Here is a 111,986-nt window from a genome sequence, read left to right on the forward strand (position 1 = left end):
CAGCAGCGGCCGCGCGCGCCGCGGCTTGGGCCGCCTGCTGCGCCGCCACCGCCGCCGCCGCGCGGTTCAGATTGTCCAGCGACTTCTGCAGGCTCTGGCGCGCCTGTTGCTGCTGTCGCGCGCTGCCGCCGATGGCGGCCGGGCTGCCGTCGGGCAGGCGCCCGGTGCGCTGCGCGGTGGACTGCACCGCGTTCTTGTCGGAGAACCAGGCGGGGCTGAAAGCCCGGGCCTGCGCCTGGGCTGTACCCGCGGCGCCGCCGGCGATCAGTAGCGCCGTCAGGGCCTGCGACAGCGGCGTCGGCCGCCAGTTCAAGCGCCCGCGCCGCGCCCTGCGCGCCATGTTCCTGCTTCCGCCCGTCTCCGACATCCGTGCCTGCATGATCGCCTTTCCTTGTTCCAATCGCGGGTGTTCGTCACCTAGAACAAGACAGACGGATGGAAAATTGCCGACCAGAACCCTGTCACAAATAATTCATCAAGAAGCCGGGAGAAAAACGCTCAGGACAGCAGCACCACGCCGGCCGGCAGATGGGTGACGCGCGCGCCATACGCGTCGCGTATCAGCCGCTCGGCGTCCGCCACCTGCGCCAGCGAAAAGCGCGCCTGGACCAGGCGCTTGCCCAGTTGCTCGTTCATCAGCACCAGGCGGCCGCGCCGGTAGCGGTTCAACTCGTCGACCACCTGGGCCAGCGGCTGCTGGTCAAACACCAGCCACCCTTGCCGCCAGGCGGTCACGATGTCCGGGTCCACCTTGACCGGCGGCTGCACGCGCGCGTCGTCATAGCGCAACTCCCGATTCGGGCCCACGTCGAAGACGCCCTGCGCATGCACCAGCCGCGCCGTGCCCGACAGGCAGCACAGCCGGGCCTCGCCGCCGATATAACGCAGGTTGAACACGGCGTCCCTGGCGGTTATCCGCCCCTTGCCCGCCACCACTTCCGCCGCCACCGCCCCGCTGCGGATCTCGGCCTCGCCATCGGCAAGCTCGATGACGGATCCTCCGCCGGACATGGCCGAGACGTTGATGCGCGTCTGCGTATTCATCTCCACTTCCAGCGCATCGCCCAGGGCCAGCCGGCGCTGTTCGCCGGCCGCGGTCCGATAGTCCGCGCCCAGGTCGTCCAGGCCCGGCCATAAGCCCAGCGGAGGCCGGAACGCCAGATAGGCCGCCGAAGCCGCCAGCGCGCCGCCCAGGAACGCCCGCCGGCCCAGGCCCGCAGGCTTGGCCTGGCGAGCTCCGGCGCTTGCCGCCAGTTCCTCGCGCACCGCCGGCCCCAAACCTTGCCAGAGCCGCTTCTGGTCGGCAAAGGCCGCCTCGTGCCCGGGACTGGCGCGCAGCCAGTCGCGAAAGGCGTCGGCGTCGGCCTGCGTGGCGCGCCCCGACGTCAGGGTCAGCAGCCACGCGCGCGCCTCTCGCGCCAGCGCGTCCTTGTTCTTGTGCTTTCCGGGCATGATCATCGTCAGCGCCATGGTCCTTCGTCCTGAGTCGGCGCCTGCCTGCCGGGATGCCGCTGCGGGGGCTCTTCGACACCCCCGGCGTCCAGTTCCCGCGCGCAATGTTCCAGCGCCCGCTTGAGTTCCTTGGATACGATGCGCTCGGACACGCCGTAGCGCCGCGCAATCTCCGCATGCGGCAATTCGTGCACGCGGGCCGCCAGCAATATCTGCTGGGTGCGTTCGGGCAATCGCCGCAGGGCGCGCCGGAACGCGTCGATCTGGCTGCGGCCCTGCGCGATGCGCGCGGGGTCGGCGGCCTCGTCCGTCATGTTGATCAGCTCGCTGATTTCCACCCCCGTCAGCAGGCGGGAGTCCCTGCGCCGCTGGTCCTCGGCAATGTTCAGGGCCACGCGGAACAGGTAGGCCGCCGGCTGCTGGATGGACGAGCTGGCGGGCAGGTCGTTCACCTTCAGAAAGGCTTCCTGCATCGCGTCGTGCGCCAGGTCCTCGGAGCCCAGCCGGCGCTTGAGCTGGCTGCGGAAGTCGTTGTAGCGCTCCAGGAAAATGGACAGCAGGGAACCGTCGGGCTTGCTATCGCGCACGGCTGGCTCCCGGCATGCCGGCGCAATCGCCCGCGTTGCGGGGCTCCAGCAGCAGCGTGACCGGCTGCGGCATGCCCGCAGGCAGCGGCCCCACGGCCACGCCGCGCAGCGCCGCCTCAAGCTGGCCGTCCAGTCCGGGCGAGCCGGTCGACGCCACCCAGCTCACGCGGCTCACCCGCCACGCCTTGTCGAACCAGAGCTGCATCAAGGCCCGGTAGCTGCCGGGTTCGGCGCCCGCCGCCGCGCACAGCGCCCGTTTCACCGCGCCTTGCAGCGCCGCGGCGTACTGCGTGTCGCGCAGGCGCCTGGCCTGTTGCCCGTTCCGGACGGCGGGAGCCTGTTCGGCCACCAGCGTGAACGACTGCGCGCTCGCGTAGCGTATGGCCAGGGAAGAGCCCGCCAGCAGTTTGCGCAGGGCCTCGCCCGGCGCGTAGTTCCCCATCACCGCCGGCGCCTGCCTGCCCTCCGTCAGCGCGCTGTCCACCAGCACGGTCAGACCGCTGACGAGGCTGTATTCGGCAAGCGCCTGCGCCAGGGGCTGCGCCGCGATGGCGAATGCGATGGGACGGGGCGGCGGTTCGGCCAGGCCGGGCGCCGCCAGCGTGAACAGGCCCAGCGCCAGACAGGCGCGCAACGCGGCGCCCAAACCCAGACGGGCGGCGGTCATGAACGCGTACGCAAGTGGAAAGTGCCCGGCATGGCGATGGAGATGGGCGGCAGCCCTGACCAAAAGCCGCCATGCTAGAGCCGCCGAATGACGCATTCGTGACACGCCCGGCGAACGCGGCTCGCCGCCGCCATGCAATCGTCACCCGCCGGGCCGCGTCCCTCCCTATACTGCCCGGATGGTGCCGGCCGTCCCGTGCCGGGCGCAACTCAAGGAACGCGCATGCGCAACGTGTGTCTTTACGCGGGCCGCGCCTGCCTGCTGTGGCTGGCGGCGACGGCGGCCGCGCCTTTATCGGCCGCGGAGGCCGGGACCGAACCCGCGCCGGCCGCGTCGGCCAGCAAGCCCGCGCCGCCGGAGGGCGCGTGCATCGAGACCGAAGTGAACGGCTACCGGGCCCTGTCCTATGACTGCCTGAACCAGAAGATGGCGCCCGCGGCCACGCCCAGGCCGCCCGCCGGGCTGGAGTCCGAAGCCGTCACGCAGCGTCCGCCCAACCAGATGGGCCTGCCCACCCCGGCCACCATCGGCAACCGCATGGGCAACACCTTCGGAACGTCCGCCTTCCCGCAGCGCCCGCAGCCGTAGCCGCGCGACGCCTACATGCGGGTAATGAAATAGATCTTCTTGACGAACTGATCCACTTCCCAGCGGCCCGTGTAGCCCTCGGGCATGACGAAGGCCTCGCCCACCGTCAGTTCATGCACGGTGCCGTCCGGATCCACCAGGCGCGCCGCGCCTTCCACGATGTAGCCGAACTCGATGTAGCCGGTGGTGTTGGACTGGAACGTGCCGGCGGTGCTTTCCCAAACGCCGGCCTCGGCCTTGCCCGCGTTGCCTTCGAAGGCGGTCACGGTGCGAAACGCCGCGTCGCCGGAAATCGGGCGGCGGGGCTTGCCTGGCACCGGGTTTCTCATCGGGCCGGCATCGATGCGGACGAGCCGCGACTGGTCATGTTTCATAGCTGTTCCTGTATAGGCAGGGGCAAGGCGGCGCCCGCGGATGCGTCAGTGCGCCGCCACCACCAGCACCTCGGCCATGGCCCGGCTGACGGTGCGCATGCGGTGCGGCAGTTCGGAATCGAAATACACGGAATCCCCGGTTTCCAGGCGGAACTGGCGTTCGCCCACATATACCTCGATGGCGCCCTTGAGCACCAGCAGGAATTCCTCGCCCGGGTGCGGAAAAACCGCGGCGGCATCGGGGAAATCCCGAGGCGGATGGACCACGAAGGGTTCCATGGCCTTGACCTTGCGCCGTCCGGCCAGCGACTCATAGTGATACTCGGAGCCCAGGCCGCCCCGCTGCAGGGCTTCGCGGTCCGCCACGCGGACCACGCTGACCACCTCGTCCTGCGCGGCGTCGTCCGCGCCCACCAGCTGCGACACGCCCACGCCATAGGCCTCCGCCAGGCGCAGCACGGTGGAAATCGATGGCTCGCTCAAGCCCCGCTCAAGCTTGGAGAGGTAGCTCTTGGTCAATCCCGTGCGCTGCGCAAGCTGTTCCAGGGACAGGGTTTGCTGGCGGCGCAAGGTGCGTAGGCGGTGCGGCAGGTCGATCATGGGCAGGCAAAGCGCAAAGGCAACAGGTAAGCATGCCCGAAACCGGCGTTGCCGTCGAGCGCCCCTGCCCCGGCCCGCCCTAGCTCAGCACTTCGGGATGCATGCGCAACGCGCGCCGCGCGTAATACGAGAAGCCCACCTGCGAGCGCTTCGGCGTCAGGATCCAGTCGTGCGCCTCGCGCCCCAGCGCGGCCGGAATCGGCTGGATCTTGCCCGCCGACATCGCCAGCAGCTGCATGCGCGCGGCGCGCTCGAACTGCAGGGCCAGCACGCAGGCCTCTTCCACCGAGCCGGCCGCGACCAGCATGCCGTGGTGCGACAGCAGGATGGCGCGCTTGGAACCCAAGGCCGCCGAGATGATCTCGCCTTCCTCGTTCCCCACCGGCACGCCCGGCCAGTCCTTCAGAAACGCCACGTCGTCATACAGCGGGCAGTTGTCCATGTGCGAGATCTCCAGCGGGACCTCCAGCATCGACAAGGACGCGACGTGCAGCGGGTGCGTATGGATGATGCAGTTCACGTCGGGCCGCGCGCGGTAGATCCAGGAATGGAAGCGGTTCGCCGGATTGGGCATGCCGCCGCCCTCCTGGACGCGCAGGTCCTCGTCCACCAGCAGCAGGTTGCTGGCCGTGATCTCGTCAAAGCCCAGGCCCAGGCGCTGCGTGAAATAGCGGTCGGGCTCCGGCGCTCGCGCCGTGATCTGGCCCGCCAGGCCCGAATCGTGCCCGCCGTCGAACAGGATGCGGCAGCTCAGCGCCAGGCGCTCGCGCAGGCTCCATTGCGGCGTCTCGAACTGGCGCTGCATCTCGTCCTTCGCCCGCGCGATCAGTTCGTCCTTACCCAAGTGCATCGTATCGGCCATCATGTCTCCGTCATGCCGTTTCCATCAACGGCGTAAATCCCGGCAAGGCGCGCATGCGCGCCAGCCAGGCAGTAATGTGGGCAAAGGCGGACAGGTCATACCCGCCCTGCTCCGCCATGCTCGTATAAGGGAACAGCGCGATATCCGCGATGGTCGGCGCGGTTCCCACCAGATAGGTCCGGCCCGCCAGATGCGCGTCCATCAGCGCCGCCGCCTTCATGCCGATGGCGCGCCACGCGGCCATCTCCGGATCGTTCACGCCCGCGGTCCGGCGCAGGTGGATCAACAGCCGCGGCTGCGCGAACGCATGCATGTGTTGCGTCTGCTCGAAGCTGAGCCAGCTCGCGACCTGCGCCTGCGCCAGCCGGTCCGCGGGCAGCCAGGGCGTGCCCAAGGCCAGGTACCAGAGTATCGCCTGCGACTCGGCCAGCCATTCCCCTTCCGGCGTCAGCAGCGCAGGCACCTGCCGCCACGGATTGATGCGCGCGAACTCGGCGGTTTCGAGGTCGCCCTGGACGATGTCAAAGGTGCGCCGCTTGACCGGCAGGCCCATCAATCCGCAGGCCAGCCGGACCTTCCATGCATTGCCCGAACGCAGCGTGTCGGCCAGTTCCAGCGGCTTGCCAGCCAGGGGGTGAGGCGCCTGATTCGTCATCGTCAATCCATCCTGATGTTGGCGCGCTTCACGATCTCGGCCCACTTGGCCTTTTCGCCGCCGATGAAGCGCTGGTATTCGTCCGGCGTACCCGTGTAGAGCTGCGTGCCCTGCGCCGCCAGGCGTTCCTTCAGCTCGGGCGAGGCCAGCGTCTTCTGCAACGCCGCATTCAGCGCGGCCAGCACGTTGGGCGGCGTGCCCGCCGGCGCAAAGAAAGCGTTCCAGGAGCTGATCTGCAAAGCGGCGTCGCCCACCTCCACGCTGGCCGGCACCGCCGGCGCGGAAGGCAACCGCTTGTCCGACGCCACCGCCAGCGCCCGCAGCTTGCCCGACGCCACATGCGGCATGATGACCGGGCTTGCGTCCATCACCACGTCCACCTGCTCGCCGATGGCCGCGTTCACCGCCTCGCTGCCGCTCTTGAACGGCACGTGCACGATATCCACGCCCGCCGTCAGCTTCAGCAGCTCCAGGCCCAGGTGCGGCGAACTGGCGTTGCCCGCCGATCCGAAGTTCAACCTGGCCGGGTTGGCTTTCGCGTAGCTCACGAATTCGCTGAACGACGCCGCCGGCAAGCCGGCCCGCACCGCCAGCAGGTACGGCGATCCGGACACCATGCCCACCGGCGCGAACTTGTCCGCGTCATAGCCGAGCTTGCTGTAGATCAGCGGGTTCACGACCTGCGTGCCCACCGTCCCCATGAAGATCGTATAGCCATCGGCGGGCGCCGTGGCCGCCATCTGCGCGGCGATCACCCCGCCCGCCCCCGGCCGGTTCTCGACCACGATGCCCTGCCCCAGCACATCCCCCATGCCCTTGCCGACCTGGCGCGCCACGATATCCGTGATGCCGCCGGCGCCAAACGGCACCACCAGCCGGATCGTCCGCTCCGGATACGCCGCCTGCGCGCCCCCCGCCATCCCCGCCGCCATCGCCAGCGCAGCCACCATGCCCAAGACCTTCATGCCATTCCCCTTGATTGCGCCGTGTCGGCTCTAATGACACAAAGTGTCCTATAGAGCATTGATTTTCCGCAAGAGAAATGTGATTGGGGAAATCCCTGAAGAGCAGGACTGCAGGTTGAAGAAAGGCGAACTTCACGATAAGCCCGATTAAATTCGCGCAATCGGATGGATCGTTGCGACGCCAAGTCCGGAATGCGCGTCCCTGCGCAAGCGATGCGGCATCGAGAAGGCCCTGGCCAGCCAGGACCCGGATCTCAAGCCACGCCGTGCAATGAGCGATAGGTCAGGCACTCCTCGACGCCGAAGCGGCCGTTCTCGCGTCCGAGACCCGAATCGCGCCGCCCGCCAAAAGGCGTGGCCAGATTTTGGGGCGCCCCATTGACGATGACCTGCCCCGTTGCCATTCGTCGGGCAAAGGCGGCCGCTTTCGACGCGTCCGATGACCAGACGGCGCCTGACAGGCCATAGCGCGTCGAGTTGGCTAGCTCCAGCGCCTGATCGACCGTGTCATACGGCATCAATGCCAGGACTGGCCCGAATACTTCTTCCTGAGCAACCTCAAGGGCCGGCGAGACATCCGACAGCAGGGTCACCGGGCAATACCAGCCCCGGTCAAAGCCGACCGCACGACCGGGGCCGCCCGCGACCCGTCGTGCGCCCTGTTGCAAGGCTCGCTCGACCATGGCATTGACGCGGGAAAACTGCCGCTGATTGGCGACCGGACCCAACCGGGTTGCCGGATCCGCCGGATCGCCCAAGGGCCAATCGTCGAGCAGCGCGCTCAGGCGCGCTTCCACCTCGGCAAGACGGGCGCGCGGAACGATCAAACGGGACTGGCTGACGCATGCCTGCCCTGAGTTCGCCAACGCCATGCGCAATGAAGTGCTCACGGCAGCCTCCAGGTCCGCATCGGGCAGCAGCACCGATGCCGATTTGCCACCCAGTTCCAACGTGACCCGCTTGAGGTGCTGCCCTGCATCGGCCATGACCGCCCGTCCGACCGCAGTGCTGCCGGTGAAGCTGACCTGATCAACGCCAGGGTGCGTTGTCAACGCCCGGCCCACCTCGGCGCCGCCCCAGACCAGATTCACGAGGCCCTTTGGCAGCGCGGCATCCTGACATGCTTCGATAAACTGCCAGGCCGCCCCCGGGGCAAATTCGCTGGGTTTCAGCACGACCGCACAACCGGCGGCGATGGCGCCCGCGACCTTCGCCACAATCTGGTGCAGCGGGAAATTCCAAGGTGTGATCGCTGCAATGACGCCCACTGGAACTCGCTCGACCAGCCCATTGCCAATCCGCTCTTCCCAAACGATGTCATCGAGCGCCGCGCGGGCAAACGCCAGGCCTTTCAAAGCCATGGGCACCTGCATGGCGGCCCCCAGCCAGACCGGGCACCCGATCTCAAGCGCCAGGCTTTCCACAATGGCCTGCGAACGCGTCTGTACGGCGGCGGTCAGGCGGTCCAGAACATCACGCCGGTCTTGCAGGCTGGACTGCGCCCACAAGGCCTGCGCTTGAACTGCGCCGAGCACGGCATCGTTCAAGTTTTCGATCGAACACTCTCGCACGCTGCCTTGCAGCGCCTCTGTTGCGGGATTCTGCACATGGGCGAAGACCGCGCCATCGCAAGACAAGACATTCCCGCCGGAAAAGTACGATTCATAGTGCATCAAATCGCCCCATCCAACGGATTGGCCGGCGCGGCGGGTCCCGTCATCCCTTTCATGGGCTGCAGACGCAACAAATGCCAGGGACTGGGCACAACGCCTATCTTCACTTCGATCATGACTGGCCCCCTGGTGTTCATCGACTGTTCGACCAGCGCGCCCAGGGCCTCGGGGGTTTCCACCTGCTCGAACGGCACCCCGAAGGCCTGCGCGAGCAGGCGAAAATCCGGATTGCTCAGTTCGACCGCCACCTCGGCGCCGAACTCCCGGCGCTGAATGGCGCGAACATTGCCATAGTGGCCATCGTTGAAGACGATCAGCGTCACCGGCAATTCATACCGCTTTGCCGTCGCCAGCTCCTGCAGATTCCAGCCGAACCCGCCGTCGCCGGTAACGGATACCACCCGGCGGCCGCAGCCACCGACGGCCGCGCCCAGCGCAACCGGAAAGCCGTAGCCCAACGTCCCTTGGTAGCCGGGGCCAATATAGGTGTGGGGCTGATAAACCGGGAAAGCGATTCGCGCCAGATAGCCGATCTGCGTCAGCTCATTGACGAAGATAGCGTCATCAGGCATTGCCTTGCGCAGCGCATTGACGTAGTCCGCCTGGGGGGAAATCGAATCGATCTGCGCTTGGGCCCAGCGCTTTACCGCCAGGGCATCGGACTCCTTTAACACCGCGCGCTTTTTCAGAAACTCGGCAAGCCGCGGCAGTTCTTGCGCGGCATCGCCAATCAGCGCCACATCCGGCATGCGCGGCGGCGTCACATCGGCAGGATCGATATTGAGATACACAAAGCGCACGCCCTCTCCCTGCGGCCAGGACGCCGTCGGCGTCATCGCGTCGATAAAGCGGCTACCCACCACGACGATGACATCAGCGTGCTGAAATACGGCGCGCCCGGCCAGCGAGTTCATGGACAAGGGATGACGGTCGGTCAGCGCGCCACGGCCATTGTCGCTGGCAACGACCGCCGCACCGATCTTCTCGGCCAGCACGCGCAAACCCGCGGCGCCAGCAGGATTATTCACGCCGCCGCCCGCGTAAATGACGGGAAATCTGGCCCCATTGATCAGCGCTGCCGCGGCCTGGATCAGCTTCTCGTCGACCAGCGGCACGGGCGCCGGATGGGTACTGCGCTCGTTGTCCTGCTCAACTGGCGTCTGCAGGTAATCATGCGGGATTTCAACGCCCACCGGCCGCGGGCGGCCGGTATTCAACTGCGCGAACGCCGCATCCATGGTCGACGCAATATGGTCGGCCGACTCGACCATGGCGTTCCATTTCGTCAGGCCGGCGACAAAGCCGGTCTGGTCCTTGATTTCGTGCAGCAGACCATAGCCCTTGCCCACACCCTTGGAGTGGATCTGCGGCGTGACGAACAGAACCTTGGAGTTCGATGCATACGCCGTAGCCAGCCCTGCGCCTGTATTCAGGGCGCCCGGCCCGGGCACCACCATGGCTGCCCCGATCTGGCCTGACGCCCGAAAATAGCCGTCAGCCATGTAAGTCGTGGTCTGCTCGTGACGCGGCACGAATAGATTGATCTCGCTACTGCGCTGACGCAAGGCGTCAACCGCCCAATCCAGCTGGATTCCAGGGATGAGAAACAGGTCTTTGATGCCGTGCTGGATCAAATTTTCCACCAGTGCGTGTCCGCCGGTCTTGATGGTCATTACGGGTACTCCTCGCTTGCGTGTTCTAGAGGTCGAAGATGCGACCTGGATTGAGAATGTTCTTGGGATCGAGCGCTTGCTTGATCGCCTTCATGGCTGCCAGATCAGCCGGGCTGCGCGCCCGGCCCAGCATGGCCTTTTTCTTGCGGCCGACGCCGTGCTCGGCCGTCACCGTGCTGCGGTAGTCGGGCAGCAGGCTGTACAGCGCGGCTTCAACCCGCTGCCTGACGTCATCGGAGTGGCATGGACCGATGCACGCATGCATGTTGCCGTCGCCGGCGTGGCCGAAGAAATAGGCGTTTACGGGAAGCGCCTGCGCCGCCAGATTGGCGCGGGCCGCCCTTACAAAAGCGTCGTAATCGGCCACCGGCATGCCCAGGTCAAAGCCGGCGTACGGACGGATGCGGGCCTGTATTTCGCCCACGGATTCTCGTATTGCCCACAAGGACTGCGCATCCTTGACGGAGCTGGGCAACACCACATCGTGAACCAAACCTTCTTCCCAGGCCTGCGACAGCACGGTCTCCAGCAAGGCTGCCAGCGCCGACTCGTCATCGCCTTCCAGCTCGGCCAACACGGCGCGGGACGCGGCAAAGCTCTCAGGCAGGGTCCGACTGGCGGTATGCGCGGCGATGGCGGCGTCGACAAATTCAGGCCACATCACCTCAAATGCCGAGAGCTTGTCGCCGAAACCCACCCGGCAATAGCGCAAGAGATCCGCAATCGCCACCTCGGGCGACAAAGCCAGCAGCGCCGTCATGCGCACGGCCGGTGCGGGAACGAGGCGCAGCGCGAGCTTGCTGATCACCCCCAACGTGCCTTCGCTGCCGACCAGCAACTGCGTCAGGGAATAGCCAGCATTGTTCTTGACGAGGGTGTTGGCCGGACCGAGCACTGACCCGTCGGCCATGACTGCCTCCAGCCCCAGAACCAGATTGCGCGTGTTGCCATACTTGATCACCCGGCATCCGCCTGCATTGGTCGCTGCGTTGCCGCCAAGCTGGCACGACCCCCGCGAACCCAGATCCAGCGGAAATGCCCAGCCTTCGGCTTCGACCATGGCTTGAACTTCGGCCAGGATCATGCCTGCCTCGACGACGATGACACCCGCCTTGCGGTCGAAGCTGACCACCTGGTTCAGGTTTTCCAGCGAAAGCACGTGCTCGCCGTCGCCCGGCGCGGCTCCGCCGGATACGCCGGTCCGGCCTCCCTGCACCGCAATCGGGGCCCCGGTCGCATGATGGCCGCGCAGCCACGCCGACACGTCATCCACCTTGCGGGGCCGGAATACCGAGGCAGGAGTGCCGTATCGCGTTCCTGTCCAGTCGTGCAGATAGCGCTCTTCAATGCTCACCGCACTTCCTCTTGCAAGGCCTTGAGCAATCGGGCGTTGTTCTGCTCAGAGCCGATGGACACGCGCAACCAGGCCGGCAGCCCGTAGCCGCCAACCGGCCGGACAATGAGACCGTGCTGCTCCAGTCGCTTGGCCAAGGCCCCGCCATCGCCCACCTCGACAAGGACGAAATTCGCGTACGAGGGCAGATACCGCAGGCCCAGCGCATCAAAACCGGCATAGAGTTGCTCGCGACCTTGTGCATTGACCTCCACGGTCCGATCCAAGAAGTCCTGATCGGCCAGTGCGGCGATGGCGGCGGCCTGCGCCACGGCAGTCACCGAAAAAGGCGCGCGCAGGCGCCGCAGCATGGCCGCCACCTCGGCCTGGGCCACGCCGTAGCCGACGCGCAAGCCGGCAAGGCCGTAGGCTTTCGAAAACGTCCGCGTCAACAAGACGTTCGGATGTTTGCCCACAAACCCGAGCGAGTCCGGCCCATCCTGTTCCGGCAGGTATTCGACATAGGCTTCGTCGAGCACCGCCAGGATGTGCGACGGCAGCCGCTCCAGGAATTCAGCCAACGCTCGCTGCGGCACGCGGGTGCCGGTGGGATTGCCCGGATTGGCCAGATAGATGACCGCAGTATCGGGACGAATCGCAGCCAGCAACTGCTCCGGGTGCACGGTGAAATCGGGCGAGGGCACTTCGATGCCCACGGAGCCGGCCCGGTGCACGGCGTTGACGAACGCCTGGAACGAGTATTGCGTGTAGACCGCTGACCGGCCCGGGCCGAGGAACGCCGCGGCGACGATGGCAAGCAGGCTTTCCGAGCCTGCCCCGACCACCACTTGCTGCGCGGCCACGTCAAGCATCTGGCTCAGCGCGTCGACCAAAGCCGTCGCGTCGTTATCGGGATAGAGCGACAAGTCCATCGCGACATTGCGCGCCGCCGCCAGCGCAAGCGGACTGGCGCCCAGCGGGTTTTCATTGGACGCCAGCTTGGCGATGCGCTCCACCGGCATGTCGAGGCGGCGCGCAAGGTCTTCAATCGGCAAGCCGGGGATATACGCCTTCAGGCTGGAGATATGCGCCGGGACGTTGGGAGAGTAAGTCATTTTTTGCCTATTGCTCTATTGCTATTCAGGAGTGAAACCGGATTCCTTGATGACGGGCCCCCACATTGCCAATTCGGCATTCAAGCTATCGCGCAAGGCCTCATGCGGCATGTAAGCGGGTTGAAGCACCAGTTCATTCAAGCGCTTGACGACCTCGGGACTGCTCAGCACTTTCCGGAACGCTGCGTCATACCGGGCCACCACCTCGGGCGGAGTACGCGCTGGCACGAAGGCGCCAAACCAGCCTTTCACATCCATCCCTTTGATGCCCTGCTCTTCGAGGGTGGGAATATCAGGCGTCAACGTGTAGCGCTCGGGGCTGAAGATGCCGAGGATCCGCAGCTTTCCGGTGCGCGACTGCTCGTAGTGGTCGACGAGGGTGTCCACGCCTGCGACGACATGCCCGCCCAGCAGATTCGTGATCAGCGGCGCACCACCGGCAAAGGGCACGTGGGTCCATGAAATTCCTGCATTCGCGGCATAAAGCAGGCCGGAGAAGTGAGCGAGGCCGCCGGCGCCCGAAGAGCCGTAATTCGCCTGTGCCGGATGGGCCTTCAGCCAGTCGGCCAGGTCTGCCGGAGACGCGATTCCCGAATTCGCGGCCACGGACAAGGCAAAGGGATAAGACACCAGCCGCGCTACCGGCGCGAAATCCCGGCGTATGTCGAAATTGAGCTTATCGGCGTACACCAGCGTGGCGATGGTGGTAACCGAATTTGGCACGATCATGAGATAGCTGCCGTCCGCCTTGGCCGCCTTGGTATAGCCCGCCGCAATACGCCCTCCCGCGCCCGCCCGGTTGTCAACCACCACCGTCGCGCCGAGTTCTTTGGACAAGGGCTGGGCGAGCAGCCGCGCCACGGTATCGACACTGCCGCCCGGGGGGTAGCCAACCACCAGATTGATGGTGGATGGCGCGTCGGCGGCAATGGCCGCGCTTTGTCCGATAGCAAAACCGAACGCACAGCACAGGCTGGCTCTCAGCAGTTTGAGCATGTGATTTCCCTTGGGTGTTTTGTTGGTCATTGGCGGGCTATCTTGTCGATCCACCCTGCTGACGGTCAACGCTCAGCGGCACATCGCGATTACCTCCGGCAATCGGGGGGAGATACGAACCGCGCCATGGCGCCAGTTCAGGCGCATGTTGCCTAGGGATAACCCCGAAGCGCCGCTTATGCCGGTTTCAGAGAACGGACGAGCCGCCGCTGCCGCCGTATCATTGCGAGACGCCGTTTCGTTCAGCGCAACAAAGAAGGGTTTTTTATTTTGGCCATGACACTGCAACAGCTACGGGATTTCCTCGCCGTGATTGAACACGGGGGATTTCGCGCAGCCGCTCGCGCCCTCGACGTGTCTCAGGGCGGACTTACCAAGAGCATTGCAAAGCTCGAAGACGACTACTCCGCCATCCTGGTTCGCCGCGACGCCAAAGGCCTGCAACTGACCCCAGAAGGCGAGGCACTTGCTCCCATGGCCCGGGCCGTCATCGTCGAGGCGGACCGAGCGTCCAACTGGCTACGCCAAAGCAGCGAAAAACAACGCCCAGCGATCAGCGTCGGCGTGTCAATCGATCCCGCGCTACGCCTCGCCCCGACCGTCTTCAGCGATTTCCGCCGCAGCAATCCCAACGTCGCCCTGCATCTCACCCACTCGGTGACCAGCGACCTGCTGATGCATCTGCGGGATAACCGCATCGAACTCGCGCTGGTCCGGCTGTCCGGGACACCGGACCCGGCCCTGTCCGAAGACTTGCACATCGAGCCCCTATATGAAGGCGAGCCCGTAGTGCTGGCGCGTTCCGGCCATCCCCTGAACGATGTGGCCAGCGTTGCCGTTCTCAACACCTATGACTGGATCGTCGTCGGCGGCGCGCCTGACGAGAAGTCCGGCGACGCCAGCCTGGTGGAGATCTTTGACCGCTATAACGTCGGCCGCCCGCGCGTGGCCGCCTATTCTTCGTCGCTGTTTGACGCGGTATCGCTGCTGCTGCATTCGGACTACCTGGCTCGTCTGCCGCTCGTGGTGCTGCACCACCCCCTGGTCAAGGGCAAGCTCAAGCCCATCAAGGTCAGCGAACACGTTCGCCCCTACACCGTCGCGCTGGTCTATAAGTCTGGCCGAAAGCTGAGCCGCGAGGCGCAACTGCTCTGCGCCATGATCTCGTCCTTTGTACGCATCGACAACGCGCGCAAAGGCCTTCCGAATCCGGCCGCGCCTGCAGGCTGATTCCTCCGTACAGCGATTGCCAGCCGCAATCGCGATGCATGCTCCGCAATTGACCCTGTCCAGCGAGCGGAACACCATTCCCTCGATTCGTAAATGAGCGCGAACTCGGCGGCATTGTCCGCCACGCAGGCTTGATCGCAGGACCGCCTCCTCGCAGCCTCTCGCGTGCGGCCTCGTTGCGCGGCAACAGAGCCGCCGAAGCTCACGCCCCATAGCGGAAAAAAACCCCATCAAGGGCGCTTTTTTTACACGTCCGCAGAATCAGCGCTGTATGGCGCCCACCTGCTTCACCACGGCGCCCCACTTTGCCGTCTCACGGTCGATGTAAGTGGAAAAATCCGCCGTATTCAAATAGGCCGGCTCGACGGCCAAGGTGCCAAACTCGCCGACCACCTTGGGGCTCGCCAGAATGCTCTTTACGCGCGCGGACAAGGTCTCGACGACGGCAGGCGGGGTGCCGGCCGGTGCGAACAGTCCCAACCATCCGCCCGCCTCGTAGCCTGCATGCCCCGATTCCGCAATGGTCGGCACCTCTGGCGCGGCGGCGGCGCGTTTGGCGCTGGTCACCGCCAGCGGCGTCACCTTGCCGCCCTTGATCGCGCCAATCGCGGATGTCAGGTCCACGATCGCCAGCGGGATCTGACCCGCCATCACGTCGGTCAGGGCGGGTGCGCTGCCGCGGTACGGAACCGCCACCATCGTGGCATTGATCATCGATCCGTACAGCACGCCGGCCAGATGATGCGACGTGAACTGGCCCGATGTTCCGTAGCTGATGCCTTTATCCTTCACCGAGGCGGGGCCGACATCGCCCAGCGTCTTCAAACCAGACTTCTGGCTGGCCACCAGCACCAGCGGGATATCCGCCAATCTGGCAATCGGGGCCAATTGCTTTTTGGGATCCAGCGGGGCGGCGTCCGGAAGATGCTGATTCACGGAGATGGCGCCGGTCGCGCCAATAGCCAAGGTATAGCCGTCAGGCGCTGCGTGCGCCAGCGCAATCAAGCCGGTCGTGCCGCCTGCACCGGCGCGGTTCTCGACCACCACCGGTTTACCCAGCGCCTGAGAGAGCTCGCGCGCCACCACGCGCGCCACGCCATCGGCTGACGCACCCGGAGCAAAGGGCGCTATCAGGGTAATCGGCTTATCGGGATAGGTTTGGGCGTAGGCCCCTGACGCCGCGGCCAGACAAGCGGCGCCCATCATGATGTTGACGCAGGCATTGATTTTCACTGCGTTGTCTCCTGGTTTTAGTATGAGTTTTTCACTGCACAGGTCCCGTGCAGCGAAGCTCGTATTTTTGAACCACCATCAGCATGCCGCCAGCCATCGGAAGCAATCGCGATTGAAGAAAGGAATCGCGATTGCTCAGGCCCGCCGGATCAGGGACGCATTGAGTTCAGCGAGGCTGCCGACACCCAGAAGCGTCATTGTTCGGCGCATTTCATCTTCAATAATGGACAGCACGTGCGCCGCGCCTTGCGGTCCTCTGGCCGCCATTCCGTACAGCGTGGCCCGGCCAAGCCAGATGCTGTGCGCCCCGCACGCCAGCGCCTTGATGACATCGCTGCCGCGCCGGAAGCCGCTATCGGCCATCACTGTCAGGTTCTGCCCTACTGCCTGCGTGATCATCCCCAGCGCCTGCATCGGGCTTTGCGCGCCGTCGAGCTGGCGGCCACCGTGGTTGGACACCACGATCGCATCCAGGCCGTGTTCCGACGCCAGCCGCGCGTCCAGAACGGACTGCACGCCTTTCAGAATCAAAGGGCCAGGCCAGGCCTGCCGCAGCCAGCGCACATCGTCCCAATCGATGCGCCGCTTCAGGTGCGTCTCCATGACGAACGGCTCTTTACGCGAATAGGGGAAATTCGCGAGCCTGGGCTGCCCATGACGCACCATCTGCCAGGCCCAACCGGGATGCCGGGCAAAGTCCAGCAGTTTCTCGGCATCCAGCCTCAAGGGCAGGCGCGACCCATGACGGAGACTTGCTTCACGCTTTCCGGCGCAGGGCGTGTCCACGGTCAACACCAAAGCCGAGTAGGCTGCGTCTCGCGCGCGCTCCACCATGGCCTCTGTGGCGTCCCTGTCGTTTAGCAGGTAGAGCTGAAACCAGCGTGTCGCGCCGTTATCCGTTTGCCGCGCGACCTCCTCGATCGACATGGTCGACGCCGTGGACATGATGTACGGAATTCCCGCCTGCGCGGCGCACCGAGCAAGACCGAGATCGGCCTGCGGCCAGAACAGGCCGGCGAACCCGGTTGGCGCGATGGCCAAGGGAAGACGCGAAGGGATGCCAAAGGTGTTTATCGCCAGATCGACATCGGCAGCGGCCACTCCCTGAAGCACGCGCGGTTCAAAATGGATGTCGTGCAGATTCTGGCGGTTCAGCCGGCAGGTAAGCCCATCCTCCGCGCCGGGGTCCAGGTAGTCGAAGGCGATTCTTGGCAAACGCCGACGCGCCGCCTGCCGATAATCCTCGACATTGACGAATTTCTTCATGAGGGGTCCAAAATGACAGAAGGCGCATGACCTTCCGCGGGTCAATCCGGCGTGATTCGCAGCCTCCGTGGCATACGGGTCGGCCAGTCCCACCCAAAGGCACGGGCCTTCTCACACAAACCGGAAGTTCAGTTTTCCAAGCGAGCCGTAATCGGCCTCGAAGGCATCGCCCCGACGCGCCGCCACCGGGCGCGTAAAGGATCCCGCCAATACGATCTGACCCGGTTGAAGGCTCTCTCCCCACGGCGCAAGCTTGTTGGCCAGCCAGGCCACGCCGACGGCCGGATGGCCCTGCACGCCGGCCGCCAGGCCGGTTTCCTCAACGACGCCGTTCTGTCGCAGCACGGCGCCGCACCAGGGCAGATCCACGGCATCCGGGCGCACCTTTTCGCCGCCGATGACCACGCCGGCATTGGCGGCGTTGTCGCTGATGGTGTCGAAGACCTTGCGCATTGCCTTCGTGTGCCGGTCAAGCTGCTCGATGCGGGCATCGATGATCTCGATGGCCGGCGTAACGTACTCGGTGCTTTCCAGTACGTCCTCGACCGAGACGTCCGGTCCCTTCAGGGCGCGCTTGAGCACAAATGCCAGTTCAACCTCGACGCGCGGCGCGATGAAGCGTTCCGTGGGCAGGTCCAGCACGCTTCCAGGCTCGCAGGTGTAGAGCATGCTGTCGAGCAAGGTGCCGTAGTCGGGCTCGTCGATCTGGCTGGACAATTGCATGGCGCGCGACGTGAGCCCGATCTTGTGGCCGATGACCTGCCGGCCTTGCGCGCGCTGCATGGCCACCCAGGCGCGGCTGATCCGATAGCCGTCTTCCAGGGTGATCTCGGGATGGCGCTTCGAGAAATGCTCGACTTGCTTGCCGGTCTTCTCGGATTGGTCGAGTTCGGCCGCCAGCGCCTGAATCAAGGTATCGCTTAGCATTACTTTCCTCCTTGCTGAAACAGCGCGTGCAGATTTCCGAATTTCGCGTCATAGGCCTGCTGGCCGATGTCGACCTGGAAGGTCATGCCGACCCGCCTGGCTTCCAGCAAGGTGTCCAGCTGCGAGCGGGCTGCGGCCGTAATGGCGTCGCCCGCCGCCTGAATCACGGAATCGCTGCGGCCGGCGCCCATGCGCAGGTTCAGGTACACAAACCCGTAATCGCCGGACTCGCCGCCCGCAAGTCCTGCCGCGCCGTTGTCGGCGACCGCATGATGCGCCGCCGGGTAAGCCAGCACGCGGATGCCCCCCACCGGAAAAACAGCCTTGCCCTCCTCGTCCCTGACCTCACGCATGGCATCCGCCAATGCTCGGCAGACCGCCGTCATGTCCACGGCCGGTTCGAGATTGCCTGAATAGAGAATCACCAGGTGCGGCATCTCATTCTCCGAGCGGAGTGACGGGGAAGATGGCGTTGATCTGGCCAGTCCCCGAGCTGCCGAAGTAAGGCGTGACCACCTCAACCGGCGCTTCGTATTCGGTCCAGCCCAGCGCGCCAAGCAGCATGGCGGTGTCGTGCATGCCGCCTTCACCCCAGCACTTGTCGTTGTACATGGCCAGCATCGGGCAAAAGGTCTTCCAATCCCCCTGCTCCCAGAGTTCGACCACGCGCCGGTCCACCTGCTCCAGGAACGGATCCCAGACCTTGTTCATGTACTGAGGAGCCGTGCCGTTCTCGGCAAAGTGATGGCTAAGGGAACCACTGGCAAGAATGGCGACAGTGCCCTCGTAACGCTCTTCGATGGCCTTGCGCACCGCTCGGCCAAAGCGCACGCTGGTATCGAGGTCGTGCCAGACGCACCAGCCGGAGATGCTGACGACCTTGAAATGCTGGTCGCTGTTCATATAGCGCATTGGCACCAGAGTCCCGTACTCGAGTTCGAGCGTCGTGTCGCTATGCGCGCGAGTCGCCACGCCCATTTCGTTGGCGACTTCGGCAATCAGTTCGCCCAGCGCCGGATTGCCGGGATACTCGTAGGGCAGGTTCTTGATGAAATGCGGCAGCTCATTGCTCGTATAGCAGCCGCTGAACTTCGGCCCGCAGTTGATGTGATATTCACTATTCACCAGCCAGTGCACATCGAACACCACAATGGTGTCCACGCCCAGTTCGCGGCAACGTCGGCCGATTTCGTGATGCCCGTCTACGGCCGCCTGGCGGCAACCCTTGTTCGGGCCGTTCTGTTCGCTCAGATACATCGACGGGACATGGGTGATCTTGGCGGCAAGCGCGAGTTTCCCCATGATCAGGCTCCCCAGTGCGGAATGTGATGGCTACCCATCGAAACGGCGACGTTCTTGGGTTCGCAGAAGACTTCGTAGCTCCAGGTGCCGCCTTCGCGGCCCGTACCCGACGCTTTGGTGCCCCCGAAAGGCTGCCGCAGGTCGCGCACGTTCTGGCTGTTCACGAAGCACATGCCGGCTTCGACGGCGGCGGCAACACGATGGGCACGGCCGATGTTCTCGGTCCAGACATAGCTGGACAGGCCGTACTGGATGTCATTGGCCAGTTCGATGGCATGCGCCTCGTCACGGAAGGGAATGATGCAAGCCACCGGCCCGAAGATCTCCTCCTGCGCAATCTTCATCCGGTTGTCCACGTCGGCAAAGACCGTCGGCCAGACAAAGTTTCCGTCGCGCACGCGCGTCGGCAATTCCGCGGCGTACGAGGGGCGGTCCAGACCGCCGCACAGCAGCGTGGCGCCTTCTTTGGGGCCCAGCTCGATATAGCCGCGGACCTTGGCCATGTGGGCTTTACTGATCAAGGGACCGACAATCGTCTTCTCATCGAGCGGATCGCCAACCGTAATCCGCTTGGCACGCTCGGTGAACTTCTGCACGAAGTCCGCATAAACGCTTTGTTGCACGAGGATGCGGCTGCCGGCAGTGCAACGCTGGCCGTTGTTCGAAAAAATCATGAACACGGCGGCATCCAGTGCGCGGTCCATGTCCGCGTCGTCGAAGATCACGAAGGGACTCTTGCCGCCCAGCTCCATGCTGAACTTCTTCAAGCCGGCCGACTGCACGATGCGATTTCCGGTCGCCGTCGACCCCGTGAACGACACGGCTCGGACATCTGGGTGCGCCACCAGCGGTTCGCCGGCGTCCTGGCCGTAGCCATGCACCAGGTTCAGCACGCCGGCGGGGATGCCCGCCTCAAGCGCCAGTTCGCCCAGACGCGCAGCCGTCAGCGGCGACAGCTCGCTCATTTTCAGCACCGCCGTATTGCCAAAGGCCAGGCAAGGCGCGGTCTTCCAGGTGGCCGTCATGAACGGAACGTTCCAAGGGCTGATCAAGGCGCAGACCCCAACCGGATGGAACAAGGTGTAGTTCAAATGGGTCGGCGTCGGATAGGTATGCCCGTCGACCCGAGTGCACATCTCGGCGAAGTAGCTGAAGTTGTCCGCGGCCCGCGGCACCAGTTGCTTGCCGGTCTGGCCTATGGTTTGGCCACAATCGTTGGTCTCGGTCTGAGCAAGCTCCGGAACATTGGCCGTGATCAGCTCACCCAGCCTTCTCACCAGGCGCGCGCGCTCGGTGGCAGGCGTAGCCGCCCATTTCGGAAAAGCGGCCTTGGCCGCGGCCACGGCGGCGTGCACTTCCGCCTCGCCGCCTGATGCGACCTCGGCCAGGACGTCCTGCGTCGCGGGGTTGATCGTCTCGAAGTACTGCTTGCTCTCGACGGACTTTCCGTCGATCAAATGTTGAATACGCATCATCGTTCCTTATCGGCCAAACACTGAATCACCAACAATGGTGTTGGAGAGGGAACCGATTCCCTCGATCTCGCAGACCACCACGTCGCCTTCGTTGACATTCACCACGCCATCGGGCGTGCCGGTCAGAATCACGTCGCCCGGATTCAACGCCATGAAACCGCTGAGGTACTCGATCAGCGCCGGAATGTCGTTAACCATGTTGGCGGTGCTGCCCCGCTGGGTGACCTCGCCATTGACGCGCGTGCTGAGCGCCAGGGCATGCGGATCCGCCACCTCGCCGGCATCGACCAGCCAGGGGCCGAGCACCGTGCAGGTATCCCGGTTCTTGACACGCAGATTCGGCCTGTACCAGTTTTCCAGGTAGTCGCGGATGGCGTAGTCATTGGCCACCGTGTAGCCCGCCACATGCGCCATGGCGTCGGCAGCACGTACATTTCGCGCCGGCTTGCCGATAACGACCGCGAGCTCGCACTCGTAGTGCATATAGGTGGCGTCCGCAGGGCGTCGCGTCTGGGCCTGATGACCCACCACGGCGCCTGGCCCCTTGAAAAACACAAGCGGCTCGTCTTTGCTGGTGACTGTCAGCTCCTTCGCCAACTCCTTGACGTGGTCGGCATAGTTCAGCCCCAGCACGATCACGGTGCCGACGTCGAACGGCGGCAGCCAGACAACCGCGTCCTCGGCCAAGACCCGGCCATCGGCCAATTGCAGCCCCTCGGCATGCGGGGTCGCGGTATGGACAGCGCCGGCATAGGCAACACGCGCGGTTTTCATTGGGTGATTCCCTCCAGGGTCTGCATACCGGCGGTCGCAAGGGAGAACGTCTGCCCACGGCGCACCAGGGGACCGTCGATGCGGGCGCCCATCAAGAGCACGTCTCCCGCCGACAAGGTCATAAAGTCCGTGACGTCGGCCAGCAAACGGGCCGCCGGACGAATCAGGCCTCGCATGGACACCTGTTGCGCGAACTTGCCCTCGATACCGACGTCGATGGTCAGTGCATCGGGATCCAGGTCCGCGGCGATCTTTCCGCCCAGCAGGCAGGAACGGTCGCGCGCAACAAACCGCACCGACGGACGATAAAAAGTTTCGTGAGGGATTGTCATATCCGCCACCAGCAGCAGCCCGCTGACGTAATCCAGGGCCTGCCCGGCGGCGACCCGGCAGGCGGTCCGTCCGATGACCAGCCCAATGGTGGCTCCCAAGCGCAATGCCTCCTCGCCCTCCGGGATCACCACGGCCTGACCATCGGGCACAAGCGTGTTGCGCGGCTTCATATACAGCACCGGCCCTTTCGGCGGCGCTTTGTGGGGCGGCTCGTGCGCTGCAGCTCCGATCTGCTCAAGAGCGGACGGTTGATTCAGCAGCGCGCCGTAAACGACGCCGGACAGCCGATATGGCTTCTCGTCGTAGACGGGGAATTGCGGCATGGATGCCTCCTGCAAGAGTTGAAAATCCGGGTGGAATCAGTCGACCCTGGCGCCCGAGGCGCGCACGACCTTCGCCCAACGCTCACTTTCCGATTCCATATAGCTGGCGAGCTCCTGCGGCGTGCTGGTACGGACCGACATGCCGTCATCCTGGAAGCGCTTCACCACGGCCGGATCGGCCAGCACCTTTCCAAGCGCGGCGTTATAGGCCTGGGTGATCTGTGCGGGCGTTCCGGGCGCTGCGACCAGGCTTTGCCAGGCAACCGCCTCATAATCCGTCGTGCCCGGAACACCGGCCTCGCGCACCGTCGGCGCATCGGGCAGAGACGCGAGCCGGTGCGTTGACGTAACCGCCAGCACCCGCAGCTTTCCAGCCTTGATCTGCGGCAGCACAGGCGCCAGGTCGGCGAACATCATCGATACCTGACCGCCCAGGAGGTCGTTGAGCGCGGCAGCCGACCCCTTGTACGGCACATGAGTGAGCGATACGCCGGCCGAAGTCTTGAACAATTCACCCGCGAGGTGTTGCGGGCTGCCATTGCCCGCGGAGCCGAAACTCAGGCTGCCCGGGTCCCGCTTGGCCAGCGCCACCAGCTCCTGCAAGGTGTTCGCCGGAACCGACGGGCCGACCACAATGGCCAGCGGCACCTCGGCGACCAGGCCCACGGGCGCGAAATCGCCGGGCCTGTACGGAAGCGATTTATAGAGACTGCGATTGATGGCCAGCGTAGTGCTGGTCGCCATCAACAAGGTGTTGCCATCAGGCTGCGCGCGCGCAACCGCCTGGGCGCCGATGATCGTGCCTCCGCCCGCGCGATTCTCAACAACGATGGAACGGTCCAGTTCTTGCGAAAGACGTTGCGCCACAATGCGCGCCAGAATGTCGGTGGCCCCGCCCGGCGCATAGGGGACGACCAAGGAAATTGGCGGCTGCGCCACCGCCAGGCCGCTCGAAACGGTCAAGGCCCCGGCGCACAGCGCCCGGGTCACTCTCAACAGGAAGCTCATTGTTGTCTCCATGATTTTGTTCTTGTGAATATCAGGTTGGGCCAGCCCGCGGCCGCCCCGGGCTAGCTCACTCAGGCGAGGGCACCTCGCAACTGGTCTAGCAGTGCGCCGCAGTCGGAAGGCAAGGTGTCCGCGCGCCAAGCCACGTGCTGATCAGGGCGGGAGATCAGCAATGCATGCCGATAGGCCTGCGGCGCCGCGCCGGCCGGAACATCCAGCACTGTCAGCGGCAACCCCCGCTCCGCCGCGGCATCCAGCAATGGCTGGACATCGGCGTCTGTATCCAGGCGCAGCAGGCAGTAATCCGGCCCCATGGCGTCATACAACGAGCGGCCGCCCGGCAGGACAAAGTGCGGCGTACGGCAACCCGGCACAGTGGATGGCGTGAAACTGCCCATCGCGTAGCCCGGATGCGATTCTCCGTCGTAGACGATGAGCGGCGATTTATCGTAGAAATAGCCAAAGTTCAGGCCCGCGCAGCAGTATTGCTGGACGTTCAGCTCATAAGCCCGGCGTCCGACTTCCTCGCGCACGGCGCGTCCAGCATCGTCTTGCGCTTCGATGTTCTGTGGCACGATGCGGCGTTCGGTCGCCATGGCGTGCGCGTGATCCATCACGAAGTACGAGACCTGCGAGGTAATGGGGTGGCGCTCGGCTACATGGGCTTCGAGGATATCCGGGGCGCCCCAGCCGTTGACCACGGCCGCCAGTTGCCATGCCAGATTGGCGGCGTCCGCAATGCCGGCATTCATCCCGTAACCAGCGTAAGGCACCCAGAGATGAGCGGCGTCGCCGCAGATGAAGATGCGTCGGTCGCGGAACCGGTCGGCCACCAGACGCCGCCCGAACCAGTCTTCCCTGTTGATGACCTCGTACTCGAAGCTGTCATCGACGCCCAGAATCTGACGAATGCTGCGGTCTCTGTCCACAGACTCGAAGTCAGGTTCGTCCTCTTTCAGGTAGTTGTGGATCAGCCAGAGCTCTTTGCCATCGATGGCGTACATGTTGCCGCTGCGAACCGGGCTGAGCGTGAACGTAGCCCACGCCGGCTCGTGCTTGAACATCGACAGAAGTTTCGGGGCGCGAATGTACGTGGACTGCACGCGCTGGATGACGGCATCGCCTACCAGCGTCGCGCCGATAGCCGTTCGGATCTGCGAACGGCCGCCGTCACAGCCCACCAGATAGTCTGCCTCGAAGGTCAGCGCTTCGCCCGTTTCCAGGTCGCGCGCTCGAACCTGAACGCCGGTGGCGTCCTGGCTGACGCCGCTGACCTCCACCCGGCTGCGGATGCTCAGGCCCTGCATGGACTCGGCGTGCGCAAACAGAATGGGTTCCAGATAGATCTGGTTTATCCGATGAGGAGGTTCCATCGTCGGCCAATCGGTATCCGGCCCCGGGTCATGCCGAAGGCGGCCGGCGCGGCTTGGAATTGGAATCCTCGTAAGCTCGATGCCCGTGGCGCTGGTGCGGTAGGCGACATCATGCGGATACTCATCGGGAAGCCCGCCCGCGCGCACGGCATCGGCGACGCCCAGACGCCGGAATACCTCCATGGATCGCGCCGACACATGATTGCACTTGACGCTCGGCGCTTCACCGCGCGGGCGTTTTTCAAGAACCAGCACACCGACCCCACGTGATGCCAGGTCCATGGCCACCGTCAAACCGACGGGGCCGGAACCCACCACAATCACGTCATGCTTTTGCCTGCCACCCATAATGTTTTATCCGTTTGATTTCGAACGAGGCCAGTGTAGGGAGGCGTGGATGGGCATAACAAACGAGACTTTCTTATGCGTTTATAAAAAACTTTAATAAGTTTGATAAATCGCAAACAGCTGCGTGACGAAGAGCCGCTCCAGGCCTTGACGACGGGCATTTCTGGATGCTATTCGGCCAGCCCGACAACTTCCTCGCAGTGCAGCAATTCTGCTTCCTCGGGACCGTCATCAAAGTGGACCTGAACCCAGATTCCGTCTCCGATGTTGTCGACGATTTCGGCCCTGCGGCCGTCCTTGAGCGCCAGTCGTTGGCCGACCTGCAAGTTGATGAAATTGATCATGAGTGTTTCCCGTGGGTCAGGCCCAGCTCAAAAGAACATCGTGAGGTTCTTCGCCAGCAGTACGTTCTGCGGCAAGTGAATCTCGCGGCGCACCAGTTTCCAGCCTCCATCCGACTGGCGAAAGCGGTCGTATCGGCGTCCGGCGAAGAAGTACTCTTCGTACTCGCATCGGTTCTGGTACATGAGGAACCGGCTTCGGACATCGACCTCCAGACCGCCTTCGTGCGTATCCTGGATGGCGGTCAGTTGCACATTGCTGACCATGCGGGACAGCCGCGACAACGGCTCCTCGGCCCAGTGAACCCCCGTCATGATCTGTTCGGCTCGCTTGCTGAGCGTCCACTTCCCTTCGTTGAACCAGCTCATGTGCTCGTCGAGGCGCGTCTTCTCATTGCTTTCGTGCTTCCCGAACTTGACGTTGAAGTGCATAGGCATGAAGTAGACGAGATCATCGGCCAGTGTCTCCAGCCAATCCGCGAACCGGCGAGAATCAAGCAGCTCGCATTCGTCATAAAGGTGCTCTTCAATTTCCGCCTTCAAGGCGTAGTAGCGCGCATCGCGCGCAACCGTGGCTGCCGTGGGCTTTTCCGCGTCAATCAACTGTTCATTCATCTCACTGTCCTTTGTTCTACGGCCGGTTTGGCACCGGTCCTCCTTGATGGGCGAAGCACCCGACATCGACCACAGTGCCCGAGATGGCCGCGGCGTCATCGGATAGCAGAAAGGCCACGGCGCCCGCCAGGTCCTCGCCGGTCGCCGGGCGTCCGGCAGCCGTTCCCGGCGCCGGACGACGTTTGAATACGGCTTCATCTCCGCCAAAGCGGCCGAGGCTCATGCCGGACACGATGCCGCCCCCGCCCGGAATGGCGACGTTGACGCGGATGCGTTCATGGAAATGGTCGTAGGCCATCGCCGACGACAGCGCCAACACGGCACCCTTGCTGGCGGCATAGACGGCCATATTGGGTTTTCCGTAGCCCGCGCCGGATCCGATATTCACAATGGACCCACCCCCTTGCTCGCGCATCGCCGGAATGACCTGACGGCTCATCAGGTAAATGCCTCCGATGTTGACCTTGAGAATCTGCTCAAACACCTCGGGCGAGGTATCCATGACGGTTCCCAATGGGCCGATTGCCGCGTTGTTGACCAGGCCGTCGATGCGCCCGAACCGTTCCAAGGCGCGCTGCGCCACCGCTGCGGTCTCGCCTTCGCGCGACACGTCGGCCTCCATGAGTTCGACACGGCCCGACAGGCCCTCCTTGTTCAGCGCCTGCTCCAATTCACCAAAGCCGGCCGCCGAGCTTGAGACTTGGGCCTGGCGCAGTCCGAAGGCCAGGACCTGGTGTCCACGGCGCGCCAGCAACACCGTGATGGACAGGCCAAGCCCGAACGTTCCGCCCGTGACGATGGTGACAGGGCCGCTCATATCGCGAAGCTCGCGGGACCGTTGTCATGCTTGCCCAACAGCACATCCCAATCCGCGCCGTTCATGTAGTCGCGCCAACGCCGGTAGTACTGCCGCGGATTTTCTTCACTGACCTGCAGGCTGACATTGCCCGGAACGGGGCCCTGCGTCGTCACTTTGCCCAGAGATTGTTGATAGTTATAGGGATAACGCTTGGCAATGACGCCACGGCTTCCGGCAGTCGCGTAGTTCCAGTTCTCCATATCGTCCTGCTCGGTCATTCCCGCCGGACCCGAGTAGCGCATGTAATAAGTGCGAAGGAAGTCTTTGACCTCTTGCGGCGCGTTCGCATCCACCAGGAAGAAGCGCCAGGCTTCGGTCGATTCCGGGCCGTGCGGGTGCCAGACGCAAAGACTGCGCGGCTGCTTTCCATGAAATGACAGGTTGGGATAGATCGTTCCGACGAACGGCACCAGACGGCTGCGCTCTACGCCAAGGCGGCGCTTGCGCTCCTCGTGGCAATGACGGAAGTAATCGGCAACCACGCGGTTGTTCTGGAAGGTGTCAACGAATGGCGAGTTCTCGGGAACGATGGCGCTATGCACGCCATGGCCGGCGGGAAAGTTGACCCACAGGTGCTGCGCGTACTCCAGTTCGTTGTCACGCCGCCCTTGCACCCCGACTTCAGCGCTCGGGCCAATGCCGATGAGATCGACCGAGCGGTGACTGACGTTGTGATAGGTATCGCCCAGAAAATTCTCGGCTGCGAATTTCCAATTGCAGGGGATGATCCATTTATGCACCCCGACCAGTACTTCCGAACCGCCTTCGCTGCCATCTCGGTGATCCAGCGCCAGGTCAAGGTGAGTCTTGGCATCGCCGAGATACGTCAGGAAGTCGGGCGCATCCTTGTCCCACGAGGCCCATACCGTGCCTTTGTAGAGCGCCAGCTTTGGAACCTCGATCAATGACCAGTTTTCTTTCTCGAGGCAGTCTTCGTAGATGGCCTTGTACTGCGGCACGCCAAAGAGCTTGCCTTCGGTGGTGTAGCTCCAGCTGTGGTACGGGCAGGTGAAGAGTTGCGTGTTGCCGTGGTCGTACTGGCAGACCTTCATGCCGCGGTGGCGGCATGAATTCAGGAACACATGCACCTGCTTTTTCTTGTCGCGCGTCAGGATGACGGATTCGGCCCCCATGCGCGAGGTGTAGTAGTCGCCCGGATTGGGAATCTGGCTTTCATGGCCGACAAAGAGCCAGGCGCGCGTAAACACCTTCTCCAGTTCTTCCTGGAAGACATCTTTGTCGGAAAAGATCTCGCGGCTGATGATGCCGCTCTTCAGGTCAACCATGCGGTTGTAGACAGAGCTATTCACGTTGCATTCCTGTTTGCTTGGAAAACGGGGATTCAGTTGAAGCGTTCACACAACATGTCGCGCCGTGACAGGCCGGCGGCGTGCGCCGCCTGGCGGCCGGCTTCCACCATGGCTGGCGGTCCGCAAAGGTAAACGCGGGTGCGCGGATCAGCGTCCAGGGCGGCGATCAGATCCGTGGCATAGCCTTCATGACAATCCGCGGTCGGCTCGGCCTCGGCGGCGAGACGGACTTGCAGTTCCGGCCAGGCTTTGCGCAAGGCCTCAAGTTTCTCGGTGGCGAAGAAATGGGCGCCGCTGCGCACCCCCACCAAAAGCGTGGTCGGAATCGCCCGCGCGGCGTCGTTGCCGGCAAGCGCCGCGAGCATGGCCAGAAATGGCGCGAGTCCGGTTCCGCCCGCGACGAACAGGCGCGGGCGATCTTCGCCTCGCAGAAAAAAACTGCCGTGCGGCTCGGAAATTTCAACGGCGGCGCCAGGCGCGGCGGTCTGTTGCAGCCAGGTAGAAAACCGCCCCCCTTCAACCAGGCGGATGTAGAAACGCAGGTTTCTTTCGCCCGACAGGCCCGCCATCGAATAAGAGCGCCATTGCTCCTCGCCTTCAGGCCGGATCCGTACATATTGGCCGGGCTGGAACTCGACGCCCTGTTCGAGCTCGATCTCCAGCATTACGGTCTCCCGCGCAACCTGCTCCAAGGCCTTGACCTTGCCGACCACCGGCGGCGCCTCCTCGGCCATGGCCTCGGCTGAGTCATAGCCCAGCTCGACGACACAGGGTTCGGACACATGGCTGACGCAGCACAGGATGGCGCCTTCGGACCTGTCGCTGTCCGGCAGGACCGCGCGGTCGTACTTGCCGAGCTCCACCCGTCCCGAGACCAGGCTGGCCACGCAGGTGCCGCACTGTCCGTTGCTGCAATCCGTCAACAAACCCAGGCCCGCTTCCGCAGCCGCGTCGACGACCGTCTGCCCGGCTTGCGCCAGAATGCGGCGCGACGCGCCGTCGGAGAACAACAAAGTAAGGGGCACATTGCTCATGATTTCACTGTCCATCAGTCGACTTTGATGTTTGCCGCCTTGGCGACATCGGTCCATTTGGCGATGTCGTCAGCGATGCGCCGCTGGAGCGCGGGCCCATCGACATTGCCCACTTCCATCCCCAACGGGCGGTACTTTTGGGCGGTATCGGGGTCGGCCAGGATGTCTTTCAACGCGGCCTGCAGCGTGCTTACGACCTCGTCGGGCGTATTGCGCGGAACGACCAGGCCGGTCCAGACCGGCACGTCGTAGCCGGGCACGCCCGACTCCGCGATGGTCGGCACATCGGGCAATACCGATGAGCGCTGCGTGGTCGTCACCGCCAGCGGCTTGAGCTTTCCCGCGTTGATCTGCGAGATCGCGCCAGCCACATCGACAAAACCAATGTCCACCTCATTGCCGAGCAACGCGGCCACCAGGGGGCCGGTGCCGCGATAGCTGACCTGCACCAGGGACACGCCTGCCTGCCGGGCGTAGTACTCGGCCGCGAGTTGGAAGGTGGAAGAGCCCACGCCATGGGTGAGCGCGCCATCGGCATTGCGGGTGGCCGCCTTCTTCAGGTCGGCGAGTCTCTCGCCCTTGAAGGATGCATTGCCCACCACGACCAGCGGGAACGAACCCAGCAGGGCCACGGCCTTGAAGTCCTTTTGCGGGTCGTAGCTCAGCTTGGAATACGTCGCGGGATTGATGGTCAGCGCGCCGCTGGACGCGACGAAGATGGTGTAGCCGTCGGGCGTTGCCCGCGCGACGTAGTCGGCCGCGATGATGGAGTTGGCGCCGGCGCGGTTTTCGACCACGAAGCTCTGCTTCAGGCGGGTTTGCAGCTTGGCGGCGATCAGCCTGGCCAGGATGTCGTTCGTGCCGCCAGGGGCGAAACCGACGACGACGCTGACCGGGCGGTCCGGGTACTGAGCGGCCGCTTGCGACACCGACGCCGCGGCCAGGGCGCATGCCGCCAGCCCCCTGCGCATACAGGAAATCCTCATTTCTTTGTCTCCTTTGGGCTTTGTTTTGGTTTTGTTATTGTTGTCCGTCTGTCGGACTACGGTCTCATTATACGTACAGAGTTCGATTCTGCAATACCCCCTTTTGACGGGGCCGCGCATCGGCCCGCGCCCGTGTACGACTGTGCAGCGGGGTAGACTTGCCAGCTGGAAACCGGGAGAACGCCTTGAAGGCCGACGAAAGCAGCAATATCGAAAATGAAGACAAGGGCGAAAAAGGGACGGATAGCGTCCGCGCCGTTAATCGGGCCCTGGATATCCTTCTTGCCTTCAGCCGCCAGGATTCCGAACTGACGGCCGCAGAGCTGCTGCAACGGGTAAAGCTCAGCCGCCCGACCCTGTACCGCCTGCTCTACACGCTGGAGACCAAAGGGTTCATCACGTCGTCCGGGGACCCGCAACGCTTCCGGCTGGGGCCTGCCATTGCACGGCTGTCGCATGTGTGGACCGAGACCCTGGACATCACGGCCATTGCCGAGCCCATCATGCGGGCGCTCTGGCACGAGACTCAGGAAACCGTTGCCGTGTTTGTCGAGCGCGCGGACATGCGGTTATGCCTGGCCGAACTTCCCAGCCCGCAACCGCTCAACTTCAAACGCGGCGTGGGCTATCAGGAACGGATCGCGGTGGGCGCAACCGGCCGCGCCATCCTGGCTTTCAAAGCCGACGCCCAGGAGAGACTGGATGATTACCTGCGCGGTCTGGACGTGGATCGCAAGGCGTTTGCGCAGAGCCTGGCCGAGACACGGGAACAAGGCTATGCCGTCAGCCGCAATGAGTTGATTGTCGGGGCAGTCGCAGTAGCTGCACCCTTCTTTGATCGCAAAGGTGTCGCCGGTTCGATCGGCCTGTTCGGTCCCGCCACGCGATTGGACGAAACCGTGGTCAAGGCCCTGGGCGAGCGCGTCATGCAAAGCGCCCGGGCGCTTTCGCGCCAACTCGGCGTGGGCGACTCGCAGTAGACCAGTCAGCCCAGCGCGATGCGCGGCAGCATGTCCGCAAACGCCTGGGCTGACGGCGACAAGAGGCGATTCTCCTTGCACACCACCGCCAATACGCGGGGCACGACCGGACGGATCAGTCGGCGAGCAATGAGATTGGCGTAGTGCGTGGAATGCACGATGGAGTAAGGCACCACCGCCACACCCAGGCCATTGGCGGCCATGGCCAGCGCGGTCGTCAGCAAAGAAACCTCGTAGGCAATGTTGAGCTGCACGTCCGCCGCCACCACGGCGCGATCGATCGCGCGCCGCACGCCGTAACCTGGCTGGACGACGATCAAGGGCATGCCCGACAATTGCTTCCAGCTCATGGATCGGCGCGTCGGGAAAAACAGCCCGGTTGCCACGGCGCACAAGGTGTCGTCGAGAATTACCTTCTGCTCGAGGCCCGGCACAGGACCTTCGAGCGACCCGATGCCGAAGTCCACATGCTCGCTCAAGACGCGATCCGTGAACTCCGCGGGCGCGCAGTCATTGATCGACACGATCACCTGCGGGTGCAAGTTCAGAAATTGCCGGATCGCATTGGGCAGAAGGGTTTGCGCAATGGTGGATGTCGCCGCAATCCGTACACGGCCGCGCCGCGCCTGCGCCAGGTCCTGCATGCAATCGCCCAACGCCACCAGCTCAGCAAGCGCTCGTTGGGCATACGCGATCGCCTCGGCCGCCGCCGCGGTCCGGCGCAACGAGCGCGTGGTTCGATCGAACAGGCGCACACCAAGCTTCTGTTCGAGCTCTTTCAACAGGAGCGACACGGCCGGCTGCGTCAGGGCAAGCGCTTCGGCAGCGGCCGATAGGCTGCCGGTTTGATATACCGCGATGAACGCCCGAAGCTGGCGAATCGAAGGCGTTTCCCGAAGCGAGATGTTGGCTTGATAGGACATGGAAGTACTCGGATCGACCAAAGGCATTTTATCGAGGACTGGCCGATCCCCAGCAATAGACAGCGGGCCGCCCCTATCGGAAGCCCGCGTCTCCGCATCGGCTCAAGCAGGCGGCCGATTCAATATGCGTTCATAGTGAAGAAGGTCTTCTGGCGAGAAACAGCAGAAGATTACCTCTTGAACAGACGAATCCCACGCCAGGCTTTCGCGAACGCTTTTGACGGCTACCTCGGCCGCCAACGCAATGGGATAGCCGTATATGCCGGTGCTAATGCTTGGAAACGCAATTGAAGCGATAGCCCTTTCTTCCGCCAGCTTAATGCATCGGCAATAGCAGCTCGACAGCAATGCGGGTTCTCCGCTGTCTCCGCCTCTCCATACCGGGCCCACCGTATGAATGATGAATTGAGCGGAAAGACGATAGGCTTTGGTCACTTTCGCATCGCCCGTCTTGCAGCCGCCGAGCAGCCGGCATTCATGCACAAGATCCGGGCCTGCGGCGCGATGAATCGCGCCATCGACTCCGCCGCCGCCAAGCAGGGACGAGTTTGCCGCATTGACGATAGCTTCCACATGAAGCTTCGTAATATCCGAATGGATTGCACGCAGACGTGTGGACATATGCTGCTCCTTGCAAGCGTGAACGCAGTCGGCGCAGCAACAATGTAGCGGGCTCATGCGTGCATTCGCTGCTTTCGGCAGCGCTGCTGCATTGCGGTTTCAAGAGGAGCCAGACTGCGATTTCCCAAAAGAAATTGTAGTTTGGCGCCTTTGTTGCTGCCTGACCATCGGCGCGCCCGTCTCGGGCAGCTTCACTAAGCCGCGACGTCGTATGACTGTTTGCCGCGCACGATCTTGAACCGCCGAACGCTTGACATGCCCAAAAGGTTATTCGCGGCGCCGCAATCTGGCCCTATTAAACTCCGCAGCCTCAACAAAAACCGAACAAGGGGCGCAAGAATGTCGCATCACAAACGCCGGCAGAAGGACCAGAGGAAACGTTTGCGTCCCGAGACCTTAGCGGTTCTGGTGGCGAGCGCAATCAGTGCCGCCGTGGCGACTGCGGCGGCGCGAGCCGATGGCGGATATGGAAGTCCGGTGGGCTCGGGTCCGACGCTGACCGCCGGAGGCTTGGGCGGTGTCGATGGCACGGCGGCCGAAGCCACGGGCCGCCCAGGCAGCATCGGCAGCGGCAGCAACGCCGGTTCGGCTGGCGGCGGCGGCGCGGTGGATCTGGACACCGGCAATGGCGCCGCGGGTGGCGCACGCGGTCCGGGCGATAGCGGTACGGGCCTGGGACAGGCGCTCGGCCTGGCCGGCGCAACCGGCAGCACGGGCCAGACCTTCGCCAGCGCCGCCGTCATTGCCACCAACGTGACCGGCGGCACGGGCGCAGCGGGCGCCAACCCGCAGAACAACGTCAGCACCTCGGGCGCAGGCGGAGGCGGAGGCGTTGGCGTGTCGGCCTTGGCAGACGTGACCGTCACAGGCGGGGTCACGGTGCGCGGCGGCGCCGGACGCGCCCAAGCCAACGCCGGCAGCGGTGGCGGCGGCGCCGGCATCTTTTCGATTGCTCAGGTCAATGTGGAAACCGGCGCAACCGTGATCGGCGGCGCCGGCGGCGGCGCGACGGTGACCGGTGGGGCGGGCGGTGGCGCGATGGGCGTGCTGCTCAAGGCCGGCGCCGGCCTGGTGAACGCGGGCGCCATAGTGGGTGGCGCGGGCGGAGCCGGGAGCGCGGTGACTGCCAATGGCGGCGGCGGCGGCGGCGCCGGCGTACAACTGACGCACGGCGGCACCGTCGTAAATCTGGCCGGCGGCTCCATTGCCGGGGGCGTGGGCGGCGCGGGGCGCGTGATTGGGGGCCAGACCGGCGCTGGCGGCGCGGGCGTCAAGGGCGTCGACGTCACGGTCATCAACGCAGGCACCATCACGGGCGCCTTGAGCGGCGCGTGGTCGGGCGCCGGGGCGCCGGCCCGCGTGCAGGCCGCCGCCGTGGCGTTCATCGGCGGCGTCAACACGCTTGAACTGCAAGCCGGGTCGGTGCTCAACGGCAACGCCGTGGCATTCAGCCGCGCCGATACCTTGCGCCTGGGCGGGGACAATGACGCCGGCTTCAACGTCGCGGATCTTGGCGCAGCCGGCAGCGCAGCCAGCTATCAGGGTTTCGGCGTTTTCGAGAAGCGCGGCGCCAGCACCTGGACGCTAACGGGCGCCACGGCCGAAACTACGAACTGGACCATCCGGGATGGCGCGCTGTCGATAGCCAGCGATGCCAGTCTGGGCGCCAGCGATGGCAAGGTAACGCTGAATGGCGGCGCCTTGCGCACGACGACGGTCATCGGCACGGCCCGGGATATCGAATTGGGGCTCGGCGGCGGCACCCTGCAGACCGATGCCGACCTGGAAAGCACCGGCGCGATCGGTGGCGTGGGCAAGCTGACCAAGACCGGCGCGGGAACACTGACGCTGGTGGGCGCCAACACGTATTCCGGCGGCACCGATATCGCCGGCGGGACGGTAGTAGCGTCGATCGCCAGTCTAGGCACCGGCGACATCCGCAACGATGGCGCGCTGGTGCTGGCGCAGGATGCGAACGCGGTCGACGGCCGGATCATCGACGGCATCGGCACGCTGACCAAGCAAGGCAGCGGCCGCGTGGTGCTCAACGGCGGCGGCGCCATGTCGGGCGGCACCCGGGTGCAAGCCGGCGCACTGATCATCAACGGGGCCTTCGCCAACTCGGCGGTCACCGTGGCGTCGGGCGCCACACTGGGCGGTAGCGGCAGCGTGGGGGCGACCACCGTGCAGACGGGCGGCGCCATTGCCCCAGGCAATTCCATCGGCACGCTGCGCGTCAACGGCAATTACGTACAGCAAGCCGGTTCGACCTACGTCGTAGAGATAGGCGGCGCGTCGGCGGACCAGATCGCGGTCAACGGGACGGCCACGCTGGATGCCGGCGCGGCCATGTCCGTGGTCAGGACCGGATCCCAACTCTACAAGGCGGGCACGTCCTACCAGGTGCTGGGCACGACGGGCGGACTGACCGGCACCTATGCCGTCAGCGGCGACATGGTGGTCACGCCGTTTCTGAGCCTGGCCGAACGCTACGACGCGACCAACGCCTACCTGACGGTGACGCAAACCGGCGACGTGGAGGACGCTGCCGAGACGCCCAACCAGAGCGCCACCGCCGGCGGCGCGACGGGCACCGTGGTCTCGGACGCGCTGCTCAATTCGCCCACCTTCGATGCGGCGCGCAGCGCGCTGGATCAGTTGTCGGGCTCGGCCCTGGCCTCGGCCAAGGGGGCGATGCTGTACGACAGCCGCTATTCGCGCGACTTGGCCATCGATCGGTTGCGCAACGCGTTCTGCACGGAAGGCGCAAGCGAACCGCACGAGCGCGACGGCAGGACGAACGGCGACACCTGTGGAAACGGCCGCGTCGCCTGGGGCCAGACCTGGGGCGGCTGGGGCCATACTAATGGCAACGGCAACGCCGGCGGCATCGACCGCGATTCGGCGGGCTTCGTGGTGGGCGTGGACGTGCCAACGGGCGCGTGGCGCGTAGGCGTCCTGGCGGGCTACAGCAGTGGCCGCTACAAGGTCGACGATCAGAACGCTCGCAGCAGCACCGACGACTACCATCTGGGCGTCTACGGCGGCACGCAATGGGACCGGCTCGCCTTGCGGCTGGGCGGCGTCTACACATGGCATGACATCGATTCCGCGCGCGACGTGAACGTCGCCGCGGTGGGCGGGCGCATGAAGGCGGATTATCGCGCCAACACCGCGCAGGCCTTTGCCGAACTGGGCTATCGCCTGGGCGACGGCCCGGTGACGATGGAGCCCTTCGTCAACCTGGCTTACGTCAATCTGCACACCGACGGCTTTACCGAAAGCGGCGGCTTGGCCGCGTTGCGCAGCCGTGGCGGCGACACCTCCACGACCTTCTCCACGCTGGGGTTGCGGGGATCGTCGCGGATCGGCGCCGGCTCCGTCGACGCAACGGTGCGCGGGCTGGTGGGATGGCGCCGAGCATACGGCGATATCACGCCGCAGTCCCATGTGTCTTTCCAGGGCGGCGATGTCTTTACCATCAGCGGGGTGCCGCTAGGCAAGGACGCCGTGGTGATCGGCGCGGGGCTGGACTTGCATGTCACGTCGCGAGTCACGGCAAGCGTAGCGTTCGACGGGCAGTTCGGCGGCGGGGCAACCGACCGTGCGGTGAGCGCCTCGCTGCGCGTCCTCTTCTAGAGAAATGGGGGGCTAACGCGCGTTCGGAACGGTTTCGGCTTGTACGGATCCTTCCGTCATCTCCCCGCCACCGCTGCCCGAGCCTGCCAGCTCGCATTGCGTGCGCCGTAGATCGCCTACGACTGCGTCCGGCCAGGAGTGGACAGAGACCGCGGCCCACCGCGTGGCCGCTTCGGATAGGATATTGGCGCACGTCTCACCGCTCACCTCGAAGGAAGATGCGGTTAGAGTTATTGGGAGGCCTACAATTGTCGAACTTCTGCGGATGTCACCGTCGTCTCAGCGTCGAGCGCCAATGATAGGGCTTGCTTCTGCGCGAGACCTTTTCTAGGGAACAATACTATTCCATGGCGAATTTCATCTGGAACCGATCGAAGACGGGCGAGCACGACCATCTTGAGGCTATCAGGAACGGATTGGCCAGTGCGCACACGATTTGGATGTGTTCTGGTCATCTAAAGGCCGGCGGGATAAAGGCGATTGCTTTTGAACTGAAGAAGGCCATGAAACGCGGAGCCCGAGTGACTTTCTATTCCAACGACAAACACACCGAGCAGGACGCCGCTAGCGCATTGGCCACACTCGGTGTCGAGCATATCGTCGTAGATCACAGTCGTTCATATCTCCACACGAAGCTGTACTGCTTCGAGACGGACGATCTATATTCCGCAATCGTCGGGTCAGCCAACATCACGAGTGCCGCGCTCACGTCGAATGAGGAGTTGTCTTACCTTGTCAGTGGTATCAAGGGAGACCCTTAGCATCAGCAGCTAGCAGCGTATCTGGCTCATTTGGACCTCAGATGCCGCAGCAACGAGGCATCCAAAATCGATAAAAATGGGAATCCGATACCGCTTGTTTATCGATGACATCCGCAGGCCCCGTCTTCTAGGATTGGGGACGGCTTCAGGCTAAAGTGCCTTGTTGATATGGATCGAAGAGGAATTGGGTATGTCCGACGTAAGCCCGCTTTTTGACGACAACGCGGTTTACAGAACCTTGCTGGAGTCGACCAAGGCAATTCCTTGGAAGATCGATTGGGCCACGATGAAATTCGCCTATATCGGCCCCCAGATTGAGGCATTGCTGGGATGGAGCTCGGATAGTTGGGTAAGCGTCGAGGACTGGGCCATGCGCATGCATCCCGAGGATCGCGAATACGTGGTGAATTTCTGCGTCGCCCAATCCCAGGCCGGCGTGGACCATGAGGCGGACTACCGGGCGCTGACCAGGGACAACGGCTATGTGTGGATTCGCGACGTTGTGCACGTAGTGCGCAATGGCAAAGGCGAAGTCGAAGCGCTGATCGGCTTCATGTTTGACATCACCGAACGCAAGAAGACCGAGGAAAAGCTGCTGAACTTGCAAAAAGAGCTGGAGGTCCTGTCCTTCAAGGATGGTTTGACGAATATTGCCAACCGGCGTCGCTTTGATAGCAGTTTCGAATTGGAGTGGGACCGCGCGCGCAGCGAACGACAGCCACTGTCCGTATTGTTGTTCGACGTCGATTTTTTCAAGCAATACAACGATTTGTACGGCCACACTCAGGGCGACAAATGCCTGGTGGAGATCGCCCAGACGCTGAGTCTGGCGCTGGATGGCCCGCGCGATCTTGTTGCGCGCTACGGAGGTGAAGAGTTTGTCGTGCTGCTGCCTGAAGCCGATGCCGAGGGGGCCCGGAAAGTCGCTGAACGCTGCCAGCGATTGCTCCAGAAGAAGGCTATCGTGCATGCACTGTCGCCGCATGGCAGGCGCGTCACCGTCAGCATAGGAGCCGGCACGGTGGCGCCGGGCGGGCAGGCGGAGCGTGCCGCCTTCATCAAAGCCGTGGATCAGCAGCTATATGTGGCCAAGAACAACGGGCGGCACCGTATCGAGCATGTGCAGTTGGAGACCTGAGCGCCCAGGTTTTCAGTTGAGAGACCTGTAACGGCTACTGCGCACCACCGGCGACGCCAGATACATACGTCGCCAAGGCCTGCACATCAGCATCGCTCAGCGCATCAAAAGACGGCATGACGCCGATGCCGTTGCGCACGGCCTGGGCCACGCGGCTGGCGTCCGGCTTCAGTTCATCCAGGTTTGGACCGATGGTGCCCGCCGCGCCGGCGTCGGCCAAGGTGTGGCACACGGCGCAGGCCGGCGTCGTGGCCTTCATGAATAGCGTGCGGCCGGCTTCGACATCTTTCGGTTCCGCCGCACATGCCAAACCGCCGGCCAGGGACAACAGGCCCGCCGCCGCGGCGGACAATAGCCGCCATCCGGCCGGGCGGCAGCGCGCAACATGCCGCGGCAACGTACTGTCCATCGATGCCGGCACGACTAGGACACGCTAACCGTCAGGCCGTGATCGCGCCAACTGCTGTTGACATAGCCGTCCACGTTTTCGACCCGCGCTTCCACCTGCACATTGCCTTGCGAATCTTCGACCCGGCTCACCAGCACATGCTGCCCGGCGGACAATTCGACGGGCAACGCAAACTGACGCCACGCGTACTTGCCCAGGTCCGGTCCGATCAGCGCCGCCTGTTTCCAGGTCTTGCCTCCGTCGATGGACACGTCCACCCGCTTGACCGCATGCATGCCGCCAAAGGCCACGCCGCGCACCACGGCGCGGCCGGCCTTGACGGCCTGGCCATCCGCGCCGGGGGTGGTGATCCAGGACTTGGGCTCCATGCCCCAGACCGAAGGGTTGCCGGGGCCCGGCTTGGAGCCTATCGGCGCGAGGCGATAACTGGTCTGCTGGATTTTCGCGGGGCTTTGTTCGGCGGTGAAGGCCAGCCGCTTGATGTACTTGACGTTGTTCACGCCGGTGTAGCCCGGCACGATCAGCCGCAGCGGACCGCCATGGGCCAGCGTCAGCGGCTCGTTGTTCATTTCCCAGGCCAGCATGGCGTCCTGCATAGCCTCGCGAGGCACCGAGCGTTCCACCATCAGGGTCTTGGGATCCAGGCCTTCGGGCAGCGATTCCCCGCCCGTACCCGTCATGTAGCTGGGTGCGCCGTCCACGCCGCCCAGGTATTCGACCAGGGTGCGGACCGGAATGCCCGTCCACATGACGCAGCCGGCTGCGCCGACCTCCCATGGCGTGCCGCTGGGCTTGTGGGGAAAGAACTTGCGACCGTTGCCGGAGCATTGCAGTACCGTGGCCAGCGTCTCCACGCCCAGTGTCTTGAGTTCGCCCACGGTCAGTGTGCGCGGTTGCTTGACGCCCAGTATTTCCACTGTCCAGGCATCGCGGTCGTCCAGGATGGACGCGTTGGGCGGCGGCAGGTTGTTGCGGACGTAGAGCTGGCGCGATGGCGTGATGACGCCGTCGCCAAACGCGCTGCGCCTGGTTTCGATGGTGTTGGCGCTGTGCACGATGACGCTGTCGGCGTCTTTCCAGGCCGCATACGGCGGCAGCGGCTTGGCCGCCGGGGCGGCCGGTTTAGCGGGGGAGTCGCTGGCGCGCGCGATGATTGGGGCGCCCAGGCCGGCGGCAGCCAGGGCGCTGGCGCTGCCGGCCAGCAGGCGGCGCCGCGCGGGGTTGTGGGGGGATGTCTCCATGGCATGCCTCTCTAGTGGCCGCGCTCTTGCGCCGCGGACGCGGCGCTGTGCTTATCTTGGCCCGCCGGGGAGCGGGCTTCTGCATCATCGGCAATACCTTTCTTTATGTCAACAGGTTCTAAAGAACTATAGATTTATGAATAGTTCAGATATAAGAATTTCGAATATCACTCTGCCCTGCGAGTCAACCTGCATAGCTGCGGATAGCCGGCGTGCCCGGGTCCCAGACCACCATGTGGCTCGCAAGGCGAACATCAAGCTTGAATGAGTCCGCCGCGATTGCTCGCGGCGGTCCCTTCACGGCGTCGCCGGCCTGATGTTCTGGTTATGCCGGAACAGGTTCTGAGGGTCGTACCGGGTCTTCACCTGGACCAGCCGGTCGAAGTTGGCCCCGTAGGCGGCGCCCAGCCGTTCCGGTTCGTCCTGCGTCATGAAGTTCACGTACACCCCTCCCTGCGAGTACGGCTCCGTTGTCCGGAACAGCTCGCGCGCCCAGGCGATGCAGCGCTCGTCGTCCTTCGGATCATCCCATCGCCCATGGACATTCATGGCGAACTGCGCCGCGCGATGCGGATAGGCGGTCGTGGGGACGGGTATGCGCATCGGCGCGCCGGCGATATGGCCAAGGAAGATCTCGCACTGCGGCGACGGCAGGTTCTCCACGGCTGCAATGATGGCGTCGATCAGCCCGTCCTGCAGCTCCCCCAGGTTGTGCGACTTCCAGTAATTGCGCGCCCCCGGGGTCAGTAGGGGATCGAAGGCCTTCTGCCAGGCGGCGTAAGGCATGGGACCCAGGTGTTCGCCGTAGGGCTGGCCCCACTCCCGCACCTCTTTCACGGCGTCCGGCCCCTTGTCCAGGCCGCCCGTGTAGCACATGGCGAAAGCCACTATCGGCTTGCCGTGCACCGCTTCCGGCAGGAAAGGCAGCGGCGGCGCCTGCCGCAGAACGGCCCAGACCGTCAGTTCTTCAGGCATCGCCGCAAGCGCGGCGCGATACTTCAGGAGCGCCTGCTTGCCCTGCTCCAGCGGCAATACCACGAGCCCGCCATAGATCTGCGGCCCCACGGGATGAAGCTGGAACTCGAACATCGTCACCACCCCGAAGTTTCCGCCCCCGCCACGGATCGCCCAGAACAGGTCCTCGTTGCCGCTGGCGCTGGCGCGGACGACCTTGCCGTCGGCGGTGACCACGTCCGCCGAGACCAGGTTGTCGACGGTCATGCCATGCTTGCGGCTAAGCCACCCGAAGCCGCCTCCCAGGGTCAGGCCGGCGACGCCGGTCGTCGAGTTGATGCCCAAGGGCACCGCCAGGCCGTATGCCTGGGCTTCGTGGTCGAAGTCGGCCAGCGTGGCGCCGGGCTCGACATAGGCCCTGGCCAGTTGGGGATCGATCCGCACCGATTTCATCGGGGAAAGATCGATCATCATCCCGTCATCGCAGACCGCCGTGCCCGCGATGTTATGGCCGCCGCCGCGCACGGACACCACCAGTTTGTTGTCTCGCGCGAAATCCACCGCGCGGCGCACATCCGCCGTGCCGGCGCACCGCACAATGACGGCGGGCCGGCGGTCGACCATGGCATTCCAGACCTTGCGGGCATCGTCATAGCCGGCATTGTCAGGCGCCAGGATCTGGCCTCTTACCGAGGCTCTCAGGTCATCGAGGGCGCCACTGGACAGTTTGCTCATCACACACCTCCTTGAAGGTGATGGACTGCACAACGTCTAAAGTAAGCCGTCTATATCCGTGGGCGCGACATGGAATATGCCTCCTGCGCAAGGGGCCATGACCTCAAAGCACCAGATGCCCGGCACACGCCGCGCGGGGGTAAGGCGGCAGACGCCCATGTCGTGTGCTGTAGCGTGCGTGACTAGAAAGTATAGGCCTCTGCCGTGCGCAGGTCAGCGTCTTCAAGAGCCGTCGCGCGCAGGGGAAGATTGCGACGCGTCATTTTTCATGACGCCGCGTATGTTCAGCGCGGCCAGGCCAAGCTGCAAGGCGATGAGCGCGTAGGCGCCATCGTGCCACCCCCAGGCCACCCACAGGACATTGCTCAGCAGGAATATCCAGAACCCCGCGTTGCGCCTGGCCATGCCCAGCGACGCCACGAGCCAAGCCGCAGCCAGCGACGCGGCCATTGCCGGCCACTGCAGAAAATCCCATATGCCGTCCATGCTCTACCGTCCGTGGGTGACGCGCGCGGGCGCGGCTGACTGCTGCTTCAGGGCTTGCTGCGCGCGCCTTGCCCCCGGTTGCGTTGGCTCTGCTGATCCTGGCCCGTGCCTATCTGCGATACGTGGCCCTCCTTCTTGCTGCGGTTCTGCGTGTCGCGATGGCTGGCCTGCTCGGTGCGCGGCGTGTCGTCCTCGCTCGCGTTGGGCTTGTTTTCCTTGGACTTGGTCATGGTCTAGCTCCTGTCGTTGGCTATCTGGATATTCCCAGCAAGCATCATTCCCGGCCGCGCGCCCGCGTCATGTGTCGCCGGCCGGGCCCGTGGGCCCGGCCTGGCGCGCCTGCGCCGAACCGGCGACGCGGATCCGGTTCTCCACATCCTTCACGCCCGCGCACGCGTCGGTGCAATCTTCGACGCGGTGCTTGGTGGGGCGGTCAGGGACCGTCCCTTCCAGGATCGCCTTTCCGTCGGTGACCGTGACGGAGACGTCGCTGACATCCAGGCCGCTGTGCGCCAGCGTTTCGCACACGTTCTCGCGCACCCGCTCATCCGAGCGGATGTAGCCCTTGGGGTCGGTCCGCTGCGAACCCCGGTCCCGCCACGCCGTCATGCCGCCGCCATATCCGCCGCGCTCCGCGGTTTCAAAGGACATGGGCTCTTCGCGTCCCGAGGGACGGTCCCCGTAGTACCCGCCTTCGTCGTCGCCAAATGATGTGGGTCCCTCATATCCGGAATCGCGCGCGCCGTAGACCTGCTGCCGCTGATACGACGGATTTTCCTGCGAGAACCCGCCATAGCTGCTCTGGCCCGGATCCGCGCTGCGGCTGCGCACGGGCTCGCGGGTCGCGCGTGTGCCAGGCGCCGGGCGTGTCCCCTCGCCCTGATAGCCAAAGGAAGGCGCGGGGTCTTGCCAGGGCTCCTGATCCGCGCCCCGGCCGTATGCGCGCGGATCGCGGCCTTCCTGGCCGCCCGGACGGCCGCGCTGCTGCGCGGGACGATAAGGGCCGCGGGCCTGGTCCGCCTCCCGTTCCCGCTCGGCGTCGTCGCCGCGATATCTGGGCATGTACCTCGGATCCTTGTTCATCGCGTGTCTCCTTCAATTGAGCAAATTCGCGCGGGCCCGGCGCCAGGCCGTTCCCTGGTCAAGCTCGGGCAGCAAGTGCTGTGCCGGAACACGGGCGGCGCCGCGCGCCTGCCTACTTTCGGCGGCGTCTATGCCCTGAAAGGCCGATAGGCCAACCCCGCGCGCGGATGCTAAGAATGAAGCACCAGGAACGGGCGCATCCAGCCCCGGGTCAATCGCCGGATCAGGGAGTAAGACCAAGCGACATACAGGAGGTGCATATGGCTTCAGGGTCAAGGTTGTCCGATGTAATCGTCAAGCTGCCGGACCGGTCCACGTGCCGCGTCGAACGGCGTCTCATCGTGAAGCGGAACCAGGATGTCGCGCCGGTGCCGCAATACGTGTGCACGTTGCCGACGGGCGAGCCTGTCACCTGGCTGGGAGGCGGAAAGTACCGGCTTCCCAACGGCGCGGTGGCGGTCGCCGTCGCGCACAGGCCGCCCGATAGATAAGCCTTGTGCCGGGGGGCATCAGTCGCCCGTCCCCCAGCCCTGACGCAGCGCGCAGGAAAACCCGCCCTCGACGCGGGAGTACGGCCGGGCGCTGGTGGTCACGCGCGGCAGGCAGGTCCAGGCGATGCGCGCGCCGCCCTGCTCCAGCTTGTCGACCAGGGCCTGGTCCTCGCTGCACGACAGGCCCATGAAGCCGCCTGTCCTGCGGTACGCTTGCGCCGCGATACCCAGGTTGGCGCCGTGCACATGCCGGTGGCCTTCGCGATCCTGATAGTGCTGCGCAAACCGCAAGCGCGCCCGCTGCGCGTGCGCGCCGTGCTCCTCCCAGCCGGTCACCGTCACCGTGCCGCAGACGACCTCGGCGCCCAGGGAAAGCTGGTCGACCAGCCAGCCCTCCGACACGCGCGGGTCGGCGTCCGTGAAGGCGAGCCAGCGGGCGCCGGCGTCCAGCAGGTGCCGCGCGCCCAGCGCGCGCGCCACGCCGACATTGCGTGCCTGGATGGTCAGGCAATGCACGGGCCAGGCGGCGGACAGCTGGGCGGTGCGATCGCGGCAATGGTCCAGCACCACCACGATCCGGACGGGTTCCGCCGACAGGCCCGGGTGGCGGGCCGCGCGCATCGCCGCGCGCAGACAGGCCGCGATGTGATGTTCTTCGTTGTGCGCGGGAATGCAGATTCCGATCATGGGCCGCTCTCTAGGATTGCCTGCGCCACAGGTCCAGGCGGAATTCCGCTTCCTCGTGGCGCGCCGTCGGAACCAGCCCGGCAAGCGCCGCCATGGCGTCATGCAAGACATCGGTGGCTTGCGCGCGGTCGCTGAAGTCCGCGCGCCAGTGGCAGGCCGCGAGTTCGCCCCCCTGCGCAAGCGAGGCATCGACCGCATCCAGGAATCGCGCCAACGCCGCGGCGTCCAGGTAGTACGCCAGTTCGGACACGACGATCAAGTCGAAGCCGCCCGGCGGCGTCGGCGGCCATTGCCCCGGCAGGTTCAAGGTCAGGACGTCCACGTGGCGGATGCCGGCGTCGGCCAGCCGCGCCCGGCAGCGTCCGATGGCGGCGCTTGCGACGTCGACGGCGCAGACGCGGTCGCAGCGTTGCGCCAGGCGCAGCGTCAGGTCTCCGGCGCCGCAGCCCGGCTCGAATGCATGGCCATAGCGCTCCCTCCCCAGGGCGGCAAGCAACAGCCCGCGCTTGCGGCGTTCGTACCATGCGCCCGCAACATTCCAGGGGTCGGCGTGTTCGCGGTAAAGCCGTTCAAAATGGTCGGCGGCTACAGATCCCACGGCGCCTCCCGCAGCTTGAGGATGGCGCCGCCATGCGCGGCCTGGTCGCGTTCCGCGTGGCTTTGCCGGATGAAGACGGGCAGGTCGGCCATCATGTGCGCAAAACCCGCATCGCGGCACAAGGGCCCCGCGCCCAGCGCCCGCGCGGCGCGCTCCAGCACTTGCGCGGCCGCGGCTTCCACGGCCAGGCGGGCTCGGGCGCAAGCCGGCGCGCAGGGGTCTTCGGGGTGCGAGTCGATGTCGGCGGCGGTCTCGCGCAGCACGGCGCGCGCTTGCGCCAGCGCGACGTCGATGGCGCCCAGGTGCGCCAGACGGTGAGGATCGGGCGAGTCCGCCGGCAGCGCCCCGCGCAGGTACTGCGCAATCCGGGTCAGTCCGCCGTACCAGCAGGCCGCGACGCCCGCGCCGCCATGCAGGAAGCCTGGCCGGCGCACATACGCGTCCGGCGCGCCCACCGGCACGCCCACGGCGTCCTCGAAGATCACATCGACGCTTGCCGCTGCCCGCATGCCAACGGCGTGCCAGCCCCGGCCGGTGATCGCGACGCCGGCCTGATCGAGCGCAACGGCGACCAGGCACGGCTCTCCCGCCGGACTCCATCCGCTCACCAGGGCGTGGGTGAGCGCCGCGGCGCCCGAGCACCAGGCCTTGGTCCCGCGCAGCGCTGTCGAGCCGTCAGCCCGGGGGTGGATATCAACACGATGATCCGGCGGCTCGGCGCACCAGACTCCCCACAGGCGCGCCTCCCGCAACGCCGTCGGCGCACGCAATTCGGCCAGGATGGCCAGCGCGTCCGTATGTCCCTCGTAGAGCTTGGCCAGGCTCAGGTCCACCGCCCCGACACAGGCAAGCGCCTGCCAGCGCGCCAGCGTGGCGCCGGAGCCCGGCATGGGGAGCTGGTCGCATCCGCCATCCGCCAGCGCGCGCAGCCAAAGCCCGGGATCCAGCGGCGGCTGGGTCTCGGCCAGGATCTGGCGGATCGCCCGCACGGAAACGGTGGGGGTGGAGGCAAAGCCCGGGCGGACGGTCATGGCGGGAGGCGGCTGCGATAAGAGGTCGCCTTATCCAGCAAGCGCCGTGCCCGCCGTTACGACGATGGCGGCTCTTGCGGCGCCCGGCCGAGCGGCAGCGCGGCGCCTTCCACGCAGGCCACCAGCGCATCGCCCCGGCCTGCGTAGACACCATGTCCGCCCGTGAAATCGGAGAACGCCGGCAGCACGGTGATTCCCGGCCTCAGCCAGAACGCCGGCCAGCTGCGCGGCACGCCCGGCACGCGGGTCTTGGGATGCACATGGCCCGCAATCACATGGCGGCCTCGCGGATCGGCCTGCGGCAGATGGCGGAACAGGAACGGGCCGTCTTCCTGCGCCTCGCCCAGTTGGCGCATGCCGAAAGACGCGCCGTCCAGCGCGCGATCGTGGTTGCCGGTCAGCGCCGCCACGTCCAGCCCAGCATGCTCGCCCCGCCAATGCGCCCAGGCGTCGCGCCAGGCGGCCCGCGACGCCGGTCCGTGCAGCACGTCGCCCACGATCCACAGCTCGCGCGCCGCGGTCTGTTCCACCAGGCGCGCCAGGCGCAGCAGGTCATCCTGCGTGGCGCCGCTGGGCACGGCGATGCCGGCCCGCCGGAACACGTGGCTCTTGCCCAGATGCAGGTCCGCGATGATCAGCCGCGAGCGCGCGGGCCAATGCATGGCGCGCCCGCCCAGCAGGACCATGGGCTCGCCGGCCAACGCGACGCAAAGCGCGTCATCGGGCGATTCGGGCATAGCGCTTCTCCAGTTGCGCGGCGGCGCGCTTGACGCGGACCTGCCAGGTTTCCGTGCTGATCTGTCCGCGCAGGCTTTCCGTCCACAGGGGAAACGACAGGGGCGTCAGCGCCCGCGGTTCGGCAAGCGCCAGCGTCCGGCCCTCGCAGTCCTGCAGCGCAGCCAGCAGGCGCGGCGCTTCAAGCTGCAATTCGAAGACCTCGCGCTCGGCCTGCGCCAGCAGCAGATGATCCGGGTCGTAGCGGCGCAGCACGTCGTAGAGCAGGCCGCTGGAGGCCTGCTCCTGGCGCAGCGAGCGCGCCGCCCTGCCGGGCAGCGACGGCGTCAGCAACCCCGCGACGCGCGCGATCTCGCGGAACTGCCGGCGCGCCAGTTCGCCCAGGTTGACGCCATCGCGCAAGTCTTGCGCCATGCCATCCGGGCTGAGCAGCCGCCGCAGCAGCGCGTCGTCCAGCGCGGCGGATTCCGCCAACGTCAGCATCAGGCCGTAGTCATTAACGGTGTAGGAAAACGTATTGGCAGCCAGCCTGCCCCAGCGCAGCGCGATCATGGCCGCCATGCCCTCGTGGACGGCGCGCCCGGCGAACGGGAACAGGAACAGGTGCATGCCGCGCCGGGTGCCGACGCGCTCGGCCACCAGGCGCCCGCGGTCCGGCAATGCGCTGGCCTGCCCCTGGATCCGCAGCAGCGCTTGCACGGCGCGCATTTCAGGGTGCGAACCCGGATGGGCATAGAGGCTTTCCACTTCGCGCGCCAGCTGCGTGGACAAGGGCATGCGCCCGCCCTGCCAGGTCGCGACCGGACCGTCGCCGCCCTTGGCCCGCCGCACGTAGGCGGTCATGCCTTCCAGCCGCACGAGTTCCAGCGTGCGGCCCGCGAACTGGAAGCGGTCGCCCGGACGCAGGCGCGCCAGAAAACCCTCCTCCACCGAACCCAGCCCGCCTCCGCGCAGATACTTCACGGACACGGCGCCGTCGGCGGTGATGGTTCCGATGGACAGGCGATGACGCAGCGCGATGCGGCGGTCATGCACGCGGTAGCAGCCGTCGTCGTCGCGCACGACGCGGTGAAAGTCCGGGTACTTGGCCAGCGCCCGGCCGCCCTGCACGATGAAATCCAGCACGGCCTGCCAGGTGCCGGGGTCCAGCGCGGCATAGGCATGGGTGCCGCGGACTTCGAGGAACAGCGCATGCGCGTCGAAGCCGCCGCCCAGCGCCAGCGTCACGGCGTGCTGCGCCAGCACATCCAGGCTGCCGGTCGGCGGCGGCCGCGATTCGATTTCGCCGCGCGCAATGGCCTGGCGGGCGGCGGCATATTCGATCAGTTCCAGCGCCTGGGCCGGCACGCAGATGACATGGCCCGATTCGCCCGGCCGGTGCCTGGCGCGGCCCGCCCGTTGCAGCAGGCGGGCAACGCCTTTCGGGCTGCCGATCTGCAGCACTTGGTCCACGGCGGGAAAATCGACGCCCAGGTCCAGGCTGGAGGTGGCCACCACGCAACGGACCGCGCCGTCGCGCAAGCCCTGCTCCGCCGCGGCCCGCAGCCGGGGATCCAGCGAGCCGTGATGCAGCGCCAGCGTGGCCGGGTCCTCGGGCCAGATCGATTCAAGCGCGCGATGCCACAGTTCCGCCTGGGCGCGGGTGTTCGTGAACAAGAGGCTGGCGCGCACGTCAAAGAGGCGCTTGAACACGCGCGGCAATTGCGACAGGCCCAAATGCCCCGCCCACGGCATGGCGCCATCGCGCTCGGGCAACAGGGTGGCGACGGTGATCTTGCGCGGCCGCGCGCCCGCAACCAGCGGACTGCCGGGCGCATGCGGCAGCAGCACCGAACGCGCTTCTTCCAGGTTGCCGAGGGTGGCGGACAAGCCCCAGGTCCGCGTCTCTGGCGACAAGCGCCGCAGCCGCGCCAAGCACAGCTGCAGCAGCACGCCGCGCTTGTTTCCCAGCAGTTCGTGCCATTCGTCCACCACGATGCAGCGCAGGGCGCGAAAACGCGCGGACGCGTCCGCATAGGACAGCAACAGCGCCAGCGATTCCGGCGTGATCACCAGCACATGCGCCTTGCCCTGGCGGGCGAGCCGCTTGTCGCGCGCGCTGGCGTCGCCCGTGCGCAGCGCGACGGTCCATGCAATATCCAGGTCGCCCGCGGTTTGCGCCAGGGCGCGCGCCGTGTCGGCGGCCAGCGCGCGCAGCGGCGTGACCCACAGCACGCGCGGCCCCGCCCCTTCCGGCGCGCGCGCCGCGCCGGCGTCGGCCAGCGCCTGCAGCAAGGGGCCGCCGAACGCCGCCAGGGTCTTGCCGCTGCCGGTCGGCGTGTGCAGCAGGCCGGATTCGCCCGCCAGATAGCGGCGCCAGGTCTCGCGCTGGAATGCCGCCGGCTTCCAGCCGCGCGCCGCGAACCACGCCGCCAGCGGCGCGTCCCAGGCCCGGCGCTGCGCGCTCATCGCGCAAGCGCCTTCAGCGTGTCCAGCTGGTCGGCCTGCCCGGCCGCCTTGTCGTGCCGCCAGCGCAGGATGCGCGGAAAGCGCACCGCCACGCCGGACTTGTGCCGCTTGGACAGGTTGACGCCTTCGAAGCCCAGCTCGAATACCTGCACCGGATCCACCGAGCGCACCGGCCCGAAACGTTCGCGCGTATGCGCGCGCAGCCAGCGGTCCAGTTCCAGGATCTCCTTGTCGTCCAGCCCGGAATAGGCCTTGGCGACGGGCACCAGCGCATCGCCCTGCCACAGGCCGAAGGTGTAATCGGTGTAGAGCGTGCTGCGGCGGCCGTGGCCCGATTGCGCATAGAGCAGCACGGCGTCGATGGTGAGCGGATCGATCTTCCATTTCCACCAGTCTCCGCGCCGCCGGCCGCTTTGGTAGGCGGCGCCGCGGCGTTTGAGCATGAAGCCTTCCACCCCGCGCTCGCGCGACTCGGCGCGCAGCGCGCCGGCCTCGTCCCAGCTGGACGGCGCCACCACAGGCGACAGCCGCAAGCGCGGATCGGGATGCCGGCGCAGCAGCGCTTCCAATCGCGCGCGGCGTTCGGCTTGCGGCAGCTCGCGCAAGTCTGTTCCGTTCAACTCCAGCAGGTCGTAGGCCAGCATCCGCACCGGCGCCTCGGCCAGCCACCTGGGGCCGGGCTTCAGGCGCTGGATGCGGGTCTGCAAGGCGGCAAACGGCATGGGCTCGGACGTGTCGTCCTGCCAGGCCAGCAGCTCGCCGTCCAGCACGCAGTCCACGTCCAGCGCGGCGGCGGCGGCCTCCACTTCCGGAAACCGGCCATCCAGGCGTTCTTCGCCGCGCGACCAGAGCGCGACCTCGCCGTGGCGCCGTATCAGCTGGGCGCGGATGCCGTCCCACTTCCATTCGAGCAGCCAATCGCCGATAGCGCCGAGGCCGGCCGGATCGCCTTCCAGCGGCGACGCGAGGAAGAAGGGATAAGGCTGCTGGCGGTCGCCGGGCAGTTCTTCCGCGCTGAGCAGGTCCCGCAGGAACGCCGGGCTGGGCGACCATGCCCCCAGCATGCGCTGGGCGATCCGCGCGATCGGCACGCCCGACATTTCGGCCAGCGCCTGCTGCACCATGCGTTGCGGCACCCCGACGCGCAGCGCGCCGGTCAGGAGCTTGTTGAAGACCAGGCGCTCTTCGAACGGCAGGCCCAGCCAGGCCGCCACGATGACCTCGCGGCGCTCGGCCTCGTCGCGATTGGCGACCGGCACCAGCACCTCTTCGATCCAGTCCGCCAGGCCGCGCTCGGGCGCCGCCTGCGCCGGGTCGGGCACCAGCAGGGCCAGGGTTTCGGCCAGGTCGCCCACCTGGTCGTAGCTGGCGTCCACCAGCCATGGCGGCGTGTCCGAGGCCGTGGCGGCCCAGGCGCGCATTTCGCCCACCGCGGCGATCTTGCGGCGCGCGCTGGTGACCTTGCCGCCCGCCAGCAGATAAAGCGCCCAGACGGCGTCGCGCGGCGGCGCATCGCGGAAGTACGCCACCAGCGCCGCGCGCTTGTCCAAGGTGGCGGTGCTGCGGTCCAGTTCCTGATACAACGCCGCGAATCGCTTCATGCGTGGTTCCGTCTCTAGGGCCTGTTCACACTAAAAGGAGCCTCGCACAGGCCCTAGTCGTCCTCGCCGTACTGCGTGGCCAGTGTTTCGGCGGCAATGCCGGACTCGTTCAGCGTGCGCACCAGCGCGTCCGTGTCGCCATGCGTGGCGATCACGCGGCGCGCCCCGGTCTCGCGGATGGTGCGCAGCAGGTCCGGCCAGTCGGCGTGGTCGGACACGACAAAGCCGCGGTCCATATTGCGGCGCCGCCGGTTGCCGCGCAGCCGCATCCACCCCGAGGCAAAGCCGTGCTGCGCCTTGCGAAACCGCCGCAGCCATGCACTGCCCGCGGCCGACGGCGGCGCCAGGACGAGTTCCCCAGCAAACCCCGTGCCCGGCGCGCCGTCGGCATCGATGACCAGGCGGGTGTCGGCCATGGCGATGCCCGCCCGGCGGTACACGTCGACGCCCGCGGCAATGGCGCCGTGCAGATAGGCCGGGCGGTCGATGAAGGGCTTCAGTTCCGCCAGCACCCGCTGCGCCTTGCCCAGCGCATAGCAATACAAAATGGCGGCCTCGCCGCGCGCGGCGCAATGGTCGCGCCATTGCGCGATGTCGCGCGCCACGTCGGCGGCGCTGGGCCAACGGTAGATCGGCAGGCCGAAGGTCGCTTCGGTAATGAAGGTATCGCAGGCGACGACCTCGAACGGGCTGCAGGTCGGATCGGGTTGGCGCTTATAGTCGCCGGAGACGACCCAGACCTGGCCTTCGGCCTCGATGCGGACCTGGGCCGATCCCAGGACGTGGCCGGCCGGATGCAGGGACACGCGGGCGTCGCCCAGGATGAAGCCCTGGCCATAGCCGTGGACGCGATAGTCCTGGTCCCCCAGGCGCCACTGCAGGATGGGCAGGCCTTCCGCGCTGGTGTGATAGCAGCCCATGCCCACGCGGGCGTGGTCGCCGTGGCCGTGCGTCAGGACGGCGACGTCCACGGGCCGCCAGGGATCGATGTAGAACCGCCCGGCCGGGCAATACAGGCCTTCCGGACGCAATTGCACGATGTCGCGCATGGCATGCTCCCGATCCGGCGCGGCGCAAGGGGCGCCGCGGACCGCGTTGCGACAGTTATACCGCGAAGCCCCGGCGGCGCGGACGCGCAGGCGTTCAAGACGTTCCCGTCAGCGCGCCGAAACCTTCGGACGTGGAATATAAACTTCGGAATCAGATCAAGCATGCGATAGCAGGTAGTGTCGTAGTGGATCACACACCAAGGAGCATCAATGCGAACCAAGCACATCCTGACACTCGTCGTCCTCGTCGTCATCGCTTCCGTCGCGCTGTCGGTCGTGCCCTGGTAGAGGCGCTTGATCACATCATGTCCACGCTGCCGTCCCCCTCTTTGCTTGACGAGACGCTGCGCGCCGTCGCGCGCCGCTATCGCGTGCCGCCCATGCCCGCCGCAACGCCGGCGATGCAGGAATCCGATCCGGCGACGGCGCTCGCGATTGCGATCGAGCAGGCCCGCGTGGCGCTGCTCGGCGGCGCGGCGCCGGACGCGGCCGTCAAGCGCCTGTTCGTCGAATCGCTTGCGCGGCTGATACGTGAAGCCATGCGCGCCCCGCAAGGCGATCCTGTCTTTCAGGCCATGGCGCTGCGCCACCGGGCGCCACGGGTGCGCGAGCATGCGTCGCTGTCCGCGCACGCCGGCCAGGACCGCCGCGCCGTCCACACGGCCATCAATGGGATCGCGCATCCCGGCAAGCAGCAACGCCTGCCGCCCGGCCCGCAGCGCGAGGCATTGGCGCAATTACACGCCGCGGCCGGCTCCGCGTCGTGGTCCGCGCTCGCCGCGATTGCGCGGCATGTCCTCGCCCTGCCCGAGACCGGGCACGATGCGCCGGTCAGGCGCGGCCTGACGCAATTGCTGGACGATCCCGGGCTGGCCCGCCTGCAGCGCCTGGATGCCCTGGCGTCGGATGAACTCGTTCAGCAGTATCAATCGCTGTGGGACCGCAACGGCCCCCGCCCGGGCAGCCCTGCGGCCGCCGCGCAAGGCTCCGCGTCGCGGCGGCGCGGCGCCGCGGTCGAAGCGCTGGCCGCGCAGGCGCTGGAGGCGCTGGCCCGGCGCCTCGGCGCAGAGACCGGAGCGCCCTACCGCGTTGCGACCTCGATGCGCGTGCCGGCGTCCATGCCCGGCAGCGCCGAGCGCGCCAAGACCGAGTGGGACGCGGCGCTGCTGCGGCAAGCGCCGATTGCCGATGCGACGCCGGCCTGGGACGTTTGTTTGCTTGTCGAGGCCAAGGCCTCCGTTGATGCCGCCACCACCGACCTCGCGCGCCTGCTGCGCGGGTTGCGCCTGCTCGCGCAGGCCGACGCAAGCGTCGCCTATCCGTTTGAATGCGGGCAAGGAACGCTGCGCCTGACCGGCGCATCGCTTAGCGCGCTGACGACCGACGAAGCCGGTCTGGCCAGAACGGTGCTCTATTGCTGCGATGCGCCCGCCGAACCGGCGCCGCGCCTGCTCGGCGCGGCCGGCCGGATGCAGCTCTTGTCGGCGCAGGCCAGCCTGGAATTCGCCGCGCGCCTGGCGGACGGGCAAGCCGTGGAGGCTCAGGACCTTGAGCCGCTCTGGCATGAACTGCTGACATCGCGCCAGTGGGGCGCCGTGTTGAACCAGTACCCGATGCTGCGCCAGGTGCGCGACCTGATGGTGCACACCGACGACCTGCTGGCCGCGGTCAATGGGCCGCCGCCAAGTTCCTGTCCCAGTCCCGAAAATGCCGCTCGATGTGCTCTCGAATGAAGTCGGCCAGCACGCGCGTCGCCATGGACGGAAAGCGGTTGGGCGCGGTCAGCAGATAGATGGCGTCGCCCACCCCTTCGGGTTCGAACTGCGGCAGGACCTCAATCAGCGTCCCGTCGCGCAACTGGCTCCACACGGCATAGCGGGGCAGCAACGCGATACCCAGTCCCGCCAGGACGGCGTCGCGCAGGAACGGGTAGTCGCCCGATTGCAGCCTGGGCGCAATGCGCAGGATCAGCGGATCTCCATGATCCGGCTTCAGGCGCAAGTCAAACCGGCGCCCCAGCGATTGCGGCGAAATCAGGTCGCAGCGGCCAAGCTGCTCCATCTTTTGCACCGGGCCGTTTTCCGCCAGGAAATCCGGTGAGGCGCACAGGCACCACTGGATGCCGCAGACGCGGCGCGCGACGTGGTCCTCGGGCGGCGCGGAAGTGATCTTCAGCGCAAGATCGACTTCCGCGGAGATCAGGTCCCCGATGCCGTCGTTGATGTGCACGCGCAGGGAAATATCGGGATAGGTGCGCGCAAAGTCCAGCAGCACGGGCGCCAGGTACAGATGTCCCAGGCCTGTCGGAAGCCGGATGCGCACATCGCCCCTGACGGCGCCATCGAGGCTGTCGATGGCGGCCTGCACCGCGCGCATTTCGTCCAGCAGGCGGATGCCGTGCTGGTAGAGCAACTGGCCGGCCTGCGTCAGTTCGACATGGCGGGTGGTCCGCCGAAAGAGCTGCGCGCCCAGATCGAGTTCCAGCCGCTTGAGCCGATGGGACATGTTCGATCGCGTCATGCCGCAGCGCACGGCCGCGGCGCTGAGGTTGCGCGACTCCACCATCGCCACGAACAGTCTGACCAGATTCAGGTCGGGCATATTGTCAATCATGATTCACCATTCAAGGCACAAACAGGTGGATTGTCCAATGTCGTCAGCGAGTCTAGCATCGACCGCATTGTCCTTCTCTTATCGCATCCCATGCCGACCACGCCATTCGACCCTGCTTGCGGCCCCTATTCAGGCCTGCGCGTGCTGGACCTGAGCCAGGGGATCGCGGGCCCCTATTGCGCCCAGATTCTCTGGCAGCAGGGCGCCGACGTGGTGAAGGTGGAGCCGCCGGATGGCGACTGGGGCCGCCATGTCGGCGTGGTGCGCGACGACCAGAGCGCGCTGTCGATCGCCTACAACGTGGGCAAGCGCGGCGTCTGCGTGGATGCGCGCCAGCCGCGGGGCCGGGCCTTGCTGGCGGATCTGGCGCAACGGGCCGACGTCGTGATCCAGAATTTCCGCCCGGGCGTGGCCGAACGCATGGGCGTGGGCTACGACAGCCTGGCCGAACGCTGCCCCGGCCTCGTGTACGTGTCGATCAGCGGCTACGGACCCGACGGCCCCAGCTCGAATGCGCCCGCCTCGGACTCGGTGATGCAGGCCGACAGCGGCCTGATGTACGCAAACCAGACGCCCGATGGCGAGCCCCGCCGGATCGGCCTGCTGATGGCCGACATCGCCACCGCGCTGTATGCCGTTCAGGCCGCCAGCGCCGCGCTGTACCGGCACGCGCGCAGCGGCCTCGGCCAGCATGTGCAGCTGAGCCTGTTCCAGGCCTGCGCCGCCTTGCAGGTCAACGATATCCTGGCGTTCGGCATGGCGGGCGAACGCGTGGCGGGCGCGGTCAGCGCGCCCAACGGCGTGTTCGATACCGCGGACGGACGCTTGTCCGTCCTGGCGCTGAACAACGACCAGTTTGCCCGGCTTTGCCGCGCGCTGGAGCGGCCCGACTGGCTGGCGGACCCGGCGCTTGCCAGCAACGCGGGGCGCATGGCGCAGCGCGAGCGCCTGCATCGCGAGCTGTCCGCGCAACTGGCGGCGCGGGCCACCGGGCATTGGGTGGAGCGCCTTGCGCGCGAAGACGTGCTGCACGCGCAGGTCCGGAACTACGACGACCTGGCCGCGCATCCGCAAGCGGTCCATGCCGGTTTGCTGGAGCCCCTGGCCCAGCGCGGCGGCAAGCCCCTGCCGTTCGCGCGCGTGCCCGCCACGGCGGCGCAGAGGCCCTTGCAGGCCGCGCCCGCGGTCGGCGAGCACACGGTTGCCGTGCTGACGGAATGGGGCGTGCCGGCCGCCGACATCCAATCCCTGCTGGACGCGGGCGTCCTGCGCCAGGAGAAACGCTGATGCGCGCACTCATCTGCCATCGCCATGGCCCGATTGAAGACGTCTTGCCCGGGGACATGGCCGACGCGCCCGCCCCCGGCCCCCACGAAGTCACCATCGCCGTCGAGCACGCAAGCGTCAGCCACGCGACGAAGCTGCTGATCGAAGGCCGCTATCAAAGCCGGCCGCCGCTGCCCTTCGCGCCCGGCACGGAAGCCGCCGGCCGCGTCCTGGCGTGCGGCGCGCAAGTCTCGCGCCTGAAGCCGGGCGACAGGGTGGTGGCGCTCGCGCGCTGGGGCTGCTACGCGGAACGCCTGACCCTGCCCGAGCATACCGTCTATCCCGTGCCGGATGCGCTGCCGCTCTTGAGCGCCCTGCCCATCCCGATCTCGTACGGGACGGCCTACTGCGCCTTGCTGTGGCGCGCCGCCATGCAGCCCGGCGATGCGGTGCTGGTGCTGGGCGCGGGATCGGGCGTCGGCCTGGCCGCCGTGGAAATCGCCTCGTCGCTGGGCGCCGTCGTGCTGGCCTGCGCCAGCACGGACGCCAAGCGCCAGGCCGCCCTGGCCGCGGGCGCCGCGCATGCGTTTGCCGCCGACGAAAACCTGGCGCGCACCGTCAAGGCCGCGACGGACGGGCGCGGCGCCGACATCGTGCTCGATGCGGTGGGCGGCGCGGCGTTCGAGCGCAGCGTGCGCGCGGCGGCGGCCAATGCGCGCATGGTGTCGGTGGGCTTCGCCAGCGGCCGCGTCCCCGATGTGCCGCTGAACCTGCTGCTTGTGAAAAACATTGCCCTGCATGGGTTTTTCTTTGGCCGCTACATAGGCTGGACGCCCGCCGACGAACGCATCGTCCACGCACCCGCCATGCAGCGCACGATGTCCACTTTGTTTGACTGGGCCCGCAGCAAGCGGATCCGGCCAGCTGTAACGGCGGTCTATCCGATCACCGGTCTTGCCGCAGCACTCGCCGCCCTGGAAAGCCGACAAGTCGTCGGCAAGGTGGCGATCAAAATAACGACGGAGACAAACCCATGCACCCCACCCTCGCCCGACGCGCCCCCGGGCCGCGCAGCCCCCGCCTAGCGCGGCGCCTCCCCACTCTCGCCGCCGCCGCGCTGGCCGCGGGCCTTGCCTGCGGCTCGCCGGCAGCGCTGGCGGCCGACGCCGCGTTTCCCGACAAGCCCATCACCATGGTCGTGCCCTATCCCCCGGGCGGGCCCACGGACATCGTGGCGCGCCTGGTGGCCGCGGAAATGTCCAAGACCATCGGCCAGAACATCATCGTGGACAACAAGCCCGGCGCCAGCGGGATGATCGGCGCCGATCTCGTGGCGCGCGCCGCGCCGGACGGCTATACCTTCCTGGCCAATGCGTCCTTGCACGTCATCAATCCGTACATCTATGCGTCGATGCGCTATGACGCCTTCAAGGACTTCGCGCCCATCACCCAATTGGCGGACGTGCCGCTGGTGCTGGTGGTGCCGCAGGCCTCCAAGGTCCGCACCGTCCAGGACCTGGTGGCGCTGGGCAAGACGCAGCCCCTGAACTTCGGCTCGGCGGGATCGGCGTCGGCGCAGCAGCTCGCGGGCGAGTCGTTCAAGGTGCGCTCCGGGCTGCCCATGCAGCACGTGCCCTACAAGGGCAGCGCGCCGGCACTGACGGATCTGGTGGGCGGACAGATCCAGCTGATGTTCGACTCCATGCCTTCGGCGATGCCGTTCATCAAGTCCGGAAAGCTGCGGGCGGTGGCGGTGACGACGGCGCGCCGGGTCGACGAGCTGCCCGACGTGCCGACCATGGCGGAGTCCGGCTTCCCCGGTTTCGACATCAGCACCTGGTACGGACTATGGGCGCCCAAGGGCACGCCGCCCGGGATAGTCGCCAAGCTGGCCGACCACGCCGCGCGGGCGCTCAAGCAGCCCAACGTGGTGACGCAGTACGCGGGGCTGGGGGCCAAGCCGGTGGGATCGGACCCGGCGGCCTTCGCCCGCTTCAATGTCTCCGAGGGCGAAAAGTGGCGGGACATCGTCAAGGCGGCGCAAATCACGCCGCAGTAGTGGGAACCATGCGTGTTCCGGGCCGCGCCGCGACGGCGCGGCCGCGGACCGTCACCACGAATACTTCAGCGTGGCCAGCACCAGCCGCCCCGCGCCATAGGTGCAGGCGGTGGACGTCACGCAGGTGCCCACATAGGTGCGGTCAAACAGATTGCTGGCGTTCAGCGCCAGCGTCAACCCCCGCATCGCCGGCTGCATCTGGCCGAAGTCATAGGACAAGGCGGCGTCGACCAGCGTGACCGCCGGAATCCGCAGCGTGTTGGCGGGGTCTCCCCAGTCGGCGCCGATGTAGCGCACGCCGGCGCCCAGGCCCAGGCCCTGCAGCGGCCCCTGCTGCACCTTGTAGCCCAGCCAGGCCGCCGCCTGGTGCGCCGGCGCGTAGTACTGCTTCTTTCCTTCGCGCGACTCCGGCACGCCGTTGACGATGTCGGTGTTGGCGCTTCGCGTCACCACGGCGTCGACGTACGAGTACGAGGCGATCAGGTCCCAGCCCCGCGCCAGGCCGGCCTTGCCTTCCAGCTCGATGCCGCGCGCGCGCGTCTGGCCGGTCTGGGTCTGGAAACCCGGCGGCCGCCCCGGCGTGGTGTCGCTGGTGAGCACGTTGTCCTGCGTCAGCTGGTAGGCGGACAGCGTCACCATGCTGTCGCTGCCGGGCGGCTGGTACTTCACCCCCGCCTCGATCTGCCGGCCCTCGGACGGCTGGAACGGGTTGGACTCGAAATCGGTGCCGCCCGTGGGCGAGAACGACGTGGAGTACGCCACATAGGGCGCCAGCCCGCTGTCCATCAGATAGGTCAGTCCCGCCCTGCCCGTGAAGGCGGAATCTTCCTGCGTCGCCTTGCCCGACGTCAGCTGGTTGCGGGTGGTGCTGCTTGCCCTGTCGTAGCGGCCGCCCAGCGTCAGCAGCCAGCCGCCGTACGAGATCTGGTCCTGGAGATACACGCCGGACTGCTCGGTGCGCTGGCGGGCGTCGATGCGCGGAATGAGGTCCCGCAGGCCGGGGCGCGGCTTGCCATAGACGGGGTCGAACAGGTCCAGCGCCGGCACGCCGGCAATGACATTGGCGAACTTGTAGGTGTCGCGCATGTCCAGGTAATCGAAGCCGGCCAGGAGTTCGTGTCCGACCGGGCCGGTGCCGAATCGCGCGATCGCCTGGGTGTCGACGTTCAGCGTCGCGCCCGTGCCCTGCCCTCTCGTCATGGTGCGCGACCATGTCCGCATGTCGACGGGGTTGAGCATGTAGCCCGCGGCGGTGCGCGCCTCGCCCCGCATGTGGCTGTAGCGCAGCTGCTGCTTGACCGTCCAGGTGTCGTTGAACGCGTGCGAGAACAGGTAGCCGGCCGAGTACTGCTCGCGGTCGTAGGTGTCCCAGCCCGGCTCGCCCGGAAAGCGGTCGCGCGGGATGCGGCCGTTGGGATTGGAATAGAGCGTGCCCGCCGCGGGCAGGTTGCCGTACAGCGGCACCTGGTGGTCCTTCTGGTAGAAGCCCAGCAGGCTCAGCGAGGTGGCCGCCGAAGGCCGCCATGTCAGCGCCGGCGCGACGAAAGTGCGATCGTCCTCGGTGTAGCGCGAAGACTGGGCCGCGTCGCGCTGCAGCGCGACCAGGCGGTAGCTCCATTGGCCGGCCTCGTCCACGGGGCCGCTCAGGTCCAGCGCGGCCTGCGCGCGGCCATAGCTGCCCGTCTGCAATTCGATCTCGCGCTGCGGCGTAGCGGTGGGCAGCTTGCTCACCATGTTGATCAGGCCGCCCGGGTTGTTCTGGCCATACAGCACGGACGACGGCCCCTTGAGCACCTCGACCCGCTCCAGTCCGTACGGCTCGATCTGCAGCATGCCAAAGCTGTACGCGCCGAACGGCAGCCGGGCGCCGTCCAGGTTGTTGCGTGCGCCAAAGCCGCCCCGCAGATAGATGTTGTCGTAGCGCAGGTCGGTGCTGCCGCCCGGGGCGTAGACGCCCGGCGTGTAGGCCAGCGCCTCGACGATGCTGCGGGCGCCGCGCGCGGCGATCTCGTCGCGCGTAACCACGTTGACCGCCTGGGGAATTTCCAGGATCGGCGTGTCGGTCTTGGTGCCGGTGGCGCTGCGCAGCGCCACGATGCCGGCGACCGGACCGTAGGCGGATTCGCCCGTGCCCTCGACCCTCAGCGCCGGCAGCAGCACCGTGGGGCCCGCGGGAAGCACGCGCAGCGTATACACCGTGGCGCCGTCGCGCCGCGCCGCCAGCGGCGTGCCCGCCAGCAGCCGCGCCAGCCCCTCCTCGACCGGCCACGCGCCCTGCAGGCCCGCCGTACGCATGCCCTCGGCCAAGGCCGGATCGAACGACAGATTGATGCGCGCCGCCCCCGCGAAGGCGGTGAGCGCCGGTCCCAACGGGCCGGCGGGGATGTCGAACCGCGTCGGCGCGGCGGCGGCCGGCGGCGTGGCGGCGGCGGATTGGGCCTGGGCAAGCGGCGCGGCCGCGGCCAGCGCGGCGCATAGCGCGCCCGCGGCGGTCCGGCGCAGCGGCCCGGCCGCTAGGTGTTCAAGTAAAGACATGCTGATCCCGACAAGGTGCAAGCGAAGGTGCTCTATGGACTTGTCGGATGAGAAAAAAAAAGGGGCCAAGAAAATGCCGCGCACGCTTCGCGCGCTTGCTGCCCCCCAAGGGGGCTTTTTTTGTCTTGGGGCGGCCCAGCGACAAAAATGCCCCCACGCCGCGCACGCTTCGCGCGCTTGCTGCCCCCCAAGGGGGCTTTTTGTCTTGGGGCGGCCCAGCGACAAAAAATCTCCGTCGCCACTTCAAGACGGCACGACGCTGACCCAATAGCGCGTGCGATACGCTACCCGCACCGGCAGGCTGCGCGACACGGCCAGCAGCACCGCGTCGGTGTCGTCCACCTGGAAGCCGCCGGAGATGCGCAGGTCTGCCACCTCCGGATCGCAGCGCAGCAGGCCGGGGCGGTAGCGGGAAAGCTCTTGCAGGAAGTCCGCGAGCCGCATGTTGTCCGCGTACAGCACCCCGTCAAGCCAGGCTTGCGGCGGATGCGGGCTGGCGGCGGGGGCATCCGCCGCCACGGCGGAAAAGTCGGCGCATTGCCCGGCCGCGAGGACCACGCCCGCGGGCGCGGCCCGCGGCAGAAGCTGCACCCGGCCTTCGATGACCGCGACGCGGCTGCGCGCCTCCATCTGCCTCACGGTGAAATACGTGCCCAGCGCCCGCACGCTGCCTTCGGCGGTGCGCACCAGCAGGGGCCTGGGATCCGGCGGCTCGGCAGGGGCCGTGCGCAGCAGTATCTCTCCTTCCTTGAGCCGCAGCAGGCGCTGCGCGCCCGTGTAATCCAGGTCCACGGCGCTGGCGGTGTTTAGCACCAGTACGCTGCCGTCCGGCAACGCGATCCGCCGGCGCTCGCCGCTGCGCGTGGCGTAGTCGGCGGTCCATTGCCGGGGCGCCGCCTGCCAGGCCAGCCAGCCGGCCGGCGCCGCCGCGATCAGGCCGGCCAATACGCGCAGGCCGGCTCGCCGCGACACCGTCGCATCCATCGTGGCGCGGCCCAGCCCCGACGGCAGGCCGCCCAGCTTGGCCAGTACCGACTGGGCCCGCGTCCAGGCGCGGTCGTGCTCGGCGCTGCGCTGGCGCCAGCGCTCGCAGGCCTGGCGGTCGGCTTCTGAAAAGCGGCCCGAATGCAGCCGCACCAGCCAGTCGGCGGCCTCGCCGGCGATTGCGGGGTCGATGGAGCCCGGCGCGGCGTTCATGGCGCGGCCAGGATGCAGTGCGTGAAGGCCTCGGCCATGTAGCGCTTGACGGTGCGCACGCTGACGCCCATCTCGGCGCCGATCTGCTCGTAGGTCAGCCCGTCCAGCTGCGACAGCAGGAACGCGACCCGGACCTTGTCGGGCAGCGCCGCCAGCAGCGCGTCCACTTCGCGCAAGGTCTGCAGTATCGCCAGGCGCTGCTCCTCCGACGGCGCGTGGCGCGCCGGCAGGGCGGCCAGCACATCCAGGTACGCCTGCTCCAAGGCATGGCGCCGGTACAGGTCCACCATCAGGCGCTTGGCGATCGTCGTCAGGTAGGCCCGGGGTTCGCGCAGGTCGGGCATGGCGCGCCGCCGGTAGGCGGCAAGCAGCCCCACGAACGTGTCCTGCGCCAGGTCCGCCGCGTCCGCGCTGTTGCCCAGGCGGCGGCGCAGCCATCCGAACAGCCAGCCGTGATGCGCGTCATAGAGACGCTGCACGGCGACGGCGGGGGTCTGTTCGGTGATCGGCATGAAGGTTGGCGCAATTAGCTGAATAGGAAGCAGTCGCAATTATCACGGTTAACCCGCCCCATGACAACGCCGGCCTCGCGCGGGGCCTCCGCCCGGCTTGTTGCTCATAAGTCCTGGTAATGCGCCGAATAAGAATTCATAATTTTTTTTATGCCGCAGGCCCGCGTATAACTGTCGGTTCATATCGCCCCGCTTCCCGGGCGAGCCGTGAAAATGCCGGGCAACCGCGGCCGGCGCAACGAGCAACGTCAACCCAGGGGTCACAGGCATGAAGGCATACTTCCACGACGATCAAAAGCTCCACCATCCGCAGACGTACTTCTCGCGTGGCAAGATGCGCACGCCGCAGGAAGTGCCCTCGCGCCTGGACGGCCTGGTGCAAGCGGCCCGCAAGCTGGGCTTCGATGTAGAAACGCCGGCCGACCATGGCGCCGGCGCGCTGTCGGCCGTGCACTCGCTGGACTACCTGCGCTTCCTGCAAAGCGCGCACGAGGACTGGAAAAAGCTGCCGGGGGACTGGGGCGACGAAGTCGTCTCCAATGTGTTCGTGCGCGAGCCCAACGCGCTGCGCGGCGTGCTGGCGAAGGCGGGGCGCTACCTGGCCGACGGCAGCTGCCCGGTCGGCCCCAAGACCTGGCATTCCGCCTACTGGTCGGCCCAATGCGCCATTGCGGGGGCCGAGGCGCTGCTGGCCGGCGACCGCCATGCCTACGCCATCTGCCGCCCGCCTGGCCACCATGCGCGGCGCGACGCCGCGGGCGGCTTCTGCTACCTGAACAACGCCGCGATTGCCGCGGAGCGCCTGAGATCGAAGTTTTCGCGCGTGGCCATCCTGGATACCGACATGCATCACGGGCAGGGCATCCAGGAAATCTTCTACGCCCGCAGCGACGTGCTGTACGTGTCGATCCACGGCGACCCCGAGAACTTCTATCCCGTGGTGGCGGGCTTCGAGGACGAGCGCGGGGCCGGCGAAGGCTATGGCTACAACATCAACCTGCCCATGCCGCACGGCTCGCCCGAATCGGTGTTCTTCGACCGGCTGGCCCAGGCCCGCCGCGCGATCGACCTGTTCCAGCCCGACGCCATCGTGCTGTCGCTGGGCTTCGACATCTTCGAAAAAGACCCGCAGGCCATGGTCAGCGTGTCCGAGGACGGCTTCGAGCGCCTGGGCCGCGAGGTCGGCGGCTTGCGGCTGCCGACCCTGATCGTGCAGGAAGGCGGCTACTACATCGAGGGCCTGGAATCCAACGCGACGCGCTTCTTCGGCGGACTCGCAGGCGCCTGAACCCATGCCCCAGCCGTCCTCGCGCAGCCCCGCCTCCCTGCCCCTGGCCCCCGAACGCATGGACTGGAACCTGCTGCGCACCTTCATGTTCGTGGTGCAGGAGCGCGGCGTGGGCCGGGCGGCGCAGGCGCTGCACCTGAGCCAGCCCGCCGTCAGCCAGGCGCTCAAGCGCCTGGAGGATGCCGTGGGCGGCACGCTGCTGCACCGGCGCAATGGCGAATTCCGCCTCACCGGCCTGGGCGACGAGATCTACGCCATCGCCCGCGACATGTACGGCACGATGGCCCGCATCGAGCATGCCGCCACCCGGGACCAGGCCGATGTCGCGGGCACGCTGCGGCTGCTGGTGATGAGCAAGGTCCAAAGCCCCGCCTACGACGATTTCCTGGCGCAGTTCCATCGCCTCCATCCCAGGATCGAATTCCACATCGAGGTCCTGCCCAGCGCCGCCATCCTGGATGCCCTGGGCAAGCGCGTTCCCGCGCTGGGCATATGCCTGTGCCGCAAGCCCGTCGACGCGCTAGAGCGCCGCCTGTTCCTGCGCCACCGTTACGCCGTGGTCTGCGGCCGCCATCATCCGCTGTTCGCGCGGCAACGCGTCGGCATCGAAGACCTGATGGACCAGAATTTCGTGTGCTTCACCAGCGACCAGATCGGCGACACGCTGTCGCCGCTGACCATCTTCCGCGACCAGCAGGGGTTCACCGGGCGGATCGTCGGCACGTCCCCCAACATCGAGGAGATCCGCCGCATGGTGGTGGCGGGCATCGGCCTGAGCTTCCTGCCCGAGCACCTGATACGCCACGACGTGGCCAATGGCGAACTGCGGCGCCTGCCGCCCGCCGACACCGTGGCCGACATCGACGTCTTCCTGGCCTGGCACAAGCAGCGCAAGCTGACGGCGGCGGAAGCCGCCTACCTGGACGCGTTCGAGCGATTCCTCTGCCGCACGCCGCTGGACTCGCGCGCGGGCTGAGCGCGCGGGCTACATGCGCGCCACCGGCAGCCGCAACGCCACGCGCCGCTCCGCAGGCAACCCGTGACGCGCCTCGGCCTCCAGCACGCCCGCAAGCCGGGAACCCGGCCATGCCGGCTCCTGCCGGAACCCCAGCCTGGCGTACCAGGGCGCGTTCCACGGAACATCGCGAAACGTCGTCAAGGTCACGGCGGACAAGCCGCTGCCCAGCGCGTGCGCGCAGGCCTTTTGCACGAGCTTTTTACCGATGCCCATTTGCTGGGATCCCGCGTCGACGGCAAGCTCCCAGATGTGCAGCTCATCGCCGAATACTTCCGCGCTGAGAAAGCCCCGCAGCGGCCCGCCGGCCGCCTGCGCAACCCAGACGGTCCCCTGCGCGATGAGCCGCCGATGCGCGGCTTCCGGCAGCACCTCGTCGTCGGCGATCCATTCCAGGCCGGGCACGGTCCGGAACAGATTGCCCGCGGACGCTTCGAGCGCGGGCAGCATGGCGGCATCTTCAAGGCGGGCGGGGCGAACGGGCATTTCCATTGAGGGTTCCGGGAATCCTGGCGCTTCGGATTCTACGCCGCGCGAGGCGATGAGCAGCGCGCCCGCCGCCGGACCGCCGCGCCCGCGCCATTCATGAGCCACGTTGCAAAGCCTATGCGCAATCCAGTGTCTAATCACCCCCTCCCTCGCGGGATAAAGTCCAGGCTGCGGCGGGCTCCCCGCCGATCCGTCCCGAACCACAAAGACCCTCAGGATTACCTACGTGTTTCATGTCATCACAGGCCTCATCGGCCTCTATGTCATCTGGCGCTTCGTCTGGCCGCTGGCCTGGCCCCGGACGGCAAGGCTATTGCTGGCGGCCCTGGTGCTGCTGGCCGCCGAGCATCACCTCGTCACCCGCAACTTCTTCGGCACCATGGCTTCGCCCGAAGTGCCCGCCGCCGTCCTCATGGCGCTGGGCTGGGCGTTCGGCGCGCTCATCCTGCTGGCCTTGTTCCTGCTCGCCAAGGACGTTGCAGGCCTGCTGCTGTCGGTCTTCTCTCGCGCGCGCGGCCGGGCGCTGCTGTCCTGCCCCCGGCTGCGCGCCGGCTTTGCCGCCGCCGCGCTCGCGCTGTCCGCCGTGGGCCTCTGGCAGGCGGTCCGCGTGCCGGACGTCAAGACGATCGAGATCGCCCTGCCCGGCCTGCCGCCCGCCTTCGACGGCTTTCGCATCGTTCACCTGACCGACCTGCACGCCAGCCGCCTGCTGCAGGCGGACTGGATGGAGGCCATCGTCGCGCGCGCCAATGCCCTGGAGCCCGACCTGACGCTGATCACCGGCGACCTGGTGGATGGAACGCCCGAGGCGCGCGCCGCCGACGTGCTGCCCCTGCGCAACCTGCGCGCCCCGCAGGGCGTGATCGCCATTCCCGGCAATCACGAGTACTACGCCGAATACCTCGGCTGGCTGAAGGCGTTCGAGCAGTTGGGCCTGCGCATGCTGCTCAACGAGCACGTGGCCATCGAACGCGACGGCCAGCGCCTGGTGCTGGCCGGCATCACCGACAGCGCGGCGTCCCGCGTCGGGCAGCCCCTGCCGGACATCGCCGCGGCCATGGCGGGCGTGCCGCCTTCGGCTCCGGTGATCCTGCTGAGCCATCGCCCGGTCGGCGCGGCGCGGCACGCGCAAGCCGGCGCCGCCCTGCAACTGTCCGGCCACACGCACGGCGGCCAGATCCTGGGGCCGCACCTGCTCACCCAATGGGCCAACGAAGGCTACGTGTCGGGCATGTACCAAGTCGGCGGCATGCAGCTCTACGTGAGCAACGGGGCGGGCCTGTGGAACGGCTTTCCCATCCGGCTGGGCCGGCCTTCCGAGATCACGCGGATCGTGCTGCGCGCGCGTCCGCCGGCCTAGGGGCGAACCGGATCGCGCACGCGGCCTGGGGCGGACCCCGGCCGGCCTGCGGCTGGAACCGTGGCCCGTTCCGCCTCCTGCAACTGCCGCCACAGGATCTTGCCGGTGCTGGATTTGGGCAGGGCCTCCACGAACTCCACGATGCGGGGCGCCTTGTACGCCGCCATGCGCACGCGAGCCCAGGCAATCACTTCGTCTTCGCTGGCGCTGGCGCGCGCCTCCGGGCGCAGCACCAGCAGGGCCTTCACGGTTTCTCCGCGGCAGTCGTCCGGCACGCCGATCACACATGCCTCATGCACGGCCGGATGCTCGTACAGCGCATTCTCCACCTCCGCGGGCCAGACTTTGTAGCCGGACGCGTTGATCATGCGCTTGAGCCGGTCGGTGACGAAGAAGTATCCGTCTTCGTCCACCCGCCCCAGGTCGCCCGTGCGGAAGTAGCGCTGCCCCTCCAGCATGAAGAACGCATCGGCGTCGGCCTGCGGATTGTTCCAGTATCCCAGCATGACCTGCGCGCCCCGCGTCGCCAGCTCGCCGACTTCGCCCGCCGGCAGTTCGGCCAGGCTGACAGGGTCCACGATGCGCGTGTCCACGCCGAAAGTGGGCACGCCGATGCATTGGCGCTTGTTGCGGTCCATGGGGTTGCAGTGCAGGAACGACGCCGTTTCGGTCAGGCCATAACCCTCGTTGAAGATGATGCCGTAGCGGTCGGCCAGCATCGCGGCCACGGCCTGCGGCATGGGCGCCCCGCCGCCGCACAGCAGCGCCAGGCTGGACAAGTCGTGGTCCTCGATGCCGGGCTGCGCGAAGAAGTCCACGACCATCGCGGGCGGAGCCGCCCACACGCTGACCCGATGCCGCGCCATCAGCCGCGCGGCGACCTGGCGGTCCCAGCGCGGCAGCAGCACCACCGTCGCGCCCAGCAGGATCGGCAGGTTCATGCAGTTCTGCATGCCCAGCAGGTGGAACATGGGCGCCACGCCCATGATGACGGCCTCGGAAGTCAGGCCGCGCCATAGCTGCGAGCCGACCAGCGACGCGCCCAGCGTGCCGTGCGTGTGCCGGCAGCCTTTGGGCCGGCCGGTGGTGCCCGAGGTGTACGGCAGCAGGCACAGGTCCCGGGCGCCCGCCCGGTGCGGCAAGGGCGCGGCGTTGACCGCCAGCGCGCCATACCAGGGCACGCCGCCGGGCACGTCCGGCGCGCGCCGGGGCGCGGCGATCCATTCCGGCGGCGCCGGCTCTTCGCGGCTTGCGCCCAGGTAGTCCGAGTACGTGTGGACGATCACGCGCGCCAGCCGGCCGTCCTCGACAAAGCCGGAGAGACGCGCGCACAGCTCCTGCGCCGCAAACGCCACCTTGGCCCCGCTGTCGTCCAGGTAATGCGCCAGTTCGTCCGGCGTGCTCATCGCGTTGACCGGCACCACCACCGCATCGGCCCGCAGGATGGCGTAATACGCGATGATGAACTGCGGGCAATTCTGGCTCAGCAGCAGCACGCGGTCGCCGGCCTTGACGCCCGCGCAATGCTGCAGGTATCCCGCCATGGCGTCGGCCTCGCGCTTGACGCGCGCATAGTCCAGCATGGCGTCGTAGAACACGATGGCCGGCTTGCCCGGATAGCGGGCGGCGGACGCCTCCAGGTTGAAGCAGAGGCTGGACTGGGGCTGGCTGATGTCCTTGGGCAGGCCCTTGGGCCAGTACCGGTAATGCGCTTGCTGCATGCCTGTCTCCTGTCACCCGTTCCCGCGCCGTGGCGCGCCGCGTCAGGCGGCCATGCCGCGCGCGATGATCTCTTTCATGATTTCATTGGAACCGCCGTAGATCTTGCCCACCCGCGCATCCGCGTACATCCTGGCGATGGGGTATTCCAGCATGTACCCGTAGCCGCCATGCAGCTGCAGGCACTCGTCGATCACCTGGCAGTTCATCTGCGTGGTCCACCACTTGGCCATGGCGGCGGTGGACAGGTCCAGGGTTCCGTCCAGCTGCCGCGCGATGCAGTCGTCGACAAAGCGCGCCGCGACCGTGGCGACGGTCTCGCACTCCGCCAGCTTGAACCGCGTGTTCTGCATGTCGATCAGCGCCTGTCCGAAGACCTGCCGCGTCGTGGCGTAGGCGACGGTTTCGTCGATGGCGCGCCGCATGGTGGCCACCGCGCTGACCGCGATCAGCAGGCGTTCGCGGGGCAGCTGCTGCATCAGCTGCGCAAAGCCCCGCCCTTCGGCCTCGCCCAGCAGGTTGCCCTCCGGCACCCGCACCCCGTCGAAGAACAGTTCGGCCGTGTCCAGGCTTTTCTGGCCCAGCTTCTCCAGCAGGCGCCCGCGCCGGAAGCCCGGCAGGCCCTGCGTTTCGACCATGATCAGCGACACGCCCCGGGACCCCGCCTGCGGATCCGTCTTGGCCACCACGCAGACCAGGTCCGCGTGCAGGCCGTTGGTGATGAAGGTCTTCGAGCCGCTGACCACGTATTCGCCCTTCTCCTTGACCGCCGTGGTGCGCACGCTTTTCAGGTCGGAACCCGCTCCGGGCTCGCTCATCGCGATGGCGCCGACCAGCTCGCCGGTCGCCATCCCGGGCAGCCAGCGCTGCTTCTGCGCCTCGGTGCCGTAATTCAGGATGTAGTGCGCCAGGATGGCGCTGTGCACATTGTTGCTAAAGCCATGGACCATCGCGCGCGCCTGCTCCGACGCCACGATGGCCTCGTGGGCGAAGCTGCCGCCGCCGCCCCCGTAGGCTTCGGGCATGCTGACGCAAAGCAGTCCCATCCGGCCCGCCTTGCGCCAGATCTCGCGGTCGGCGTGCTGCTGCTTGCGCCACCTTTCCTCGTCGGGCGCGAATTCGTTTTCGAACAGGCGCCGCGTCGAATCCTGGAACAACGTCAGGTCGGCGTCCATCCAGCCTTGCCGGGGCGTATCCATCGCGTTCTCCCGGCCGCTCAAGGGCGGCCGCCGCCCACGACCAGGACTTGGCCGCTGACATAGTTGGATTCGGGCAGGCAGAACAGGTAGACCGCGCCCGCCGCTTCAGCCGACGTGCCGGCGCGCCCGATGGGGATCAGGCTTTCGGCGTTCTTGAGCACCTGCGGATTCACGCCCACCTTGATCCGCCGGCCTTCGATGTCCAGCGTGGCGTCGCCGTCCGCGGCGGCTTCGGTCAGGCGGGTCTTGATCAGCCCGAAGGCAACGCTGTTCACGTTGACCTTGTAGCGCCCCCATTCCTTGGCCAGCGCGCGGGTCAGTCCGTTGACGCCGGCCTTGGCGGCGGCGTAGTTGGCCTGGCCCGCGTTGCCCATCACGCCGGAGGTCGAAGAGATGTTGACCACCTTTCGGAACACCTCAAGGCCCTGCGCGGCTTCCGCCTTGGCCGCCTCGCGGATGAAGCCGGAGGCGGCGCGCAATATGCGAAAAGGCGCGGACAAATGCACGGCCAGAATCGCGTCCCATTGTTCGTCGGTCATCTTCTGGATCACGTTGTCCCAGGTGTAGCCGGCATTGTTTACGATGATGTCCAGGCCCCCGAACGCCTCCACCGCCGTGCCGACGAAACGCTCGGCAAAGCCGGCCTCGGTCACGCTGCCGGCGCAGGCCCGGGCCTGCCCGCCCGCCTTGCGGATCAACGCCACCGTTTCTTCGGCCGGCCCCGGGTCCAGGTCATTGACCACCACCTTCGCGCCCTCGCGCGCCAGCTTCAGCGCGATCTCCTGCCCGATCCCGCGCCCCGAGCCGGATACCAGCGCGACCTTGCCTTCAAGCGTTCCCATCGACTCTCTCCTGGTCTGTCTTCATGCGACGGCCAACACGGCCACGCCGCTCAACCTGAGTTCCCCGCCCTGGCTGCGCGCATCCAGCCGCACCCGCAGCCGGGTCTCGCCGTGCGCGTCGCAGCGCTCGACGACTTGTCCCGTGCAGCGCACCTCGTCGCCCACGTGCGTGATGGCCACGAAGCGCACCGCGAGTTCGCGCAGCGCCGATTGCGGCGCCCAGTTCGTCAGCAGGCGCGCCAGGTAGGCCGCCGACAGCATGCCGTGCGCGAACACGTCGTCCATGCCCGCCGAACGCGCAAAGTCCAGGTCCACGTGGATCGGGTTGTGGTCGCCCGACGCGCCGCAGTACAGCGCCAGCGCATGCCGGGTGACGGGCCCCGCCGTGAAGCCGGGCAGCGCGTCGCCGGGCCTGGCGTCGCGGTTCATTCTTGCGTCCATCGCGCCCCCTTCCTAAGGTGTGTTGCGCACGACGGTCGTCGCCCGCAGTTCGGCCACCAGTTGTCCGGCCGCGTCCGTCACCCGGGTCTCCCGGACGACGAACTCCAGCGCGCCGCCCTTCTTGGCGTAGATGTCGGCGATGCGCGGCGCAAAGCGCAGGACGTCGCCGGCATGCGCCATGGCGTGGTACACAAAGGCCTGCTCGCCGTGCAGCACGCGGCCGATGTCGATGCCCAGCAGCTCCCGCATCGCGCCCGGCCGCGGGCTGTCCATTTCCAGGCAGAAAAAAAATGTGGGCGGCACGGGCAGCGCGGGATGGCCCGCCGCGCGCGCGGCGGCTTCGTCGGTGTAGACCGGATCGTCCTGCCCGGTCGCCTTGGCAAAGAAGCGCAGCCGGCCCGCTTCCACCGTGGCGGAGAACACGGGCAAGGCGGCGCCGATATGGCGGGTGTCCAGCATGGCGGTCTCCTCAGGCGGCCTGGTACAGCGTCACCACGCACGCGCCGCCCAGCCCCAGGTTGTGCTGCAGCGCCATCCGCGCGCCCTCCACCTGGCGCAGCTCGGCCTGCCCGCGCAACTGCCAGACCAGCTCGGCGCATTGCGCCAGCCCGGTGGCGCCCAAGGGGTGCCCTTTGGACAGCAGGCCGCCGGACGGGTTGGTCACGACCCGTCCGCCGTAGGTGTTCTCGCCGTCCATGATGAATTTCTCGGCGGCGCCCTCCGGCGTGAGGCGCAGGCCTTCGTAGGTGATCAATTCGTTGGCGGTGAAGCAGTCGTGCAGCTCCACCACGTCGATGTCGGCCGGATCCACGCCCGCCGCCTCATAGGCCTGGTCGGCCGCCGCCCGCGTCATGTCATAGCCCACCACCTTGCGCATGTCGCCCGCGCTGAAGGTCGACGGCGTGTCCGTCGTCATGGCCTGCGCGGCGATGCTCACGCCGGGCGGCAGGCCATGGCGCCGCGCAAAGTCTTCCGAGCACAGGATGGCCGCCGCCGCGCCGCAGGTCGGCGGGCAGCACTGCAGCCGGGTCAGGGGATCGAAGATCATGGGCGCGGCCAGCACCTCGTCCAGCGTGACGGGCTGGCGGAACACCGCGTAAGGGTTGCGCGCCGCGTGCTGGCGCGCCTTCACCGAGATGCGCGCAAAGGTGTCGGGCCGGATGCCGTGTTCCTTCATGTAGTCGCGCCCCGCCCCGCCAAAGAACTGCGCGGCGCGCGGCTTGTCCGCGTCATAGCCCTGGAGGCCGCTCATGGACGCCACGAATCCCGCCAGGGGCGACGGGCGGTCTTCATACACGCCTTTCAGCGCGCCCGGCGCCATCTGTTCGAAGCCCACGGCCAGCGCGCATTCCACCGCCCCGCTCTCCACCGCCTGGCGCGCCAGGAACAGGGCCGACGATCCGCTCGCGCAATTGTTGTTCACGTTGAAGACGGGAATGCCCGTCAGCCCCACCCCGTACACCACGGCCTGGCCCGACGTGGAATCGCCATAGACGTAGCCGGCGTAGGCCTGCTGCACGGCGTCGTACGGCACGCCGGCGTCCTTGAGCGCTTCGCGCACCGCGCGCCCGCCCATCACGGGATAGGATTCGCTTGCGCCCGGCTTGCTGAACGGGATCATGCCCACGCCCGCCACCCATACTTTTCGATTCATGCCTGTTTCTCCTGATCGGAATCGGCTCGCGGACGCCGCGGTCCAGGGTCCTGTCCAGCGCGGCGCCTTGCGCCCAGCCTTCGCCTTGGCCGTAGCTTCCCGCCTGGCGCCCGACGCGGCAATGGCCGCAGGCGTCAAACCGATTGGCGGAAAGTGTCAGGGGCCTGGTGCTCGCCGGCAGGCCCGCACACGAGGCGGTTGCGGCGATACTCGCCCGGCGATACGCCGGTCCATTTCTTGAATGCGCGGTGAAACGTGCTGCATTCGGAAAAGCCCAGGCGCTCGGCGATATCCACCAGCGACAGCTCGTGCCGGCCCAGGTATTCGACGGCCGCATCGCGCCGCAGATCGTCCTTCAACACCTGGAACCCCTGGCCCTCGTCGCGCAAATGCCGCCTGAGGGTTTGCGGGGTCATGGCCAGTTGCGCGCTGACCTGCGCGAGCGACGGCAATTCGGCGGACAAGTCGTTGCGCAACAGGCGGCGGATGCGGTCGGTCAGCGTGGCGCGGTCCTGGTACTTCACCAGCAGGTCGAAGGGCGCGTTGGCCAGGAACAGTTTCAGGGTCTGCGCATCCTGCACCACGGGCAGCGCCAGCCAGCGCGCATCCAGCCACAGCCCGGTCGCCGGCTGCCCGTAGCGAACGGGCGCGTAAAAGACTCTTTGCGCGTCCGCGCTGCGCGCGCCGCCGCTGTAGTCCACGCCCGTGATCGGAATGCGCCGCGCCGCCAGCCAGTTGGCCACGCCCAGCGTGAAGAAGAGAAAGGTGCGTTCGCCATACCATTGCGTGCCGTGCCTGGCGCCGCGGGCGTCCAGCACGATGCGCGCGGTGTCGCCGGCGACGCGCAGCCGCGCGGTGAAATCGCGCAGCACGCCGTGGTAATAGCGGGACGCGACGCGCAGCGCCTCGCCCACCGTGGCCTCCTGCAACGCCAGCCGGCAGGCGTGGCCGAATGCGCCCAGCGGCACGGGGTGGCGTCCCAAGCCCAGGAAGTCGTCCCGGGTGGCGCGCCGCAACATCCGCAGGATCTGCGCGAACTGCGCCTGCGACACCCGCGCCATCGGCGCCTGCAGCAAAAGCGGCGGCACATCGGCGCGCGTCAGGACGCGATCCACGTCCACGCCCCGGCTTCGCGCGCCTTGCAGGAGCTGGGCGATATGCCCCACGGCGATGGTGTGATGGGTCATGGAGGAGTCCAACGTCGGGACGGACAGCGGTCTGGCCGATGGTAGCCAAAGCGCCTGCCCCGCGGAATGCCCGGCGTGAGCATTCCCGCCAAGCGGAATCATCGATTTCGCCATTGGTTCGCCGCAGAGCCGCGCCTAGACTGGCCCGGACCCCTTGCAGGCCCGCCTCTTCGTATTTGCCGGAGTCCCTCTTTGGATACGCCGAACACCGCCCCGCTCGCCGGAGTCAGGATCCTGGACCTGTCGCGGCTGCTGCCCGGCCCGCTGGGCGCGCAGTATCTGGCCGACCTGGGCGCGGACGTCGTCAAGATCGAAGACCCGCGCACGGGGGACTACGCGCCACCGCCTTTGCGCGCCGTGTGCAACCGCAACAAGCGCGGCCTGCGGCTGGACCTGAAGCACCCCGACGGCCAGGCGGTGCTGGCCGTGCTGGCGCGCGACGCGCACGTGGTCATCGAGAGCTTCCGGCCGGGCGTGGCGGCCCGGCTGAAGGCGGACTATCGGACCCTGTCGCGGCACAATCCGAAGCTGGTGTACTGCAGCATCACGGGCTATGGACAAGATGGCCCCCAACGCGACGCCGCCGGCCACGACCTGAACTACGCCGGCTATGCGGGCGTGGCGGACCAGACGGGTTGCGGGCCGGACCAGCCGGCGCTGTCCAACCTGCCGATGGCCGACATCCTGGGCGGCTCTCTGACGGCGGTGATGGGCATCCTGGCCGCGCTGTACGACGCCCAGCGCAGCGGACGCGGGCGCTATGTGGACATCGCCATCGCCGACGGCCTGCTGGCCGGCGCCGTCGTCTCCTTGGCCACGCTGAACGCCCGGGGCGATACCCGGCCGGCGGGCGCGGACACCCTGTCGGGCGGCCTTGCCTGCTATGGCCAGTACCGCACGCAAGACGGGGGCTATCTGGCCGTGGCCGCGCTGGAACCGAAATTCTGGGCCGCGCTGTGCCAGCGGCTCGGCCGCGCCGACCTCCTGCCGCTGCACCGCAGCGACGACGCGGCCGCGCAGGCGCATCTGCGCCGCGAATTGCAGCGCGCGATCGGAGCGCGCCCGCTGGCGCACTGGCTGGCCGTCTTCGACGGCGCCGACTGCTGCGTATCGCCCGTGCTGAAGCTGGCCCAGAGCCTGGCGCATCCGCAGTTCATCGCGCGCGGCATGCCGCGGCGCGCCGACCATGCGGTCTACGGCCCCACCGCCCACGTGGCCAGCCCCGTGAAGATGTCCGGGTTCGATTTCGCCATTCATCGCCAGGCGCCGCTGCCCGGCGAACACACCGAACAGATCCTGCGCGAGGCCGGCTACACCGAGTCCGACGTCGCCAGCCTGAACGGGCGCGGCATTGCGCTGTAGCAACAGGCGGTGGGCGCAGCCCTGCGGCCCGTAGCGACCATAACGACTAGGACGGAGACAACATGACCGATCATCCTCGCAGCCAGGCCTCGCCCGGACGCCGCAGCCTGCTCAAGCTGGGGTTGGCCCTGCCGGCCGCGCTGGCGCTGCCGCGTCCCGCGCGCGCCGCCGGCTTTCCCAACCGCCCCGTGACGCTGATCGTGCCCTTTCCGGCCGGCGGCGCCACCGATACCCAGATGCGCGCGCTGGCCATCGCGGCCTCGCGGGAACTGGGACAGACGGTCATCGTCGCCAACCGCCCCGGGGCGGGCGGCACGCTCGGCCCGGCCGCCATGGCGCAGACCGCCGCCCCGGACGGCTACACGGTGTCGATCGTCGTGGGCACCCTGTTCCGCTACCCGTTCCTGCAGCAGGTGAACTACGACCCGCTCAGGGACTTCACCTACGTCGCCTGCATGACCGCCTATTCCTACGGCATCGTGGTGCGCGAGGATGCGCCGTGGAAGACGCTGGACGAACTGATCGCGCATGCGCGCGCCAACCCCGAGAAGATCAGCTATGGCGGCACCGGCGCCGGCGGATCCGGGCGCATCGCGATCGAGCGCCTGTCGCGCCTGACGGGCGCGAAATTCAACTTCATCCCCTACAAGGGCGCGGCCGAAGAAACCACCGCCCTGCTCGGCGGCCACATTCAGATGGTGTCGGACGCGGGCTGGGGGCCGATGATAGACACGGGCAAGGCCCGCCTGCTGGCGGTCATGGGCGACGCCCGCGCCAAGCGCGTCCCCGATGTGCCCACGCTGACCGAATTGGGCTATCCCATCATCGCGTCCAACCCCGTCGGCATCGCGGGCCCCAAGGACATGGACCCGAAGGTGGTGAGCGTGCTGCAAAAGGCGTTTCACCGCGCCGCCCGCGACCCGGACTACAACCGCGCGCTGGAAAACGCGGACCAGCCTCATATGCTGATGGACAGCGCGGCCTATACCGACTTCGCGATCCGGCAGGTGGCGGAAGAAAAGAAGTTCGTGGCCGAACTGGGGCTGAAAATGCAGTAGCGTGTCTTACAAGGCCGCGGGCGCCAGCATGCTGTCGCGCAGCCGCAGCACCGATGCGCAGGAGGTGTCGCGATGCGTCACCAGCGACAAGGACAGCGCGCCGCTGGCGTGCGCATCGGTCAAGGGCACGAACGCCACGTGCGGCGTGGAATAGGCGCGCGTCACGCCCGGCACCAGCGCCAGCCCCATGCCGCTGGCCACCAGGCTGACCAGTGTCTGCACCTGTATCGCCTCCTGGCTGATGCGCGGGGAAAAGCCGGCCTTGTGGCACAGCGCCAGCGTCACCCCGTTCAGGCCCGGCACCTTGGCGGGCGAATACAGCACGAAGTTCTCGGACCGCACGCGCTCCAGGGCGACCGGCCCGGCGCCGGCCAGCGGATGGCCCGCGGGCACCGCCAGGATCAGGTCGTCGCGCTCGACCACCCAGGAATCCAGCGCCGCGTCTTCCGCCAAGGGCCCCCGCACCAGGCCCGCGTCGATTTCATTGGCGCGCAGCATCGCCACCAGCCCGACCGTGCTGTCCTCGCGCAGGTCCAGTTGCACGCCCGGGTATTGCGCGCGGAACGCCGGCAGGCAGCGCGGCAGCAGCATGTACGTGGCGGACCCGACGAAGCCCAGCCGCAACGTCCCCCATTCTCCCAGCGCCACGCGGCGCGCGGCCTGGCGGGCCTGCTCGGAATGAAACAGCGCGCGGCGGGCGTCGGTCATCAGCGCCTCGCCGGCGGGCGTGGGGGTCACGCCCTTGGCGCCGCGCACCAGCAGCGGCACGCCCACGGCGTGCTCCAGCTTCTGGATCGACACCGACAGCGCGGGTTGCGCGATGTGCAGCGTCTCGGCGGCGCGGCGGTAACTCCCCAATTCGGCAATGGTCACGAACTGCCGAAGTTGCCGTAAATCGATAGCCATAACAGATTCCATATCAAGCAATACCGAAGCCATATTAGACGCGTATGAAGCGCACCGATAGGATTCCCGCATGACATCCTCTTCCCCCTTCCCCGCCAGCGCGCTGGGCGGCGTGCGCATCCTGGACCTGACGTCCGTGGTGTTCGGCCCCTATGCGTCGCAGATACTCGCCGACTACGGCGCGGACGTGATCAAGGTCGAAGCCCCCGGCGGCGACTCCACGCGGCGCACCGGACCGTCGCAGGAGCCGGGCCTGGCCGCCATCTTCCTGGGCCTGAACCGCAACAAGCGCAGCGTCGTGCTGGACCTGAAGCAGGCTGCGGCGCGGCAGGCGCTGCTGACGATGGTCGATCAGGCCGACGTGCTGATGCACAGCATGCGCCCGGCCAAGATGGCCGCGCTGGGGCTGGATCCCGCCACGCTGTGCGCGCGCAACCCGCGGCTGGTGTATGCCGGCCTGTACGGCTTCGGCGAGGGCGGCGCCTATGATGGCCGGCCCGCCTATGACGACATCATCCAGGGCCTGTCGGGCGTTGCCGACCTGGTCGACCGCCAGACCGGCACGCCGCGCTACCTGCCCACGGTGGCGGCGGACAAGACCTGCGGCCTGATCGCCGCGCACGCCATCCTGGCCGCGCTGTTCCAGCGTTCGCGCACCGGCCTGGGGCAGCAGCTGGAAGTGCCCATGTTCGAGAGCATGGCGTCCTACGCGCTGGTGGAACACTACTACGGCCGGCACCTGGCCGACGAACCGGGCGAGGCCGGCTATCCGCGCGTGCTTACGCCGTGGCGCAGGCCCTGCCAGACAGCCAATGGCCACGTCTGCCTGATGCCCTACACCGACGCCCACTGGCGCGACTTCTTCATCGCGGCGGATCGCCCCGATCTGGCGGAAGACGCGCGCTTTGCCGACATCTCGGCCCGCACGCGGCACATCGAAACGCTCTACGAATTGCTGGCGGGGATCGTCGCCCGGCGCGACACCGCCTACTGGCTGTCGCTGTGCGAGCGGCTGGAGATTCCCGCCGCGCCCATCAACCGCCTGCAGGACCTGGAAGCCGACCCGCATCTGCAAAGCGTGGACTTCTTCGTGCCGCTGGAAAGCGCCGGCGGCAGCCGCTACCGCTTTCCCCGCAACCCCGTGCGCCTGCAGCATTCGCAGGTGCCGGCCACGATGCCGCCGCGCCTGGGCGAACACACGCTGGAGGTGCTGCGCCAGGCCGGCCTGGACGACGCCCGGATCGCCGCCCTGATGGAAACCGGCGCCGCCCGCAGCGCATCCGCCCCACCCCCCCAAGAGAGCAAGGACCCCGCATGACCGCAGACCGCAACGCCGCCATCGCGCAGCTCGGCCAGGGCTATTACTGGCAGGACCTGGCCGTGGGCCAGCGCTTCCACACGTTTCGCCGCACGGTGACCGAGACCGACATCGTGAATTTCATCAGCGTCACGGGCATGCTGGAGACGATCTTCATCGACGCCACCTATGCGCACGGCGCCATCCAGGGCCGCCCCGCCCCCGGGGGGCTCACCTATGGCCTGATCGAAGGGCTGATCATGCAGGGCATGGTGCAGGGCACGGGCCTGGCGCTGCTGGAAGTCCACAAGAAGATGCTGGCGCCGGTGGTGGCGGGAGACACCATCTGGGCCGAGATCGAAGTGACGGGCGTACGCCCGACCTCGCAACACAACCGGGCGGTCGTCACGTCCGCCATCGAAGTCCGCAACCAGCACGGCAAGCCGGTGATGACCTATACCGCCACGCGCATGCTGGCCGGCAGGCCTGAATAGGCCCTGTCCAGGCTGCAAAGCGCCCCGCGCAGAGGGCGCTGCGGCCGCAACGCGATCCGCGTTACCTAAAAAGCACAAGGAGACAAACCATGAAGAAAGCACTGCTTGCGGCCAGCCTGGCCGTCCTGGCGTTGGGAGGCGCCGCCGGCGCCCAGGCCGCCTGGCCCGAACGCCCTATCACAATGGTGGTGCCCTTCCCGCCCGGCGGGCCCACGGACCTGGTGGCGCGCGTGCTGGCCAAGCAGCTGACCGATCAGATGGGCCAGACCGTGGTCGTGGAAAACAAGGGCGGGGCCAACGGCAACATCGGCATGCAGTACGCGGCGGCGGCCAAGCCCGACGGCTACACCGTGCTGTACAACACCTCTTCCATCGCGCTCAGCCCGAACCTCTATCGGTCGCTGGCGTTCGATCCGGTCAAGGACTTCGCGCCCGTGTCGACCACGGCCGTCATCCCGCTGGTGCTGCTCGTCCATCCGTCGGTGCCGGCGAAAAACGCCCAGGCTTTCGTCGAGTACGCGCGCCAGCATCCCGGCAAGCTGTCGTACGGCTCGGCGGGCGCCGGCAACGTCACGCACCTGGGCGCGCTGCTGCTCCTGCGTTCCCTTGATATCGACGCGGTGCACGTGCCCTATCGCGGCAGCGCGCCCGCCATGACGGACCTGGTCGGCGGACAGGTGCAGGTGATGACCAACACGCTGAACGACTCGCTGGGCTTCATTCGCGAAGGCAAGTTGCGGGCGCTGGCGGTCACCAGCTCCGCGCGCAGCGACCAGCTTCCCGATGTGCCGACGGTGGCGGAAACTGTGGCTCCCGGGTTCGGGATGGGCGCATGGCAAGGCGTGGTGGCGCCGGCCGGAACGCCGGCCCCCGTGATTGAAAAGCTGAACGCCGAAATCCTGCGCGCGCTGCAATCGCCGGAAATGCAGAAGCAGCTCAAGGCGCAGGGCGCCCAGGCGCTGGGATCGACGCCGCAGGAGTACGCCGCCTATATCAAGAGCGAGATACAGCGCTGGGGGGAAGTGGTGAAAGCGGCCAATGTGAAGCTGGACTAGGAAGGGGCGGCTCCGGTGTCTGACACCCGCAGGAGATGCGCTTCAATCTGAACCAGCGTCTCAAGGGTGTCAGACACCTCATTCAGATACCTTATTCGGCCCCGGTGTCTGACACCCGCGGGAGACGCGCTTCAATCTGAACCAGCGTTTCAAGGGTGTCAGACACCTCGTTCACCCCTAATGCCGCCAACAGCCAAACCCGCCGGCCGCAGGCGCCTGGCTGGCTTGGATCAGCGCCCGCTCAAAGGTGTCAGACACCTCATTCAGATACCTTATTCGGCCCCGGTGTCTGACACCCGCGGGAGACGCGCTTCAATCTGAACCAGCGCTTCAAGGGTGTCAGACACCTATTCACCCCTATGCCGCCAACAGGCAAAGCCCGCCGGCCGCGGGCGCCTGGCTGGCTTGGATCAGCGCCCGGCGGCCTTGGCGCTCAGGCCGTTGGCCACGCCCATGTCGGTCTTGGGCACGTCGCGGATCAGCACGCGCACGTCTTCGCCCGAGATATCGATGCTGGCGCATACCGCCTGGTTCAGCGCCGCGATCAGCGCGGCCTTCTTGGCCTCGTCGCGGCCTTCGATCAGGGCTACGTCCACGCGTGCCATGCGCTTGCCGATTTCGCCGGCCACGATCACGTTTTCCGCGGGCACTTCCTGCAGCACGATACGCACGCTGGGCGGCGGCGCGGCGATGCTCTCGACGACCGCACTGGACGCCGCCTTCAACAGGGCGGCCTTCTGCGCGGCCGAGTGGCCCTGCAGGATCTGGACATTCAAAATGGGCATGACGGCTTCCGATTTTCCGAAACAGGAGAAACCGGCCGAACTGACCGGCCAGCCATCATATCGTGACTCTGCCCGCGTGCAAGCCTTCGCGCGCGGGCAGAGTTTTTCCTCAGGCGGACGCCGATGTCAGGCGGCTTCGCCCCGGTGCTCGGGCTCGGGCTGGCCTTCCAGCTCGGCGGATGCCTCGGCCGCGACCGCCGTTTCGGCAAGGGCCGGCGTCACCAGCTCCACCACCTTCTTGCGCGACAGCATGCCCAGGAACTCGTCGTCCTCGCCCGTCACGGCAACCGGCTGGTCGCTATGCACCAATTGGGCCAGCACTTCGCCCAGGCCCGCCGTGGCCGGCACGGAGGCCAGGTCCTCGACAAAACGGGACACGTCGCGCGCGCCTTCCTGGATGGCCTGGGCGGCCGCCTTGGCGGTCAGCACGCCGGCCAGCCGCTTGCCGTCCAGCACCGGCGCGTATTCGTAGTCCAGGGCGTTCATGCGGTCCATGGCGTGCGCGGGGCGCGAACGCATGGTCAAGGTCAGGCGCGCCGGGTTGACGGCGTGCGTGGCGTTGAGCACCTTGGTGCGGTTCACGTCCTGCAGGAACGACTGCACATAGTCGTTGGCCGGGTTCAGCAGAATGTCTTCCGGCGTGCCTTCCTGCACCAGCTCGCCGTCCTTCAGGATGGCGATGCGGTTGCCCAGGCGCAGGGCTTCGTCCAGATCATGCGTGATGAACACGATGGTCTTGTTCAGCTTGGCCTGCAGCTGCAGCAGCTGATCCTGCATTTCGCGGCGGATCAGCGGGTCCAGCGCGGAGAACGCTTCGTCCATCAGCAGGATCTCGGCGTCGGTGGCCAGCGCCCGGGCCAGGCCGACGCGCTGCTGCATGCCGCCGGAAAGCTGATGCGGATACTGGTTCTCGAAGCCGGACAGGCCCACCTGCTCCAGCCAATCGCGGGCGCGCTTCTCGCGTTCGGCCTTGCCCACGCCTTGCACGGTCAGGCCGTACGCGGCGTTGTCCAGCACGGTGCGGTGCGGGAACAGGCCGAAGCGCTGGAACACCATGCTCATCTTCTTTTGGCGGAAAACTTCCAACTCGCGCTTGTTCAGGCTCACCACGTCCACGCCGTCGACCAGGATGTGGCCGGCGCTGGGCTCGATCAGGCGGTTGAAGTGGCGGATCAGCGTGGACTTGCCGGAGCCCGACAAGCCCATGATGACGTAGATGCTGCCTTCTTCGATGGACAGGCTGATGTCGCGCAGGCCCAGCGTGTGGCCGCTTTCGGCCAGCAGCTGTTCCTTGCTCATGCCGCCCTGGGCGGCTTCCAGCCATTTCTTCGGATGCGATCCGAAGACCTTGTAGATGTTCTTGACCTCGATCTTGCTCATCGCTGGCCTCCCATGCGCATGCGCTGTCCATACGATTGCGTGATCCGGTCGAACAGCACGGCCAGCACCACGATGCCCAAGCCGGCCAACAGGCCCCGGCCCACTTCCAGGCGGTTGATCCCCAGCAGGACTTCATAGCCCAGGCCGCGCGCGCCGATCATCGACGCGATCACCACCATCGACAGCGCCATCATCGTGGTCTGGTTGATGCCGGCCATGATGTTGGGCAGCGCCAGCGGCAGTTGCACGCCGAAGAGCTGCTGGCGCGGGTTGGCGCCGAAGGCGCGCGAGGCTTCCAGCACTTCGCGGTCCACCAGGCGGATGCCCAGGTCCGTCAGGCGGATCAGCGGCGGCACGGCGTAGATGACGGTCGCGATGATGGCGGGAATCTTGCCCAGGCCGAACAGCATGACGACGGGAATCAGGTACACGAAGCTGGGCATGGTCTGCATCACGTCCAGCACCGGCAGCATGCCGGAACGCAGCCAGTTCACCCGCGCCATCAGCACGCCCAGCGGGATGCCGATCAGCACCGACAGGCCGGCCGCCATGATCATCAGCGCCAGCGTCTGCATGCCGGCGTCCCACAGGCCCAGCACGCCGATCACGCACAAGAGCGCGCCCATCGCCAGGCTCAGGCCGATACGGCGGCTGACGCCCCAGGCGATCGCGATCGTGACAGCTACCACCGCCCACCAGGGCGAGTTGCGCAGCACTTGCTCCAGCCACACCAACGCGTGCAGGACAGGCTGAGACAGGGTCTCGAGCGTGTCCGCGTAGTTGGTGACCAAGTGATCGACAAAACCGTCGATCGCCCCCCGCACCTGACGGGCGGGAATAATTTCAGGAAACATGAATTCGACTCCATTCTGGCGCGCTCACCGCCCGTGTCGCCACCGGCAATCCCGGCGTCGCGGAAAACAATGAGACTTAAACAGGTGTCTGACACCTTGATACGCTGCCGCATGCCGAGACCCTCTCGCGAGGGTGTCAGACACCGCGGAAGCTGCCACCCGAGGTGGCGGCACAAGCGCGCTTGAGGGACCGGGCGCTCTCGCCCGGTCAGCGGCCATCCCGGCAAAGATGTCCGGCCCCACGGAGGGCCGGCACGCGCCACTGCGGCGCGCAGCCAGGGCCACGGTGCGTTACAGCGCGCTTTGGACGCGCCCGGCGACGTCGGCGGGAACCCACTTGGTCCAGACGTCGGGCTTGTTTTTCAGGAACCACTTGGCCACGGCGCTGGACTCGTCGCCGGACTCTTCCATGTGGGCCAGGGTTTCATTGATCACCGGCAGCGGCACCGAGACCTTGGACAGGAATTCGGTGAGCTTGGGGGCTTCCTGCGAGAACTTGGTGTTCACCGCGGTGAAGACGGGGTTGTCGGGATAGGCGCTGGGCTCGGGCTTGGCGCACTTGCTCGACGTCAGGCACTTGTGCTTTTCCGCGTCGTAGGGCGGCATGTCCAGCTTGACCAGGTCCATGGCGCCGACCAGGGGCGTGGGCGACCAGTAGTAAAAGACCACGTTCTGCTTGCGCTTGTAGGCCGACATCAGGGCCGCCTTCTGCGCCGCGCCCGTGCCGGGCGAGTACAGCGTGTAGGAGTCGTCCAGCTTCAGGGCGTGGAACAGGTTGTTGCTGGTGACTTCGCAGCCCCAGCCTGCCGGGCAGCCGTAGAAGCGGCCCTTGCCGGGCTCTTCCGGGTCCTTGAACTCGTCCTTGAACTTGGGCAGGTCGGCCGCGGCCTTCAGCTCGGGCAGGCGCTCGGCGGTGTAGCGCGGGATGTACCAGCCCTCGGCGCCCATGTACAGGTCGCCGATGCGCTTGACCTTGCCGGTCTTCTCGGCGCGGTCCCAGGGATCGGCAACGCTATTCAGCCAGATCTCGGTGTTGATATCCAGATCGCCGCGCTCAAGCGCGGCCAGGGCGGGCAGGGTCTCGGTGGGCAGGGTTTCGGTCTTGCAACCGTAGCCCTTTTCCATGATGAAACGTTCGACATCGACCAGGACCAGGTTGGATTCCCAGTTCATGGCGCCGAAATTGACGGGCCGCTTGATTTCGCACTGAGGGGCGTCGGCGGCTTGGGCCGATCCGGCAAAGGCGAACAACACGGCCACGGCGGCCAGGGTCTTGACAGGGGTAAAACGCATTGGCTTTTGCCTCCATAGGTTCAGGCACACACGCCAGGCCTGGCCTGAAGGTGCCATGGAGCTAAGGGGGTTGTGCGGAAGACGGGCAGAACCGCCAATACAAACCGACACTAGCAACAAGACCGTCCGCGAGGATGCGGGGTCTTGCAAGACAGGAGTTTCAAAAACGAGGTTTTTGAAAACCCACAGAAAGTGAACAAACTGAACGAAGAAGGCAGCATCTTAAACGAAATTGCTGCGCCGCCCAACCCCAGGCATGAATGAAACAGATACATTCGGGGCTAAAAACCTAGGGGATAACCCCGATCGACCAGAGGAAAATTGCCATTTTCTCCTGGGGAAAATTGCCTGCGAGGCAAAGATACATTTAGTTAATATTATGTTCATATTAATACATACAGGCGGTTCCAAAAGGGCCTGAAACGCCCCTTCTGGACCCCGCGCGCACGCATTTTCCGTGCCCAATAGCGCTCAGCTCCCCGGATTCGGATGGGCCTCCACAAAGAAATAATCCTTCCAGGACGCGGCCTGGCCCTGCAGCACACCGATCTCGCGCAGCTTGTCCGCATACACCTGCGTCTGCTGCGGGTACACGGTGAACTGGTTCTCGGGATCGTCGACGATCCGCTTCACGAATTCCGGCGGCAGCTTGGAATTCTGCTGCCGGATGAAGACGGCGGCGGCCTCTTCCTTATGCGCCGGAATCCACGCGGCCGCTTCGGCAAGCGCGGCATAGAAGGCCTTATACGTCTTGGGGTTGTCGTCGTGGAACTTCTGCGTGGTGTAGAGCACGTTGAACGTCGCCGGGCCGCCCAGGATGTCGTATGAACTGATCACCTTGTGCACCGCCGGATTGCGCTCCAATGCCTGGTAGTAGAACGGCGCGCTGGAGAAATGCGCGTTCACTTCCAGGCCGCCGGAAATCAGCGCGGTGGTGGCATCGGGGTGCGGCAGGCTGATGGAGATATCGTCGAAGCGCTTGAAGTTCTCCTTGCCATAGCGCTTGGCGGCCTCGATCTGCAAGGTGCGCGATTGGAACCCCACGCCGGCCGCAGGCACGGCGATGCGGTCCTTGGAAGAAAAGTCGTCCAGCGTCTTGACGGCCGGATTGTTGCTGAGCAGATAGTTGGGCAAGGAGCCCAATGCCGCCACCAGCTTCACGTTCTGCTTGCCGCGCGTGCGGTCCCACAGCACCAGCGCCGGCGGCACGCCCGCCGACACCATGTCCAGCGCGCCGGCCAGCAGCGCCTCGTTCATGGCCGAAGCGCCCGATATCTGCGCCCACTCCACCTTGATGTCCAGCCCGGCCTGCCTGCCGTGCTTCTCAATCAGCTTCTGGTCCTTCACCACATCGAGAATCAGGTAGGCGATGCCGAACTGCTGCGCCACGCGCAAGCTGCCTTCGGCATGGGCAGGGGCCGCGGCGGTGCCGAGCGCCAAGGCCAGAAGCGTTGCATACACGGCGACGCGCCGCGAGCGGAAGGGATGGAAAGACATGGGCAATAGGCTCCTTGGCCGGTTTGTTCGCACGTAGGGTGGCCGGCGATCCTAGCAACGGCGGGCGCCGCGCCGGAACGATCAATTTCTGCTATCCAAATAGCGGATGGAAGAATGGCCGCGACCGGGCAAGGAAGGCGCGGCCTTGGCGAAACAAGCATATGTCTAGATATTCTTTGTCCGCGCAGCTTTCGCTCCGTAGCATGACCCCAAGCTATTTCACATGCATATCGGGGTTGGACATCATGAGTTCGTACAAGAAGCTGCCGTCGATCGACACCGCGCGCCGGCGCCTGCTGTTCCATATCGGCGCGGTGGCGGCGGCCGGCGCCGCCGGCTCGCTGCCCGGCGTGACGCTTGCGCAGTCGCGCGAGCAGGCCACGCTGGCCTCCGGCAGCGCCGGCTACACCTGGGCCCTGCCCTTCGTGGCCGAAAGCGCCGGCTACTGGAAGGCGCGCAACGTCGACCTGAAGGTGCTGGACTTTCCCACGGGGCGCGATTCGATGCAGGCCCTCCTGGCCGGCTCGGCCAACTTCTCGACCACCACCGACACGCCCGTGGTGTTCGCCGTGCTGCAGGGCCTGAAGCCCGGCATCCTGGCCAACTTCAGCCGGTACTCCTACGACATGAAGATCGTGGCCCGCGAAGGCAGCGGCATCGCCGCCGACAAGCCGGCAAGCCTGAAGGGCAAGAAGGTCGGCACGCCGGCGGGCACCTCGGGCCAGTACGCGCTGGCCAAGTATCTGGAATTCGCCCAGCTGTCGGCCAGCGACATCACGCAGGTGAACCTGGCGCCCACCGACCTGATCGGCGCGCTGGTGCGGGGCGACATCGACGCCTTCTCGTGGACCGCGCAGGCCGGCAACGCCGCGCTGCGCCAAAGCGGCGGCAAGGCCTACTTCCTGACGCAGGACGGCTACGAGAAGTACTTCCGCAGCCATCAGCTGCTGCTGGTCAACCAGAACACCCTGGACACGCGCCAGGCGCTGGTCAAGGATGCGATCGGCGCGCTGCTCGATGCCGAGAAGCGCATTGCGCAGGACCCGGCCTGGCCCGAACTGATCGCCGCGCGCATCCGCAGCACGCCCGCCGACGTCAAGCTGGCCACGTCGGTGTTCGAGTTCAAGGTGGGGTTTGACGACAGCTTCATCGACGACCTGGTGAACCAGGCCAAGTGGGCCATCGACGCCAAGCTCGCGCCCGCGCCCGCCGGCGATCTGCGCGCCCTGTTCCGCGCCGCGGTCAAGGATGCGCCGCTGTCCGCGGCCGCGCCCGACCGCGTCAGGCTGGCCTGACGGCATGGGCGCCCTGATCGAATTCCAGCGCGTGTCGCAGTTTTTTGCGACGCGCGGCAATGCGCCGGCCCAGGCGCTGCATGAGGTGTCGCTGGATCTGGCGGCGGGCGAATTCGCCTGCCTCATCGGTCCCTCGGGCTGCGGCAAGACCACGCTGCTGCATCTGCTTGCGGGCTTTCTGCAGCCCACCGACGGAACGGTGCGATTCCAGGGCGGGCGCGTCGAACGGCCCGGCCCCGAGCGCGGCGTGGTGTTCCAGGAATACGCGCTGTTTCCGTGGATGACGGCGCGCCAGAACGTGGAGTTCGGCTTGCGGGCGCAGTCGGCGCCCGCCCCGCAGCGCCGCCATCGCGCGCTGGCGGCTTTGGAGCGCGTGGGCCTGGCCGCCTCGGCCGACCGGTATCCGCACGAATTGTCCGGCGGCATGCGCCAGCGCATTGCGGTGGCGCGTTCGCTGGTCGTCGAACCCAAGGTGTTGCTGATGGACGAGCCCTTTGCCGCCGTCGACGCCATGACCCGCTCGACGCTGCAAAAGGACCTGCTGCGGCTGTGGCAGGAGACCGGCGTATCCGTCGTATTCGTCACCCACAATATCGACGAAGCCATCTTCCTCGCGCAGCGCGTCATCGTCATGGCGCCGCACCCGGGCGCCATCAGCGACGACATCCGGATCGATCTGGACTACCCGCGGCAACGCGGTTCGATCGAGTTCGCCCAACACTACAACCGGATCGAAGCCGCCCTGGCCGCCGGTGCCCACAGGCAGGCAGCATGACATCTTTGACGATGCGCCCCGCGCCCGATCCGGCTGCGCAGGCGGATACCCTGAACGCGCCGGATGCGGCCGGCGGCGCCCCCGCCTCGCGCACCGGCGTGGCGGACCGCTACCAGCAAGCGCACCGGCGCCAGGAACGCGCCAGGCGCCGGCAGCGCCTGCTGCTGAACCTGGCGGGCATCGTGCTGTTCCTCCTGGGCTGGGAAGCCATCCCGCACGTGTTTACCTGGATGAACCCGGCGCTGTTCCCGCCGCCTTCCCGGGTGCTGCAAGCGGCGCTGCCGATGATCGCGTCGGGCGAACTGGCCTCCCACATCACGGCCAGCCTGACGCGCGCGGCCGCCGGATTCAGCATTGCGCTGGTGCTGGGCATCACGGCCGGATTCCTGACGGCGCGCATCGAACCCCTGCACCACCTGAGCGAACCCGTGCTGCATGGGTTCCGTTCGGTGCCGTCGCTGGCGGTCGTGCCCCTGGCCGTGCTGTGGTTCGGCATCGGCGAACTGCCGAAGATCGCGCTGATAGCCTGGGGCGCGTTCTTTCCCATCTGGATCACCACCTTCATCGGCGTGCGCGACACGAACATCGTGTACCTGCGTTCCGCCGCCGCGCTGGGCGCGGGCCGCGCGCGAACCCTGTTCCTCGTGATCCTGCCCGCCGCCCTGCCCTTCATCCTGGCGGGCGTGCGCCAGGCCATCGCCGTATCGCTCATCGTGCTGGTGGCGGCCGAGCTGTCGGGGTCCACGCGAGGCATCGCCTACATGATGTCGCTGGGCCATCAGCTGTTCCAGGTGGAGATCATGTTCATCGGCCTGGTGCTGCTGGGCGCCTTCGGCTTCCTGGCGGACCGCCTGTTCGTCTGGGCCGTCAAGCGGCTCTTCCCCTGGTATCAGAGCGCCTCCTGACATGAGCCGATCGCACACGCGGGCCTCCCCCCGCGCGCTGGTGTTGCGCAACGCCCGCATCCATACATTCCACGCCGCCCATCCGCTGGCCCGCGCGATCGCCTTGGAGGACGGCCGGGTCGTCGCCTACGACGATGCGGCGCTGGCGCTGGCGGACCGCGGCGCCCGGGTGATCGACCTGCAAGGCGCCACGGTGATTCCGGGCATCAACGACACCCACGCGCACATGGAGCGCGAAGGGCTCAAGACCCTGCGCCCGTCGCTGGCCGAAGCGCGCAGCGTCGAGGACGTGCTGCGCGTGGTGCGCGAGCAGGCACGGTCGACCCCGGCGGGCGAGTACATCGTGACCATGCCCGTCGGCACGCCGCCCTATTTCTTCGGCGGCGCGGCGCAGCTGGCCGAGGGCCGCCTGCCCACCCGCCAGGAATTGGACGCGGCCGCCCCCGCGCACCCCGTCTATATCCCCGCGCCCTTCGGCAACTGGGGCAAGCCGCCCGGCAGCGCGGCGCTCAACAGCCTTGCCCTGGCCCGCAACGGCCTGACGCCCGCGTCGCGCCCGCGTTGCGGCGGCATCGAGCTGGGCCGCGACGAAGCCGGCGAGCTGGACGGCATCATCGTCGAGCGCAATGCCCGCCCCGCCGTGGAATTCGACCTGCTGCCGGACGTGCCCCGCTTCGGCTTTGCCGACCGCCTGAAGGGCCTGCGCATTTCGCAGCAGCGCTACCACGCCAAGGGCGTCACCAGCATCTACGAGGGCCATGGCTGCGCGCCGGAGACGATCTCGGTCTATCGCAAGCTATGGGAGGACGGCGAACTGACCATGCGGTCCACGCTGGTCGTCAGCCCGGCATGGAGCGACCTGGCGGAAGCCGCCCGCGCCATGCGCGACTGGCTTGCCGCCGCCCGCGGGCGCGGCCTGGGCGACCCCTGGTTCCGCGTCAGCGGCATCCATATCGCCTATGGCGGCGACCCCGTCGTGGCCTGCTGCGCGCGCGCCAACCTGCCCGACACCGGCTGGTCGGGATTTGTCGAGCAGGCGGTCACGCCCGCGGATTTCCGGGCCCTGTGCCTGCTGGCCGCCGAACATGACCTGCGCGTCAACGTCATCGTGTCGGACAAGCTGCATGAAGTGGCGCCGGTGCTGCGCGAGGTCGACGCCCGGTTTCCACTGGCGGGACGCCGCTGGGTCGTCCAGCACATCGCGCGCTCGCGCATCGACGACCTGAGGGCGCTCAAGGCGCTGGACGTGCTGGTCACCACGATTCCGACGTACTTCCTCTGGAAAGGCGGCGCGGCCTATCTGGACGAGCCGGACGGCGGCAACGGCGTGGCGCCTCACGCGACCATGCTGGAGCTGGGCTTGGACCTGTCGCTGGCGACCGACAACATCCCGTACGATCCGTTCCACACGCTGTGGGTAGCCGGCGCGCGCCGGGAGCGGCTGACGGGCCGCGTCATCGGCGCCGGCCAAGCCTTGTCCGCCCGCGACGCCCTGCATGCATTCACCGTCGCCGGCGCCCGGCTGAGCTTTGACGAAGACTGGAAAGGGCCGCTTGCGCCCGGCTTCGCGGCGGACCTGGCGGTGCTGGACCGCGACCCGCTGCAACTGCCGCCCGATGCCTGGCGCGAGGCGCAGTGCGCCATGACCGTCGTGGGCGGCCGGATCGTGCATGAGGCGCGCGGCGCGGACTTGGCCTGACCATCGCCCCGCCCGCGCCTGCGGCGATCATTGGCCGCGGCGCTACTTGGCCGGGCCGCCCCCGAGCAGCTTGAACGACTGGTCGGCCGCCCGCAGGGCGCGCGACTCGCGATTCCAGCCGATCTGCCGGCGATAGCTGCCCAGCAGTCCCGCCTGAATGAGTTCCCGTTCGTCCACGGGAACGGGCGCGTCGGCCTGCGGCGCGACGTACATCGCGTCTTCCGGGCACCAGGCCTCGCACATGAAACAGGTCTGGCACGCGTCCTGGCGGGCGATGACGGGAGCCGCGCCCTCCACGATATCGAATACGTTCACCGGGCAGACCCGGACGCAGATATTGCAGCCGGTGCAGCGGCTGTCGCTGATCAGCTCGATCATGCCGCCAGCCTCTCTTGCGTCGCCGCCGGCGCGCCGTCCGCGGCATGGGCGCGCGGCCGCACCCAGACCTCGTCCAGGCCGCCCGAACTCAGGTGATGGTACTGGGCGGCATCCTGCTCCAGGAAGTCATACCGTTTGTGCATGCCCCGCGTCTCGCGGCGGGCCAGCGCGCTGCGGTACATCCAGCGCGACGTGGCCAGCATGGCCGCCGCTTCGCGCGTGGCAAGCAAGTCCACGGAGTCCGCCGGCCCCGTCGCCCGCAGCGCCTGCCACTGCGCGTCCAGCCGGGCCACGGAAGGCTCCAGCACCTCGGCCGTCCGGAAATAGTTCCGTTCAAAGGGCATGACCTCGTCCTGCACGGCCTTGGCGAGCGCCGCGGCATCGGCCGCGCGCGCGCCCGGTCCGCGCAGGCCCGCCTGACCGGCCCCGATGCGTAGCCGGTCCCGGCCGCGCATTTGCAGCGCATGCGCCGCGGCGCCTTCGCCGGCCCACGAGCCGGATGAAATGGCCCAGGCGGCATTGTGGCTGCCGCCGCCCGTGAATCCGCCGCAGATGGGCTCCCGCGTGGCGGCATCGCCGGCGGCGTACAGGCCGGGCACGGAGGTCGCGCAATCCGCGCCCGTCAGGCGCAGGCCGCCGGTGCCGCGCACGGTCCCCTCCAGCCGCAGGGTCACCGGAAAGCGTTGCGTGAACGGATCGATGCCGCTGCGATCGAACGGCAGGAAGAAATTGGGTTGCGCGGCGCGCATGGCCTGCCGCGTGGCGCCGTCGGCCTGGTCCAGCCGCGCATAGACCTTTTGCCGCAGCAGTTCGCGCGCAATCACCGAGCGGCCTCCCTTGGACGCCGCGCCGGGAATCGGCACGCCATCGGCATCGGTGAAGGTCGCCCAGTTGTAGAACAGCGTCTTCGTCACCGAACCGAATTCCGGCGCAATGCCGTAAGCGTTGGAGAACTCCATGCCCGACATTTCCGCGCCCAGCTCAGCCGCCATCAGCAGGCCGTCGCCGGTCAGCACGTTGCAGCCCAAGGCCCGGCTGAGGAAAGCGCAGCCGCCCGTGGCAATGACCACCGCCCCCGCCCGCGCCGACCAGGCGCCGCCGCGCTGCCTGTCCACGCCCGCCGCGCCGGCCACCGCGCCATGCTCGTCGCGCAGCAATTCCAGCACGGGATGGTGATCCAGGATCTTGCCGCCCGCCTCTTTGACCTGCTTGCGCATCAGGCGCATGTATTCCGGGCCTTGCAGCGAATTGCGGCGCGACGCCCCGTCCGAATCGACCGGGAACGGGTAGCCCCAGTCGGCCAGGGTGTTGATGCCGTCCCACGTCCGGTCCAGCACCCGGCGCATCCAGCCGCGATCGGCCAGCCGGCCCCCCATCTCGTAGCGGCTGGCCATCGCGGCCTCGCGCTTTTGCGGATCGGGGTCGACGTACCAGACCGCGGTGCCGGCCGCGGCGGTCGCGCCAGACGATCCGCAATAGCCCTTGTCGGCCAGGATGACGCTTGCGCCGGCGCGGGCGGCGCGTATGGCCGCCCAGGCGCCGGCGGGGCCTCCGCCGATAACCAGCACATCCGCCTCATAGCCCGAATTGGCGCTGCCTTGCGGCGCCGCGTGGTTGCCCGCCATGGAACCCCCTGCTCTTGATTGCTTGCAATGGAAGGTTCGATGGTATGCCGCGCGAACATCAGGGCGAACGACGGATCGGCGATTTGCAAATCACCCGGATCGATCCGCGCTCGCCGCCGCCCGGGTCAACCCCCGGGCGGATTCCCGTACATATAGTCTCGCCGCCACGGATAGGCCAGATCGGCGGGATGGTCCAGTTCGTCGTGGCGCCCGGTCGCGGGATGCTGGGCAAGGATCTGGTGCAGCGCGATCCAGCCGTGCTCGAAGGCCATCGCGCAGCCGGCCAGGTACAGGCGGTAGGCGCGCAGCGAACGCTCGCCCTGGCCGGCGCCCAGTATCCGGGCCGCTTCGGGCAGCCTGGCCTCCAGCGCGTCGCTCCATGCCCACAAGGTGCGCGCGTAATGCGGCCGCAGGTTTTCCAGGTCCGCGTCCTCCAGGCCGCCATTGGTCATGGCTTCCATCACGACGCTGACATGGGTCAGTTCGCCGCCGGGGAAGATGTACTTCTCGATGAACTCGCCCATGCCGTTGCCGAGCTCGGGGTTGTACACGCCGGCCGCGGTGATGCCGTGGTTCATGATCAGCCCGCCCGGCTTGAGCAAGCGGCGCAGCTTGGCGAAATAGCCTTCCAGCTGTGCGCGTCCCACGTGCTCGAACATGCCCACGGACGCGATCTTGTCGTAAGGCTCCGACTCGTCGAGCTTGCGGTAGTCCAGCAGCTCCATGCGGACCCGCCCGCCCAGGCCCTTTTCCTGGATCAGCTTCGTGACGTGCGCATGCTGGTTGCGAGACAGCGTGATGCCGGTGGCGTCCACGCCATAGTGTTCGGCCGCCCAGAGCAGCAAGCCGCCCCATCCCGCGCCCACGTCCAGGAAGCGCTCGCCGGCTTGCAGGCGCAGCTTGCGGCAGATGAGGTCCAGCTTGGCCTCCTGCGCCTGCGCCAGCGTCATGCCCGGCGCGCGGAAATAGGCGCAGGAATAGACCCGGCGCGGGTCCAGCCAGAGCGCGTAGAAGTCGTCGGACAGGTCATAGTGGAATTCGATCTGCTTGGCGTCGCGCTCCACCGAATGCCGCCACACCGACATCACCTTGCGCACCAGCTCGGTCAGCCAGCCGCCGCGCGCCGCCTCCACGGGCGAACCGGGCAGGAGCGCGGACGCGGCCGCCATGACATCGCGCATATTGCCCTCGATATCGATCCGCCCTTCCACATAGTCCTGCCCCAGGATGCCCACGGCGCCTTGGGCCAGATGGGCCAGCGCGGTCTTGTCATGCGCCACGAAACGGACGCGGGGGTCTGGGGGACCCAGCACCGCGCCGTCGGGCAGCACCAGTTGGACGGGGACCGGCAGCGCCTGAAGTTTGCGTTCCACGACCGACAGCAAAGGATTCATGGCTTCTCCTCTGGATACGTAAAGACGCCGGAAACTTTATCGGAAAACGTCCGCAATCTGCCTGTAAGGCAGCCCATGATAAAGTCGCTGGCTTGGCGCAAACCATGCAGCACATACCCGCGCCCTGTCTCTGCGTTTTACCGCGATCCACATGCCCCCAACACAAACTTCCCGCAGCGGCCTGCCTGGTTGGCTCATTCTCATGGGCGCGCTGACGGCCATCGGCCCCTTCGCCATCGACATGTACCTGCCCGCGTTCCCCACGATCGCGGCGAACCTGGGCGTGGCGCGCGGGGATGTCGAGCGCACGCTGGCGGCCTACCTGATCGGGCTGGCCATGGCGCAGGTGTTCTACGGCCCCATGGCCGACCGCTACGGGCGCAAGCCGCCGCTGCTGGTGGGGCTGGCGCTGTTCATGGTGGCCTCGCTGGGCTGCGCGCTGTCGGGCTCGGTCGAGGCGCTGACCGGATGGCGCGTGGTGCAGGCCATGGGCGGCGCGGCCGGCATCGTGATCCCGCGCGCGGTCATCCGCGACCACTACGATACCCATGAGGCCGCGCGCGCCATGTCGCTGCTGATGCTCATCATGGGCCTCGCCCCGATCCTCGCGCCGTTGGCCGGGGGGCAGCTGCTGGCCATCACCACCTGGCGCAGCCTGTTCTGGGTGATGCTGGTGGGCGGCGCGATCCTGATGGTCGCGGTCACGATGATCATGAAGGAATCGCTGGCGCCGGAACGCGTGGTGCCCTTGCGCTGGAGCACCATCCTGCGCAACTACCGCGACCTCTTCGCGCACCGCGGCTTCATGGCGCACAGCCTGGCGGGCGGCTTTGGCCAGGCCGGCATGTTTGCCTACATCATCGGCTCGCCCCGCGTCTTCATCGAACTCTACGGCGTGCCGCCGCAATACTACGGACTGCTGTTCGGGACCAACGCGCTGTCCCTCATCATCTGTTCGCAGATCAGCGCCCGCCTGCTGCGCACCTACACGCCGCGCCAGCTTCAGCGCAGCGCCCTGATCTCCCTGGCCTGCGCCAGCCTGGCGGCCGTGGCCCTGACGCTGGCCGGATGGATGACGCTGCCGCTCCTGATGCTGTGCCTGATCGGCTACATGGGCAGCCAGGGCTTCGTGAACCCCAACTCGGCCGCCCTGGCGCTGTCGGACCAGGGCAAGCGCCTGGGCGCGGCGTCCGCGCTATTGGGGACGCTTCAGCTGTCCTGCGGCGCGCTGGCGGGTTTCGCCGTCAGCGCCTGGCAGACGGACAGCGCCCTGCCCCTGACGACCACGTTGGCAACCTGCGCCTGCCTGTCCTGGATTTCGGGCCGCGTGGCGAGCTCGCACCCTGCCTGACGCCTGCCCGCTTGATTTACTTACGTTTTTCGTATTAGAATCTACGTCTTCACATGAAGTTTCCCGTGCCGGACTACTATGCTTTGTAGTTCAGCACTCTGACCCCCAACCGCGCAGCGCAGTGTTGCAAAATCGTTGAAAAAACGGCGGGTGGCAGGCAGCGGGTATAAGCACGGGGGCGGAAGGCACTTTCGCTCCTCATCCACTAAGACTGGGTGGCCGGCCAAGGCAGCGCGCAGCGCAGCCTTGGCCGGCGGCTAAAACCCTGTCTACCCCCACACAGCGATGCGCGGCAAGAACGACACTTAAGAGGTGCATCCATGGCACGCGTATGCCAAGTGACCGGCAAAGGCCCGATGGTGGGCAACAATGTTTCGCACGCGAACAACAAGACCAAGCGTCGCTTCCTGCCCAACCTGCAATCGCGCCGGTTCTGGGTTGAAAGCGAAAACCGCTGGGTTCGCCTGCGCGTCTCGGCCAAGGCCATCCGCACGATCGACAAGAACGGCATCGACGCCGTGCTGGCCGAAATGCGTGCCCGCGGCGAAATGGCCTAATCGGCCTCCCCGCCAATCTACATACTAGGAGCACGACATGGCCAAAGGTATCCGCGAAAAGATCAAGCTCGAGTCGACTGCCGGCACGGGTCATTTCTACACGACCACCAAGAACAAGCGCAACATGCCCGAGAAGATGCTGATCAAGAAATTTGATCCGGTCGCTCGCAAGCACGTGGACTACAAGGAAACCAAGCTGAAGTAATTCAGCCGGTATCCTCGGTTCGAAAAAGGCCCTGCATCGCAGGGCCTTTTTGATTCTGGGCTGCCCCACGCCCGTCAAGCCTGGCCGAGGCGGCGATCGTTCAGGCGGGGATGAGGCGCTCGGCCTTCAGGCGCTCGAATAGATCGAAGAACGCATCCGGCGTGCTTTGGTAGTCCAGGAACCCGGCCTTGCGGCTCTTGGTCATGTCGGCCACGACCTCCATCGGGCGCCCGAGATCGGCGTCGGTATGCCACCACGAGGCGATCCGGTCGATATGAGGTTCGCGCAGGCCGTGTTCCGCGGCGATCCGGGTCCACTCATCCGCGGCCTCCCGCATTCGCCCTTCCAGCGGGCGCATGTTGCCGTCGAACGGCGCGGGCTCGACGCCGAAGTAGCCAGCCACTTGCCCCCACAGCGTCCTCCAGCGAAATACGTCGCCGTTGACGACGTTAAAGTCCTCGTTGCGCCCCTGCTCGTGCGTCGAGGCCCATTCCAGGTGCCGCGCCAGAAGACGGGCGTCGGTCATATCCGTAAGTCCGTTCCACTGCGCGGCCGAGCCAGGGAAGACGAACGGCTGGCCGGTGCGCCTGCACAGCGTCGCATAGACCGCCAGGGTCTGGCCCATGTTCATGGCGTTGCCGACGGCGGACCCGATGATCGTGTGCGGACGGTGCACGCTCCAGCCGAAGCCGTAGCGGTCGGCGGCCTCGAACAGCCGGTCCTCCTGCGCGTAATAGAAATTGTCCACCGGCTGGCGGCCCTGCGTTTCACGGAATGGGGTATCGGGCACGGCGCCCGCCGCATACGCCTCGAAGGGGCCGAGATAGTGTTTCAGCCCGGTCACCAGCGCGGCGTGCCTTAGCCTGGACGCACGCCCGAGCGGCTCCAGGACATTGCCCACCATGGCGCCGTTGACGCGAATGTTCTCTTTCTCGGTAGCCTGCCGGGACCAGGCGGTGAAGAACACATGGGTGATGTCGAGTTGCGCCGCCGCGGCGGCCACGGAAGCGGCGTCAGTCAGGTCCGCGATGACGGGTGTGCTGCCCGGCACGGTTGCTGCGCGGCCGCGCGACAGGCCGTGCACCGTCCAGCCCTGCGCCAACAGATGTTCCGACAAAGCGCGCCCGATGATGCCGCTGGCTCCGACGATAAGTGCGTTATGACTCATGCAATGACTCCGGTGTTCATGTGCCGATCAGGATAGGGCAGAATTATTTTCCGTATCGGGATAATATTTCCCAACATTGCAGAATCTGAGTCACGAATGACGGCATTTCCGACCGAGCGCCTGAAAGGCATCGTCCCGTTTGTCCAGGCGGCCGATGCAGGCAGCTTTACCGCAGCGGCACAGCAACTGAACCTGACGAGTTCGGCGGTGAGCAAGAGCGTCGCCCGGCTCGAAGCGAGGCTCGGCGTGCCGCTGTTCGAGCGAACGACCCGCCGCCTGATGCTGACGGACGCCGGTCGCGCGTTCTACGAAACCTGCACGGGCATCCTGCAGGCGTTGGCCGAGGCGGAATCGGTGCTGGCCGCACAGATGCGCGAGCCGGCCGGCGCCGTGCGCATGGCGCTGCCGGCGTCTTTCGGGCGGCGCTGCGTAGTGCCGCTGCTGGCGCGACTGGCCACGCAATATCCGGACCTGCGGCCGCACCTGCTGTTCGCCGACCGTTTCGTCGACCTGGCCGAGGAAGGCATCGACCTGGCCGTGCGCATCGGCGGGCCGCCGGACCTGCCGGGTTCGCTCGCGCGGCGCGAGCTCGGCCGGGAGCGCCTGATTTTCTGCGCCGCGCCGGCCTATCTGGCGCGTAGCGGCACGCCGAACACGATCGATGCGCTGCGCGATCATGCTTGCATAGTCTATGGCCGGCCCGATGGCAGCTCGCTCCCCTGGTCGTATGCGCTGGAGGATGGCGGCGCCGCGCGGCACGTCGTGGCGCGCCCGCGCATCGTCGCCGGCGACGCCGAGGCCCAGTTGGCGTTCGTCCGGGAAGGATTGGGCATCGCTCAGCTCGCGACGTGGCTGGCGCGGGAGGACCTGGAGGCCGGACGCATCGTTGAGATCCTCGGCGGCTCGGCCACGGATGGCTTGCCACTCACCCTGCTGTGGCCGGTCGCGCGCCAATTGACGCCGAAGGTCAACGTGCTGGCGCAAGAATTCGAGGCTAAGCTGTGGATCAGATAGCTCGCGCCGCTAGCTGGCCGCAGAGGCGCGCCATGGAGGGCCTTTCTTATTGCCGCATCGCGAATGCGCATGTTTCAATTAGCGCCAGCCGCGCCGCCCCAGGCGCGCGGCGACGCCCGATCCCTCTTCTGCTGCGATACCCTGCCATGATCCGTCCCTGCCTTACCCTGATGCGCCGCGCGCTTGCGCCCGCGCTCCTGGCCCTGGCGCTGGCTCCGGCCGCCCCTGCCGTCGCGAAAGACAAGGAGCCGCCGATCCGCATCGGCGAGATCAACAGCTACAAGGCGATCCCCGCCTTCCTGGGCCCCTACAAGAAGGGCTGGCAGCTCGCGCTGGAAGAGGTCAACGCCGCGGGCGGCGTGCTGGGCAGAAAGCTCGAGGTCATCTCGCGCGACGACAACGGCAATCCCGGCGACTCGGTGCGCGCCGCCCAGGAACTGCTGGCGCGCGAGAAGGTCGAGCTGCTGTTCGGCGGCTTCCTGTCCAATACCGGCCTGGCGCTGACCGACTTCGCCAAGCAGCAAGAGGTCTTCTTCCTGGCCGCCGAGCCGCTCACGGACAAGATCACCTGGCAGGAAGGCAACCGCTATACCTACCGCCTACGCCCGTCCACCTGGATGCACGTGGCGGCCCTCGCCCCCAAGGCGCTCGCCCTGCGCAAGCAGCGCTGGGCCATCGTCTATCCCAACTATGAATACGGGCAATCCGCCGTGGCCACGTTCAAGGCCATGATGAAGGCGTTCCAGTCCGACGTGGAATTCGTGGCCGAACAGGCCGTGCCGCTGGGCAAGGTGGATGCCGGCGCCGTCGTGCAGGCGCTGGCCGACGCCAAGCCCGATGCCATTTTCAACGTGCTGTTCGCCGCCGACCTGACCCGCTTTGTGCGCGAAGGCAACACGCGCGGCCTGTTCGAGAACCGCGCCGTGGTGTCCATGCTGTCGGGCGAGCCCGAGTACCTGGAACCGCTGGGCGCCGACACGCCCACCGGCTGGATCGTCACCGGCTACCCCTGGTACGCCATCGATACGCCGGCCAACAAGACCTTCGTCGAAGCCTACAAGAAGCGCTACAACGAAACGCCCAAGGTCGGCTCCGTGGTCGGATACGCCTCGCTGATGTCCATTGCCCAAGGCCTGAAGGCCGCCGGCTCCGTGGACACGGAAAAGCTCGTCGACGCCTTTGCGGGCCTGAAGGTGGATACGCCCTACGGCCCCATCCAATACCGCAAGATCGACCACCAGTCGACGATGGGCGTGTACGTGGGCGTGACCGCGCTGGAAGACGGCAAGGGCATCATGAAGGACTTCGTCTACATAGACGGCGCCCGCCTGCAGCCGCCCGACGAACAGGTGCGCAAAATGCGCCCGGCTCCCTGATGAATCTTTCCGGGCTGCTGCTGCAGCTGCTCAATGGCCTGGCGGACGCCAGCGCGCTGTTCCTGGTTGCCGCCGGCCTGTCGCTGATCTTCGGCGTGACGCGCGTGGTGAACTTCGCGCATGGCTCGTTCTACATGCTGGGCATCTACCTGGCCTGGACGTTCACCAGCTACTTCGGCGACGGACCGGGTTACTGGGCCGGCCTGCTGCTGGCGGCGCTGGCGACCGGCCTGATCGGGGCGGCCGCCGAATGGCTGGTGCTCAAGCGCCTGTACCGCGCCCCCGAACTGTTCCAGCTGCTGGCCACGTTTGCGCTGGTGCTCATCATCGGCGACGCGGCGCTGGCCATCTGGGGCCCCGAAGACCTCTTCGCCGCCCGCGCGCCCGGCCTGTCCGGCGCCGTCCAGATCCTGGGCCGCCGCTATCCGCAATACGACCTCCTGCTGATCGCCGCGGGCCCGGTCGTGCTGGGCCTGCTCTGGCTCCTGCTGATGCGCACGCGCTGGGGCAGGCTGCTGCGGGCCGCCTCGGAGAACCGCAGGATGCTGGCCGCGCTGGGCGTCAACGAGGCCTGGCTGTTCACCTCGGCCTTCACCCTGGGCGCCTTCCTGGCCGGCCTGGGCGGCGCCCTGGCCGCGCCGCGCGTGCCCGCCACGCTCGGGCTCGACCTGGAAGTCATCGCCAGCGCGTTCGTGGTGGTGGTCGTGGGCGGCCTGGGGTCGATTCCCGGCGCCTTCCTGGCGGCGCTCCTCATCTGCTCCGTCAAGGCCCTGTTCGTCTTCCTGGGGCAAGTGCCTGTCGGCCCCTGGGTCTTCAACCTCTCCAAGCTCACGCTGCTGGCCGAATTCGCGGTCATGGCCGTGGTGCTGGTGGTGCGGCCATGGGGCCTGCTGGGCAAGCCGCCCGCGCCAAGCTCGCACGCCGGCATGCCCGAGCGTCCCATCGCCCCCGCCGGCCCGCGCCTGCGGCTGGCCTACGGCCTGCTGCTGGCGCTGCTGGCGCTGGTGCCGGTCGCCACCCTGTACTGGCCCTATCTCAGCATCCTGATGACCGAGATCCTGATCGCCGCGCTGTTTGCCGCCAGCCTGCACTTCCTGACCGGCCTGGCCGGCATGACCTCGTTCGGCCATGCGGCCTGGTTCGGCCTGGGCGCCTATGGCGCCGCGCTGCTGCTGAAGCTGGCCGCCGTGCCGATGGAAGCGGCCTTGCTGCTGGGCCCCTTTGCCGCCGCGTTCGGCGCGCTGGTGTTCGGCTGGTTCTGCGTGCGCCTGTCGGGCGTGTACCTGGCGATGCTGACGCTGGCCGTCGCGCAGATCCTGTGGGCGCTTACGTATCAGTGGGACGACGTGACGGGCGGCAGCAACGGCCTGACCGGGCTGTGGCCCTCGGCCTGGCTGACGCAAGGCCCCTGGTTCTATTACGCGACGCTGGCGCTGTGCGCGGCGGGCGTCTGGTGGCTGCGCCGGCTGGCGTTCTCCCCACTGGGCTACGCGCTGCGCGGCGTGCGCGATTCCCCCTTGCGCGCCGAAGCGCTGGGCATGGACACGCGGCGCGTGCAGTGGGCAGGCTTTGTCGCGGCATCCTTCGCCGCGGGCCTGGCCGGCTCGCTCTACGCATTTTCCAAGGGCAGCATCGCGCCCGACGTGCTGGCGGTGAGCCGCTCGGTGGACGGCCTGGTCATGGTGCTGCTGGGCGGCATACAGACGCTGGCCGGGCCGCTCGTGGGCGCGGCGTCGTACACCTGGCTGCAGGACGCCGCCGCGCGCAGCACCGAGTACTGGCACGCCGTGCTCGGGGTGGCCATCCTGGCGCTGGTCATGGCCTTCCCGGAAGGCCTGGCGGGCGCCGCCGCGCGCCTGCGCGGGAGGCCCGCATGACTTCGCCCGCCCCACTGCTGCAAGTCCAGGACCTGCGCAAATCGTTCGGCGGCGTCGACGCGCTGGCGGGCGTGTCCTTCACGCTCGAAGCCGGCCGCATGCTGGCCTTGATCGGCCCGAACGGGGCGGGCAAGTCCACCTGCTTCAATGTGCTGGGCGGACAGTTGCGCCCCGATGCCGGTTCGGTCCGGCTGGACGGCCGCGAACTGGTCGGTCTGTCCGCCGCCAGGATCTGCCGGCTGGGCGTGGGCCGCAGCTTCCAGACCGCCGCCACCTTCCGCTCCATGACCGTGCGGGAAAACGTGCAGACGGCCCTGCTCTCGCGCGACCGGCTGCTCTTCAATCCGTGGCGCCGCGCCGCCCGGCACGCCGTCGACGAAGCCATGACCCTGCTGTCGCAGGTGCAGATGGCCAACAAGGCGGACGTGGCTTGCGGAACGCTCGCCTACGGCGACGTCAAGCGGGTCGAGCTGGCGATGGCGCTGGCGCATCAGCCGCGCCTTCTGCTCATGGACGAGCCGACCGCCGGCATGGCCACCAACGAGCGCCACGCGCTCATGCGCCTGACCCGCCAGCTGGCGGACACGCAGCGCATCGCCGTCCTCTTCACGGAACACAGCCTGGACGTCGTCTTCAAGCACGCCGACCGCATTGCGGTGCTGGTGCGCGGCAGCCTGCTGGCCGAAGGCGCGCCCGGGGACATCGCCGCGGACGAACGGGTCAAGGCCGCCTACCTGGGCGCCGAAGCGCCGCAATCCGCCTGAGCCCAGGCGGCCGCAAGCCGCCTCAGCCGCCGCTTTGCGGACTCTCGGGCTGGCATTCCCAGAAGATCTTGGCCTTGCAGCCCGCGCAGATGCCGCGGTCCAGCTTGGCGTAGATGGCATGCAGCGCGGTCGCCTTGTCCGGGAAGATATGGTCCGCGCCCAGGCGCTCAAGAAAGCCCGTTCGGCGCCACATGTCCAGCACCTCCGGACGCGGCCGATGGAAGTACAGGTCACCCCCCATCGCGCGCCGGGCGGCGAGCTCATCGTCCCAGACCTGCGCGCCGGCCAGGTCGATGAAGTTCATGCTTTTCGCCATCACCAGCAGATGGCGTGGGGCGTCGGGCGCCGCGCGCAGCTCGTGCAGGCGCTGCGCGACGTGCGCCGCCGCGCCGAAGTAGACCGAGCCTTCCATGCGCAGCAGCTTCAACTGGGGACATTCCGGCAAGGCGTCCTGCTGGTGCTCCAGCACGACAAAGCGCCGGTCCAGTCCGCGCGAATCGAACCCCATCGTCCGCATCGCGGGCCGCGACGTGCGGTGCAGGTAGACCATCAGCGACAGCACCGTGCCCAGCAGGATCGCCACCTCCATGCGGATGGTGATCGTGGCGGCCAGGGTCGCGCCCGCTATCGCGCATTCGCCGGGCTGGGTGCGGATCAGTTGCCGCCAGCGCGGAACATCCAGCAGCGTCCAGGCCACGAGCAGCAGCAGGCCGGAGATCGCGGCGTGCGGAATCATCGCCAGCAGCGGCGCCGAAACGGCCACCAGGATCACCAGCAGCACCGCCGAGAACACGGACGCCAGCGGCGTCTTTGCGCCGGCCTCGTAGTTGGGGATCGAGCGGTTCAGCGACCCGCAGGACAGGTAGCAGGAAAAAAAGCCGCCGACGATATTGGACAGCCCCTGGCCCACGAATTCGCGGTTCGCGTCGATGCGCTGGCCCGACCGCGAAGCCACCGCCTTGGCGATGGAAATGGATTGCGCCAGCGCCACGATGGTCAGCGCGAACGCCAGGCTCAGCAGGTCAGGCAGCGCGCGCCAGTCGATGCTGGGCACGTGAAAAGGCGGCCACGGCTGGGCGAGCGCGCCCAGCACGGGCACCGGCGTCCCGCCCCGCGTTTCCACCAGGGCATTGAACACCGCGGCGGCAAGCGCGCCGGCCGCAAGCCCCGCCAACATGTAGGGCTTGCGCTTGTCCAGCCGGCGCACCAGCATGGCGGCGCCCAGGGTCGCGAGCGTCACCATCAGCGCGCCCCAATGCGCCTGCCCGATATGCGTGGCCAGGCTCGCCAGCAAGGCGCCGGCGCCGTGCGATTCGGGCGACGGCAGGCCCAGGGCGTCCTTCAGCGCATGCACCGCGATCAGCAGGGCCGCGCCGCTGGTGAAACCGAACAATGCCGAGGGGGAGATGAAATGCGCAAGCGACCCGAGGCGCAAGGCGCCCACGAGCCATTGCATTACGCCGACCAGCACCGTCACGGCCAGCGCCAGCTGGATATAGCCCGGGCTGCCCGCGACAGCCAACGGCGTCAGCACCGCGAACAGCGCCAGCGAATTGGCGTTGGTCGGGCCCGACATCACATGGCGGCTGGAGCCGAACAGGGCGGCCACGATACAGGGCACGATGGCGGAATACAGGCCATACTCGGGCGGCAGCCCCGCCAGCGTGGCAAAGGCCACGCCCTGCGGCAAGACCAGCAGCGCGCCCAGCAGGCCCGCTGTCAGATCGGCGCGCAAAGTCAGCCGGCTGACCTCGTCCACCCACGAGCCGAACAGCCGGCGCGCAACGTTCCTTCCCCCCTGCATCATCCTTTTATATTCCTTGGTGCACAGGCCCTAGCGTAATCGCTCGCACGGGTGCGCGCAACGCGCGCCCGTGCGCCGCCAATCAGCCCGCCTCGCCGCCGCGCCGCACCTTCATGGCCTGCCCGATCGCGGCCAGCGCGTCGTCCGGTATCAAGCGCGCAGCCATCGGCAGCAGCTCATCCTCTTCACGCCGGATGTGGGCGGCATAGGCCTCGGTGAAGGCCTGCACCTGCTGCGGCGGCAGCTCCGCCGGACGTCCGGCCGCGATCTCGGACAGCGTCTGGCGCAACGGCCGCCACAATCCGGCCAGATGCCGATGCTCGGCCACCAGGCCGTCCACCAGGGCGTGCAGGCAAACGGCGTCGGACCCCGCCATGGATTCGATCAAGGCCGGGAACAGGTCCTCTTCCTCGTCCTCGTGGTGGTGCGCCGCCGCCGTCTCGAAGTATCGGCACACGCTCGCGGCGGCCGTTTGCGCCGCCGCGTCGCTGCCGTGCACGGGCAGATGCGCGGCCAGGCGGGCCAGGGTGGCGCATTGGCGGGCGATCCGCCCATGACAGGCCGACAGCAGGGCCAGCGGATCGTTCGTTCCCGGCGCAGCCGCCGGACTTCCAGGAAAACTCACCGCCATTGCATGCCTCCGTTATCCCTCGGTCCCGCGCCACCACAGGCGGATGGAATCCCACGCGCGGCCCGCGAATCCCGCCTCGGCCACCGGCTCCAGCGCCACGACGGGAAACTGCATGGCCGGCTTGCCGTCCACCAGCACGCGCAGCGCGCCCACCGTGGCCTGGGCCGCGATCGGCGCGACCAGGGGCGCTTGCGGCGTCCAGACGGGCTCGACCTTGGCGCCCGCGGGCACCGTCACGTAGGCGTCCCGCGCGAAACCCGCCTTCAGGCTGTTGCTTTCGCCCTTCCAGACCTCGGGCGTGGCCACGGCCTGTCCGCGCGCGTACAGCTTGATGGTATTGAACCCCTGGAAGCCCCACTCCAGCAACTCCCGGCTTTCCTGCGTGCGCAGCTTGTCCGACGCCGTGCCCACCACCACCGTGATCAGCCGGCGCTGGTCCGCGCCATTGGGGCGGTGCGCCGTGGCGACGATGCAATACCCGGCCGAGTCCGTATGCCCGGTCTTCAGGCCGTCCACGCTGGGATCCAGCCACAAGAGGCGATTGCGGTTGGGCTGCGTGATCTTGTTGAACGTGAACTGCTTGGCGGAATCGTAGGTCTTGTAGAGCTGCGGATAATCGCGGATGAAGCGCGTGGCGAGAATGGACAGGTCGCTCGCGGTTGAATAGGTGCCCGGGTCCGGCAGGCCGTGCGGGCTGGCGAAATGCGTGGCGTGCAGGCCCAGTTTCGCTGCGGTGTCGTTCATCCGCGCCACAAAGGCCTCGACGCTGCCCGACACCGCTTCGGCCAGCGCGATGGCCGCGTCATTGCCGGACTGGATCATCAGGCCGCGCAGCAGATCGTCCACCGACACCTTCGAGCCGGGCTCCAGGAACATCTTCGAGCTGCCGGCCGGCACCTTCCAGGCCCGCGTCGAGACCGTGACCAACTGGCCGGCCGACAGCTCTTTCTTGTTCAGGGCCTCGAACACGACATAGGCCGTCATGATCTTGGTCAGGGACGCCGGCTCGATCCGGGTCGTGGCCGCGTGCGACGCGATGACCTGCCCGCTGGTCTCGTCCAGCAGGAGCCACGCCTTGGCCGACAGGGCCGGCGCAGGCATCGATTGCGCCATGGCGCCGGAAATACACGCGGTCGCAACGAGCAGGCTCGCCGCCAACTTCTTCATCAACATATAGCTGCTTCACTTCCATGCAGGGTTTTTTTCTGGCGCGGGAAACACGCGCAAAACGCTTGAATCCAGGCATTTGCGCTCAATGCGCCTTCGCGCCTGGCCCGCAATTGGAACACGCGCGGCGCGATAGGTTCACGCGCCGATGATTTCCCGCAAATCCGGCCGCGATTGTCACGACATCTTGCTAGAGCCCTTGTAGAAAGCACTTTTCTGCGTTGAAAACAACAAACAGTGGCTGAAAACCCGTTAGAAAGCCGCATCAAGCGCCACTCTTCCGCTATCATCGGGCGCGTAGCGTCAAACGCCGATACCCGGCGCGCGCTGCTCCATGTCCTCAACATACGGATTTTGACCATGGCCACGAAAGCAAAAGCTCCTGCCAAGAAAGTCACCAAGCCCGCCGTCAAGGCGCCCGCAAAGAAGGCAACCGCCGCCAAACCCGCTGTGAAGCCGGCAGCAAAGAAGGTCGTCGCCGCCAAGAAGGTCGCTGCTGCACCCAAGGCCATCAAGGCTGCTCTGAACAAGACCCAACTGATCGCCTACATCGTTGAGCAATCCGGCGTCGAAGCCAAGTCGGTCAAGGCCGTCCTGGCTAGCCTGGAAACCTCGGTGCTGGGTTCCGTGGACAAGAAGGGCGCTGGCGAATTCACGCTGCCCGGCCTGTTCAAGGTCGCCGTGCAAAAGGTTCCCGCCAAGGCCAAGCGCTTCGGCAAGGATCCGTTCACGGGCGCAGAGCGCTGGTTCCCCGCCAAGCCGGCTTCGGTCAAGGTGAAGGTTCGCCCGCTCAAGAAGCTGAAGGACGCCGCGCAGTAATTTCATTACGCGCAGTATCCGGTCAAGCCGGAAGGGCCCGCCTCGCAAGAGGCGGGCCCTTCTTTTTTGTCTCGCGCTTTGCGCCGCCCCCGGCCGGGCTGCTAGAATTTATCTCAACGTTAAGAAACTTCATATCAAAATAGATTCCACAAGCTCATGAATGACCTCGTCGATCAGGTGATCTCGCAATGGGGCAAGGAGTGTCCCAGCCAGGACTTCGCCGCCATGTCGGTCGTCGCCCGCGTGTTCCGTTTGAACGCGTTCGCCACCCGCAACGTGAACCGCGGCTTTCGCCGGCACAACCTCCACCAGGGCGAATTCGACGTGCTGGCCACGCTCTACCGTACCGGCGCGCCCCATGCGATGAACCCGCAGAAGCTGGTCGACGCCCTGCTGCTGACTTCCGGCGCCATGACCAACCGCCTGGACCGCCTCGAGCAGGCGGGCCTGCTCCTGCGCACCCCCAATCCCGACGACCGGCGCGGCATCATCGTGACGCTCACCGCTGAAGGGCTGCGCGTGATCAAGCTGGTGCTGAAGGATTATCTGAAGGACCTGAACGAGCTGCTGGAGCCGCTGTCGCCCCCCGAGCGCCGGCAATTGGCCGGCCTGCTGAAGAAGCTGCTGATCAGGCACGACCAGGACACGCCGGGCGGCATCGGCGCCTGACGCCAACGCGCCTCCCTTCGCCCCCTTCGCTTTTTTTGCTCCAGGCCCATGAATTCCCCCTCGCAATCCACTTCCACGCCTGCCCTGACCGCGCCCATCATCCTGCTGATGTCCGTGGCCACGGGCCTGGCCGTCGCCAGCAACTATTACGCGCAGCCGCTGCTGCACACCATCGGCGAGCAGTTCTCAATATCGAACGCCGCGGCCGGCGCCATCGTCACCACCGCGCAGCTGAGTTATGCGGTCGGGCTGATGCTGCTGGTGCCGCTGGGCGACATGTTCGAACGCCGCAGCCTGATCGTGTTCATGAACCTGCTGTCCGCGGGCGGGCTGCTGATTTCCGCCTTCGCCACCCATATCGCGGTCCTGATCGTGGGCACCGCCCTGACCGGCATGCTGTCCGTCGTGGCCCAGATCCTCGTGCCTTTCGCGGCCACGCTGGCCGCGCCCCATGAACGCGGCAAGGCCGTGGGCACGGTCATGAGCGGGCTGCTGCTGGGAATTCTGCTGGCCCGCACGGTCGCCGGCGCGCTGGCTGACGTGGGAAGCTGGCGCACGGTGTACTGGGTGGCCGCCATCCTGATGCTGGCCATGTCCGCCGCCCTGTGGCGGGTCCTGCCCCGCTACCACAGCCCCACGACGATGAGCTATCCGCGCCTGCTGGGCTCGATCCTGCGCATGTTCGTCGAGGAGCCCCTGTTCCGCGCCCGCTCCCTGCTGGGCGGCCTGCTGTTTGCCGCTTTCAGCATGCTGTGGACGCCGCTGACCTTCCTGCTGGCCAGCCCTCCCTATCAATACAGCAACACCACCATCGGCCTGTTCGGCCTGGCCGGCGCCGCGGGCGCCTATGCCGCCAACCGCTTCGGACGCCTGGCCGACCGGGGGCTGGGCAACCTGGCAACGCGGGTCGGGCTTCTGCTGCTCCTGGGGTCCTGGGGCCTGATGGCCTTCGGCCAGGCCTCGGTCATCGCGCTGCTGGCGGGCATCCTGGTGCAGGATCTGGCCATCCAGGGCGTGCATGTCACCAATACCAGCGCCCTGTACCGCCTGCGGCCCGAGGCCCGCAGCCGCCTGACCGCCGGCTACATGACCAGCTACTTCATCGGCGGAGCGTCCGGTTCGCTGGTATCGTCCTGGCTGTACGCCCATTTTGGCTGGCCCGGCGTGGTCACCGCGGGCGCCGTCCTGGGGGCCGTTACGCTGGCTTACGGCGCCCTCGCGCCAAGCGCGCGCATCCCGGAAACGGCCCCGGCCACTGCCCGCGCCTAGCACCTCCTATAATCAGGGGTTTTGACCGCCTCCGCGCCCCGGCGCGATGGGGCGGCTCACCCCTTTTTTGCCACCGCGCACGAGCCCATGCAGGAACGCTACCTCCCCACTACCGTCGAAGCGGCCGCCCACCAAGACTGGCAGGCCCGGGACGTTTATCTGGTCCACGAACAAGCAAAGAACGCCGACGGCTCCGAAAAGCCCAAGTTCTACGCCTGCTCCATGCTGCCCTACCCCAGCGGCAAGCTGCACATGGGCCACGTGCGCAACTACACCATCAACGACATGATGGCCCGCCAGTTGCGCATGCGCGGCTACAACGTCCTGATGCCCATGGGCTGGGACGCCTTCGGCATGCCGGCGGAAAACGCCGCCATCAAGTCCAAGGTGCCGCCGGCAAAGTGGACCTACGACAACATCGCCTACATGAAGAAGCAGATGAAGGCGATGGGTCTGGCGATCGACTGGTCGCGCGAAATGTGCGCCTGCGATCCGCAGTACTACAAGTGGAACCAGTGGCTGTTCCTGAAGATGCTCGAAAAGGGCGTGGCCTACCGCAAGACCCAGGTCGTCAACTGGGATCCGGTCGACCAGACCGTGCTGGCCAATGAACAGGTCATCGACGGCCGTGGCTGGCGCTCTGGCGCCCTCGTCGAAAAGCGCGAGATCCCCGGCTACTACCTGCGCATCACCGATTACGCCGACGAACTGCTGGGCGCCGTCCAGAACGACCTGCCCGGCTGGCCGGAGCGCGTGCGCCTGATGCAGGAAAACTGGATCGGCAAGTCCGAAGGCCTGCGCTTTGCCTTCCCGCACAAGATCGCCGGCCAGGACGGCCAGCTGATCCAGGACGGCAAGCTGTACGTCTTCACGACCCGCGCCGACACGATCATGGGCGTGACCTTCTGCGCCGTGGCGCCGGAACACCCCCTGGCCACGCATGCCGCCCGCTCCAACCCGCAGCTGGCCGCATTCATTGAACAGTGCAAGCTGGGCGGCACGACCGAGGCCGAAATGGCCACGCGCGAAAAAGAAGGCATGCCCACCGGCCTGTTCGTCACGCACCCGGTCACGGGCGCCGAGGTCGAGGTCTGGGTCGGCAACTATGTGCTCATGACCTACGGCGACGGCGCCGTCATGGGCGTCCCGTCGCACGACGAGCGCGATTTCGCCTTCGCCAAGAAATATGACCTGCCCATCGTGCAGGTCGTGGACGTGGCGGGCAAGGAATACTCCACCGACGCCTGGCAGGAATGGTACGGCGACAAGCAGTCCGGCCGCACCGTCAACTCCGGGAAGTACGACGGCCTCTCCTACAAGGACGCCGTGGACGCCATCGCCGCGGATCTGGGCGCGCAAGGCCTGGGCGAAAAGCAGACCACCTGGCGCCTGCGCGACTGGGGCATTTCCCGCCAGCGCTACTGGGGCACCCCGATCCCCATCATCCACTGCGCGGATTGCGGCCCGGTTCCGGTGCCCGAGCAAGACCTGCCCGTGGTCCTGCCCGACGACCTGATTCCCGACGGCAGCGGCAACCCCCTGGCCAAGAACGAAGCCTTCCTGTCCTGCTCCTGCCCCAGCTGCGGCAAGCCCGCGCGCCGCGAGACGGACACGATGGACACGTTCGTGGATTCGTCCTGGTACTTCATGCGCTACACCTCGCCTGGCAACGACACCGCCATGGTCGACGCGCGCAATGACTACTGGATGCCGATGGACCAGTACATCGGCGGCATCGAGCACGCCGTGCTGCATCTGCTGTACGCCCGCTTCTGGACCAAGGTCATGCGCGACATGGGCCTGCTCAACTTCGACGAGCCCTTCACCAAGCTGCTGTGCCAGGGCATGGTGCTCAACCACATCTATTCGCGCAAGACGGCCCAGGGCGGCATCGAATATTTCTGGCCCGAAGACGTCGAAAACGTCTACGACGACCGCGGCGCCATCGTCGGCGCCAAGCTGAAGTCGGACGGCTCCGCCATCACCTACGGCGGCGTGGGCACGATGTCCAAGTCCAAGAACAACGGCGTCGACCCGCAATCGCTGATCGATACGCTGGGCGCCGACACGGCCCGCCTGTTCGTCATGTTCGCCAGCCCGCCCGAGCAGACCCTTGAGTGGTCCGATTCCGGCGTCGAAGGCTCCAACCGCTTCCTGCGCCGCCTCTGGTCGATCAGTTACGCCCAGCGCGACGCCGTGGCGCGCGGCCTGGCCCATGGCGCCGACTGGACGCAGGCCCCGGCCGCCGTGAAGGATCTGCGCCGCGAGGTCTACTCGCTGCTCAAGCAGGCCGACTACGACTATCAGCGCATCCAGTACAACACCGTCGTGTCCGCCTGCATGAAGATGCTGAACGCCATCGACGACGCCAAGCTGCCCGAAGGCGCCCCCGCCGACGCGGCCTACGCGGAAACGCTGGGCGTGCTGCTGCGCGTGCTGTACCCGGTGGTGCCGCACATCACCTGGCACCTGTGGCAGGACCTCGGCTACGCGAAGGAGCTGGGCGACCTGCTGGACGCGCCGTGGCCGCATGTGGACGAGGCCGCTCTGGTCGCCGACGAGATCGAGCTGATGCTTCAAGTCAACGGCAAGCTGCGCGGCTCGATCCGCGTGGCCGCCAAGGCCGCCAAGGAAGACATCGAGCAGCTTGCCGCCAGCCAGGAAGAGGTCGCCCGCTTCCTGGAAGGCCGTCCGCCCAAGCGTGTCATCGTGGTTCCGGGCAAACTGGTCAACGTCGTAGGCTGATGAGGTCGAGCATGTACTTCGCCGGGCAAAAAACGCACTTTCCCCGCCAATCCTGGCTGCTGCGCGGCGCCTGCCTGGCGCTGTTCATGCTGCTCTCCGCTTGCGGCTTCGCGCTGCGGGGAGTGACCCCGATGCCGTTCGACAGAATGTACGTGGGCATTCCAGACACCACCCAGTTCGGCGCCGACGTGCGCCGCGCCCTGCGCGCGGCCTCGCCCAACACCAAGCTGGTGGACTCGCCCAAGGAGGCGCAGGCCATCCTCCAGCAGGTGAACGACTCTCGCACCTTGCGCGAGGTCTCGCTGAACGCCCAGGGGCGCGTCGAATCGTACGAACTCGGCATCAACTACACGTTCCGCCTGATCGACGCCCAGGGCAACCCGCTGGTCCCGGACACGACGTTGTCCATCTACCGAGAAATGCCCTACGACGACCAGGTCGTGCAGGCCAAGCAGGGCCAGATCGAGACCCTGTTCAAGGCCATGCAGCGCGATCTGGTGGCGCGCGTGCTGCGCCGCATCACGGCGCCGGACGTGCACAAGGCATTCGAAACCGCGCAAGAACGCGGCGAAAGCGCCGATACGCCGCTGTTCAACCCGAACGAACCGCAGCAGCAGCGCGTGCCAACGCCCTGGCAGACTCCGTCCGTCACCGACCCGACGAACGTGCGCTAGCCCATGGCACAGCCCCTGGACGCGGACCGCCTGGCCGAACACCTGCAACGGCCGGGCAACCAGCTCGCGCCGCTGTACACCGTGTCCGGCGACGAGCCCCTCCTGGTGACCGAGGCGGTGGACACGCTGCGCGCCGCCGCGCGCAACGCCGGCTACACCGACCGCCTGTCCATGGTGATGGACGCGCGCAGCGACTGGAGCTCGGTCACCGCCGCGACCCAAAGCGTGTCGCTGTTCGGCGACCGCCGCATTCTTGAAATCAAGATCCCCACCGGCAAGCCGGGCAAGTCCGGCGCCGACACGCTGACCAGGCTGGCCGAGCAGGCCGAGAAGCAGGCAGACCCGGACACGCTGGTGCTGATCGCCCTGCCCAGGCTGGACAAGGCCACCCGCGAAAGCCGCTGGGTGCAGGCCCTGAGCCGCGCCGGCATGATGGTCGACATCGCCAATATCGAACGGGGCCGCCTGCCCGCCTGGGTCGGCATGCGCCTGGCGCGGCAGAACCAGCGCGCCGACAGCGCCACCCTGCAATGGATGGCCGACAAGGTGGAAGGCAACCTGCTGGCCGCCCACCAGGAAAT

The 111,986-nt window shown here is 67.0% G+C and carries 105 protein-coding genes (2 of these 105 running past the window's edge); 35 read left to right on the forward strand and 70 right to left on the reverse strand.

Annotation, left to right across the window (positions count from 1 at the left end):
- The 4 genes from ACFWP0_RS14635 to ACFWP0_RS14650 all read right to left on the reverse strand — a co-directional run.
- A protein-coding gene (locus ACFWP0_RS14635; protein WP_377843133.1) for a filamentous haemagglutinin family protein crosses the window boundary here: on the reverse strand, positions 1-379 show its start. 12,278 nt of this gene lie to the left of the window's left edge; only the first 379 of its 12,657 coding nucleotides appear in the window; the start codon lies at positions 377-379; its stop codon lies beyond the left edge, outside the window.
- A 119-nt stretch (positions 380-498) separates the two neighbouring features.
- On the reverse strand, positions 499-1,470 hold the full coding sequence (locus ACFWP0_RS14640; protein WP_377843135.1) for a FecR family protein: 972 nt from the start codon (positions 1,468-1,470) through the stop codon (positions 499-501).
- Entirely contained in the window at positions 1,461-2,039 is a 579-nt protein-coding gene (locus ACFWP0_RS14645) for an RNA polymerase sigma factor (RefSeq protein WP_377843138.1), read from the reverse strand. Before ACFWP0_RS14645 ends, ACFWP0_RS14640 begins: the two co-directional genes overlap by 10 nt.
- A complete protein-coding gene (locus tag ACFWP0_RS14650; protein ID WP_377843141.1) occupies positions 2,029-2,706 on the reverse strand; it encodes an STN domain-containing protein in 678 nt (225 codons plus the stop codon). The genes ACFWP0_RS14645 and ACFWP0_RS14650 overlap by 11 nt, the downstream gene beginning before the upstream one ends.
- A 222-nt stretch (positions 2,707-2,928) precedes the next feature.
- Between ACFWP0_RS14650 and ACFWP0_RS14655 the strand changes: the two genes are divergently transcribed.
- Entirely contained in the window at positions 2,929-3,294 is a 366-nt protein-coding gene (locus tag ACFWP0_RS14655) for a hypothetical protein (protein WP_377843143.1), read from the forward strand.
- Positions 3,295-3,305: 11 nt separating this feature from the next.
- Here ACFWP0_RS14655 and ACFWP0_RS14660 read toward each other — a convergent pair whose 3' ends face one another.
- The 10 genes from ACFWP0_RS14660 to ACFWP0_RS14705 all read right to left on the reverse strand — a co-directional run bounded on the left by ACFWP0_RS14660 (position 3,306) and on the right by ACFWP0_RS14705 (position 13,540).
- Positions 3,306-3,668 carry a cupin domain-containing protein gene (locus tag ACFWP0_RS14660; RefSeq protein ID WP_377843146.1) on the reverse strand — a complete coding sequence of 121 codons (363 nt, stop codon included), beginning with the start codon at positions 3,666-3,668 and terminating at the stop codon, positions 3,306-3,308.
- Positions 3,669-3,713: 45 nt separating this feature from the next.
- Complete coding sequence (locus tag ACFWP0_RS14665; RefSeq protein ID WP_377843148.1) at positions 3,714-4,268, reverse strand: helix-turn-helix domain-containing protein; 555 nt, start codon at positions 4,266-4,268, stop codon at positions 3,714-3,716.
- Between the two features lie 79 nt (positions 4,269-4,347).
- Positions 4,348-5,130: an aldolase gene (locus ACFWP0_RS14670; RefSeq protein ID WP_377843387.1), complete on the reverse strand. Its 783-nt coding sequence runs from the start codon at positions 5,128-5,130 to the stop codon at positions 4,348-4,350.
- A gap of 10 nt (positions 5,131-5,140) precedes the next feature.
- Positions 5,141-5,785: a glutathione S-transferase family protein gene (locus ACFWP0_RS14675; RefSeq protein WP_377843151.1), complete on the reverse strand. Its 645-nt coding sequence runs from the start codon at positions 5,783-5,785 to the stop codon at positions 5,141-5,143.
- Between the two features lie 2 nt (positions 5,786-5,787).
- Positions 5,788-6,750, reverse strand: a complete 963-nt coding sequence (locus tag ACFWP0_RS14680; protein ID WP_377843155.1) for a Bug family tripartite tricarboxylate transporter substrate binding protein — start codon at positions 6,748-6,750, stop codon at positions 5,788-5,790.
- Positions 6,751-7,004: 254 nt separating this feature from the next.
- Entirely contained in the window at positions 7,005-8,423 is a 1,419-nt protein-coding gene (locus ACFWP0_RS14685) for an aldehyde dehydrogenase family protein (protein WP_377843158.1), read from the reverse strand.
- Positions 8,423-10,096, reverse strand: a complete 1,674-nt coding sequence (locus ACFWP0_RS14690) for a thiamine pyrophosphate-dependent enzyme (protein ID WP_377843161.1) — start codon at positions 10,094-10,096, stop codon at positions 8,423-8,425. The genes ACFWP0_RS14685 and ACFWP0_RS14690 overlap by 1 nt, the downstream gene beginning before the upstream one ends.
- Positions 10,097-10,121: 25 nt before the next feature.
- Complete coding sequence (locus ACFWP0_RS14695; RefSeq protein ID WP_377843164.1) at positions 10,122-11,450, reverse strand: FAD-binding oxidoreductase; 1,329 nt, start codon at positions 11,448-11,450, stop codon at positions 10,122-10,124.
- Complete coding sequence (gene hisC, locus ACFWP0_RS14700) at positions 11,447-12,544, reverse strand: histidinol-phosphate transaminase (protein WP_377843166.1); 1,098 nt, start codon at positions 12,542-12,544, stop codon at positions 11,447-11,449. Before hisC ends, ACFWP0_RS14695 begins: the two co-directional genes overlap by 4 nt.
- A gap of 21 nt (positions 12,545-12,565) precedes the next feature.
- The gene (locus tag ACFWP0_RS14705) at positions 12,566-13,540 is read right to left on the reverse strand and encodes a Bug family tripartite tricarboxylate transporter substrate binding protein (RefSeq protein WP_377843168.1); all 975 of its coding nucleotides are present in this window, start codon (positions 13,538-13,540) and stop codon (positions 12,566-12,568) included.
- Positions 13,541-13,816: 276 nt separating this feature from the next.
- Here ACFWP0_RS14705 and ACFWP0_RS14710 point away from each other — a divergent pair, with 276 nt between their 5' ends.
- Positions 13,817-14,770 (forward strand): LysR family transcriptional regulator, encoded by a 954-nt coding sequence (locus ACFWP0_RS14710; RefSeq protein ID WP_377843171.1) that lies wholly within the window; start codon positions 13,817-13,819, stop codon positions 14,768-14,770.
- Positions 14,771-15,031: 261 nt separating this feature from the next.
- Here the strand turns inward: ACFWP0_RS14710 and ACFWP0_RS14715 are convergent, their stop codons facing one another.
- The 16 genes from ACFWP0_RS14715 to ACFWP0_RS14790 all read right to left on the reverse strand — a co-directional run bounded on the left by ACFWP0_RS14715 (position 15,032) and on the right by ACFWP0_RS14790 (position 30,277).
- A complete protein-coding gene (locus tag ACFWP0_RS14715; RefSeq protein ID WP_377843173.1) occupies positions 15,032-16,003 on the reverse strand; it encodes a Bug family tripartite tricarboxylate transporter substrate binding protein in 972 nt (323 codons plus the stop codon).
- Between the two features lie 135 nt (positions 16,004-16,138).
- Positions 16,139-17,269 (reverse strand): alpha-hydroxy acid oxidase, encoded by a 1,131-nt coding sequence (locus tag ACFWP0_RS14720; RefSeq protein ID WP_377843175.1) that lies wholly within the window; start codon positions 17,267-17,269, stop codon positions 16,139-16,141.
- Positions 17,270-17,380: 111 nt separating this feature from the next.
- The gene (hpaH, locus tag ACFWP0_RS14725) at positions 17,381-18,196 is read right to left on the reverse strand and encodes a 2-oxo-hept-4-ene-1,7-dioate hydratase (protein ID WP_377843178.1); all 816 of its coding nucleotides are present in this window, start codon (positions 18,194-18,196) and stop codon (positions 17,381-17,383) included.
- Entirely contained in the window at positions 18,196-18,633 is a 438-nt protein-coding gene (locus ACFWP0_RS14730; protein WP_377843180.1) for a 5-carboxymethyl-2-hydroxymuconate isomerase, read from the reverse strand. The genes hpaH and ACFWP0_RS14730 overlap by 1 nt, the downstream gene beginning before the upstream one ends.
- Position 18,634: 1 nt before the next feature.
- Entirely contained in the window at positions 18,635-19,498 is an 864-nt protein-coding gene (hpaD, locus tag ACFWP0_RS14735; protein ID WP_377843183.1) for a 3,4-dihydroxyphenylacetate 2,3-dioxygenase, read from the reverse strand.
- 2 nt (positions 19,499-19,500) lie between these two features.
- Positions 19,501-20,970 carry a 5-carboxymethyl-2-hydroxymuconate semialdehyde dehydrogenase gene (gene hpaE / locus ACFWP0_RS14740; protein WP_377843389.1) on the reverse strand — a complete coding sequence of 490 codons (1,470 nt, stop codon included), beginning with the start codon at positions 20,968-20,970 and terminating at the stop codon, positions 19,501-19,503.
- Positions 20,971-20,979: 9 nt separating this feature from the next.
- Positions 20,980-21,747, reverse strand: a complete 768-nt coding sequence (locus ACFWP0_RS14745) for a fumarylacetoacetate hydrolase family protein (RefSeq protein ID WP_377843185.1) — start codon at positions 21,745-21,747, stop codon at positions 20,980-20,982.
- On the reverse strand, positions 21,744-22,403 hold the full coding sequence (locus ACFWP0_RS14750) for a fumarylacetoacetate hydrolase family protein (protein ID WP_377843188.1): 660 nt from the start codon (positions 22,401-22,403) through the stop codon (positions 21,744-21,746). Before ACFWP0_RS14750 ends, ACFWP0_RS14745 begins: the two co-directional genes overlap by 4 nt.
- 36 nt (positions 22,404-22,439) lie before the next feature.
- On the reverse strand, positions 22,440-23,411 hold the full coding sequence (locus tag ACFWP0_RS14755) for a Bug family tripartite tricarboxylate transporter substrate binding protein (protein WP_377843192.1): 972 nt from the start codon (positions 23,409-23,411) through the stop codon (positions 22,440-22,442).
- Between the two features lie 71 nt (positions 23,412-23,482).
- Positions 23,483-25,132: an FAD-dependent oxidoreductase gene (locus ACFWP0_RS14760; protein WP_377843195.1), complete on the reverse strand. Its 1,650-nt coding sequence runs from the start codon at positions 25,130-25,132 to the stop codon at positions 23,483-23,485.
- A gap of 170 nt (positions 25,133-25,302) precedes the next feature.
- On the reverse strand, positions 25,303-25,476 hold the full coding sequence (locus tag ACFWP0_RS14765; RefSeq protein ID WP_377843198.1) for a hypothetical protein: 174 nt from the start codon (positions 25,474-25,476) through the stop codon (positions 25,303-25,305).
- 27 nt (positions 25,477-25,503) lie between these two features.
- A complete protein-coding gene (locus ACFWP0_RS14770; protein ID WP_377843201.1) occupies positions 25,504-26,088 on the reverse strand; it encodes a 3-phenylpropionate/cinnamic acid dioxygenase subunit beta in 585 nt (194 codons plus the stop codon).
- Between the two features lie 16 nt (positions 26,089-26,104).
- Positions 26,105-26,905: an SDR family NAD(P)-dependent oxidoreductase gene (locus ACFWP0_RS14775; RefSeq protein WP_377843204.1), complete on the reverse strand. Its 801-nt coding sequence runs from the start codon at positions 26,903-26,905 to the stop codon at positions 26,105-26,107.
- Positions 26,902-28,257, reverse strand: a complete 1,356-nt coding sequence (locus ACFWP0_RS14780) for an aromatic ring-hydroxylating dioxygenase subunit alpha (protein WP_377843207.1) — start codon at positions 28,255-28,257, stop codon at positions 26,902-26,904. Before ACFWP0_RS14780 ends, ACFWP0_RS14775 begins: the two co-directional genes overlap by 4 nt.
- A gap of 32 nt (positions 28,258-28,289) precedes the next feature.
- Entirely contained in the window at positions 28,290-29,291 is a 1,002-nt protein-coding gene (locus tag ACFWP0_RS14785) for a 2Fe-2S iron-sulfur cluster-binding protein (RefSeq protein ID WP_377843210.1), read from the reverse strand.
- Between the two features lie 14 nt (positions 29,292-29,305).
- The gene (locus ACFWP0_RS14790) at positions 29,306-30,277 is read right to left on the reverse strand and encodes a Bug family tripartite tricarboxylate transporter substrate binding protein (protein WP_377843212.1); all 972 of its coding nucleotides are present in this window, start codon (positions 30,275-30,277) and stop codon (positions 29,306-29,308) included.
- A 185-nt stretch (positions 30,278-30,462) separates the two neighbouring features.
- On the opposite strand from ACFWP0_RS14790, the gene ACFWP0_RS14795 reads away from it, so the two are divergent.
- Positions 30,463-31,257, forward strand: a complete 795-nt coding sequence (locus ACFWP0_RS14795; protein ID WP_377843215.1) for an IclR family transcriptional regulator — start codon at positions 30,463-30,465, stop codon at positions 31,255-31,257.
- Between the two features lie 5 nt (positions 31,258-31,262).
- Here the strand turns inward: ACFWP0_RS14795 and ACFWP0_RS14800 are convergent, their stop codons facing one another.
- Both ACFWP0_RS14800 and ACFWP0_RS14805 read right to left on the reverse strand, forming a co-directional pair.
- Positions 31,263-32,180, reverse strand: a complete 918-nt coding sequence (locus tag ACFWP0_RS14800) for a LysR substrate-binding domain-containing protein (protein WP_377843217.1) — start codon at positions 32,178-32,180, stop codon at positions 31,263-31,265.
- A 102-nt stretch (positions 32,181-32,282) separates the two neighbouring features.
- Positions 32,283-32,801, reverse strand: coding sequence for an O-acetyl-ADP-ribose deacetylase (locus tag ACFWP0_RS14805; RefSeq protein ID WP_377843220.1), 519 nt, complete (start codon positions 32,799-32,801; stop codon positions 32,283-32,285).
- A gap of 477 nt (positions 32,802-33,278) precedes the next feature.
- On the opposite strand from ACFWP0_RS14805, the gene ACFWP0_RS14810 reads away from it, so the two are divergent.
- The 3 genes from ACFWP0_RS14810 to ACFWP0_RS14820 all read left to right on the forward strand — a co-directional run bounded on the left by ACFWP0_RS14810 (position 33,279) and on the right by ACFWP0_RS14820 (position 38,339).
- Positions 33,279-36,440 carry an autotransporter domain-containing protein gene (locus ACFWP0_RS14810; protein ID WP_377843223.1) on the forward strand — a complete coding sequence of 1,054 codons (3,162 nt, stop codon included), beginning with the start codon at positions 33,279-33,281 and terminating at the stop codon, positions 36,438-36,440.
- 347 nt (positions 36,441-36,787) lie between these two features.
- On the forward strand, positions 36,788-37,201 hold the full coding sequence (locus ACFWP0_RS14815) for a phospholipase D-like domain-containing protein (RefSeq protein ID WP_377843226.1): 414 nt from the start codon (positions 36,788-36,790) through the stop codon (positions 37,199-37,201).
- Positions 37,202-37,391: 190 nt separating this feature from the next.
- Positions 37,392-38,339: a sensor domain-containing diguanylate cyclase gene (locus ACFWP0_RS14820; protein WP_377843229.1), complete on the forward strand. Its 948-nt coding sequence runs from the start codon at positions 37,392-37,394 to the stop codon at positions 38,337-38,339.
- Positions 38,340-38,373: 34 nt separating this feature from the next.
- On the opposite strand, the gene ACFWP0_RS14825 is transcribed toward ACFWP0_RS14820, so the two are convergent.
- The 13 genes from ACFWP0_RS14825 to ACFWP0_RS14885 form a co-directional block, all read right to left on the reverse strand.
- Positions 38,374-38,748 (reverse strand): c-type cytochrome, encoded by a 375-nt coding sequence (locus tag ACFWP0_RS14825; RefSeq protein WP_377843231.1) that lies wholly within the window; start codon positions 38,746-38,748, stop codon positions 38,374-38,376.
- Positions 38,749-38,762: 14 nt separating this feature from the next.
- A complete protein-coding gene (locus ACFWP0_RS14830) occupies positions 38,763-39,989 on the reverse strand; it encodes a sulfite oxidase (protein ID WP_377843233.1) in 1,227 nt (408 codons plus the stop codon).
- Between the two features lie 297 nt (positions 39,990-40,286).
- Positions 40,287-41,678, reverse strand: a complete 1,392-nt coding sequence (locus ACFWP0_RS14835; protein ID WP_377843236.1) for an FAD-binding oxidoreductase — start codon at positions 41,676-41,678, stop codon at positions 40,287-40,289.
- Positions 41,679-41,900: 222 nt separating this feature from the next.
- Positions 41,901-42,164 (reverse strand): hypothetical protein, encoded by a 264-nt coding sequence (locus ACFWP0_RS14840; RefSeq protein WP_377843238.1) that lies wholly within the window; start codon positions 42,162-42,164, stop codon positions 41,901-41,903.
- Positions 42,165-42,211: 47 nt separating this feature from the next.
- On the reverse strand, positions 42,212-42,394 hold the full coding sequence (locus ACFWP0_RS14845; RefSeq protein WP_377843241.1) for a hypothetical protein: 183 nt from the start codon (positions 42,392-42,394) through the stop codon (positions 42,212-42,214).
- A gap of 67 nt (positions 42,395-42,461) precedes the next feature.
- Positions 42,462-43,226 carry a BON domain-containing protein gene (locus ACFWP0_RS14850; protein WP_377843244.1) on the reverse strand — a complete coding sequence of 255 codons (765 nt, stop codon included), beginning with the start codon at positions 43,224-43,226 and terminating at the stop codon, positions 42,462-42,464.
- Positions 43,227-43,756: 530 nt separating this feature from the next.
- Positions 43,757-44,425 carry a glycosyltransferase gene (locus ACFWP0_RS14855; protein WP_377843246.1) on the reverse strand — a complete coding sequence of 223 codons (669 nt, stop codon included), beginning with the start codon at positions 44,423-44,425 and terminating at the stop codon, positions 43,757-43,759.
- Between the two features lie 10 nt (positions 44,426-44,435).
- Complete coding sequence (locus ACFWP0_RS14860; RefSeq protein ID WP_377843249.1) at positions 44,436-45,023, reverse strand: SAM-dependent methyltransferase; 588 nt, start codon at positions 45,021-45,023, stop codon at positions 44,436-44,438.
- The gene (locus ACFWP0_RS14865; RefSeq protein ID WP_377843252.1) at positions 45,011-46,054 is read right to left on the reverse strand and encodes an acyl-CoA dehydrogenase; all 1,044 of its coding nucleotides are present in this window, start codon (positions 46,052-46,054) and stop codon (positions 45,011-45,013) included. Before ACFWP0_RS14865 ends, ACFWP0_RS14860 begins: the two co-directional genes overlap by 13 nt.
- A gap of 56 nt (positions 46,055-46,110) precedes the next feature.
- Positions 46,111-46,791 carry a ligase-associated DNA damage response endonuclease PdeM gene (pdeM, locus tag ACFWP0_RS14870; RefSeq protein ID WP_377843254.1) on the reverse strand — a complete coding sequence of 227 codons (681 nt, stop codon included), beginning with the start codon at positions 46,789-46,791 and terminating at the stop codon, positions 46,111-46,113.
- On the reverse strand, positions 46,772-49,237 hold the full coding sequence (locus ACFWP0_RS14875; protein WP_377843257.1) for a ligase-associated DNA damage response DEXH box helicase: 2,466 nt from the start codon (positions 49,235-49,237) through the stop codon (positions 46,772-46,774). The genes pdeM and ACFWP0_RS14875 overlap by 20 nt, the downstream gene beginning before the upstream one ends.
- Positions 49,234-50,838 (reverse strand): ATP-dependent DNA ligase, encoded by a 1,605-nt coding sequence (locus ACFWP0_RS14880; RefSeq protein WP_377843260.1) that lies wholly within the window; start codon positions 50,836-50,838, stop codon positions 49,234-49,236. Before ACFWP0_RS14880 ends, ACFWP0_RS14875 begins: the two co-directional genes overlap by 4 nt.
- A 53-nt stretch (positions 50,839-50,891) precedes the next feature.
- Entirely contained in the window at positions 50,892-51,887 is a 996-nt protein-coding gene (locus ACFWP0_RS14885) for a ligase-associated DNA damage response exonuclease (RefSeq protein WP_377843262.1), read from the reverse strand.
- Positions 51,888-52,192: 305 nt separating this feature from the next.
- On the opposite strand from ACFWP0_RS14885, the gene ACFWP0_RS14890 reads away from it, so the two are divergent.
- Positions 52,193-53,620: a 3-deoxy-D-arabino-heptulosonate 7-phosphate synthase gene (locus tag ACFWP0_RS14890; RefSeq protein WP_377843265.1), complete on the forward strand. Its 1,428-nt coding sequence runs from the start codon at positions 52,193-52,195 to the stop codon at positions 53,618-53,620.
- Here ACFWP0_RS14890 and ACFWP0_RS14895 read toward each other — a convergent pair.
- Positions 53,556-54,500 (reverse strand): LysR family transcriptional regulator, encoded by a 945-nt coding sequence (locus tag ACFWP0_RS14895; RefSeq protein ID WP_377843268.1) that lies wholly within the window; start codon positions 54,498-54,500, stop codon positions 53,556-53,558. The genes ACFWP0_RS14890 and ACFWP0_RS14895 overlap by 65 nt on opposite strands.
- Before the next feature lie 90 nt (positions 54,501-54,590).
- Between ACFWP0_RS14895 and ACFWP0_RS14900 the strand changes: the two genes are divergently transcribed.
- The 3 genes from ACFWP0_RS14900 to ACFWP0_RS14910 are packed head-to-tail and all read left to right on the forward strand — an operon-like array spanning position 54,591 to position 57,825.
- A complete protein-coding gene (locus tag ACFWP0_RS14900) occupies positions 54,591-55,787 on the forward strand; it encodes a CaiB/BaiF CoA transferase family protein (protein WP_377843270.1) in 1,197 nt (398 codons plus the stop codon).
- Complete coding sequence (locus tag ACFWP0_RS14905) at positions 55,787-56,851, forward strand: NADPH:quinone oxidoreductase family protein (RefSeq protein WP_377843273.1); 1,065 nt, start codon at positions 55,787-55,789, stop codon at positions 56,849-56,851. The genes ACFWP0_RS14900 and ACFWP0_RS14905 overlap by 1 nt, the downstream gene beginning before the upstream one ends.
- Positions 56,800-57,825 carry a Bug family tripartite tricarboxylate transporter substrate binding protein gene (locus ACFWP0_RS14910; RefSeq protein WP_377843276.1) on the forward strand — a complete coding sequence of 342 codons (1,026 nt, stop codon included), beginning with the start codon at positions 56,800-56,802 and terminating at the stop codon, positions 57,823-57,825. The genes ACFWP0_RS14905 and ACFWP0_RS14910 overlap by 52 nt, the downstream gene beginning before the upstream one ends.
- A gap of 51 nt (positions 57,826-57,876) precedes the next feature.
- Here ACFWP0_RS14910 and ACFWP0_RS14915 read toward each other — a convergent pair whose 3' ends face one another.
- The 3 genes from ACFWP0_RS14915 to ACFWP0_RS14925 form a co-directional block, all read right to left on the reverse strand.
- Positions 57,877-60,360, reverse strand: coding sequence for a TonB-dependent siderophore receptor (locus tag ACFWP0_RS14915; protein ID WP_377843279.1), 2,484 nt, complete (start codon positions 60,358-60,360; stop codon positions 57,877-57,879).
- 243 nt (positions 60,361-60,603) lie between these two features.
- A complete protein-coding gene (locus tag ACFWP0_RS14920; protein ID WP_377843282.1) occupies positions 60,604-61,557 on the reverse strand; it encodes a FecR domain-containing protein in 954 nt (317 codons plus the stop codon).
- Entirely contained in the window at positions 61,554-62,069 is a 516-nt protein-coding gene (locus tag ACFWP0_RS14925; RefSeq protein ID WP_377843283.1) for a sigma-70 family RNA polymerase sigma factor, read from the reverse strand. Before ACFWP0_RS14925 ends, ACFWP0_RS14920 begins: the two co-directional genes overlap by 4 nt.
- 268 nt (positions 62,070-62,337) lie before the next feature.
- Between ACFWP0_RS14925 and ACFWP0_RS14930 the strand changes: the two genes are divergently transcribed.
- Together ACFWP0_RS14930 and ACFWP0_RS14935 are read left to right on the forward strand one after the other, a co-directional pair.
- The gene (locus tag ACFWP0_RS14930) at positions 62,338-63,357 is read left to right on the forward strand and encodes a histone deacetylase family protein (RefSeq protein ID WP_377843285.1); all 1,020 of its coding nucleotides are present in this window, start codon (positions 62,338-62,340) and stop codon (positions 63,355-63,357) included.
- Between the two features lie 4 nt (positions 63,358-63,361).
- Positions 63,362-64,333 (forward strand): LysR family transcriptional regulator, encoded by a 972-nt coding sequence (locus ACFWP0_RS14935; RefSeq protein ID WP_377843286.1) that lies wholly within the window; start codon positions 63,362-63,364, stop codon positions 64,331-64,333.
- Positions 64,334-64,342: 9 nt separating this feature from the next.
- On the opposite strand, the gene ACFWP0_RS14940 is transcribed toward ACFWP0_RS14935, so the two are convergent.
- Positions 64,343-64,864, reverse strand: coding sequence for a GNAT family N-acetyltransferase (locus tag ACFWP0_RS14940; protein WP_377843288.1), 522 nt, complete (start codon positions 64,862-64,864; stop codon positions 64,343-64,345).
- Positions 64,865-65,087: 223 nt separating this feature from the next.
- Here ACFWP0_RS14940 and ACFWP0_RS14945 point away from each other — a divergent pair, with 223 nt between their 5' ends.
- Positions 65,088-66,221 carry a metallophosphoesterase gene (locus tag ACFWP0_RS14945; protein ID WP_377843290.1) on the forward strand — a complete coding sequence of 378 codons (1,134 nt, stop codon included), beginning with the start codon at positions 65,088-65,090 and terminating at the stop codon, positions 66,219-66,221.
- Here the strand turns inward: ACFWP0_RS14945 and ACFWP0_RS14950 are convergent.
- The 7 genes from ACFWP0_RS14950 to ACFWP0_RS14980 form a co-directional block, all read right to left on the reverse strand.
- Positions 66,218-67,942: a long-chain fatty acid--CoA ligase gene (locus tag ACFWP0_RS14950; protein WP_377843291.1), complete on the reverse strand. Its 1,725-nt coding sequence runs from the start codon at positions 67,940-67,942 to the stop codon at positions 66,218-66,220. The two genes, ACFWP0_RS14945 and ACFWP0_RS14950, sit on opposite strands and share 4 nt — an antisense overlap.
- A gap of 42 nt (positions 67,943-67,984) precedes the next feature.
- Positions 67,985-69,139: an acyl-CoA dehydrogenase family protein gene (locus ACFWP0_RS14955; protein ID WP_377843293.1), complete on the reverse strand. Its 1,155-nt coding sequence runs from the start codon at positions 69,137-69,139 to the stop codon at positions 67,985-67,987.
- A gap of 17 nt (positions 69,140-69,156) precedes the next feature.
- Positions 69,157-69,981, reverse strand: coding sequence for an SDR family NAD(P)-dependent oxidoreductase (locus tag ACFWP0_RS14960; RefSeq protein ID WP_377843295.1), 825 nt, complete (start codon positions 69,979-69,981; stop codon positions 69,157-69,159).
- Positions 69,982-70,002: 21 nt separating this feature from the next.
- A complete protein-coding gene (locus tag ACFWP0_RS14965; RefSeq protein ID WP_377843296.1) occupies positions 70,003-70,422 on the reverse strand; it encodes a MaoC/PaaZ C-terminal domain-containing protein in 420 nt (139 codons plus the stop codon).
- A 12-nt stretch (positions 70,423-70,434) separates the two neighbouring features.
- Positions 70,435-70,881 carry a MaoC family dehydratase N-terminal domain-containing protein gene (locus ACFWP0_RS14970; protein WP_377843298.1) on the reverse strand — a complete coding sequence of 149 codons (447 nt, stop codon included), beginning with the start codon at positions 70,879-70,881 and terminating at the stop codon, positions 70,435-70,437.
- Positions 70,882-70,891: 10 nt separating this feature from the next.
- Positions 70,892-72,076 (reverse strand): lipid-transfer protein, encoded by a 1,185-nt coding sequence (locus ACFWP0_RS14975; RefSeq protein WP_377843300.1) that lies wholly within the window; start codon positions 72,074-72,076, stop codon positions 70,892-70,894.
- A gap of 134 nt (positions 72,077-72,210) precedes the next feature.
- The gene (locus ACFWP0_RS14980) at positions 72,211-73,263 is read right to left on the reverse strand and encodes an AraC family transcriptional regulator (protein ID WP_377843301.1); all 1,053 of its coding nucleotides are present in this window, start codon (positions 73,261-73,263) and stop codon (positions 72,211-72,213) included.
- Between the two features lie 192 nt (positions 73,264-73,455).
- Between ACFWP0_RS14980 and ACFWP0_RS14985 the strand changes: the two genes are divergently transcribed.
- Positions 73,456-74,625, forward strand: coding sequence for a CaiB/BaiF CoA transferase family protein (locus ACFWP0_RS14985; protein ID WP_377843303.1), 1,170 nt, complete (start codon positions 73,456-73,458; stop codon positions 74,623-74,625).
- Between the two features lie 62 nt (positions 74,626-74,687).
- Positions 74,688-75,683: a tripartite tricarboxylate transporter substrate binding protein gene (locus ACFWP0_RS14990; protein WP_377843305.1), complete on the forward strand. Its 996-nt coding sequence runs from the start codon at positions 74,688-74,690 to the stop codon at positions 75,681-75,683.
- A 6-nt stretch (positions 75,684-75,689) separates the two neighbouring features.
- On the opposite strand, the gene ACFWP0_RS14995 is transcribed toward ACFWP0_RS14990, so the two are convergent.
- Positions 75,690-76,589: a LysR family transcriptional regulator gene (locus tag ACFWP0_RS14995; protein ID WP_377843306.1), complete on the reverse strand. Its 900-nt coding sequence runs from the start codon at positions 76,587-76,589 to the stop codon at positions 75,690-75,692.
- Positions 76,590-76,659: 70 nt separating this feature from the next.
- Between ACFWP0_RS14995 and ACFWP0_RS15000 the strand changes: the two genes are divergently transcribed.
- The 3 genes from ACFWP0_RS15000 (at position 76,660) to ACFWP0_RS15010 (ending at position 79,435) form a co-directional block, all read left to right on the forward strand.
- The gene (locus ACFWP0_RS15000; RefSeq protein WP_377843307.1) at positions 76,660-77,907 is read left to right on the forward strand and encodes a CaiB/BaiF CoA transferase family protein; all 1,248 of its coding nucleotides are present in this window, start codon (positions 76,660-76,662) and stop codon (positions 77,905-77,907) included.
- Entirely contained in the window at positions 77,904-78,380 is a 477-nt protein-coding gene (locus ACFWP0_RS15005) for a MaoC family dehydratase (RefSeq protein WP_377843309.1), read from the forward strand. The genes ACFWP0_RS15000 and ACFWP0_RS15005 overlap by 4 nt, the downstream gene beginning before the upstream one ends.
- Before the next feature lie 89 nt (positions 78,381-78,469).
- Positions 78,470-79,435 (forward strand): Bug family tripartite tricarboxylate transporter substrate binding protein, encoded by a 966-nt coding sequence (locus ACFWP0_RS15010; protein ID WP_377843310.1) that lies wholly within the window; start codon positions 78,470-78,472, stop codon positions 79,433-79,435.
- Positions 79,436-79,845: 410 nt separating this feature from the next.
- Here the strand turns inward: ACFWP0_RS15010 and ACFWP0_RS15015 are convergent, their stop codons facing one another.
- The 5 genes from ACFWP0_RS15015 to ACFWP0_RS15035 form a co-directional block, all read right to left on the reverse strand.
- On the reverse strand, positions 79,846-80,220 hold the full coding sequence (locus ACFWP0_RS15015; RefSeq protein ID WP_377843312.1) for a tautomerase family protein: 375 nt from the start codon (positions 80,218-80,220) through the stop codon (positions 79,846-79,848).
- A 126-nt stretch (positions 80,221-80,346) separates the two neighbouring features.
- Positions 80,347-81,600 (reverse strand): glycine betaine/L-proline ABC transporter ATP-binding protein, encoded by a 1,254-nt coding sequence (locus tag ACFWP0_RS15020; protein ID WP_377843313.1) that lies wholly within the window; start codon positions 81,598-81,600, stop codon positions 80,347-80,349.
- Positions 81,597-82,454 carry an ABC transporter permease gene (locus ACFWP0_RS15025; protein ID WP_377843315.1) on the reverse strand — a complete coding sequence of 286 codons (858 nt, stop codon included), beginning with the start codon at positions 82,452-82,454 and terminating at the stop codon, positions 81,597-81,599. The genes ACFWP0_RS15020 and ACFWP0_RS15025 overlap by 4 nt, the downstream gene beginning before the upstream one ends.
- A gap of 291 nt (positions 82,455-82,745) precedes the next feature.
- Complete coding sequence (locus ACFWP0_RS15030; RefSeq protein WP_377843317.1) at positions 82,746-83,747, reverse strand: ABC transporter substrate-binding protein; 1,002 nt, start codon at positions 83,745-83,747, stop codon at positions 82,746-82,748.
- 471 nt (positions 83,748-84,218) lie between these two features.
- Positions 84,219-85,244 (reverse strand): ABC transporter substrate-binding protein, encoded by a 1,026-nt coding sequence (locus ACFWP0_RS15035; RefSeq protein ID WP_377843318.1) that lies wholly within the window; start codon positions 85,242-85,244, stop codon positions 84,219-84,221.
- Between the two features lie 245 nt (positions 85,245-85,489).
- Here ACFWP0_RS15035 and ACFWP0_RS15040 point away from each other — a divergent pair, with 245 nt between their 5' ends.
- The 4 genes from ACFWP0_RS15040 to ACFWP0_RS15055 are packed head-to-tail and all read left to right on the forward strand — an operon-like array spanning position 85,490 to position 89,918.
- The gene (locus ACFWP0_RS15040) at positions 85,490-86,539 is read left to right on the forward strand and encodes an ABC transporter substrate-binding protein (RefSeq protein ID WP_377843320.1); all 1,050 of its coding nucleotides are present in this window, start codon (positions 85,490-85,492) and stop codon (positions 86,537-86,539) included.
- Between the two features lie 4 nt (positions 86,540-86,543).
- Positions 86,544-87,314 carry an ABC transporter ATP-binding protein gene (locus tag ACFWP0_RS15045; RefSeq protein ID WP_377843322.1) on the forward strand — a complete coding sequence of 257 codons (771 nt, stop codon included), beginning with the start codon at positions 86,544-86,546 and terminating at the stop codon, positions 87,312-87,314.
- On the forward strand, positions 87,311-88,219 hold the full coding sequence (locus ACFWP0_RS15050; RefSeq protein WP_377843324.1) for an ABC transporter permease: 909 nt from the start codon (positions 87,311-87,313) through the stop codon (positions 88,217-88,219). The genes ACFWP0_RS15045 and ACFWP0_RS15050 overlap by 4 nt, the downstream gene beginning before the upstream one ends.
- A gap of 1 nt (position 88,220) precedes the next feature.
- The gene (locus tag ACFWP0_RS15055; RefSeq protein ID WP_377843325.1) at positions 88,221-89,918 is read left to right on the forward strand and encodes an amidohydrolase; all 1,698 of its coding nucleotides are present in this window, start codon (positions 88,221-88,223) and stop codon (positions 89,916-89,918) included.
- Positions 89,919-89,960: 42 nt separating this feature from the next.
- Here the strand turns inward: ACFWP0_RS15055 and ACFWP0_RS15060 are convergent, their stop codons facing one another.
- The 3 genes from ACFWP0_RS15060 to ACFWP0_RS15070 form a co-directional block, all read right to left on the reverse strand.
- Positions 89,961-90,296, reverse strand: coding sequence for a 4Fe-4S dicluster domain-containing protein (locus tag ACFWP0_RS15060; RefSeq protein ID WP_377843327.1), 336 nt, complete (start codon positions 90,294-90,296; stop codon positions 89,961-89,963).
- Complete coding sequence (locus ACFWP0_RS15065; RefSeq protein WP_377843328.1) at positions 90,293-91,921, reverse strand: FAD-dependent oxidoreductase; 1,629 nt, start codon at positions 91,919-91,921, stop codon at positions 90,293-90,295. Before ACFWP0_RS15065 ends, ACFWP0_RS15060 begins: the two co-directional genes overlap by 4 nt.
- Positions 91,922-92,046: 125 nt before the next feature.
- A complete protein-coding gene (locus ACFWP0_RS15070; RefSeq protein ID WP_377843330.1) occupies positions 92,047-93,315 on the reverse strand; it encodes a class I SAM-dependent methyltransferase in 1,269 nt (422 codons plus the stop codon).
- 202 nt (positions 93,316-93,517) lie between these two features.
- Here ACFWP0_RS15070 and ACFWP0_RS15075 point away from each other — a divergent pair, with 202 nt between their 5' ends.
- From ACFWP0_RS15075 to rpmG, 3 genes are all read left to right on the forward strand, one after another.
- On the forward strand, positions 93,518-94,666 hold the full coding sequence (locus tag ACFWP0_RS15075) for a Bcr/CflA family multidrug efflux MFS transporter (protein WP_377843332.1): 1,149 nt from the start codon (positions 93,518-93,520) through the stop codon (positions 94,664-94,666).
- A 320-nt stretch (positions 94,667-94,986) separates the two neighbouring features.
- Positions 94,987-95,223, forward strand: a complete 237-nt coding sequence (rpmB, locus tag ACFWP0_RS15080; RefSeq protein WP_013395424.1) for a 50S ribosomal protein L28 — start codon at positions 94,987-94,989, stop codon at positions 95,221-95,223.
- Between the two features lie 37 nt (positions 95,224-95,260).
- Entirely contained in the window at positions 95,261-95,428 is a 168-nt protein-coding gene (rpmG, locus tag ACFWP0_RS15085) for a 50S ribosomal protein L33 (RefSeq protein ID WP_003810296.1), read from the forward strand.
- Positions 95,429-95,528: 100 nt separating this feature from the next.
- Here rpmG and ACFWP0_RS15090 read toward each other — a convergent pair whose 3' ends face one another.
- Positions 95,529-96,596: an SDR family oxidoreductase gene (locus ACFWP0_RS15090; RefSeq protein WP_377843334.1), complete on the reverse strand. Its 1,068-nt coding sequence runs from the start codon at positions 96,594-96,596 to the stop codon at positions 95,529-95,531.
- 96 nt (positions 96,597-96,692) lie between these two features.
- Between ACFWP0_RS15090 and ACFWP0_RS15095 the strand changes: the two genes are divergently transcribed.
- From ACFWP0_RS15095 to ACFWP0_RS15110, 4 genes are all read left to right on the forward strand, one after another.
- Positions 96,693-97,610, forward strand: coding sequence for a LysR family transcriptional regulator (locus ACFWP0_RS15095; protein ID WP_377843336.1), 918 nt, complete (start codon positions 96,693-96,695; stop codon positions 97,608-97,610).
- A gap of 146 nt (positions 97,611-97,756) precedes the next feature.
- Positions 97,757-98,986: an ABC transporter substrate-binding protein gene (locus ACFWP0_RS15100; RefSeq protein ID WP_377843338.1), complete on the forward strand. Its 1,230-nt coding sequence runs from the start codon at positions 97,757-97,759 to the stop codon at positions 98,984-98,986.
- Entirely contained in the window at positions 98,986-100,863 is a 1,878-nt protein-coding gene (locus tag ACFWP0_RS15105) for an ABC transporter permease (RefSeq protein WP_377843339.1), read from the forward strand. Before ACFWP0_RS15100 ends, ACFWP0_RS15105 begins: the two co-directional genes overlap by 1 nt.
- On the forward strand, positions 100,860-101,627 hold the full coding sequence (locus ACFWP0_RS15110; protein WP_377843340.1) for an ABC transporter ATP-binding protein: 768 nt from the start codon (positions 100,860-100,862) through the stop codon (positions 101,625-101,627). The genes ACFWP0_RS15105 and ACFWP0_RS15110 overlap by 4 nt, the downstream gene beginning before the upstream one ends.
- Before the next feature lie 22 nt (positions 101,628-101,649).
- On the opposite strand, the gene ACFWP0_RS15115 is transcribed toward ACFWP0_RS15110, so the two are convergent.
- From ACFWP0_RS15115 to ACFWP0_RS15125, 3 genes are all read right to left on the reverse strand, one after another.
- Complete coding sequence (locus ACFWP0_RS15115) at positions 101,650-103,434, reverse strand: SulP family inorganic anion transporter (RefSeq protein WP_377843342.1); 1,785 nt, start codon at positions 103,432-103,434, stop codon at positions 101,650-101,652.
- 79 nt (positions 103,435-103,513) lie between these two features.
- Positions 103,514-104,062 (reverse strand): hemerythrin domain-containing protein, encoded by a 549-nt coding sequence (locus tag ACFWP0_RS15120; protein WP_377843343.1) that lies wholly within the window; start codon positions 104,060-104,062, stop codon positions 103,514-103,516.
- 12 nt (positions 104,063-104,074) lie between these two features.
- On the reverse strand, positions 104,075-105,235 hold the full coding sequence (locus ACFWP0_RS15125) for a D-alanyl-D-alanine carboxypeptidase family protein (protein ID WP_377843345.1): 1,161 nt from the start codon (positions 105,233-105,235) through the stop codon (positions 104,075-104,077).
- A 354-nt stretch (positions 105,236-105,589) separates the two neighbouring features.
- Here ACFWP0_RS15125 and ACFWP0_RS15130 point away from each other — a divergent pair, with 354 nt between their 5' ends.
- From ACFWP0_RS15130 to holA, 6 genes are all read left to right on the forward strand, one after another.
- On the forward strand, positions 105,590-106,048 hold the full coding sequence (locus ACFWP0_RS15130) for an HU family DNA-binding protein (RefSeq protein WP_377843390.1): 459 nt from the start codon (positions 105,590-105,592) through the stop codon (positions 106,046-106,048).
- A 156-nt stretch (positions 106,049-106,204) separates the two neighbouring features.
- Complete coding sequence (locus ACFWP0_RS15135; RefSeq protein ID WP_377843346.1) at positions 106,205-106,717, forward strand: MarR family winged helix-turn-helix transcriptional regulator; 513 nt, start codon at positions 106,205-106,207, stop codon at positions 106,715-106,717.
- A gap of 48 nt (positions 106,718-106,765) precedes the next feature.
- Complete coding sequence (locus tag ACFWP0_RS15140; RefSeq protein WP_377843348.1) at positions 106,766-107,986, forward strand: MFS transporter; 1,221 nt, start codon at positions 106,766-106,768, stop codon at positions 107,984-107,986.
- 87 nt (positions 107,987-108,073) lie between these two features.
- Positions 108,074-110,731, forward strand: coding sequence for a leucine--tRNA ligase (gene leuS, locus ACFWP0_RS15145; RefSeq protein ID WP_377843349.1), 2,658 nt, complete (start codon positions 108,074-108,076; stop codon positions 110,729-110,731).
- An 11-nt stretch (positions 110,732-110,742) separates the two neighbouring features.
- Entirely contained in the window at positions 110,743-111,405 is a 663-nt protein-coding gene (gene lptE / locus ACFWP0_RS15150; RefSeq protein ID WP_377843351.1) for an LPS assembly lipoprotein LptE, read from the forward strand.
- A gap of 3 nt (positions 111,406-111,408) precedes the next feature.
- A protein-coding gene (gene holA / locus ACFWP0_RS15155) for a DNA polymerase III subunit delta (protein WP_377843352.1) crosses the window boundary here: on the forward strand, positions 111,409-111,986 show its 5' portion. Its footprint extends 478 nt past the window's final position; 578 of the gene's 1,056 nt are visible here — the first part of the coding sequence; the start codon lies at positions 111,409-111,411; its stop codon lies off the right edge, out of view.

The organism is Achromobacter sp. NPDC058515 (genome assembly GCF_042721735.1).
Taxonomy (GTDB): Bacteria; Pseudomonadota; Gammaproteobacteria; order Burkholderiales; family Burkholderiaceae_B; genus Achromobacter.

Bases quoted from the DNA above. Each gene is read 5' to 3' on its own strand.
- ACFWP0_RS14955 (WP_377843293.1), bottom strand. From the start codon at position 69,139: ATGGATACGCCCCGGCAAGGCTGGATGGACGCCGACCTGACGTTGTTC.
- ACFWP0_RS14890 (WP_377843265.1), top strand. From the start codon at position 52,193: ATGTCCACGCTGCCGTCCCCCTCTTTGCTTGACGAGACGCTGCGCGCC.
- ACFWP0_RS14720 (WP_377843175.1), bottom strand. From the start codon at position 17,269: ATGAAGAAATTCGTCAATGTCGAGGATTATCGGCAGGCGGCGCGTCGG.
- ACFWP0_RS14770 (WP_377843201.1), bottom strand. From the start codon at position 26,088: ATGAATGAACAGTTGATTGACGCGGAAAAGCCCACGGCAGCCACGGTT.
- ACFWP0_RS14900 (WP_377843270.1), top strand. From the start codon at position 54,591: ATGCCGACCACGCCATTCGACCCTGCTTGCGGCCCCTATTCAGGCCTG.
- hpaE (WP_377843389.1), bottom strand. From the start codon at position 20,970: ATGCGTATTCAACATTTGATCGACGGAAAGTCCGTCGAGAGCAAGCAG.
- ACFWP0_RS14995 (WP_377843306.1), bottom strand. From the start codon at position 76,589: ATGGCTATCGATTTACGGCAACTTCGGCAGTTCGTGACCATTGCCGAA.
- ACFWP0_RS15055 (WP_377843325.1), top strand. From the start codon at position 88,221: ATGAGCCGATCGCACACGCGGGCCTCCCCCCGCGCGCTGGTGTTGCGC.
- ACFWP0_RS15025 (WP_377843315.1), bottom strand. From the start codon at position 82,454: ATGTTTCCTGAAATTATTCCCGCCCGTCAGGTGCGGGGGGCGATCGAC.
- ACFWP0_RS14885 (WP_377843262.1), bottom strand. From the start codon at position 51,887: ATGCGCGACATCGTGCAATTGCGTCCGGAAGGCCTGTATTGCCCGGCC.
- ACFWP0_RS14785 (WP_377843210.1), bottom strand. From the start codon at position 29,291: ATGAGCAATGTGCCCCTTACTTTGTTGTTCTCCGACGGCGCGTCGCGC.
- ACFWP0_RS14815 (WP_377843226.1), top strand. From the start codon at position 36,788: ATGGCGAATTTCATCTGGAACCGATCGAAGACGGGCGAGCACGACCAT.
- ACFWP0_RS14925 (WP_377843283.1), bottom strand. From the start codon at position 62,069: ATGCCGATCACCGAACAGACCCCCGCCGTCGCCGTGCAGCGTCTCTAT.
- ACFWP0_RS14805 (WP_377843220.1), bottom strand. From the start codon at position 32,801: ATGTCCACACGTCTGCGTGCAATCCATTCGGATATTACGAAGCTTCAT.
- ACFWP0_RS14840 (WP_377843238.1), bottom strand. From the start codon at position 42,164: ATGGACGGCATATGGGATTTTCTGCAGTGGCCGGCAATGGCCGCGTCG.
- ACFWP0_RS14650 (WP_377843141.1), bottom strand. From the start codon at position 2,706: ATGACCGCCGCCCGTCTGGGTTTGGGCGCCGCGTTGCGCGCCTGTCTG.
- hpaH (WP_377843178.1), bottom strand. From the start codon at position 18,196: ATGCTAAGCGATACCTTGATTCAGGCGCTGGCGGCCGAACTCGACCAA.
- ACFWP0_RS15130 (WP_377843390.1), top strand. From the start codon at position 105,590: ATGGCCACGAAAGCAAAAGCTCCTGCCAAGAAAGTCACCAAGCCCGCC.
- ACFWP0_RS15070 (WP_377843330.1), bottom strand. From the start codon at position 93,315: ATGAATCCTTTGCTGTCGGTCGTGGAACGCAAACTTCAGGCGCTGCCG.
- ACFWP0_RS15090 (WP_377843334.1), bottom strand. From the start codon at position 96,596: ATGAGTCATAACGCACTTATCGTCGGAGCCAGCGGCATCATCGGGCGC.
- ACFWP0_RS15030 (WP_377843317.1), bottom strand. From the start codon at position 83,747: ATGCGTTTTACCCCTGTCAAGACCCTGGCCGCCGTGGCCGTGTTGTTC.
- ACFWP0_RS14765 (WP_377843198.1), bottom strand. From the start codon at position 25,476: ATGATCAATTTCATCAACTTGCAGGTCGGCCAACGACTGGCGCTCAAG.
- ACFWP0_RS14880 (WP_377843260.1), bottom strand. From the start codon at position 50,838: ATGAAGCGATTCGCGGCGTTGTATCAGGAACTGGACCGCAGCACCGCC.
- ACFWP0_RS14845 (WP_377843241.1), bottom strand. From the start codon at position 42,394: ATGACCAAGTCCAAGGAAAACAAGCCCAACGCGAGCGAGGACGACACG.
- ACFWP0_RS14690 (WP_377843161.1), bottom strand. From the start codon at position 10,096: ATGACCATCAAGACCGGCGGACACGCACTGGTGGAAAATTTGATCCAG.
- ACFWP0_RS15100 (WP_377843338.1), top strand. From the start codon at position 97,757: ATGATCCGTCCCTGCCTTACCCTGATGCGCCGCGCGCTTGCGCCCGCG.
- ACFWP0_RS14940 (WP_377843288.1), bottom strand. From the start codon at position 64,864: ATGGAAATGCCCGTTCGCCCCGCCCGCCTTGAAGATGCCGCCATGCTG.
- ACFWP0_RS15005 (WP_377843309.1), top strand. From the start codon at position 77,904: ATGACCGCAGACCGCAACGCCGCCATCGCGCAGCTCGGCCAGGGCTAT.
- ACFWP0_RS15000 (WP_377843307.1), top strand. From the start codon at position 76,660: ATGACATCCTCTTCCCCCTTCCCCGCCAGCGCGCTGGGCGGCGTGCGC.
- ACFWP0_RS14950 (WP_377843291.1), bottom strand. From the start codon at position 67,942: ATGCAGCAAGCGCATTACCGGTACTGGCCCAAGGGCCTGCCCAAGGAC.
- ACFWP0_RS14970 (WP_377843298.1), bottom strand. From the start codon at position 70,881: ATGCTGGACACCCGCCATATCGGCGCCGCCTTGCCCGTGTTCTCCGCC.
- ACFWP0_RS14670 (WP_377843387.1), bottom strand. From the start codon at position 5,130: ATGGCCGATACGATGCACTTGGGTAAGGACGAACTGATCGCGCGGGCG.
- ACFWP0_RS15125 (WP_377843345.1), bottom strand. From the start codon at position 105,235: ATGTTGATGAAGAAGTTGGCGGCGAGCCTGCTCGTTGCGACCGCGTGT.
- ACFWP0_RS14745 (WP_377843185.1), bottom strand. From the start codon at position 21,747: ATGAAAACCGCGCGTGTTGCCTATGCCGGCGCTGTCCATACCGCGACC.
- ACFWP0_RS14965 (WP_377843296.1), bottom strand. From the start codon at position 70,422: ATGGACGCAAGAATGAACCGCGACGCCAGGCCCGGCGACGCGCTGCCC.
- ACFWP0_RS14910 (WP_377843276.1), top strand. From the start codon at position 56,800: ATGCACCCCACCCTCGCCCGACGCGCCCCCGGGCCGCGCAGCCCCCGC.
- ACFWP0_RS14855 (WP_377843246.1), bottom strand. From the start codon at position 44,425: ATGATCGGAATCTGCATTCCCGCGCACAACGAAGAACATCACATCGCG.
- ACFWP0_RS15045 (WP_377843322.1), top strand. From the start codon at position 86,544: ATGGGCGCCCTGATCGAATTCCAGCGCGTGTCGCAGTTTTTTGCGACG.
- ACFWP0_RS15015 (WP_377843312.1), bottom strand. From the start codon at position 80,220: ATGCCCATTTTGAATGTCCAGATCCTGCAGGGCCACTCGGCCGCGCAG.
- ACFWP0_RS15110 (WP_377843340.1), top strand. From the start codon at position 100,860: ATGACTTCGCCCGCCCCACTGCTGCAAGTCCAGGACCTGCGCAAATCG.
- ACFWP0_RS14935 (WP_377843286.1), top strand. From the start codon at position 63,362: ATGCCCCAGCCGTCCTCGCGCAGCCCCGCCTCCCTGCCCCTGGCCCCC.
- ACFWP0_RS14915 (WP_377843279.1), bottom strand. From the start codon at position 60,360: ATGTCTTTACTTGAACACCTAGCGGCCGGGCCGCTGCGCCGGACCGCC.
- ACFWP0_RS15050 (WP_377843324.1), top strand. From the start codon at position 87,311: ATGACATCTTTGACGATGCGCCCCGCGCCCGATCCGGCTGCGCAGGCG.
- hisC (WP_377843166.1), bottom strand. From the start codon at position 12,544: ATGACTTACTCTCCCAACGTCCCGGCGCATATCTCCAGCCTGAAGGCG.
- ACFWP0_RS14655 (WP_377843143.1), top strand. From the start codon at position 2,929: ATGCGCAACGTGTGTCTTTACGCGGGCCGCGCCTGCCTGCTGTGGCTG.
- ACFWP0_RS14820 (WP_377843229.1), top strand. From the start codon at position 37,392: ATGTCCGACGTAAGCCCGCTTTTTGACGACAACGCGGTTTACAGAACC.
- pdeM (WP_377843254.1), bottom strand. From the start codon at position 46,791: ATGCCCGAATCGCCCGATGACGCGCTTTGCGTCGCGTTGGCCGGCGAG.
- ACFWP0_RS14800 (WP_377843217.1), bottom strand. From the start codon at position 32,180: ATGTCCTATCAAGCCAACATCTCGCTTCGGGAAACGCCTTCGATTCGC.
- ACFWP0_RS14680 (WP_377843155.1), bottom strand. From the start codon at position 6,750: ATGAAGGTCTTGGGCATGGTGGCTGCGCTGGCGATGGCGGCGGGGATG.
- ACFWP0_RS15010 (WP_377843310.1), top strand. From the start codon at position 78,470: ATGAAGAAAGCACTGCTTGCGGCCAGCCTGGCCGTCCTGGCGTTGGGA.
- ACFWP0_RS14975 (WP_377843300.1), bottom strand. From the start codon at position 72,076: ATGAATCGAAAAGTATGGGTGGCGGGCGTGGGCATGATCCCGTTCAGC.
- ACFWP0_RS14875 (WP_377843257.1), bottom strand. From the start codon at position 49,237: ATGAGCGCGCAGCGCCGGGCCTGGGACGCGCCGCTGGCGGCGTGGTTC.
- ACFWP0_RS14710 (WP_377843171.1), top strand. From the start codon at position 13,817: ATGACACTGCAACAGCTACGGGATTTCCTCGCCGTGATTGAACACGGG.
- ACFWP0_RS15075 (WP_377843332.1), top strand. From the start codon at position 93,518: ATGGGCGCGCTGACGGCCATCGGCCCCTTCGCCATCGACATGTACCTG.
- ACFWP0_RS15060 (WP_377843327.1), bottom strand. From the start codon at position 90,296: ATGATCGAGCTGATCAGCGACAGCCGCTGCACCGGCTGCAATATCTGC.
- ACFWP0_RS14705 (WP_377843168.1), bottom strand. From the start codon at position 13,540: ATGCTCAAACTGCTGAGAGCCAGCCTGTGCTGTGCGTTCGGTTTTGCT.
- ACFWP0_RS14960 (WP_377843295.1), bottom strand. From the start codon at position 69,981: ATGGGAACGCTTGAAGGCAAGGTCGCGCTGGTATCCGGCTCGGGGCGC.
- ACFWP0_RS14830 (WP_377843233.1), bottom strand. From the start codon at position 39,989: ATGGAGACATCCCCCCACAACCCCGCGCGGCGCCGCCTGCTGGCCGGC.
- ACFWP0_RS15035 (WP_377843318.1), bottom strand. From the start codon at position 85,244: ATGTCTTTCCATCCCTTCCGCTCGCGGCGCGTCGCCGTGTATGCAACG.
- rpmB (WP_013395424.1), top strand. From the start codon at position 94,987: ATGGCACGCGTATGCCAAGTGACCGGCAAAGGCCCGATGGTGGGCAAC.
- ACFWP0_RS14750 (WP_377843188.1), bottom strand. From the start codon at position 22,403: ATGCCGCAATTCCCCGTCTACGACGAGAAGCCATATCGGCTGTCCGGC.
- ACFWP0_RS15040 (WP_377843320.1), top strand. From the start codon at position 85,490: ATGAGTTCGTACAAGAAGCTGCCGTCGATCGACACCGCGCGCCGGCGC.
- ACFWP0_RS14775 (WP_377843204.1), bottom strand. From the start codon at position 26,905: ATGAGCGGCCCTGTCACCATCGTCACGGGCGGAACGTTCGGGCTTGGC.
- ACFWP0_RS14660 (WP_377843146.1), bottom strand. From the start codon at position 3,668: ATGAAACATGACCAGTCGCGGCTCGTCCGCATCGATGCCGGCCCGATG.
- ACFWP0_RS14850 (WP_377843244.1), bottom strand. From the start codon at position 43,226: ATGCCCAGATATCGCGGCGACGACGCCGAGCGGGAACGGGAGGCGGAC.
- leuS (WP_377843349.1), top strand. From the start codon at position 108,074: ATGCAGGAACGCTACCTCCCCACTACCGTCGAAGCGGCCGCCCACCAA.
- ACFWP0_RS14760 (WP_377843195.1), bottom strand. From the start codon at position 25,132: ATGGGTGGCAGGCAAAAGCATGACGTGATTGTGGTGGGTTCCGGCCCC.
- ACFWP0_RS14665 (WP_377843148.1), bottom strand. From the start codon at position 4,268: ATGATCGACCTGCCGCACCGCCTACGCACCTTGCGCCGCCAGCAAACC.
- ACFWP0_RS15140 (WP_377843348.1), top strand. From the start codon at position 106,766: ATGAATTCCCCCTCGCAATCCACTTCCACGCCTGCCCTGACCGCGCCC.
- ACFWP0_RS14920 (WP_377843282.1), bottom strand. From the start codon at position 61,557: ATGAACGCCGCGCCGGGCTCCATCGACCCCGCAATCGCCGGCGAGGCC.
- ACFWP0_RS15135 (WP_377843346.1), top strand. From the start codon at position 106,205: ATGAATGACCTCGTCGATCAGGTGATCTCGCAATGGGGCAAGGAGTGT.
- ACFWP0_RS15105 (WP_377843339.1), top strand. From the start codon at position 98,986: ATGAATCTTTCCGGGCTGCTGCTGCAGCTGCTCAATGGCCTGGCGGAC.
- ACFWP0_RS14835 (WP_377843236.1), bottom strand. From the start codon at position 41,678: ATGAGCAAACTGTCCAGTGGCGCCCTCGATGACCTGAGAGCCTCGGTA.
- ACFWP0_RS15095 (WP_377843336.1), top strand. From the start codon at position 96,693: ATGACGGCATTTCCGACCGAGCGCCTGAAAGGCATCGTCCCGTTTGTC.
- hpaD (WP_377843183.1), bottom strand. From the start codon at position 19,498: ATGGGGAAACTCGCGCTTGCCGCCAAGATCACCCATGTCCCGTCGATG.
- ACFWP0_RS15120 (WP_377843343.1), bottom strand. From the start codon at position 104,062: ATGGCGGTGAGTTTTCCTGGAAGTCCGGCGGCTGCGCCGGGAACGAAC.
- ACFWP0_RS14990 (WP_377843305.1), top strand. From the start codon at position 74,688: ATGACCGATCATCCTCGCAGCCAGGCCTCGCCCGGACGCCGCAGCCTG.
- ACFWP0_RS14930 (WP_377843285.1), top strand. From the start codon at position 62,338: ATGAAGGCATACTTCCACGACGATCAAAAGCTCCACCATCCGCAGACG.
- lptE (WP_377843351.1), top strand. From the start codon at position 110,743: ATGTACTTCGCCGGGCAAAAAACGCACTTTCCCCGCCAATCCTGGCTG.
- ACFWP0_RS14730 (WP_377843180.1), bottom strand. From the start codon at position 18,633: ATGCCGCACCTGGTGATTCTCTATTCAGGCAATCTCGAACCGGCCGTG.
- ACFWP0_RS14980 (WP_377843301.1), bottom strand. From the start codon at position 73,263: ATGACCCATCACACCATCGCCGTGGGGCATATCGCCCAGCTCCTGCAA.
- rpmG (WP_003810296.1), top strand. From the start codon at position 95,261: ATGGCCAAAGGTATCCGCGAAAAGATCAAGCTCGAGTCGACTGCCGGC.
- ACFWP0_RS14790 (WP_377843212.1), bottom strand. From the start codon at position 30,277: ATGAGGATTTCCTGTATGCGCAGGGGGCTGGCGGCATGCGCCCTGGCC.
- ACFWP0_RS14755 (WP_377843192.1), bottom strand. From the start codon at position 23,411: ATGAGCTTCCTGTTGAGAGTGACCCGGGCGCTGTGCGCCGGGGCCTTG.
- ACFWP0_RS14685 (WP_377843158.1), bottom strand. From the start codon at position 8,423: ATGCACTATGAATCGTACTTTTCCGGCGGGAATGTCTTGTCTTGCGAT.
- ACFWP0_RS14675 (WP_377843151.1), bottom strand. From the start codon at position 5,785: ATGACGAATCAGGCGCCTCACCCCCTGGCTGGCAAGCCGCTGGAACTG.
- ACFWP0_RS15020 (WP_377843313.1), bottom strand. From the start codon at position 81,600: ATGAGCAAGATCGAGGTCAAGAACATCTACAAGGTCTTCGGATCGCAT.
- ACFWP0_RS15065 (WP_377843328.1), bottom strand. From the start codon at position 91,921: ATGGCGGGCAACCACGCGGCGCCGCAAGGCAGCGCCAATTCGGGCTAT.
- ACFWP0_RS14905 (WP_377843273.1), top strand. From the start codon at position 55,787: ATGCGCGCACTCATCTGCCATCGCCATGGCCCGATTGAAGACGTCTTG.
- ACFWP0_RS14865 (WP_377843252.1), bottom strand. From the start codon at position 46,054: ATGACCGTCCGCCCGGGCTTTGCCTCCACCCCCACCGTTTCCGTGCGG.
- ACFWP0_RS14825 (WP_377843231.1), bottom strand. From the start codon at position 38,748: ATGGACAGTACGTTGCCGCGGCATGTTGCGCGCTGCCGCCCGGCCGGA.
- ACFWP0_RS14895 (WP_377843268.1), bottom strand. From the start codon at position 54,500: ATGATTGACAATATGCCCGACCTGAATCTGGTCAGACTGTTCGTGGCG.
- ACFWP0_RS15115 (WP_377843342.1), bottom strand. From the start codon at position 103,434: ATGATGCAGGGGGGAAGGAACGTTGCGCGCCGGCTGTTCGGCTCGTGG.
- ACFWP0_RS14640 (WP_377843135.1), bottom strand. From the start codon at position 1,470: ATGGCGCTGACGATGATCATGCCCGGAAAGCACAAGAACAAGGACGCG.